Source organism: Variovorax stachyos, assembly GCF_051400855.1.
Taxonomy (GTDB): Bacteria; Pseudomonadota; Gammaproteobacteria; order Burkholderiales; family Burkholderiaceae_C; genus Variovorax.
Genome location: NZ_JBLFFN010000020.1, coordinates 1 through 96,974, shown reverse-complemented (window position 1 = coordinate 96,974; position 96,974 = coordinate 1). Strand labels below are relative to the sequence as shown.

At 67.5% G+C, this 96,974-nt stretch carries 94 protein-coding genes and 3 pseudogenes; 37 read left to right on the top strand and 60 right to left on the bottom strand.

Annotated features, from left to right (window positions below):
* From ACMGEZ_RS25475 to ACMGEZ_RS25460, 4 genes are all read left to right on the top strand, one after another.
* The coding region (locus ACMGEZ_RS25475; protein WP_436825072.1) for a transposase at positions 1–470 on the top strand (470 nt) is incomplete at its 5' end.
* Positions 471–1,068: 598 nt separating this feature from the next.
* The gene (locus ACMGEZ_RS25470; RefSeq protein WP_436825071.1) at positions 1,069–1,566 is read left to right on the top strand and encodes a hypothetical protein; all 498 of its coding nucleotides are present in this window, start codon (positions 1,069–1,071) and stop codon (positions 1,564–1,566) included.
* A 23-nt stretch (positions 1,567–1,589) separates the two neighbouring features.
* Positions 1,590–2,102 (top strand): hypothetical protein, encoded by a 513-nt coding sequence (locus ACMGEZ_RS25465; RefSeq protein WP_436825070.1) that lies wholly within the window; start codon positions 1,590–1,592, stop codon positions 2,100–2,102.
* A gap of 760 nt (positions 2,103–2,862) precedes the next feature.
* A complete protein-coding gene (locus ACMGEZ_RS25460; RefSeq protein WP_436825069.1) occupies positions 2,863–4,038 on the top strand; it encodes an MFS transporter in 1,176 nt (391 codons plus the stop codon).
* A 96-nt stretch (positions 4,039–4,134) separates the two neighbouring features.
* Here ACMGEZ_RS25460 and ACMGEZ_RS25455 read toward each other — a convergent pair whose 3' ends face one another.
* Both ACMGEZ_RS25455 and ACMGEZ_RS25450 read right to left on the bottom strand, forming a co-directional pair.
* Positions 4,135–5,154: a Bug family tripartite tricarboxylate transporter substrate binding protein gene (locus ACMGEZ_RS25455; protein WP_436825068.1), complete on the bottom strand. Its 1,020-nt coding sequence runs from the start codon at positions 5,152–5,154 to the stop codon at positions 4,135–4,137.
* Entirely contained in the window at positions 5,151–6,149 is a 999-nt protein-coding gene (locus ACMGEZ_RS25450; RefSeq protein ID WP_436825067.1) for a Bug family tripartite tricarboxylate transporter substrate binding protein, read from the bottom strand. The genes ACMGEZ_RS25455 and ACMGEZ_RS25450 overlap by 4 nt, the downstream gene beginning before the upstream one ends.
* Positions 6,150–6,315: 166 nt before the next feature.
* Between ACMGEZ_RS25450 and ACMGEZ_RS25445 the strand changes: the two genes are divergently transcribed.
* From ACMGEZ_RS25445 to ACMGEZ_RS25415, 7 genes are all read left to right on the top strand, one after another.
* Complete coding sequence (locus ACMGEZ_RS25445; RefSeq protein ID WP_436825066.1) at positions 6,316–7,770, top strand: FAD-dependent oxidoreductase; 1,455 nt, start codon at positions 6,316–6,318, stop codon at positions 7,768–7,770.
* 68 nt (positions 7,771–7,838) lie between these two features.
* Entirely contained in the window at positions 7,839–8,681 is an 843-nt protein-coding gene (locus ACMGEZ_RS25440) for an IclR family transcriptional regulator (protein WP_436825065.1), read from the top strand.
* A gap of 51 nt (positions 8,682–8,732) precedes the next feature.
* The gene (locus ACMGEZ_RS25435) at positions 8,733–10,028 is read left to right on the top strand and encodes an aconitase X (protein WP_436825064.1); all 1,296 of its coding nucleotides are present in this window, start codon (positions 8,733–8,735) and stop codon (positions 10,026–10,028) included.
* Complete coding sequence (locus tag ACMGEZ_RS25430) at positions 10,025–10,483, top strand: aconitase X swivel domain-containing protein (RefSeq protein WP_436825063.1); 459 nt, start codon at positions 10,025–10,027, stop codon at positions 10,481–10,483. The genes ACMGEZ_RS25435 and ACMGEZ_RS25430 overlap by 4 nt, the downstream gene beginning before the upstream one ends.
* A complete protein-coding gene (gene ilvD, locus ACMGEZ_RS25425; RefSeq protein ID WP_436825062.1) occupies positions 10,480–12,183 on the top strand; it encodes a dihydroxy-acid dehydratase in 1,704 nt (567 codons plus the stop codon). Before ACMGEZ_RS25430 ends, ilvD begins: the two co-directional genes overlap by 4 nt.
* 115 nt (positions 12,184–12,298) lie before the next feature.
* The gene (locus tag ACMGEZ_RS25420) at positions 12,299–13,426 is read left to right on the top strand and encodes a porin (RefSeq protein WP_436825061.1); all 1,128 of its coding nucleotides are present in this window, start codon (positions 12,299–12,301) and stop codon (positions 13,424–13,426) included.
* A 14-nt stretch (positions 13,427–13,440) separates the two neighbouring features.
* Positions 13,441–14,415 carry a Bug family tripartite tricarboxylate transporter substrate binding protein gene (locus ACMGEZ_RS25415; RefSeq protein ID WP_436825060.1) on the top strand — a complete coding sequence of 325 codons (975 nt, stop codon included), beginning with the start codon at positions 13,441–13,443 and terminating at the stop codon, positions 14,413–14,415.
* Positions 14,416–14,570: 155 nt separating this feature from the next.
* Here the strand turns inward: ACMGEZ_RS25415 and rbp are convergent, their stop codons facing one another.
* Positions 14,571–14,921, bottom strand: a complete 351-nt coding sequence (gene rbp / locus ACMGEZ_RS25410) for an RNA-binding regulator (RefSeq protein WP_436825059.1) — start codon at positions 14,919–14,921, stop codon at positions 14,571–14,573.
* A 78-nt stretch (positions 14,922–14,999) separates the two neighbouring features.
* On the bottom strand, positions 15,000–15,248 hold the full coding sequence (locus tag ACMGEZ_RS25405; RefSeq protein WP_436825075.1) for a hypothetical protein: 249 nt from the start codon (positions 15,246–15,248) through the stop codon (positions 15,000–15,002).
* Between the two features lie 385 nt (positions 15,249–15,633).
* Here ACMGEZ_RS25405 and ACMGEZ_RS25400 point away from each other — a divergent pair, with 385 nt between their 5' ends.
* On the top strand, positions 15,634–15,945 hold the full coding sequence (locus ACMGEZ_RS25400) for a polyhydroxyalkanoic acid system family protein (RefSeq protein WP_436825058.1): 312 nt from the start codon (positions 15,634–15,636) through the stop codon (positions 15,943–15,945).
* A gap of 119 nt (positions 15,946–16,064) precedes the next feature.
* Here the strand turns inward: ACMGEZ_RS25400 and ACMGEZ_RS25395 are convergent, their stop codons facing one another.
* Positions 16,065–17,741, bottom strand: a complete 1,677-nt coding sequence (locus tag ACMGEZ_RS25395; RefSeq protein WP_436825057.1) for an AMP-binding protein — start codon at positions 17,739–17,741, stop codon at positions 16,065–16,067.
* 26 nt (positions 17,742–17,767) lie between these two features.
* Positions 17,768–18,358: a 2-hydroxychromene-2-carboxylate isomerase gene (locus ACMGEZ_RS25390; RefSeq protein WP_436825056.1), complete on the bottom strand. Its 591-nt coding sequence runs from the start codon at positions 18,356–18,358 to the stop codon at positions 17,768–17,770.
* Positions 18,359–18,517: 159 nt separating this feature from the next.
* Here ACMGEZ_RS25390 and ACMGEZ_RS25385 point away from each other — a divergent pair, with 159 nt between their 5' ends.
* Together ACMGEZ_RS25385 and ACMGEZ_RS25380 are read left to right on the top strand one after the other, a co-directional pair.
* Positions 18,518–19,261, top strand: coding sequence for an SDR family oxidoreductase (locus ACMGEZ_RS25385; RefSeq protein WP_436825055.1), 744 nt, complete (start codon positions 18,518–18,520; stop codon positions 19,259–19,261).
* A gap of 7 nt (positions 19,262–19,268) precedes the next feature.
* Positions 19,269–20,255, top strand: coding sequence for an NAD(P)H-dependent flavin oxidoreductase (locus ACMGEZ_RS25380; RefSeq protein WP_436825054.1), 987 nt, complete (start codon positions 19,269–19,271; stop codon positions 20,253–20,255).
* A 63-nt stretch (positions 20,256–20,318) separates the two neighbouring features.
* Here the strand turns inward: ACMGEZ_RS25380 and ACMGEZ_RS25375 are convergent, their stop codons facing one another.
* The 9 genes from ACMGEZ_RS25375 to ACMGEZ_RS25335 form a co-directional block, all read right to left on the bottom strand.
* Complete coding sequence (locus ACMGEZ_RS25375; protein ID WP_436825053.1) at positions 20,319–21,500, bottom strand: thiolase family protein; 1,182 nt, start codon at positions 21,498–21,500, stop codon at positions 20,319–20,321.
* A 58-nt stretch (positions 21,501–21,558) separates the two neighbouring features.
* Positions 21,559–23,337 carry an acyl-CoA dehydrogenase C-terminal domain-containing protein gene (locus tag ACMGEZ_RS25370; RefSeq protein ID WP_436825052.1) on the bottom strand — a complete coding sequence of 593 codons (1,779 nt, stop codon included), beginning with the start codon at positions 23,335–23,337 and terminating at the stop codon, positions 21,559–21,561.
* A gap of 16 nt (positions 23,338–23,353) precedes the next feature.
* Positions 23,354–24,538, bottom strand: coding sequence for an acetyl-CoA C-acyltransferase (locus ACMGEZ_RS25365; protein ID WP_436825051.1), 1,185 nt, complete (start codon positions 24,536–24,538; stop codon positions 23,354–23,356).
* 3 nt (positions 24,539–24,541) lie between these two features.
* On the bottom strand, positions 24,542–26,314 hold the full coding sequence (locus tag ACMGEZ_RS25360; protein WP_436825050.1) for an AMP-dependent synthetase/ligase: 1,773 nt from the start codon (positions 26,312–26,314) through the stop codon (positions 24,542–24,544).
* 5 nt (positions 26,315–26,319) lie between these two features.
* Entirely contained in the window at positions 26,320–27,516 is a 1,197-nt protein-coding gene (locus tag ACMGEZ_RS25355; protein ID WP_436825049.1) for an ABC transporter substrate-binding protein, read from the bottom strand.
* 15 nt (positions 27,517–27,531) lie between these two features.
* Positions 27,532–28,314: an ABC transporter ATP-binding protein gene (locus tag ACMGEZ_RS25350; RefSeq protein ID WP_436825048.1), complete on the bottom strand. Its 783-nt coding sequence runs from the start codon at positions 28,312–28,314 to the stop codon at positions 27,532–27,534.
* 62 nt (positions 28,315–28,376) lie between these two features.
* Positions 28,377–29,141: an ABC transporter ATP-binding protein gene (locus ACMGEZ_RS25345; protein WP_436825047.1), complete on the bottom strand. Its 765-nt coding sequence runs from the start codon at positions 29,139–29,141 to the stop codon at positions 28,377–28,379.
* An 80-nt stretch (positions 29,142–29,221) separates the two neighbouring features.
* Entirely contained in the window at positions 29,222–30,295 is a 1,074-nt protein-coding gene (locus ACMGEZ_RS25340; protein ID WP_436825046.1) for a branched-chain amino acid ABC transporter permease, read from the bottom strand.
* A gap of 4 nt (positions 30,296–30,299) precedes the next feature.
* Positions 30,300–31,172, bottom strand: coding sequence for a branched-chain amino acid ABC transporter permease (locus tag ACMGEZ_RS25335; protein ID WP_436825045.1), 873 nt, complete (start codon positions 31,170–31,172; stop codon positions 30,300–30,302).
* Positions 31,173–31,380: 208 nt separating this feature from the next.
* Here ACMGEZ_RS25335 and ACMGEZ_RS25330 point away from each other — a divergent pair, with 208 nt between their 5' ends.
* The 3 genes from ACMGEZ_RS25330 (at position 31,381) to ACMGEZ_RS25320 (ending at position 33,368) form a co-directional block, all read left to right on the top strand.
* Positions 31,381–31,971, top strand: a complete 591-nt coding sequence (locus tag ACMGEZ_RS25330; protein ID WP_436825044.1) for a TetR/AcrR family transcriptional regulator — start codon at positions 31,381–31,383, stop codon at positions 31,969–31,971.
* Between the two features lie 141 nt (positions 31,972–32,112).
* Entirely contained in the window at positions 32,113–32,511 is a 399-nt protein-coding gene (locus ACMGEZ_RS25325) for a MarR family winged helix-turn-helix transcriptional regulator (protein ID WP_436825043.1), read from the top strand.
* Positions 32,512–32,594: 83 nt separating this feature from the next.
* The gene (locus ACMGEZ_RS25320) at positions 32,595–33,368 is read left to right on the top strand and encodes a ZIP family metal transporter (protein WP_436825042.1); all 774 of its coding nucleotides are present in this window, start codon (positions 32,595–32,597) and stop codon (positions 33,366–33,368) included.
* 17 nt (positions 33,369–33,385) lie between these two features.
* Here ACMGEZ_RS25320 and ACMGEZ_RS25315 read toward each other — a convergent pair whose 3' ends face one another.
* The 14 genes and pseudogenes from ACMGEZ_RS25315 to ACMGEZ_RS25250 all read right to left on the bottom strand — a co-directional run bounded on the left by ACMGEZ_RS25315 (position 33,386) and on the right by ACMGEZ_RS25250 (position 48,813).
* Positions 33,386–33,664 (bottom strand): DUF3606 domain-containing protein, encoded by a 279-nt coding sequence (locus ACMGEZ_RS25315; protein ID WP_436825041.1) that lies wholly within the window; start codon positions 33,662–33,664, stop codon positions 33,386–33,388.
* A 106-nt stretch (positions 33,665–33,770) separates the two neighbouring features.
* Complete coding sequence (locus tag ACMGEZ_RS25310; RefSeq protein WP_436825040.1) at positions 33,771–34,679, bottom strand: acyltransferase domain-containing protein; 909 nt, start codon at positions 34,677–34,679, stop codon at positions 33,771–33,773.
* The gene (locus ACMGEZ_RS25305) at positions 34,676–35,539 is read right to left on the bottom strand and encodes a triphosphoribosyl-dephospho-CoA synthase (RefSeq protein ID WP_436825039.1); all 864 of its coding nucleotides are present in this window, start codon (positions 35,537–35,539) and stop codon (positions 34,676–34,678) included. The genes ACMGEZ_RS25310 and ACMGEZ_RS25305 overlap by 4 nt, the downstream gene beginning before the upstream one ends.
* A complete protein-coding gene (gene mdcG / locus ACMGEZ_RS25300) occupies positions 35,536–36,243 on the bottom strand; it encodes a malonate decarboxylase holo-[acyl-carrier-protein] synthase (protein WP_436825038.1) in 708 nt (235 codons plus the stop codon). The genes ACMGEZ_RS25305 and mdcG overlap by 4 nt, the downstream gene beginning before the upstream one ends.
* 18 nt (positions 36,244–36,261) lie before the next feature.
* Complete coding sequence (gene mdcE / locus ACMGEZ_RS25295) at positions 36,262–36,963, bottom strand: biotin-independent malonate decarboxylase subunit gamma (protein WP_436825037.1); 702 nt, start codon at positions 36,961–36,963, stop codon at positions 36,262–36,264.
* A 15-nt stretch (positions 36,964–36,978) separates the two neighbouring features.
* A complete protein-coding gene (locus ACMGEZ_RS25290; RefSeq protein WP_436825036.1) occupies positions 36,979–37,857 on the bottom strand; it encodes a biotin-independent malonate decarboxylase subunit beta in 879 nt (292 codons plus the stop codon).
* Positions 37,854–38,186 (bottom strand): malonate decarboxylase acyl carrier protein, encoded by a 333-nt coding sequence (gene mdcC, locus ACMGEZ_RS25285; protein WP_436825035.1) that lies wholly within the window; start codon positions 38,184–38,186, stop codon positions 37,854–37,856. Before mdcC ends, ACMGEZ_RS25290 begins: the two co-directional genes overlap by 4 nt.
* A 14-nt stretch (positions 38,187–38,200) precedes the next feature.
* The gene (mdcA, locus tag ACMGEZ_RS25280) at positions 38,201–39,883 is read right to left on the bottom strand and encodes a malonate decarboxylase subunit alpha (protein ID WP_436825034.1); all 1,683 of its coding nucleotides are present in this window, start codon (positions 39,881–39,883) and stop codon (positions 38,201–38,203) included.
* A gap of 48 nt (positions 39,884–39,931) precedes the next feature.
* Positions 39,932–41,312 (bottom strand): annotated as a pseudogene (locus tag ACMGEZ_RS25275) (SLC13 family permease).
* Positions 41,313–41,474: 162 nt separating this feature from the next.
* Positions 41,475–42,389 (bottom strand): LysR family transcriptional regulator, encoded by a 915-nt coding sequence (locus ACMGEZ_RS25270; RefSeq protein WP_436825033.1) that lies wholly within the window; start codon positions 42,387–42,389, stop codon positions 41,475–41,477.
* Positions 42,390–42,444: 55 nt separating this feature from the next.
* The gene (locus tag ACMGEZ_RS25265; protein ID WP_436825074.1) at positions 42,445–44,580 is read right to left on the bottom strand and encodes a TonB-dependent receptor family protein; all 2,136 of its coding nucleotides are present in this window, start codon (positions 44,578–44,580) and stop codon (positions 42,445–42,447) included.
* A 172-nt stretch (positions 44,581–44,752) separates the two neighbouring features.
* Complete coding sequence (locus ACMGEZ_RS25260) at positions 44,753–45,886, bottom strand: PepSY-associated TM helix domain-containing protein (protein WP_436825032.1); 1,134 nt, start codon at positions 45,884–45,886, stop codon at positions 44,753–44,755.
* A 149-nt stretch (positions 45,887–46,035) separates the two neighbouring features.
* On the bottom strand, positions 46,036–47,475 hold the full coding sequence (locus ACMGEZ_RS25255; protein WP_436825031.1) for a glutamine synthetase family protein: 1,440 nt from the start codon (positions 47,473–47,475) through the stop codon (positions 46,036–46,038).
* A 15-nt stretch (positions 47,476–47,490) separates the two neighbouring features.
* Positions 47,491–48,813 (bottom strand): aromatic ring-hydroxylating dioxygenase subunit alpha, encoded by a 1,323-nt coding sequence (locus ACMGEZ_RS25250; RefSeq protein WP_436825030.1) that lies wholly within the window; start codon positions 48,811–48,813, stop codon positions 47,491–47,493.
* 149 nt (positions 48,814–48,962) lie between these two features.
* On the opposite strand from ACMGEZ_RS25250, the gene ACMGEZ_RS25245 reads away from it, so the two are divergent.
* Together ACMGEZ_RS25245 and ACMGEZ_RS25240 are read left to right on the top strand one after the other, a co-directional pair.
* Positions 48,963–49,334, top strand: coding sequence for a YbaN family protein (locus tag ACMGEZ_RS25245; RefSeq protein ID WP_436825029.1), 372 nt, complete (start codon positions 48,963–48,965; stop codon positions 49,332–49,334).
* Between the two features lie 169 nt (positions 49,335–49,503).
* The gene (locus ACMGEZ_RS25240) at positions 49,504–49,959 is read left to right on the top strand and encodes a DUF6766 family protein (protein ID WP_436825028.1); all 456 of its coding nucleotides are present in this window, start codon (positions 49,504–49,506) and stop codon (positions 49,957–49,959) included.
* 9 nt (positions 49,960–49,968) lie between these two features.
* On the opposite strand, the gene ACMGEZ_RS25235 is transcribed toward ACMGEZ_RS25240, so the two are convergent.
* Genes ACMGEZ_RS25235 through ACMGEZ_RS25225 form a run of 3 tightly spaced genes read right to left on the bottom strand, consistent with a single transcriptional unit; the run spans position 49,969 to position 52,362 of the window.
* Entirely contained in the window at positions 49,969–50,442 is a 474-nt protein-coding gene (locus tag ACMGEZ_RS25235) for a DUF2269 family protein (protein WP_436825027.1), read from the bottom strand.
* A gap of 16 nt (positions 50,443–50,458) precedes the next feature.
* The gene (locus ACMGEZ_RS25230) at positions 50,459–51,781 is read right to left on the bottom strand and encodes an SDR family oxidoreductase (RefSeq protein ID WP_436825026.1); all 1,323 of its coding nucleotides are present in this window, start codon (positions 51,779–51,781) and stop codon (positions 50,459–50,461) included.
* On the bottom strand, positions 51,778–52,362 hold the full coding sequence (locus ACMGEZ_RS25225; protein ID WP_436825025.1) for a hypothetical protein: 585 nt from the start codon (positions 52,360–52,362) through the stop codon (positions 51,778–51,780). Before ACMGEZ_RS25225 ends, ACMGEZ_RS25230 begins: the two co-directional genes overlap by 4 nt.
* A gap of 379 nt (positions 52,363–52,741) precedes the next feature.
* On the opposite strand from ACMGEZ_RS25225, the gene ACMGEZ_RS25220 reads away from it, so the two are divergent.
* The 4 genes from ACMGEZ_RS25220 to ACMGEZ_RS25205 all read left to right on the top strand — a co-directional run bounded on the left by ACMGEZ_RS25220 (position 52,742) and on the right by ACMGEZ_RS25205 (position 57,894).
* A complete protein-coding gene (locus ACMGEZ_RS25220) occupies positions 52,742–53,791 on the top strand; it encodes a uroporphyrinogen decarboxylase/cobalamine-independent methonine synthase family protein (protein WP_436825024.1) in 1,050 nt (349 codons plus the stop codon).
* Positions 53,791–55,488 carry an ATP-binding protein gene (locus ACMGEZ_RS25215; protein WP_436825023.1) on the top strand — a complete coding sequence of 566 codons (1,698 nt, stop codon included), beginning with the start codon at positions 53,791–53,793 and terminating at the stop codon, positions 55,486–55,488. The genes ACMGEZ_RS25220 and ACMGEZ_RS25215 overlap by 1 nt, the downstream gene beginning before the upstream one ends.
* Positions 55,489–55,584: 96 nt before the next feature.
* Positions 55,585–56,739 carry a hypothetical protein gene (locus ACMGEZ_RS25210; protein WP_436825022.1) on the top strand — a complete coding sequence of 385 codons (1,155 nt, stop codon included), beginning with the start codon at positions 55,585–55,587 and terminating at the stop codon, positions 56,737–56,739.
* Between the two features lie 180 nt (positions 56,740–56,919).
* On the top strand, positions 56,920–57,894 hold the full coding sequence (locus ACMGEZ_RS25205) for a DMT family transporter (RefSeq protein ID WP_436825021.1): 975 nt from the start codon (positions 56,920–56,922) through the stop codon (positions 57,892–57,894).
* A gap of 105 nt (positions 57,895–57,999) precedes the next feature.
* Here the strand turns inward: ACMGEZ_RS25205 and ACMGEZ_RS25200 are convergent, their stop codons facing one another.
* The 5 genes from ACMGEZ_RS25200 to ACMGEZ_RS25180 form a co-directional block, all read right to left on the bottom strand.
* Positions 58,000–58,884 carry a tryptophan 2,3-dioxygenase gene (locus ACMGEZ_RS25200; RefSeq protein ID WP_436825020.1) on the bottom strand — a complete coding sequence of 295 codons (885 nt, stop codon included), beginning with the start codon at positions 58,882–58,884 and terminating at the stop codon, positions 58,000–58,002.
* A gap of 28 nt (positions 58,885–58,912) precedes the next feature.
* On the bottom strand, positions 58,913–59,941 hold the full coding sequence (locus ACMGEZ_RS25195; RefSeq protein WP_436825019.1) for a glutathione S-transferase family protein: 1,029 nt from the start codon (positions 59,939–59,941) through the stop codon (positions 58,913–58,915).
* Between the two features lie 31 nt (positions 59,942–59,972).
* On the bottom strand, positions 59,973–61,391 hold the full coding sequence (locus ACMGEZ_RS25190; protein WP_436825018.1) for an amidase: 1,419 nt from the start codon (positions 61,389–61,391) through the stop codon (positions 59,973–59,975).
* Positions 61,388–62,500, bottom strand: coding sequence for an iron-containing alcohol dehydrogenase (locus ACMGEZ_RS25185; protein WP_436825017.1), 1,113 nt, complete (start codon positions 62,498–62,500; stop codon positions 61,388–61,390). The genes ACMGEZ_RS25190 and ACMGEZ_RS25185 overlap by 4 nt, the downstream gene beginning before the upstream one ends.
* A 120-nt stretch (positions 62,501–62,620) precedes the next feature.
* Entirely contained in the window at positions 62,621–63,532 is a 912-nt protein-coding gene (locus ACMGEZ_RS25180) for a LysR substrate-binding domain-containing protein (protein ID WP_436825016.1), read from the bottom strand.
* A gap of 191 nt (positions 63,533–63,723) precedes the next feature.
* Here ACMGEZ_RS25180 and ACMGEZ_RS25175 point away from each other — a divergent pair, with 191 nt between their 5' ends.
* From ACMGEZ_RS25175 to wrbA, 3 genes are read left to right on the top strand one after another with little or no spacing between them, the layout of a single operon-like run.
* Entirely contained in the window at positions 63,724–64,401 is a 678-nt protein-coding gene (locus ACMGEZ_RS25175; protein WP_436825015.1) for a nitroreductase, read from the top strand.
* A 49-nt stretch (positions 64,402–64,450) separates the two neighbouring features.
* Positions 64,451–65,401 carry a ring-cleaving dioxygenase gene (locus ACMGEZ_RS25170; RefSeq protein WP_436825014.1) on the top strand — a complete coding sequence of 317 codons (951 nt, stop codon included), beginning with the start codon at positions 64,451–64,453 and terminating at the stop codon, positions 65,399–65,401.
* Positions 65,402–65,406: 5 nt separating this feature from the next.
* Entirely contained in the window at positions 65,407–66,036 is a 630-nt protein-coding gene (gene wrbA / locus ACMGEZ_RS25165) for an NAD(P)H:quinone oxidoreductase (protein ID WP_436825073.1), read from the top strand.
* A gap of 8 nt (positions 66,037–66,044) precedes the next feature.
* On the opposite strand, the gene ACMGEZ_RS25160 is transcribed toward wrbA, so the two are convergent.
* Positions 66,045–66,650 carry a glutathione S-transferase family protein gene (locus ACMGEZ_RS25160; protein WP_436825013.1) on the bottom strand — a complete coding sequence of 202 codons (606 nt, stop codon included), beginning with the start codon at positions 66,648–66,650 and terminating at the stop codon, positions 66,045–66,047.
* A gap of 117 nt (positions 66,651–66,767) precedes the next feature.
* A complete protein-coding gene (locus ACMGEZ_RS25155; RefSeq protein WP_436825012.1) occupies positions 66,768–67,694 on the bottom strand; it encodes a LysR family transcriptional regulator in 927 nt (308 codons plus the stop codon).
* A gap of 126 nt (positions 67,695–67,820) precedes the next feature.
* Between ACMGEZ_RS25155 and ACMGEZ_RS25150 the strand changes: the two genes are divergently transcribed.
* A complete protein-coding gene (locus ACMGEZ_RS25150) occupies positions 67,821–68,816 on the top strand; it encodes a Bug family tripartite tricarboxylate transporter substrate binding protein (RefSeq protein WP_436825011.1) in 996 nt (331 codons plus the stop codon).
* 12 nt (positions 68,817–68,828) lie between these two features.
* Positions 68,829–70,289 (top strand): amidase, encoded by a 1,461-nt coding sequence (locus ACMGEZ_RS25145; protein ID WP_436825010.1) that lies wholly within the window; start codon positions 68,829–68,831, stop codon positions 70,287–70,289.
* 78 nt (positions 70,290–70,367) lie between these two features.
* On the opposite strand, the gene ACMGEZ_RS25140 is transcribed toward ACMGEZ_RS25145, so the two are convergent.
* The 5 genes from ACMGEZ_RS25140 to ACMGEZ_RS25120 all read right to left on the bottom strand — a co-directional run bounded on the left by ACMGEZ_RS25140 (position 70,368) and on the right by ACMGEZ_RS25120 (position 75,573).
* Positions 70,368–70,856, bottom strand: a complete 489-nt coding sequence (locus tag ACMGEZ_RS25140) for an H-NS family nucleoid-associated regulatory protein (protein ID WP_436825009.1) — start codon at positions 70,854–70,856, stop codon at positions 70,368–70,370.
* A 151-nt stretch (positions 70,857–71,007) separates the two neighbouring features.
* Positions 71,008–71,988, bottom strand: a complete 981-nt coding sequence (locus tag ACMGEZ_RS25135; RefSeq protein WP_436825008.1) for a quinone oxidoreductase family protein — start codon at positions 71,986–71,988, stop codon at positions 71,008–71,010.
* A gap of 93 nt (positions 71,989–72,081) precedes the next feature.
* Positions 72,082–73,161, bottom strand: a complete 1,080-nt coding sequence (locus ACMGEZ_RS25130) for an isocitrate/isopropylmalate dehydrogenase family protein (protein ID WP_436825007.1) — start codon at positions 73,159–73,161, stop codon at positions 72,082–72,084.
* Between the two features lie 26 nt (positions 73,162–73,187).
* Positions 73,188–74,558, bottom strand: coding sequence for an MmgE/PrpD family protein (locus ACMGEZ_RS25125; protein ID WP_436825006.1), 1,371 nt, complete (start codon positions 74,556–74,558; stop codon positions 73,188–73,190).
* A 46-nt stretch (positions 74,559–74,604) separates the two neighbouring features.
* Positions 74,605–75,573 carry a Bug family tripartite tricarboxylate transporter substrate binding protein gene (locus ACMGEZ_RS25120; RefSeq protein ID WP_436825005.1) on the bottom strand — a complete coding sequence of 323 codons (969 nt, stop codon included), beginning with the start codon at positions 75,571–75,573 and terminating at the stop codon, positions 74,605–74,607.
* Between the two features lie 105 nt (positions 75,574–75,678).
* Between ACMGEZ_RS25120 and ACMGEZ_RS25115 the strand changes: the two genes are divergently transcribed.
* On the top strand, positions 75,679–76,596 hold the full coding sequence (locus tag ACMGEZ_RS25115; protein WP_436825004.1) for a LysR family transcriptional regulator: 918 nt from the start codon (positions 75,679–75,681) through the stop codon (positions 76,594–76,596).
* A gap of 49 nt (positions 76,597–76,645) precedes the next feature.
* On the opposite strand, the gene ACMGEZ_RS25110 is transcribed toward ACMGEZ_RS25115, so the two are convergent.
* Genes ACMGEZ_RS25110 through ACMGEZ_RS25095 form a run of 4 tightly spaced genes read right to left on the bottom strand, consistent with a single transcriptional unit; the run spans position 76,646 to position 80,162 of the window.
* Entirely contained in the window at positions 76,646–77,242 is a 597-nt protein-coding gene (locus tag ACMGEZ_RS25110) for a dihydroxyacetone kinase subunit L (RefSeq protein ID WP_436825003.1), read from the bottom strand.
* Positions 77,242–78,240, bottom strand: a complete 999-nt coding sequence (locus ACMGEZ_RS25105; RefSeq protein ID WP_436825002.1) for a dihydroxyacetone kinase subunit DhaK — start codon at positions 78,238–78,240, stop codon at positions 77,242–77,244. The genes ACMGEZ_RS25110 and ACMGEZ_RS25105 overlap by 1 nt, the downstream gene beginning before the upstream one ends.
* Positions 78,241–78,244: 4 nt before the next feature.
* Positions 78,245–79,225 carry a Bug family tripartite tricarboxylate transporter substrate binding protein gene (locus ACMGEZ_RS25100; protein WP_436825001.1) on the bottom strand — a complete coding sequence of 327 codons (981 nt, stop codon included), beginning with the start codon at positions 79,223–79,225 and terminating at the stop codon, positions 78,245–78,247.
* A 46-nt stretch (positions 79,226–79,271) separates the two neighbouring features.
* Entirely contained in the window at positions 79,272–80,162 is an 891-nt protein-coding gene (locus tag ACMGEZ_RS25095) for a dihydrodipicolinate synthase family protein (RefSeq protein WP_436825000.1), read from the bottom strand.
* A gap of 181 nt (positions 80,163–80,343) precedes the next feature.
* Here ACMGEZ_RS25095 and ACMGEZ_RS25090 point away from each other — a divergent pair, with 181 nt between their 5' ends.
* Entirely contained in the window at positions 80,344–81,075 is a 732-nt protein-coding gene (locus tag ACMGEZ_RS25090) for a GntR family transcriptional regulator (protein WP_436824999.1), read from the top strand.
* Between the two features lie 106 nt (positions 81,076–81,181).
* Positions 81,182–82,150 carry an AraC family transcriptional regulator gene (locus tag ACMGEZ_RS25085; RefSeq protein ID WP_436824998.1) on the top strand — a complete coding sequence of 323 codons (969 nt, stop codon included), beginning with the start codon at positions 81,182–81,184 and terminating at the stop codon, positions 82,148–82,150.
* Positions 82,151–82,252: 102 nt separating this feature from the next.
* On the opposite strand, the gene ACMGEZ_RS25080 is transcribed toward ACMGEZ_RS25085, so the two are convergent.
* The 7 genes from ACMGEZ_RS25080 to ACMGEZ_RS25050 form a co-directional block, all read right to left on the bottom strand.
* Positions 82,253–83,467, bottom strand: coding sequence for a PP2C family protein-serine/threonine phosphatase (locus ACMGEZ_RS25080; RefSeq protein ID WP_436824997.1), 1,215 nt, complete (start codon positions 83,465–83,467; stop codon positions 82,253–82,255).
* Between the two features lie 14 nt (positions 83,468–83,481).
* A complete protein-coding gene (locus tag ACMGEZ_RS25075; RefSeq protein ID WP_436824996.1) occupies positions 83,482–83,976 on the bottom strand; it encodes a Rab family GTPase in 495 nt (164 codons plus the stop codon).
* Between the two features lie 11 nt (positions 83,977–83,987).
* Complete coding sequence (locus ACMGEZ_RS25070; RefSeq protein WP_436824995.1) at positions 83,988–85,850, bottom strand: OmpA family protein; 1,863 nt, start codon at positions 85,848–85,850, stop codon at positions 83,988–83,990.
* Positions 85,851–85,980: 130 nt separating this feature from the next.
* The gene (locus ACMGEZ_RS25065; RefSeq protein WP_436824994.1) at positions 85,981–86,601 is read right to left on the bottom strand and encodes a hypothetical protein; all 621 of its coding nucleotides are present in this window, start codon (positions 86,599–86,601) and stop codon (positions 85,981–85,983) included.
* A gap of 82 nt (positions 86,602–86,683) precedes the next feature.
* Positions 86,684–87,127 (bottom strand): ATP-binding protein, encoded by a 444-nt coding sequence (locus ACMGEZ_RS25060; RefSeq protein WP_436824993.1) that lies wholly within the window; start codon positions 87,125–87,127, stop codon positions 86,684–86,686.
* A gap of 7 nt (positions 87,128–87,134) precedes the next feature.
* The gene (locus ACMGEZ_RS25055) at positions 87,135–87,485 is read right to left on the bottom strand and encodes an STAS domain-containing protein (protein ID WP_436824992.1); all 351 of its coding nucleotides are present in this window, start codon (positions 87,483–87,485) and stop codon (positions 87,135–87,137) included.
* 215 nt (positions 87,486–87,700) lie between these two features.
* The gene (locus tag ACMGEZ_RS25050) at positions 87,701–88,720 is read right to left on the bottom strand and encodes a GlxA family transcriptional regulator (protein WP_436824991.1); all 1,020 of its coding nucleotides are present in this window, start codon (positions 88,718–88,720) and stop codon (positions 87,701–87,703) included.
* A 44-nt stretch (positions 88,721–88,764) separates the two neighbouring features.
* On the opposite strand from ACMGEZ_RS25050, the gene ACMGEZ_RS25045 reads away from it, so the two are divergent.
* Both ACMGEZ_RS25045 and ACMGEZ_RS25040 read left to right on the top strand, forming a co-directional pair.
* Positions 88,765–89,916 carry a DJ-1/PfpI family protein gene (locus ACMGEZ_RS25045; RefSeq protein WP_436824990.1) on the top strand — a complete coding sequence of 384 codons (1,152 nt, stop codon included), beginning with the start codon at positions 88,765–88,767 and terminating at the stop codon, positions 89,914–89,916.
* Positions 89,917–89,985: 69 nt separating this feature from the next.
* A complete protein-coding gene (locus tag ACMGEZ_RS25040; protein WP_436824989.1) occupies positions 89,986–90,156 on the top strand; it encodes a hypothetical protein in 171 nt (56 codons plus the stop codon).
* A gap of 4 nt (positions 90,157–90,160) precedes the next feature.
* Here the strand turns inward: ACMGEZ_RS25040 and ACMGEZ_RS25035 are convergent, their stop codons facing one another.
* The 5 genes from ACMGEZ_RS25035 to ACMGEZ_RS25015 form a co-directional block, all read right to left on the bottom strand.
* The gene (locus tag ACMGEZ_RS25035) at positions 90,161–90,745 is read right to left on the bottom strand and encodes an SRPBCC family protein (protein ID WP_436824988.1); all 585 of its coding nucleotides are present in this window, start codon (positions 90,743–90,745) and stop codon (positions 90,161–90,163) included.
* A complete protein-coding gene (locus ACMGEZ_RS25030) occupies positions 90,742–91,488 on the bottom strand; it encodes a YceI family protein (protein WP_436824987.1) in 747 nt (248 codons plus the stop codon). The genes ACMGEZ_RS25035 and ACMGEZ_RS25030 overlap by 4 nt, the downstream gene beginning before the upstream one ends.
* 7 nt (positions 91,489–91,495) lie before the next feature.
* On the bottom strand, positions 91,496–92,059 hold the full coding sequence (locus ACMGEZ_RS25025; protein ID WP_436824986.1) for a YceI family protein: 564 nt from the start codon (positions 92,057–92,059) through the stop codon (positions 91,496–91,498).
* Positions 92,060–92,121: 62 nt separating this feature from the next.
* A complete protein-coding gene (locus ACMGEZ_RS25020) occupies positions 92,122–92,724 on the bottom strand; it encodes a cytochrome b (protein ID WP_436824985.1) in 603 nt (200 codons plus the stop codon).
* Between the two features lie 55 nt (positions 92,725–92,779).
* Positions 92,780–94,036, bottom strand: a complete 1,257-nt coding sequence (locus ACMGEZ_RS25015; protein WP_436824984.1) for an MFS transporter — start codon at positions 94,034–94,036, stop codon at positions 92,780–92,782.
* Positions 94,037–94,133: 97 nt separating this feature from the next.
* Here ACMGEZ_RS25015 and ACMGEZ_RS25010 point away from each other — a divergent pair, with 97 nt between their 5' ends.
* The 4 genes and pseudogenes from ACMGEZ_RS25010 to ACMGEZ_RS24995 form a co-directional block, all read left to right on the top strand.
* Entirely contained in the window at positions 94,134–95,120 is a 987-nt protein-coding gene (locus tag ACMGEZ_RS25010) for a LysR family transcriptional regulator (RefSeq protein WP_436824983.1), read from the top strand.
* A gap of 90 nt (positions 95,121–95,210) precedes the next feature.
* Positions 95,211–95,408 (top strand): hypothetical protein, encoded by a 198-nt coding sequence (locus tag ACMGEZ_RS25005; RefSeq protein WP_436824982.1) that lies wholly within the window; start codon positions 95,211–95,213, stop codon positions 95,406–95,408.
* 317 nt (positions 95,409–95,725) lie between these two features.
* Positions 95,726–95,851: pseudogene (locus ACMGEZ_RS25000) on the top strand (ESPR domain-containing protein); the annotation flags it as partial.
* A gap of 579 nt (positions 95,852–96,430) precedes the next feature.
* A pseudogene (locus ACMGEZ_RS24995) lies at positions 96,431–96,974 on the top strand (autotransporter outer membrane beta-barrel domain-containing protein); the annotation flags it as partial.

Sequence of the window (96,974 nt, the reverse complement as noted above, 5' to 3'; positions counted from 1 at the left end):
CCAAGGCCGAGGGACGCTTCGACAAGAGCGACTTCATCTACATCGCGAAGGCTGACGAGTATCAGTGCCCTGCGGGCGAGCGGGCCATCTACAGGTTCACCACGTTCGAGAAGAACGGCAACAAGCTTCGCGTCTACTGGACCAGCGCCTGCCCCACGTGCCCACTCAAAGGGCAGTGCACGACCGCTGACTACCGTCGCATCCGCCGATGGGAGCACGAAGAGGTGCTTGAGCGCGTCCAGCAACGCCTGGACCGCAAGCCTGTCGCGATGACGCTGCGAAGGTGCACGGTGGAGCACGTGTTCGGGACATTGAAGTACTGGATGGGTTCAACCCACTTCCTGACGAAGAAGCTGGAGCATGTGAACACCGAAATTTGCCTGCACGTGCTGGCTTACAACATGAAGAGGGTCATCGCGGTCCTTGGCATAACCAGGACGATGAAGGCGATGAGATTGATGGGGGCGTGAGCCTCTCACGCCTCTTCAAAGGCTCGGTCCGAGCACGCGAAGCGCATCTGCAGTGATGCGCCTACTGGATAGCGCGCTCATCGCGTCGCGGTCGCATTCGAGCCATGTCCTGCATACTGGAGCGCAGACCGTTTGCACACGGCCTCGGCCGACTGCCGAAGTCTAGTCGGCAACCCGGAGGGTTGGTACTTCGGCTAGACGGGGCAAGGCCACAAGATTGCACCCCCCAGGCGGCGCATCCCGACCGCCCAGGCGCCGCCCAAGTCGCGGCTTGCCTGGTCGGAGGGCAACCCAGCGGCACGCCGCACGGCGTCGGGGTTCCGCGAGTCACCTCCCTTGTTTTCCACGGGCTGGTCCCCCGAGGGGGTGAACAAATCGTCAACTCCGGCCTGGGCAACCGAATTGGGAAAAACGGCCCCGGCTGTCAACCCCAGTTCTGAGCTTGAACTCCATCCAGCTACGCCTACACTTTCGCCACCACGGGCATGTCCATCTCGACGACCGCCGTCGTCGTACGGCCAGCAGCGTGCGCCCCGGCTCGACTTCCGCCGCACATTCGAGTCGTCCGCCCTGCGGCACCTCAGTTGGAGATCGAGCCATGAAAGAGCTTGTTCCCTCAGCCGCGCGCGGCACCGGCCGCCGGCTTGCGCATCGGGTGGCCGCCTGCGCCGCGGCTGCCCTCGGCTTGATGGCGGCATCGATTCCCGCATCGGCCGACCAGAACGAACGCGCAGATGACGACCGCAGATCGCGCAGGAAGCCCCCGACGCTCCTGGCGACGCCGCCGCTGTACTGGAACAACCTCCAGAGCTTCGTCTGTTCGGTCACGAACGTGGGCACGGCGCCTCAGCAAGTCACCGTGACCATGCACACGGAGTTCAGGCTCATCGGCGGCGGAGGGCCCTTTCCGGACATTGTCGAAACCATCACGCTGCCGCCGGGGCCCATCCGGTCCTTTACCTTCAGCGTCCCGAGGGTGGTGCCTTTTCCGACGGGGAACTGGTGCGTTTTTGAATCGGCAGACACCAGCGTGCTCCGGGCGAGCGCCGCGATCCGGGACGGCAATCGGGTTCTCAGCACCATCGTGGCCCAGTGAAGCCCGCAGATGGAGACATAGTCATGAACACCTTGATTTCCCCGGCAGCACGACGCACAACGCGCGGGTTCGCTCATCGGGCGGCGGCCGCATGCATCTTGGCAGCCATCGCATCGATGGCGACATCGATTCCTGCATCGGCCGACCAGAACGAGGGCCATCACGAACGCTCCGGCGGCGCGGGCCGACGGGCGCCGACGGTCCTGGCGACGCCACCCTTCTTCCTGGAGACCAATCAAACTGGCGCGTGTACGCTCTTGAACCTGGGCACTGTCGCGAGGGAAGTGACCGTCACCTATCACACCGAGGAAACTCAGCCGGACGGCACCCCCACTCCGGACGCCGTGACCATCGTCACGATCGAGCCGAATCAGGAGCGCGCCATGAAATTCGGCTTCGGCATAAGCAGGTCTCTCGCGCCGGTGCCGGCCTACTGCAAGTTCCAATCGAACGATACCAGCCTGCTCAGGGGTGCCGGCTATGCCGCCTCGGACTCCATCATTCAACATACATTCCGAGCCGTAGCGGCAGAGTGAAGCGGCTAGCCGGTCCGCGGCGCAGGGCGGGAGCCGGCCTGTTTGCCATGCGCCCGCGCATGCGGGGGCCGCGGCGCTGAGTGCACGCTCTTCAGGCCAAGCGCTCACAGAACCAGAAGAAGTTGTTGTGCGCGCGCGGCGAAGGTCGGAATCAGGCCGAATGAGCCTTGTGAACGAATGGCCGGTGCTGGCCGCTTGGAGTCAGTAGGGCGGTCGGCCCATGACCGCCGCATCTACCTCTTCCAAGAAGCCACTCAGCCTGCGCGGACGGGCGGAGTCAATGAAGGCTCGTGCGACCTCGAATGGGTCCAGCATCGTTCCGCTGTTCGGCCCCCGGGCAAGCTGATGCAGGACGAAGACGGGGTTTTGGAGAGACGACAGGCGGAGCTTGAGGACTTCTACAAATTCCAGCGGCGGCGTTGGCAACGATTGCCGCTACCGCGAGTGCAAGGAGGTACCAGGCAAAGGCTCGGTCGGCGGCCCGAGTGCCCCGGCGCTGAAGTGCGCGCCGAACAGCTACGCGGTCTTCGATGACCAGGCTCGCCGCGCCAGCTTGCGAGCAGCGCTTGAGAGAAGAAGGGCCCGCGTCGGGAGAAATCAAAAAAGTTTAGTCAAAAATGACCACAACTTTTGCAAACTTACGCATGAGCAATTGTCTTTCGGTGAAAAGGGCTACTTGCGCCTGCGACCGACCGGCGCCGGTCCTTGTGGAGATCACCATTGACCGAAGGCAAGCGCTAGAAGATCGGAAGCGCCCACCATGCGAATGCCCCAGCCTCACGCGTTGCGATCTTTCATCCTCCTCTATGCGTTGCTGTACGCGTCATTCGGCGTGGCCTCGCCATTCTGGCCACGTCTTTTCGAAACGCGCGGGATGTCACCCGAGCAGATCGGGCTTCTGCTGGGACTGGGGACCATCGTACGGCTGGTCGCCGGACCGGTTGCAGGGCGCCTCGCAGATCGTTTGCAGCGATTGCGTCACGTCCTGGCCGCGGCTGCCGCCCTTGCTGCCTGCCTCGCATTCGGCCTTACTTGGATAGCTGGGTTCTGGGTCTTCCTGATCGTGCGCCTTTGCCATGAAGCGGCACTTACACCAACCACGTCACTTGCCGACGCCTTGGCGTTGGATGCTTCGAAGTCCGCGACCTCGGCCGGGGCGAGGTTCGAATATGGCTGGGTACGAGGTTCGGCTTCGGCTGCCTTCGTGTTCGGAACGCTGGCAGCGGGCCAAGTGATCGGCTGGACGGCACTTACCTCGATCGCATGGATGCATGGCGCCCTGCTTCTGGTCGCAGCAGCAAGCACCATGCTGCTGCCACCGGCCGGTAGTCGGACCTGCGCCGCCCCTGAACCATCATCCGTCAAGGCTATCGGGGAACTGATGGGGATCGTCGTGTTCCGGCGCATGGTCCTCGTCGCCGCCCTGGTCTACGGCAGCCATGCCATGCATGACGCATTCGCAGTCATCCGATGGAACGCGGCCGGCATCAGCCAGACCACGATCAGCATCCTGTGGTCGGAGGCCGTCGTTGCGGAGGTCGTGGTCTTCGTCCTGATCGGACCTCGTTTGGTCGATGCCTTCGGTCCGAGCGGTGCAGCCGCAATTGCTTCGGTAGCGGCTATCGTGCGGTGGCTTGTGGTGGCTTCGTCGACCGATCCCATAGCGCTTGCACTCGTACAGCCCTTGCACGGAATGACGTTTGCACTTTTGCATCTCGCTTGCATGCGCCTCATGGGCGCTACCGTGCCTCGGCATCTTGCCGCTACCGGCCAAGCCATCTACGCACTCGGACCAGGACTGGTGACAGCGCTGCTGACATTGTCATCCGGAGTTCTGTACGCACGGCTCGGAGCCACCGGCTTCCTGGGGATGGCGCTGCTGTCCGCCCTTGCCTTGCCGCTTTGCTTGGGATTGAAGCTGCCAGCCCGGCGTTAGAGCCAGGGGGCTGGGCTGGCGTGGGCTGCCAAGACAATGCGGGTGCCCTGGCCAAGCAGGGCCACTTCGATTGGGATGATTTTCGCCAGCACCCTGCTATTGCTTCGCAAGCCCGAGCTTGCGGATGATGTCGCCCCACTGTTCGTAGGTCGCGCGCGTGAGTTCGGCCAGTTGCGCGGGGCTCGACGACTCGGCCTCGTAGGCGCCCTGGCGGAAGAAGTCGCGCGTGGCGGGCATCGCGAGCACCTGCGCGAGCGCGGCATTGAGTTTTGCGACCACCGGCGCGGGCATGCGCGCGGGGCCATAGAAACCCAGCCAGCTCGGCATGTCTACGCCGCTCACGCCCTGCTCGTTCATCGTGGGCACGTCGGGCAGCATCGCGCTGCGCGCGGGTGCCGCCACCGCGAGCATGCGGACCTTGCCGGTGGCGGTGTTCTGGATCGCGTTGGGCGCGGCGTCGAAGTAGTACTGCACGCGGCCCGCGAGGAAGTCTTTCGCGGCATCGGCGCCGCCTTTGTACGGCACGTGCACCACGTCCAGCCCCGCCTGCTTCGCAAAGGCCTCGCCGTAGATGTGCGAGGAGGTGCCGGTGCCGAAGGAGGCATAGCTCATCTTCCCCGGGTTGGCCTTGACGTAGGCCACCAGCTCCTGCACCGTGCGCGCGGGCACGCTCGCGTGCACCGTGAGAACCAGCGGGCCGCGCGCGCCGAGCGAAATCGGCGTCAGGTCCTTGAACGGGTCGTAGCGCACCTGCGCCAGCGTTTGCGGGTTCTGCGCCACCACGGAAGAGGGCGCGTACATCATCGTGTAGCCGTCGGGCGCGGCGCGAATGACTTCCTCGGTGGCAAGGATGAAGCTTGCGCCCGGCCGGTTCTCCACGATGACGGGCGTCTGCAGCACTTCGCCGAGCTTGTTCGCGACAAAGCGCACCTGCGCATCCGAGGCGCCGCCCGCCGCAAGGCCGAGCACGATGCGGATGCTGCGGCCCTTCTCGGGAAAGGGCGCGGGATCGGCCGCGAGCGCGGCACACGGCAGCGCGACTGTGCCCAGTGCGAGCCCGAGCCCGAGCCATGCGGCAATGCGCCGGCGGCCGATGAAGTGCGGCCGGGCGTTCATTGCTTCGCCAGCCCGACCTGCTGCACCATTGCGCCCCAGCGTTCGTAGGTCGAGCGCGTGACGCCGGCGAATTCCTCGGGCGTGCTTGCCCCGGCCTCGTAGCCGCCGCTGCGGTAGAACTCGCGTACCTGCGGCATCGCCAGCACCTGCGTGAGCGCCGCATTGAGCTTCGCGACCACCGGCGCAGGCATGTGGGCCGGCCCGTAGAAGCCGAGCCAGCTCGGCAGGTCGAGGCCGGTCACGCCTTGCTCGGCGAAGGTCGGCACGTCGGGCAGCGCGGCAATGCGCGCGTTCGCGGCAATCGCGAGGATCTTCACCTTGCCGGTGCCCGAGGTGATGACCGCCGAGGAGGCCGAATCGAACATGTACTGCACGCGGCCGCCGATCAGGTCCTTGGCCGCGTCCGAGCCGCCCTTGTAGGGAATGTGCACCGCGTCGAGACCGGCCTTCCTCACGAAGGCCTCGCCGTAGATGTGCGACGAGGTGCCTGCACCGAACGAGGCGTAGCTCACCGTGCCGGGATTCGCCTTCACGTAGGCGATGAGTTCCTTCACGTTGCTGGCCGGCACGGTGGTGCTCACCGACAGCACCAGCGGCCCGCGGCCGCCCATCGAGATGGCGGTGAAGTCCTTGAACGGGTCGTAGGGCACCTGCGAGAAGGTGTGGGGGTTCTGCGCCATGGTGGACGAGGGCGCGTAGAGCAGGGTGTAGCCGTCGGGCAGCGCGCGCGCCACCTCGCTCGCAGCCAGCATGGTGCTGGCGCCGGGCTTGTTGTCGACGATCACGCTGGTGCCCAGCACCTCGCCGAGCTTCTGCGCCACGATGCGCGCCTGGGCATCGGTACCGCCGCCGGCCGTGAAGCCCACCACGATGCGTATCGGCTTGCCGCCGCGCACGGGAAAGTCTTGCGCCAGCGCCAGGGGCGCCACGCCCAGGAGGGCCGCCGCGCCGAGCGCCGCGCTGAGTGCGCGGCGGGTGCCGCAGGGTTTCTTCATCGATGTCTCCGTTTGGAATGTTCTTCTTATAGTGATCTGGAAAGTCATAAAAATCCAGATCTGCTAGGGAATACCCCGAAGAAACTCGATTTTCAATCCATTGTGTTTGACAAAATGAACATTGAAATCAAAATGCGAAGCAATCGCCCATCCAAGACACGCATCCATGAAAACTGTCGTCCGCACCGACGAGCGCATCCTGTCCTCCGACATCTTCGACCGCGACAGCCGCGTCAAGCGGCCTGACCACGGCACCTGGGCCGAGCCCGGCAAGGACATTCCGGTCTATCACCGCTGCGGCGTGCTGGTCGTGGGCGGCGGGCCGTCGGGCACCGCGGCCGCCGCGGCCGCCGCGCGCGCCGGCGCCGACGTGGCGCTGCTCGAGCGCTACAACCACCTGGGCGGGCTTTCCACCGGCGGCCTCGTGATCTGGATCGACCGCATGACCGACTGGGAAGGCCAGCTGGTGATCCGCGGCTTTGCCGAAGAGCTGTTCGACCGCCTGCCGGCCGACGCCATTGCCGGCCCGGCGCGCGAGGACTGGGGCTCGCAGGACGTGGCCAAAGCCGCGCACTGGTCGCAACGCACAGCCGCCTACCATGGCGTGGTCACGTGGTCGCCCACCATCGACCCGGAGCGCCTCAAGCTGCTGTCGCAGGAGATCGTGCTGGAGCGCAAGGTCAAGCTCATCTACCACTCGTGGGCCGCGATTCCGATCGTGCAGGACGGCGCGGTGAAGGGCGTGGTGTTCGAGAGCAAGGAAGGCCGCATGGCGATCATGGCCGACGTGGTGGTCGACGCCACCGGCGACGGCGACCTGTTCGCGCGCGCCGGCGCGGCTTACGTGAACGACATCGAGGAGGCCGACGTGCACCACTGCATGAACACCTCGTGGCTGTTCGGCGGCGTGGACATGAACCGCTGGATCGAATTCAAGGCCGGCCAGCCCGAGGCGTTCAGCGCCTTCATGGCGCGCGGGCGCGAAGCGTGCGGCCTGTTCGAGCGGCCCTTCGTCTCTTGGCGCAACGACGTGGCGCTGTTCATGGGCCCGCGGCAGTCGGGCTATTCGGCGCTCGACGTGGACGACCTCACGGCCGTGGAAGTGCGCTCGCACCGCGCGATGGCCGCTCACCTGGACTACTTCAAGGGGCATGCGCCGGGCTTCGAGCAGGCCTTCCTGATGCTGAGCGCACCGCAGATCGGCGTGCGCCATGCGCGGCGCCTCTCCGGCGTCGGAGCGGTGCTGCGCAGCCAATGGCCCGAGGGCGTGGCGCTGGCTGACGAGATCGGCGTGACGCCCGCAGTGTCGCCCAAGTTCCCGAACATCTCCATTCCCTACGGCGCGCTGGTGCCGCAGCAGCTCGATGGCCTGCTGGCGTGCGGCCGGCACATCTCGTGCGACCGCAACTCGCACGGCTTCATGCGCGAGATTCCCCAGTGCTGGATCACCGGCCAGGCCGCTGGCGTGGCGGCGGCGCTGGCGTCGCGGGGCGGCATCGAACCGCGCTTTGTCGACGTGAACGCGCTGCAGTCGGCGCTGCTCGCGCAGGGCGTGTACCTGCGCGCCGGCGCCGCCGGCCAGGGCGTGCAGGCGCGGGCCGCGGCCGAAGCCGGGATCTGAATCGCATGAACCCGGCCGACGCGCATTCGCCAGCCTCTACATTGCAGAGTCTTGCAAAGGGTTCCTCCATGTCCACCGACAAGAACGACACCTCTTCCTCCGCGGCCGATGCCGCTGATGCGCGCGGCGACCGCGCCGACACCGTGAGCGCGCTGGAGCGCGGCATCTCGGTGCTGCGCTGCTTCAGCGAGGCGCGCCCCGTGCTGGGCCATGCCGACATCGCGCGCATGACCGGCATTCCGCGGCCGACCGTCAACCGGCTCGTCGCGACGCTGCTCTCGCTGGGCATGCTCAAGGCCGCGCAGGTGCCCGACCGCTTCATGCTCGGCCCGGGCGTGGTGTCGCTGTCGCGCGTGTTCCTCGGCAGCCTCGACGTGCGCGCCGCCGCGCGGCCCAGCATGCAGGCGATGGCGGAGGAGGTGGGCGCCTCGGTCTACCTGGCGATACGCGACGGCATGGAGATGGTGCTGATCGAGGCCTGCCGGCCGCGCTCGTCGATGCTGTCGGCGCGGCTCGACGTGGGCTCGCGCGCGCCGCTGGCCAACTCGGCGTTGGGCCGCGCCTATCTTTCAGCGCTGCCCGAGGCGCAGCGCAACCAGCTGATCGATTCGATGCGCCTCTTGCGCGGCCCCGAGTGGGACAGCATTGCGCCCGGCATGACGCGCGCCATCGGCGAGGCCCGGCGGCTGGGCTACTGCCTTTCGCTCGGCGAGTTCCACCGCGAGATCAATTCGGTGTCGGTGCCGCTCATCGGGCCCGACGGCGAAGTGATGGCGCTCAACGGCGGCGGCGCGGCCTTCGTCTTCACCGAGGAGCGCCTGCGCAACGAACTTGCACCGCGCCTGCACGACATCGCGCTCACCATCGCGCGCGACATCGGCGGGCACGTGCCCACGCCCTCGCCGGGCTAGCCGCCGCTACCGGCCGACCCCACGACAACACAAGAACGGAGACACAGGGCCATGCACCTGAGCGACGAAGAAAAAGCCATGATGGACGGCCGTGACGGACCGGCCGTGCAGAAGGCAATGGACCTCTTGATGCGCTACGGCGAAGCGCTGGGCGCCGAGCGGCTGGTGGAAACGCGCAACGTCTGCGCCACCATCACCTCGACCACGCCCTTCCAGCGCGACTTTGCGCTTGCCAAGGGCGGCGGCATGGACGCGGTGTTTTCCGAGTTCAGCCTCGACAGCCAGGAGACCGTCGAGATCCCGAAATTCAAGGTATTCACGAGCCACCTGCAGCTGGGCTTCGACCCGGGCCAGCCCGAGCGCATGGGTGTGAGCGAAGAGATCGTGCAGTTCTACAACAAGAGCGAGCGCCATGCCGCGGGCCTGGGCGCGCAGATCATGAACACCTGCACGCCTTATCAGGTGGGCAACATTCCCACGCGCGGCGAGCACTGCGCGTGGATGGAATCGTCGGCCGTGGTGTATTGCAACTCGGTGCTCGGCGCGCGCACCAACACCGAAGGGCGCGAGAGCACCGGCGCGGCCATGCTCACCGGGCGCATTCCGTACTGGGGCTATCACCTCGACGAGAACCGCCATGCGACGCACGTGGTCGAGCTCGACGTCGAGGTCGAATCGGTGCAGGACTGGGGCTTGCTCGGCTACTACATCGGCGAGCATGTGCAGGAGCGCGTGCCGGTGGTGCACAGCAAGAGTGGCATCGGCCGCGTGCCCAACCTGCCGCGGCTCAAGCACTTCGGCGCAGCGGCGTCCTCTTCAGGCGGCGTGGAGATGTATCACATCGCAGGTGTCACGCCCGAGGCGCTGACGCTCGAGCAGGCGCTCGGCGGCCGTGCGCCGGTGGAGGTGCTGCGCTACGGGGAGGCCGAGCGCCGTGCCACCTACGAGAAGATCAATGCGACGGGCAAGGACGCCGAGGTGCAGTACGTGATGCTGGGCTGCCCGCACTACACCATCGAGCAGATCTGGGAAGCCGCGCAGCTCATCGAAGGCCGCAAGGTGCACCCCGATTGCGAGCTGTGGATCTTCACGCCGCGCGCCATCAAGTCGCTGGCCGACCGCAACGGCTACACGAAGATCATCGAGGACGCGGGCGGCATCATCATGTCCGACAGCTGCTCCGCCATGAGCCGCGCAGTGCCCAAGGGCACGAAGACCGTGGCGCTCGACTCGGCCAAGCAGGCGCACTACCTGCCCGCCATCCTCGGCGTGCAGGCGTGGTTCGGCAGCACGGCGGAATGCATCGATGCGGCATGCACGGGACGGTGGAAGGGAGGCTACGCATGAACGATGCAGTCGTGACTGAAGAGAAAACCATCGTGATTCGCGGCCGCAAGGTGGTCGGCGGCACGGCTCAAGGCGAGGCGTTGGTCACCCGCGACCGTATCTCGGGCTGGGGCGGCATCGATCCACGCACCGGCACCGTCATCGAAACGAGGCACGAACTGCGCGGCCAGAGCTTCGCGGGCAAGGTGCTGGTGTTTCCGGGGGCCAAGGGCTCGTCCGGCTGGTCGGCCATGTTCCACATGACGCGGCTCATGAACTCCGCGCCCGCGGCGTTCCTGTTCAACGAGATGACCACCAAGATGGCGCTCGGCGCCGTGGTCACGCACTCGCCCTCGATGACCGACTTCGAGCGCGACCCTCTCGAGTGCATCGAAACCGGCGACTGGGTGCGCGTGGACGCCGACCGCGGCGTGATCGAGATCACCAAGAAGAACAAGCCTGGAGACCGCCCATGACCACCCGCCCACTGCGCAGCAACTTTCCGCGCGGCTCGTATCTTTGGTCGGTGCGCAATGCGCATTGGCGCGCACTTGGCATCGCTGAAGAAGACTGCGAAAAGCCGAAGATCGCCATCGTCAACAGCTCGTCGGAACTCGCGGCCTGCTTCAGCCACCTCGACCGCGTGGCGGTGGAAGTGAAGGCCGCGATCCGCGCCGCGGGCGGCGTGCCCTTCGAAATTCGCACTGCGGCGCCCAGCGACTTCATCACGGGCGCGGGCGCGCGCGGCGCTTACATGCTCGGTGCGCGCGACCTGGTCACCAACGACATCGAAGTGGCCGTCGAGGGCGCGCAGCTCGACGGCATGGTGTGCCTCACTTCCTGCGACAAGACCGTGCCGGGCCAGCTCATGGCGGCGGCGCGGCTCAACATTCCGACATTGCTTGTGCCCTGCGGCTACCAGCCCAGCGGTGAATACCGCGGCAAGCACATGGACATCGAGGAAGTGTTCATTGGCGCGATGCACGCCGTCACAGGCAATTTGCCGGTCGAAGAACTCGTGGGCATGAGCCGCGAGGCGATCCGCGGGCCGGGCGTGTGCTCGGGCCTGGGCACGGCCAACTCGATGCATATCGTCTGCGAAGCCCTCGGCATGGCGCTGCCCGGCAGCGCGCCCGTGGCGGCGCTGAGCCCGAAAATGATGGCCGACGTGCGCGCGGCCGGCACACGCATCGTGCAGATGGTGTGGGACGACCTGAAGCCGCGCGACATCCTCACACCCGGCGCCTTCGCCAATGCGGTGCGCGCGGTGCTGGCCATCGGCGGCTCGCTGAACACGGCCAAGCATCTGCAGGCGGTGTCGACCGAAGGGGAGTGCGGCGTCGATGTGTACGGCCTCTTCGAAAGTCTCGGCCCCACAACGCCGGTGCTGGCCGGCGTGCGGCCGATCGGCGATCACAGCATCGAAGCCTTCGAAGCGGCCGGCGGTTGCCGTGCGCTGATGAAGCAGCTTGCGCCCTTGCTCGACACGAGCGCGCCCACCGTCACGGGCGGTACCGTGGCGGACAACCTGCGCAACGCCGAAGTCGCCGACGCAGAGGTGATCCGCCCCGTCGATCGCCCGGTCGCGCCGCTGCCCGCCATCGTGCTGTTGCGCGGCAACCTCGCACCCGAGTCGGGTCTCATCAAGACCGGCATCGTGGAGCGCAAGGTGCGCAGCTTCACAGGTCCGGCGGTGTGCTTCTGGACCTCGGATGCTGCCATTGCCGCGCTGAAGAATGGCGAGATCGTGTCGGGCCAGGTGGTCGTGATGCGCGGCGCCGGTGCCTGCGGCGGCCCGGCGATGGGCGGCGGCGCCTCCCGCGTGGTGTTCGCCATCGACGGTGCGGGCCTGGGCGACCAGGTCGCGATCCTGACCGACGGACACCTTTCGGGCCTGGTCTGCAAGGGGCTCGTGGTGGCCGAGGTGTCGCCCGAAGCCGCGCTCGGCGGGCCGCTGGGGCTGGTGCGCGATGGCGACGTGATCACCATCGATCTGGACGCACGCCGCCTCGACATTGCATTGACCGACGCCGAACTCCAGGCGCGCCGCGCCGACTGGCAGGCACCGCCGCCGGCCTTCGATACCGGCTGGCTGCAGCAGTACCGGCGCAATGTGAGCCCGCTGTCCAAGGGCGCCGTGCTCGTGCGCACCGAACGGCCCCAGCCTTCGGGCTAGCAAGACCTTTTTACCCCGGCTTTCGCCGACCGGTGTGCACCGCGCACCCGGTGGCGCAGCCCTGCGTGCGTTCCCGAGTTTTTCAACCAAGAGAAGAAGCAGGAGACAAGAAACCATGAGAGAAATCTTGATGTGCTCGGCGCTGGCACTGGCCAGCAGCGGCGCGGCACATGCGCAGTCGAGCGTCACCGTGTTCGGTGTGATGGACCTCGGCATCCAGTACACCAAGGGTGAGGGCGGTGCCTCCGTCAAGGCGCTGTCCAACGGCGGGCTGTCGACCAGTCGGCTTGGATTTCGCGGCACCGAAGACCTGGGCGGCGGCCTGCGCGCGGGCTTCTGGCTCGAAGGCAGCCTGAACCCCGACACCGGGACCGGCCGTGCGAGCAACAGCAACAACCAGACCAGCGGCGCGGGAGTGGCGGGGCCGATCACCTTCGACCGCATGTCCTTCGTGAGCCTGTCGCACGAGAAGGTGGGTGAACTGCGCCTGGGCCGCGACTTCATTCCCACGCACTACAACAGCATCTTCTTCGATCCCTTCAACGCCAACGGCGTGGCGCGCGCGGGCAACCTCACGTTCGCGGGTGCAGGTACGGGGCCGCTGCCCACCGGCATCACGGGCAGCAACACGGTGAGCTACTGGCTGCCGGCCAAGCTCGGCGGCTTCTATGGCATGGCGATGATCGGCACGGGTGAGAACGACTCCACCGCGCCGAACCGCGATGATGGCAACTTTGCCGGCGCGCGCCTCGGCTTTGCCTCGGGCGCGTTCGACATCGCCGCCGCCCTGACCCGTACCCACTACGACGCCACCGCCACCATCGGCAACTACACGCACGCCAACATTGGCGGCACTTGGGACGCAGGTTTTGCGAAGTTCTTCGCGCTCTACAACAAGGTGACTGTGAAGCTCGCGGCCGGCACGGTGCGCAAGAACACCGCCGAGATCGGCGCGCACATTCCGGCCTTCGAGGTTGGCCGCATTCGCGTGAGCTACGCCTACCTGGACGACCGCAGCGACGAGAGCCTGCGCAACGCCAACGGCATGCCGCGCAACCGCGACGATGCGCGCCAGTTCGGCATCGGCTATGTGCACAACCTCTCCAAGCGCACCGCGCTCTACGGTACCTATGCGCGGCTCATGAACAGCGGCCAGGCGCGCTATGTCGTCAGCGGCGGCGTGGCACCGGCCGGTGGCCGCCGCTCGTCGGGCTGGGAGCTCGGCATGCGGCATCTCTTCTGAACAAGGAGCAAAAAATGCGACGCAGGAACCTGACCCTGGCGGCCCTTGCGGCTGGCGGTTCGCTGGCAATGCTGCCTGGCGCGGCAGCCTGGAGCGCCGAGACCTATCCGGACAAGCCGCTGCGCCTGATCGTGGGCTTTGCACCCGGCGGCGGCGCCGACGCGCTCACCCGCATCATCGCGGAAGGGCTGTCGAAGCAGCTCGGCCAGCAGGTGATCGTGGAAAACCGCCCGGGCGCGGACGGCGTGCTCGCGGCGCAGGCCACGTCATCGGCCAAGCCCGACGGCTACACGCTGCTGATGGGCACCAACACCGCGATGGTGGCGGCGCCCACCCTTCGGCCGACGCCGCCCTACGACCCGTTCAAGGCTTTCACGCCGATCAGCTCGGCCGGCCAGTTCTCGATGTTCCTGGTGGTGCCGTCAAGCCTGCCGGTGAAAAGCGTGAACGAGCTGCTGGCCTTGGTGGCGGCAAAGCCGGGCGCCTACAACTCGGCATCGAGCAACAGCGCCTCGGAGCTGGCCATGCTGCAACTGCTGGGCGAACGCAAGGTGGTCAACGCGCGCTACAAGGGCGACATGCAAGCCATGACAGACCTGCTTGGCGGCCAGATCCACATGATGTTCACCACCGGCACCTTGGCGCCGGGCTTCGTGAAGGAAGGGCGAATTCGCGCGCTTGTCACACTGCTGCCGCAGCGCAGCGCCTTGCTGCCCGATGTGCCCACGGGCAGCGAGCTGGGGCTGGGCAAGCTCACCATCACGCCCTGGGCCGGCTTCTTCGGACCGCCGGGGCTGCCGCAAGCGATTACGGCCAAGCTGTCGCAGGAACTGCAGAACACGCTGAAGCGGCCGGACGTGCATGCACAGCTGGTGCAACAGGGCTTCGAGGGCTACGGCATGAGTCCGGCAAAGTTCGCTGAGTTCTTCCGCGCGCAGTACGACGCCTTCGGTGCCACCGTGCGGCAGCACAACGTGAAGTTCGAGTAGCCCAGGTCGCGGTGGCCTCATCGAAAGATTGGTACGGGTCGAAGACTTCGCCGGACCAGCTTCGGCTTTGGCATCGGGCAAAGCGTGCTCGGTACTGACAACGGCCAAAAAAAAACCGGCTCAGGAGAGCCGGTTTTCAGACGAGGTTGCTGGCCTCAGTAACGACCACCGCCGTAGCCACCGGTGCCATAGCCAATGTCCGAGCGTTTTGCCGTACTGTAGCCAGCGGCGCTGTAGCCACCTGAGCCGCTACCCTCTTCGCGGGGGCGGGCCAGGTTCACGACGATCGAGCGTCCATCGACGGACATGCCGTTCAGACCGTTGATGGCGGCTTGGGCGATTTCGGCGGAAGCCATTTCCACAAAGCCAAAGCCCTTGGAGCGCCCGGTTTCACGGTCCATCACGACCTTGGCCGAAGAGACGTTGCCAAATTCGGCAAAGTTGCTTTCCAGGCTGGAATCGGTCACGGAGTAGGGCAGGTTGCCCACGTAGATTTTGATGCTCATGGAAAGAGCCTTTCTGAACGAAGTGCGCGACGAATGTCGCGCCATTGGGATCCGAATGTGCGGATCGGGAAGTCCGCATCAAGCGGCAAGGGTGGATGGGATCTGCGGCAGCAGGTCATCGGCACGTAGGGGGTGCGGCATGCACGTTTGCAGCCAGCCCTGGGTGACTGCAAAAAGCCGGGCGGCTTCGCGCGAGCTAAAGGTTTTGTCGAAACGGAATACTCGACAGTAGCTGCCGTTGCCCTGGGAACGATGGACCGAGAAGGAGGCGCGAAAGCGGCCACAGTCGGTCTGCTGTGTCGCGGGCGAAACGACGTACTTGCCCATGGAAATGGCGATTTTTGGAATCTGATTCATTCAGGATCGCAGGCTTGAATCAACCTGCGCGAGCCATCTAGGAACTCGGTTGGCTGCAGCTCTACAGACCAACAGGGCGACAAAGGTCGCAAAGGACGGCCTGCATGGGGGCGGATTGCCGCCTCTGAGCAGGCGTTGCGGCAACGGACGAATCGAGCGCCGTGGCTGCAACGACCACTATTATATCACCGTCGTGCATACAAACGCCATCAATATTATCTGGACTTATAAAGGTGTGGCTTTCGGGAACAGTTCCCGCCTGCGCCATGCTGGGAGTGGCACGCGAGGGGTGCGTCACGGCCGATCGCCTCTTGCAGTCTTGCCCAGCGTGACGATTCGCGGCACCCTAACTCCCATGGCGACCCCCATCATCATTAGCGTTCCACATCAGCTCGGCCGCGCAGAGGCGCGACGCCGCATTGAGGCCGGTTTCGCGAAGATCATCAACCTGTTGCCGGGCAGTGGCGGGGCCTACAGCGAGCGCTGGGAGGGTGACCGGCTCATCTTCAGCGTCGCGGCGATGGGTCAGACGGTCTCCGGTGTCATCCAGGTGCTCGACGCCGCAGTGGTGATGGAAATTGAGTTGCCCGGTGTCCTCCGCGTGATCGCAGGCGGCCTCAAGGAAAGACTGCAGAAAATGGGACAACTGCTGCTGACAAGGAAATAGTCCCATTCCAGGCATGGCTCGGGAGCAGCTCGGGCATCCGGCGTTGCGCGGCCACACCGTGATCGTCGTCGATCTCTCGGGGCGCCATGGTGCCGAACGTTGACTATCGCTCCGGCTGTTCATCCAGCGCCAACTTCCCCGCGCATTGCAACGGCGCCGCCGCGGGTGCTCGGCCTCAATTCCTTGCGCAGAATCTTTCCTACTGCGGATTTGGGCAGAGCCTCCAGGAACGTAATGTGGCGGGGCACCTTGTAGGCCGCGAGGAGCCTGCGGCAGTGCGCTTCCAACTCGTCGGCCTGCAACCCCGGCGCGCGGGCGACGACGAACAGGTGGGGGGTCTCTGCCGTGCGCTCGTCCGGCACCCCGACGCAAGCGCATTCGAGCACGTCCGGGTGCATGGCCACGACACCCTCGATTTCGTTGGGATAGACGTTGAAGCCGGACACCAGAATCATGTCCTTCTTGCGGTCAACGATGTACATCAAGCCTTGCGCATCCATGGTGACCACATCGCCGGTGCGAAACCAGCCGTCCTGGGTGAACGACTTGCGTGTCTCGTCCTCGCGGTTCCAGTAGCCCGCAAAGAGCTGCGGGCCCTTGATCAGCAACTCGCCGGGCGTGCCGAGCGGCACCGGCTCGCCGGCATCGTCGACGATCAGAACGTCGGTGGAGGGCACCGGCGCACCGATCGTGCCGTTGCGGCCAGGCGCATTGAAAGTGACACTGGGCGATGTTTCAGTGAGCCCGTAGGCCTCCGTGATGGGCGGGCCGCCCGCTTCCACCCACTTGGCGGCGACGGCTGCCTGGATCGAGGCGCCGGCGCCGATGACCACGTTGCAGCGCGAGAAGTCGATGCCGGACAGTTCGGGCAATGTCACCATGGCATTGAACATCGTGTTGACGCCGATCAGCATGTCGAAGGGCGCCCTCTTGAGTTCGGCGCAAAGCGCCTGGGCATCGCGCGGATTGACCACCAGGCGGTTGTGAGCGCCGCTGGCAAGCGCCGTCAATGTCGTTCCGAGCGGAAAGATGTGATAAAGCGGAAGCGGCGTGACGATCTCGAAATTGTCGATGTCGAGTGCCAGTCCCAGCCATGACCGCATCTGCAGCGTGCTGGCGAGCACGCTGCGGTGCGTCAGGCACGCGCCCTTGGAAACCCCCGTGGTGCCGCCGGTGTACTGCAGAAAGGCCAGATCGGAGGGGCGGACATCCTCGCTGGCAAATTCGGCGTCTGCCAGCGCGGACGTTGCGTCGCGCAAACTCGCGACCTTGGGAGTAGGGCTCGCGGCCTCTGCATTCGGTCGGCCCGCCGTCGCGAACAGCGCCTGCTTTACCTCTCGCATTGGCACGGTGACGACATACCTGAGCTGTGTCTGTTCGACAACCTCGTTGACGAGGCCCATGAACGGCTCGGCAGCCACCAGCGCGGATGACCCGGAATCGGCCAGCTGGTACGCCAGCTCGCGCGCCGTGTAGAGCGGATTCATCGTCACACCCACCATGCCTGCCCGCAGGATCGCCGCCAACGCGACCGGGTAGACGAGGTTGTTGTGCAGCAGGAGGGCCACTCTGTCGCCTCGCTTCAGACCCGCAGCTTGCAGCGACCGCGCGAGCAGCGCCGACCCATGCTCCACCTGGGCGAAAGTCAGCGATTCGCCGGCGCAAGTCACGGCCGTTCTTGCGGCGTGCTTTGCGAACGCACGTTCCAGCAAGGTGACGAGGGTTTCATGTTCGTCGAGGACGACGTCGTGGGGAAGCCCTGCCGGATAGGAGGCATGCCAGAGTCGGTGTTCCATGTGATTTCCTTCGCGCGGGCGGGGACTCAGGAAAGGGCTTCGCGAACGAAGTCCATGCGGTCCTGGCCGAAGAACATCTGGTCGCCGACGAAGAGCGTGGGTGCGCCGAACACGCCGCGTTCGACCGCCTCTTGCGTGGTTGCCTTCAGCGCGGCCTTGGTTTCTGGATCCTGGGTCAGGCGCTCGATCTCGGCGGGATCGAATCCGCCTTCGGTCAGGATGTGGGCCGTGAGCTGCGCATCGTTCAGGTTGAGCGCGTCGATCCACAGGGCCTTGAACACGCAGCCGAGCAGTTGCTGCAGCTGCTCGGGCCGGCGCAACTGGATTCCGGTGATCGCACGCATGAGGAACAGCGTGATGATGGGAAAGTGCGGATTTCCCTTGAACGGAACGCCATACCGGCGCGCGTGGCGCTCGTAGTCCATCTGCGTATAGCGCCCCTTGGCTGGAATCGTCGCTGGCGACGAGTTGCCGGTGGCCTGGTAGACGCCGCCGAGCAGCATCGGCCGGTAGACGAGCTCGGCCCCATGGCTGGCGCACAGGTCCGGCAATTGCGTCCACGCCAGGTATGACGACGGGCTGCCGACATCGAAGAAGAAATCAACTGACTTGCGCATCGAATGGTTCCTTTGAGTTAACGGACGTTTGTTTAACTGAAGCTATGTGATTGCGGGACTCCCGTCAACAGGGTTTCACTCACTCTGGCTTGATTGACAAACGATCGTTGGATGATTAACGTGCAATGACTTAACGATCGTTTTTGTAAAGGAGAACGCATGGACAAATCAGCCAGCCACCGAGGCGGTGTGGCCCTCGTCGTCGGCGCCGGCGATGCCACCGGCAGCGCCATCGGCGCGCGCTTCGCCCGCGAGGGCTATGTCGCGTGCCTGACACGACGCTCTGCGGACAAGCTGCAGCCGGCGGTCGAGCGCATTCGCGCAGCGGGGGGCCAGGCGTTCGGCTACGGCAGCGATGCGCGCAAGGAGGACGATGTCGTTGCACTCATCGACCAGATCGAGAAGGAGCGCGGCTCTATCGAGGTGATGGTGTTCAACATCGGCGCCAATGTGCCCAGCAGCATCCTGGAGGAGACGGGGCGCAAGTACATGAAGATCTGGGAGATGGCCGCCTTCAGCGCATTCCTGAATGCGCGCGAGGTCGCCCGCAGGATGGTCACGCGAGGGCGCGGGACGATTCTCTTCACCGGCGCGACAGCCGGCATCCGCGGCTCGGCAAACTTTGCGGCCTTTGCCGGTGCCAAGCATTCCCTGCGCGCACTCGCCCAGAGCATGGCGCGCGAGCTCGGTCCACGCGGCATTCACGTGGCGCACATCGTGGTCGATGGAGCGATCGACACGGAGTTCATCCGCAGCAACTTTCCTGAGCGATATGCGCTGAAGGAGCAGGACGGCATCCTGAACCCCGAGCACATCGCGGAGAACTACTGGTACCTGCATACCCAGCCTCGGGACGCATGGACGTTCGAGATGGACCTGCGCCCTTACATGGAAACCTGGTGAAAGACACATGAAAACACGCATCACTGAACTCTTCGGCATCCGCCATCCGATCATCCAGGGTGGCATGCACTACGTCGGCTTCGCGGAACTCGCCGCGGCAGTCTCCAATGCCGGGGGCCTCGGGCTCATCACGGGCCTGACGCAAAAAACCCCCGAGCTCCTGGCCAAGGAAATCAGCCGCTGCCGCGAGATGACGGACCAGCCCTTCGGCGTGAACCTCACGTTCCTGCCGACCCTGTCTTCGCCGCCGTACCCCGAGTACATCGCGGCAATCACGGAGGGCGGCGTCCGCATCGTCGAGACGGCCGGTCGCAGTCCCGAGGCCTACATGCCGGCGCTCAAGAGGGCCGGCATCAAGGTGATCCACAAGTGCACCTCGGTGCGGCACGCGCTGAAGGCCGAAGCAATCGGATGCGATGCCGTCAGCGTGGACGGCTTCGAATGCGGCGGCCATCCGGGCGAGGACGACATGCCCAACATGATCCTGCTGCCCCGGGCCGCCGAGGAGTTGAAGATTCCGTTCGTGGCGTCCGGCGGAATGGCCGACGCACGCAGCCTGGTGGCGGCGCTTGCGCTCGGTGCCGAGGGAATGAACATGGGCACGCGCTTCGTGGCCACGCAGGAAGCACCGGTTCACCAGAACGTCAAGGACGCCATCGTGGCGGCCACCGAGCTCGATACACGGCTCGTGATGCGCGGCCTGCGCAACACCGAGCGCGTGCTGACCAATTCATCCGTGGAGCAACTGATCAGGATCGAGAAGGAAAAGGGAGCCGATCTCAAGTTCGACGACATCATCGACCAGGTCGCGGGCGTCTACCCGCGCGTGATGATGCACGGCGACATGGATGCGGGCGCCTGGAGCTGCGGCATGGTGGTCGGCCTGATCAACGACATTCCGACGGTGCAGGAGCTGATGGACCGCATCATGGATGAGGCCGAGCAGCTGATCACACGGCGGCTCGCAGGGTTCCTGGAGCCTGCCCTGGCCTAGCCTTTGGGCGTCGGCCGGCTCATTCCGCGGAGTGAGCCGGCTTCTCGAAGGGGCGAACCGCTGCTAGATGCGTTCGAGACACAGGGCAATGCCCTGGCCCCCGCCGATGCACAGCGACACCACGGCCTTGCGGCCACCGGTCCGCTGGAGCGCATGGGCAACCTTCGTGATCAGAATCGCACCCGTCGCACCGATGGGATGGCCGTGTGCGATGGCGCCGCCGTCGATATTGAAGCGTGAGGGCTCGATGTTCAGTTCGTCTCGCACGACGATCGCGATGGCCGCAAAGGCTTCGTTCACCTCGTAGCGGTCGACGTCTTGCACGTTCCATTCGGCGCGGCCGAGCGCCTGGCGGATGGCCGGCAGCGGCCCCAATCCGAAGAAGCCCGGCTCGACCCCGGCGACGGCGACGCTGCGAATGGCGAGCATCGGCGTGAGACCGGCTTCGCGCGCGACCGAAGCCTCGCAAACGATCATTGCGGCTGCCCCGCCGTTGATACCCGGGGCGTTGCCGGCGGTGATGGTGCCGTCCGGACGGAACGCGGGCTTGAGGCGCGCCAGCGTCTCGGCCGTGGTGTCGGGACGGCTTCCTTCGTCCGCGGCGAAGACCGTGGACCCCTTGCCGCCCCTGATCGTCAGCGGCTCGATCTCTTGCTTGAACCACCCGGCCTCCTGCGCGGCAGCAAACCGCTGCTGGCTCTGGGCCGCGAAGGCATCCTGCGCTTCGCGCGTCACGCCATATTTCTGCACCAGGTCTTCTGTGTGCCAGCCGGAATGCTTGCCCGAAAAGGCGTCGTTCAATCCGTCGAGCAGCAGGGAGTCCATGGCTTCGGCATTGCCCATGCGGGCACCGAAGCGCATGCCGGGCAGGAGGTACGGTGCGCGGTCCATGTTCTCCACGCCGCCGGCGATCACGATGCGCGACACCCCGGCAAGCACTTCCGAGTACGCGGTTGCGACCCCCTGCGCGCCCGATCCGCAGACGCGGTTCACGGTCATGGCGGGTGCATCCACGGGCAGCCCGCCCTGGACCGCGGCTTGCCTGGCCACGTTCATGCCATTGCCCGCCTGTACGACATTGCCCATCACCACGGAGTCGACGCGCGCCGGGTCCAGCCCGGAACGGCGCAGCACGGCGGCAATGGCGTGCGCGCCCAGCGCAGCGGTCGGCGTTGTCTTCAGCGACCCGCCGAAACTGGCGATCGCGCTTCGCGTTGGCGAACAGATGACGATTTCTTTGCTCATGGTGAACTCTCCTGTGTCAAGTAACGGTGTCCCCGTGGGTCTTGGTACATGCCGCCCCTCAGAACAGGTCGATTGCCGGTTCCATCAATGCGGACGACCCGGCCCGGATCTCGCGGCAGAGTGCCGCCGTCTGCGGCAGGAGCCGCTGGAAGTAGAAGCGAGCCGTGGCAATCTTCGATGTGTAGATCGGGTCGGTCGACTCGGAGTGCTCGAGCGCGACTTCGGCCATTCGCGCCCAGCTCCACGCAAGCGCCAAGTGCCCGACCAGGCGCAGATAGGGGGCGGCGGCCGCACCTGCGGCGTGCGGATCCTCGGCCGACGTGGCCACCAGCTCGCCGGTGATCTGCCTGATGTCGGCGACCAGCTCGGCGAGCGGCTCAGCGAACTCGCGCATCGCCGCGCGCGGCCTGCAGGTCTCGGCGAATGCGCCGGCCATGTCCAGGAAGGAGTCCATCTGCCGGCCCTGGTCCGCCAGCACCTTGCGCCCGAGCAAGTCCATGGCCTGCACTCCGTTCGTTCCCTCGTAGAGGCCCACGATGCGCACGTCGCGCAGGTGTTGCTCCACGCCGTTCTCGCGGATGTAGCCGTGTCCGCCGAACACCTGCATGGCCAGCAGCGTGCACTCCACCGCAAGGTCGCTCGACAGCGCCTTCACGAGCGGGGTCAGGAGGCCGAGCAGTTCAGCCGTCTCTTTGCGCCTGGCTGGGTCGGGATGAAGACGCTGGAGATCGCTCAGTTGCGCAGTCCATAGCGCCAATGCGCGTGCGCCCTCGATGTTCGCCTTTTGCGTGAGCAGCATGCGGCGCACGTCGGCATGCCCGATGATCGGGTCCGCGGCTTGGCCGGACGATCTTGCGCCGCTGACGCGGCCCTGCAGGCGTTCCTTGGCATAGGCCAGCGCCTTCTGGTAGGCCGCTTCCATCAGGCCGATGGCGATCATGCCGACCAGCACGCGCATGTGGTTCATCTGCACGAACATGCCCGCCAGGCCCTTGTTGGGCGCACCCAGCAGCCAGCCGGTTGCACCGTCGAAATTGATGGTGCAGGTCGAGTTTCCGTGGATGCCCAGCTTGTGCTCGATGGAGCCGCAGACCACCGCGTTGCGTGCCCCGGCAGCGCCGCTCGCATCGGGGATGAATTTCGGAACGATGAAAAGAGAGATGCCCTTCACGCCGGGCGGTGCGTCCGGCATGCGCGCGAGCACCAGGTGCATGATGTTGCCGGTCAGGTCCTGCTCGCCGCCGGAGATGAAGATCTTGCTGCCGGTGATGCTGTAGCTGCCATCGGGCTGCGGCACGGCGCGGGTCCGCATCAGGCCCAGGTCGGTGCCCGCGTTCGGCTCGGTCAGGCACATGGTGCCGGCCCATTCGCCCGAGGCGATCTTCGGCAGGTACAGCGCCTTCTGCTCCTCCGATCCGTTGGCCGCCACGTTCACGTAGGTGGCATGCGACATGCCGGGATAAGACGACCACGCCATGTTCGCCCCACCGAAGACCTCATAGACCGCGTTGGCCACGACCGAAGGAAAGCCCTGGCCGCCGAACTCGGGACTGCACGCCAGTCCGGCCCACCCGTTCTTCGTGAACTCGTCATAGGCCTTCTTGAAGCCGGGCGGGGTCTGCACCACGCCGGCGGAAGGCATGCTGCACCCGTGTTCGTCGCCGGGCCCGTTGAGCGGCGCAATCACCTCGGACGCGAACTGGCCGGCCGCGGTGAGCACCTGGTCGATGGTCTCGGCGTCGAGCTCCGGCTGGCCGCAAGCCTGCAGCATCGCGGGTACCTGGAGCAGCTCGTGCAGCACGAACCGAATGTCCCGCATGGGGGCCTGATAGGTCATCGTGATGTTCCTTCCCTCAAGCCACTTCGAACAGGCCCGCCGCGCCCATGCCCCCGCCGATGCACATCGTCACGACGACAAAGCGCGCGCCGCGCCGCTTGCCCTCGATGAGCGCATGCCCCACCAGCCGCGAGCCGGTCATGCCGTAGGGGTGGCCGATCGTGATGCCGCCGCCGTTGACGTTCAGCTGCTCCGGATCGATGCCCAGGCGGTCGCGCGAGTACAGCACCTGGCAAGCAAAGGCCTCGTTCAATTCCCACAGGCCGATGTCGCTCACCTTGAGCCCATGGGTTTTCAGCAGCTTCGGCACCGCCAGGACCGGGCCGATGCCCATCTCTTCGGGCGCCAGGCCGGCCACCGCGATGCCGCGGTACGTGCCCAGAACCTTGAGCCCGCGGCGCTCGGCAACCGCGCGCTCCACCAGCACGCAGGCCGATGCACCATCCGAAAGCTGGCTCGAATTGCCGGCCGTGATGACACCGCCTTCGATGACCGGCTTGAGATTGGAAAGGCCCTCCAAGGTCGTGTCGGGGCGGTTGCCTTCATCGCGGTTCAGCGTGACGTCGCGGTAGCTGATCGCGCCCGTCTGCTTGTCGGCCACGGCCATGCGCGTCGCGATAGGCACGATCTCGTCGTCAAACAGGTGGCGCTCCTGCGCCAAGGCGGTGCGGCGTTGCGCTTCCGCGGAATACGCGTCCTGCGCCTCGCGCGAAATGCCGTACTTCTTCGCCACGATCTCGGCCGTGTTCAGCATCGGGATGTAGGCGTGCTGCACGCGCGCGACAAGCTGGGGGTCGGCCTCTTCGCCCACCCACTTGACGAACGGGTTCTGGACGGCGGAAATGTTCTCCTGGCCCCCACCGACGGTCACGTCCATGCCGTCGACGACGATCTGCTTGGCCGCCGTCGCAATGGCCATCAAGCCCGAGGCGCATTGCCGGTCCATGGTCTGACCTGGAACGGATTGCGGCAGTCCCGCCGCGAGCGCAGCAAGGCGTCCGATGTTCATGCCCGCGGTGCCGGCGGCCAGCGCGGTGCCGATGACCACGTCCTCCACTTCGCCGGGATCGATGCCCGCCCGCTGCACGGCGTGGTGGATCGCGTGGCCCATCAGGGTGGGCGACTTGATGTTGTTCAAAGCGCCGCGAAAGGCGCGGCCGATGCCCGTGCGTGCGGTGGAAACGATGACGGCTTCTCTCATGATTCAGACTCCGAGGGGTTCGGTCAAAAGGTTGGCGTAGCGGCGCGCGACAACCGGGCGGTTCAGGCGCAGCGCGGGGGTGAGTTCTTCGTCGCCCTGGTGCAGCGAACGTGGGATGACGCGAATGGTGCGCACGCGATGGTTCTCGGGCAGGCGCCCGTTCGCGATCTCCACTTGCGCCGCGATGAGTGCAGTGATCTCGGGCAGGCCGAGCAGGCTGGCGTAGTCGGTGAAGGGCAGCCGCTGCTGCTGCGCATGCTTCCTGATGCGCTCCTCGTCGAGCGCGAGCAGTGCCGCCGAATGCCCCCCTTCCGCCGGCACGACGATCGCATCGGCGATGTAGGGGCTGAGCCGGAACGCATCCTCCGCAATCTCCGGGCTGATGGGTTCTCCTCGTGTTCCGATGGCGCGCGCGCGCAAGCGGCCGAGCAGTTGCACGCGGCCGAGTTCATCGACACGGCCCAGGTCGCCGGTACGCAGCCACCCGTCCGCCAAGGTCTCGGCGGCGCTCGATGTTCCGCGGACCCAGTAGCCCGGCCGCTGGACCGCGCCGCGCACCAGCACTTCGCCATCGGGTGCCAGCTTGAGCTGGGTGCCGGTCTCGAACGGTGCGGATGCGGTCTCCATCGAGCGGCTGGCAGGAACGATCCTGCAGAAGCCGGCCTCGGCCATGCCGTAGCAGTCGAGCATGGAAACGCCGATGGCGTCGAACCAGTCGGCCACTTGCGCGGGGCTGGAGGCTCCGCCCGTCAGGGCGACCCGGACGTTTCGCAAACCCAGGGCGGAACGTATGCGCTCCCGCGTCCTGCGCTGCAGCCAGCCAGGTCTGCGCGTTGAAAGGCAGGAGGCGTATGCGGTGCGCGCGGCGGACACGGCTTCCTGCATGAACAGCTCGGTCATGCCTTGCAGCTTCTCGAAAAAGCGCGGGGCTGCGAACAGGAAGTGCGGCTCGACCTCGCCCATGTCGTTGAACACCGTGGCCCCGTTCTCCGGCAGGTGGAGCAGGGCTTCGTGCATGAGCATGGCCTTCTGGGCCAGCATGCGTTCGCCGTAGTGCGCGAGCGACATGATCGACAGGGCCCGGTCTCCCGGGCGCAGTTGCAGCCAATGGCTCACGGCGCGCACTTCCCGCAAGAACTCGTGCTGTCGCCAGGCCACCAGCCGCGCCGGGCCGGTGCTGCCTGCGGTGGCCGCCAGGAACGCGATCTGTTCCCCCGAGCCCGCGTCGATGCGGCTGTCGAACAGCGCCGGTTCCCGGGCAGCGGCTTGCGCACCACGGGCATGCCATTCGTCGTAGGCGCTGACCTGCGGGTCCGTGAAGCGCAGCAGCCCGCGCGTGTCGAGCACCACGATGTGGCGCAGGTCGGGACAGGTGTCGCGTACCGCAAGCACCTTCATGAGCTGGTCGGCGTCCTCCACGAAGATCACCCGCGTTCCCGCCTCCACGAGCGCATGCCCGACCTGCGCGGCCGTGCTGCACGGGTACATGCCGTGGGACACGTAACCCATGGCCTGCGCGGCCATGTCGACGACCAGCCACCGGGGCCGGTTGTCCGAAAGGATGGAGACCACCTCGCCGGCCTGCAGCCCGGCCTCGGCCATCGCGAGTCCCACGGCCCGTGCCTCCGTGAAATAGCCGCTCCAGGACAGCCCCTGCCAGATGCCGCGCTCCTTGTGGCGGAGTGCGGGCCGATCGCCCCATTGGGTGCATCGGCGCCGCCACAACTGCGGCAGCGTCGCGAGGCGCGCCTCGTCCGCGGCCAGGGATGCCGACACGTGGATCACAGGGCGCCCTTGGCCGGATCGACCACGTTCGACCGTGCAGTCCATCGGCCCTGCACGACCTGCTCGACCCGCGTCCATTCGGGGTCGATGTGGTTGTTGGCGAAGCGCTGCGTGTCGTAGGACGACACGCCCATGAAGGTGGATGCCTGCAGCGCCTTCACCAGCTTGTCGGTCGTCAGGTCGCGGCCCGCGTTGCGCACTTCCTGCAGGAACCAGCTGGTGTAGTCGTAGAAGGCAGCGGCCACGTCGTCCGGCTCGGCCTTGAAACGCTTGCGGTAGTTCTCGGCCCATTCCTTCTCGGCAGGGGTGGCCTGGTCGGGCGTGGCGATGCGCCAGGTGCCGACGCCGTACACGCCCTCCATCGCGTCCTTCCCGAGGGCCACGGTGAGGCCGGCACGGCCGGGACTGGCGGTCAGCACGTTGACGCCGGCCAGGCCGAGCTTCTTCACTTCGGCTGCCACCGCGATGGTTTCGCGTGTGGTGGTCGCGCAGACGATGAGGTCCACGCCCGCCGCCTGCATGCGCGCGACGTGCGAGGAGAAGTCGAGATCGCCGACCTTGTAGCTGGCTTCTGCCGCCAGCGGCGCGCCCTTGGCGGCGAGCGCCGCCTTCACACCCTTGCCGACCAGGTCGCCGAACGGACCTTCCTGGTAGATGAAGCCGACCTTCTTGCTGCCCAGGTTGCCCGTGGCCCACTTGACGGCGGCCGAGGTCGTGCTGTCGTAGTTCAGGTTGGTCGTGAAAAGCAGCGGCGTCTTGCCGGCCGCCTGGCGCACGAGCCCCGAGGCAGCATAAGGCGCGAAACAGACCACGCCGGCATCCACCGCCTTCTTGACCGTGGCCACGTTCGGTCCGGAGCCGAAGGGGCAGAGCAGGGCGAAGACCTCGTCCTTGCGGATCAGCTTGTCCACGGCGCGCACCGCCTGCGACGGCTGGCTCGCGTTGTCCTCGATGACCAGCCGGAGCTTGCGGCCGTTGATGCCGCCGGCCTCGTTGGCCTCGTCAATGCGCATCTGGATGCCGTTGCGGATCACGGGCATGGCAATGGCCACCGGTCCGGAAAGATCCAGGTGCGTGCCGAGGACGAGTTCCTTGTCGGCCACGCCCGCTGCGCGCGCGGATGGGGTCCACAGGGCGCCGGGTGCCACGGCGGCCAGGCTTGTCTTCAGAAGGGTTCGGCGATCGAGTGTCATGGCTATGTCCTTTTCTCAGTTCCAGGAAGGGCGTCGTCGTGCCGGCCGAATCCCGCCAGCGACACCTTGCGGCAGGTGGTGCGATGCGCCACCCAGGTAAAACTCCTTGATGTCTTCGCGCTGGGAGAGGGCCTCGCAGCTTCCGGCCGCAGCCACGCGTCCCAGTTCGATGACGTAGCCGTGGTCGGCGGTGGCCAGCGCGATCGCCGCGTTCTGCTCCACGACCAGAACGGCCGTCCTGGTCTGCTCGCGGATGCGCTTGATGATGGCGAAGATGTCCTTGGTGAACAGCGGCGAGAGGCCCAGCGAAGGCTCGTCGAGCAGCAGCAGGCGCGGCCGTCCCATCAGCGCGCGGCTGATCGCCAGCATCTGCTGCTCGCCGCCGGAAAGCAGGCCCGCCTGCTGGCGCTGTCGTTCCCGCAGGCGCGGGAACCAGTCGTACATCTGCTCCATGTCGCGCGTGATCTCCGAGTCTTTCCGGGCGAACGCACCCATGCGCAGGTTCTCCGCGACGGTGAGAAACGGGAATATCTGGCGTCCTTCGGGCACCAGCACGACGCCGCCGCGCGCGACGTCATCGGCGTCCTTGCCTGCGATGGGACGGCCCTCGAACTCGACCGTTCCGTTGGAAGGCGCGAGCACGCCGGCAATGGTGTTGAGGAGGGTCGTCTTGCCGGCGCCGTTGGCGCCCAGCACCGTGACGATCTGCGCGGCATGCACTTCGAGGCTCACGCCGTGCAGCGCTCGCACGGGGCCATACCATGTCTCGAGATTGCGGACGGACAGCAGAGCGGTCATAGGAGTGCCTCGGCGCTACGCGCTGCGGTGCGAGTTCCTTCGGGCGGCACGGCGGAACTCATTCAGGTCCCCAGGTAAGCCGCGATCACGCGCGGATCGGCTTGCACCTGCGCCGGCGTGCCGTCGGTCAGGACCTGGCCCTGGTCCATCACGACCACGCGATCGGCCACGGCGGCGACCAGCGACATGTCGTGTTCCACCATCACCACCGTGACGCCCAGTTCGGCCTGGATGTCTTCGAGCCAATACGCAAGCCTGCGTGTCTCCTCGGGATTGAGCCCGGAGGCGGGCTCGTCCAGCAGCAGCAACCGGGGCTCTGCAGCGAGGGCACGGCCGAGCTCGACGACCTTGCGCACGCCGTAAGGCAGTTCCGCCACGGGCCGATGCCGGAACGCGGCGAGGTCCAGCAGGCGCACGACGTCTTCGACGCGTTCGCGCGAGAGGGCTTCTGCCCGCTGCACGGACGGCAGGTTGAACATCTGCGAAAAGAAGTTGCCGTGGTCCGCACGATGGCGGCCGAGCAGCAGGTTCTCCAGCACCGTCGCGCCTTCGAACAGCTCGATGTTCTGGAACGTGCGGGCAATGCCCTGGCGCACCACGTCGTGCCGCGCCAGGCGCGAGATCTCGTGGCCATTGAAGCGGATGCTGCCGCTGCTCGCGTCGAACACGCGTGTGATGAGATTCAAGAGCGAAGTCTTGCCCGCGCCGTTCGGACCGATCACCGCGAGGATCTCTCCTTCGCCGACCGAGAAGTTCACGTCGCGCACGGCCTTGACGCCGCCGAAGGAGAGGCTCAGTTGCTCGACCTCGAAGAATGCGGCACTCAATGGGGCCCCCACGCTTGTCGCTTCGTGTACTGCGCGGCCTCCAGAGGAAGCCTTCGCGCCTTCGGGCGGTCGTACGGCGCTCATCGGTAGCGCTCCGATTTCATGTAGACCTTGGTCTGGTGAACGCTGCTCTTGCGCACCCATGGGAACTCGGCCATGACCTTGCGGATGCGAACCCAGCGTGCGTTGAGGCCGCCCGGCTCGAGCAGGACGAAGAAGGTCAGCACGGCGCCGTAGACGAAAAGCTCCAGACCGAACTGCGCGCCGAGCCTCGCAGGCAGCGCCTCCTTCAGCGAGGAGATGAACGAGGGCAAGAGGCCGATCAGGATCGCGCCCAGGATGGCCCCGCGCAGGCTTCCGAGTCCACCGATGAACACCATCAACACGAGCTGCAGCGACAGCGCCAGGCCAAAGGCTTCCGGCGTGATGTGCTGCATCTGGTGCGCGAGCAATGCACCGGCCAGGCCCGAGCACGCCGCCGAAAGGCTGAACGCAAGTACCTTGGTGCGCGCGACGTCGATGCCCAGGCCCTGCGCAGCGGCTTCGGAGTCGCGAATGCCGATGAAGGCGCGGCCGGTGGCGGAGCGCATCAGGTTGACCAGCAGGAGCAGAACCACCGCCAGCACCACCAGGCAGAGGAAGTAGAAGGCGCGCGGACCGCCGAGGCTCAGCCCGAAAAGGGTCGGGTCCGGCACGGCCATCCCGCCGTGGCCCCCGGTGACGCTCTTCCACCGGCCGATCACATGCTCGGAGACGATGGCAAAGGCCATGGTCACCATGGCCAGGTGCAGCCCCGACACGCGAATGGCCGGCATGCCGACGAGCAGCCCGCCGAGTGCCGCGCCCCCTGTGGTGAGGAGCAGCGACACGGGCAGCGGCACGCCCTGCGTCAAGAGAATGGTGTGGATGTACGCGCCGATGCCGACGAATGCCGATTGGCCGAGCGACACCTGCCCGGTGAAGCCGGTCAGCATCATGAGCCCGAGGCTCGCGACGCACATGATGAGGATGAATGTCGCCTCGCCGATGTGATAGGCCGGCAGCACCCAGGGTGCGGCCACCAGGGCCAATGCGAGCAAGCCGTACGCAAGCCGCTCGGGCCTGCCGCGCAGCAGCCGGCGCCCGTCCTCGAATACCGTTTCGTAGCGTGCCATTGCGTCAGACCCTCCGGCCGTGGCTTTCGCCAAGGATCCCGCGCGGATACAGGATGAGAACCGCGATGAGCACGAGGTAGGGCGCCACGTCCTTCACGCCATCGGGCAGGTAGACGCCGGCGAACTGCTCGATGAGGCCGATGAGGAGCCCGCCGACGATGGCGCCCGGCGCGCTGCCGAAGCCGCCGAGAACCAAGGCCGCCAGCGCCTTGAGCATGACGAACCACAAGCCCAGGTCGACCAGCGTGATGGGCGCGAGCAGCAGCCCGCACAGCGCGGCGATCGCGCCGGAGATGGCCCACACCAGCGAGTTGAGGCGCTTCACGCGCACCCCGCAGAGATAGGCCGCGAGCTGGTTCTGCGATGTCGCGTGGATCGCGATGCCCAGCGTGGTGCGGCGCAGGAAGTAATAGAGGAGCGCTGTCACGCCCATTGCGGCGCCGACGATCACCAGGTTGAGTTCGGCCACGACGCTGCCGCCGATCTGCATGGACTGCCCTGTCCACGGCGTGGGATAGCTGCGCGACTCCGGCCCGAAGAACATGCTGACGCCACCGCGGATCATGAAGCCGATCCCGATGGTGAGCATGACGCCCGAGAACTGGGGGCGGCCGACGATCCTGCGCATGATCTTCGCTTCCAGGAGAAAGCAAAACGCGGCCGAGATGCACAGCACGACGACCAAGCTGAGCCAGAACGGAAGGCCGGCAGCGACGATGAGGCCCCATCCGAGGAACGCGGAAAGCATCACCACGTCGCCTTGCGCGAAGTTGAGCACCTCGGTCGCCTTGTAGCTCAGAACGAGGCCGAGCGCGACGAGCCCGTAGATCGCACCGCTGGAGATGCCTTGCGCGATCAGCTGGGTCAGTTGCGTCATCACATCCTCCGCCTGAAGTTACATAACGGCCGTTTGTTGAACGGTCGTGAACTATAGGTTTGCAATGGAGGCATCGTCAACACGGCAGAGCGGGTTTGCCGCAGGGGAAAACCCTCGGCAGCCAGCAGCGTGCCCTGATGGAGGTGATACGTTTAGCAAACGATCGGCATGCTATGATGGCTGCTCCACGTTCTGCCGAGGCCGATGCATGCGCTATCCGAAGACCCACAAAGAGGAAACCCGCAAGAAGCTGCTGGCGAATGCCCGTGCCATCGCCAAGAAAGGCGGCTTCGGAACCACCGGCGTCGATGACTTGATGGCGAGCATCGGCCTGACCGGGGGAGCGTTCTATGGACATTTCCCGTCCAAGGAAGCGCTGTTCGCCGAGCTCGTCGAACACGAGATCTCGAACAGCACCGAGATGCTGGCCGGGGACCGGGACTCACCGCCCGACCATGTCGCGAAGCGGTTGCGCAGCTATCTGAGTTCCTATCACGCGCTGCACCCGGAAACCGGATGCGTCTTGCCGGCCTTGGGGCCGGAGATCGCGAGGGCGGGGCCTGAGGTTCGTGCATCGGTCGAAGAGGGCTTGAAGCGCTTGCAGAAGAGCTGGAGCTCGCGCATCGGCGATCCGGATGCAGCATGGGCGCTGATTGCCCAATGTGTTGGCGCACTGGTCTTGTCTCGCGCAGTCGAATCCGAGCGCACCCGCAAGGAAATCCTGGCCTCCAGCCGACGTTTCATCGACCAGACGCACGCACTGGACGATGCCCCGGCGAAGCCCGCCAAAGGATCCTGACAGCAAGGGCTGACCTTGCCCTGGCGCGCCACTCATGCAAATGCGCTTGTGCGTGCGCCATCTACGCCGCATGCGCGGGCGGCTGGGGCCGAAGGGTCAGCGAAAGTTGGTGCTGGGCCATTGCAGTGCACTAGCACCAAGTTGCGCGATCTTTCGCGACTCGTCACGCAGCACTACGACGCGGAACTCATCAAGGCCGGTCTCACAACCACCCAATACTGGCTGCTGACGGAAGTTCTGGCACATGGGCCAGTGCGTCCCTGTGACCTGGCCGAGACAACGTCGCTCGACCCGTCCACGCTGACGCGCAATCTGAGAACCTTGATCTCCGCCGGATGGCTGGAGCTTGGCCCCGGGCTCGACGGGCGCACACGCAGCGTGCGCCTCACCGTCTCGGGCCGCAGAAAGTGTGCTGAAGGCCAGCCTCACTGGACCACGGCGCAGGCCAGAGTGCATCGGTTGATCGGGAGTCGAAACGCAAGCGCGTTGCATTCACTCGCCGAGGACTGCCTGGCAAGCATGACAGCAGCGAATGGATGATGTGGCAGCCGGATCAAGCCACGAAGCCGAAAATATCCATGCTCCTACGGGGATAGGGGGCGGGGTGCGCGAAAGTGCGGCGCATGGATCTCGCCTCGCTGCTCATCCTTGCGGCGGCCGGCGCTTTGGCGTCGCCGATAGGTGGCGCGCTGGCGCTATGGAAGCGGCCGACGACGCTCGGGCTGTCGATCGCGGTCGGCTTCGCGGCCGGTGCACTGCTCGGCGCGTTTGCTTTCGAGATGCTGCCGCACGCCGTCGAGGTGGCGTCGCTCCCGACTGCAGTGGCGGGATTCGCGCTCGGCTTCGGCTTCGTGTATGCGCTCGATCTGTTCGTCCATCGCGGAGCGAGTGCGGGCGAGAAGGCTTCTCAGCGCGACCGGGTCCTGACGATGCGACGACTCCGCCGTATGCGGGGCGACAAGGTGACCGTATTGGCTGGTGGAACGAGCGCCGAGGAACTAATCGAAGGCCTGACGATTGGCGTCAGCGCCGCGACCGATCCGTCGCTGGGAATGATCGTGGGATTGGCGATCGTCGTCGACAACATTTCCGAGTCCATGAGCATCGGTGATCTCATCCGAGAAAAAGGCGGCGATCACCAGGCGCGCCGCATCTTGGGATGGACCAGCCTGATCGGAGTGGCGCTGTTCTCCTCGGCGATGGCGGGCTGGTTCCTGCTGCGAGACCTGGCGCCCGCGACGCTTGGTCTGCTGCTCGCGGCTGGTGCCGGTGCGATGTTCTATCTTTGCGCCACCGAGCTCGTGCCGGAGGCCGAAAGTCACCAGTACCAGCAATCGTCAGCCATCGCGATGGGCGCGGGTCTGCTGGTGATCTTCAGCCTGTCGAATGTGTCCTGAGCACCAGTTGGGATTTCTCAAACATCATTGAATTCACCGGCAAGGAAGAGCGGATCAGCGGCATCGACCGCCTCGCCTGGATAACCAGCTGCCTTTACGGCAGCCCGCAGCTCGGCTTCGGTGCAGCACAAGCTCATAGCCCAATCGCAGATTTCATCGCTGCGCTCGAGCGAGATGAGGTTCGCGACGGCCTTGACTGCCTCGCGCAGTTCGGCTTCGGTGCAGCCCAGGCTCCTCGCGCGTTGGCGGATCTCAGTGTCTTCGTAGAAAAATTCGGCCTTGTGGATGTCTGTCATTCAGTACTCCCTGTTGTTCCAGACACTTTTTGGGCGAACGGCAGGCAAACCGGGTAGCTTTCGACCGCGTTCTTCTGAGGTCGGCAACCTACAGCTGGAGCCTGATTCATCGGTCCGCATGGCTACGCAGCCATGCCGCCACCGCTGCCGCACTTCGAAAATCGTCGCAGGCGCGAGCCGGGACCGTGGGCCAGCGCTGATTCCACATGCGCGCCAGGGCTTGGCCAGGACCTATCTCCAGCACGCAGCGCACCTGCCGGGCCATGACGTTCTCCATGCATTCGTCCCAACGAACCGTCTGAGCGATCTGAGCAGCCAGCGCAGCCTTGGCGGAACTTGCGCTCCGGATTCGGTCCGCCGCGTTGCTGAACAGCACGACGCGCGGCGGCTGGAACGGAACTGTTGCAAGCGTTCGCGAAAAGCTCTCGGCGGCCCCGCGCATCCACGATGTGTGCGATGCCACATTGACGCGCAAGCGCGCGCATTGCGCGCCGGCAGCGACGGCCATGCGTTCGGCGTCTTCCAGCGCATCGAGCGGCCCGCCGACGATCACGTTCAGGCCGCTGTTGCGTATGGCGACTTCAACGCCGGCCTCGGCGCGCAGCCGGTCGAGCTCCCGCTCGGAGATGCCGGTGACGGCCAGCAGCCCGCCGGGGGCACGCGCCGCACATGCATCCATCGCGTGCGCCCGCTGCCGTGCAAGCTCGATGCTCGAGTCGGCAGCGAGCACGCCTGCCGCGCTGAAGGCCGCCAGTTCCCCGACGCTGTAGCCGGCGATCGCATCCGGCGGCGGAACCATGGGCGCCAGCTGGGCCCAGGCCGCCAGGGCGAGGCAGGTCAGCAGCGTCTGTGCGTGGTCGTTGCGCTCGGCCCATTGCGGGTCGGCGAGGGCGTGGCGCCAGTCGTCGACACCGAGCCGGGCGCGCATGTCGCGCACGATCCCGTCGTCGGCCAGCCACGGCAGCATCGCCGGATGCTGGTTGCCCTGGCCGGAAAAGAGCAGTGCGAAGCTCATGGCACCGGGCACACGCGGCCGATCCAGCAGGCGGCAGCGAGCGTGTCGGCCGCACCGCCGGGCGACAGGCGCCGCAGCACGAAATCGTCGGCAATGCCTTGCGCCTCCTGGAGCCCGCGAGGTCTTGCGATGCCGCCGCGGTCGAGGAAGTCCCGCGCGGCACGCTGCGCCCAGCGCAGGCCGTCGAGCCCGCCGCGATGCGCGAGGTTGCTGTCGTCCAGCACGGCGACGATGTGGAAGAGGGTGTCGATCCGGGTCTGCGAAGGCGTCAGGCCGCGGGCGATGCCTCGCCGCATCGCGGGGAGGGCGGTCTCGAACAGCACCGGAAACGCCAGCGCCGCCTCTTCGGATGCGCCGCGCAGATGGTGCCGCCGCGCGGCAATGCCGCCCGGCAGCACCGGCGCACGCCGTGCGCGGCTGGCGAGCGCATCGCCCCAATGCTGGCGCAAGGCATCTCGCAGCTGCTCCGGATGCGGCGCGGCGCCATGCTCTCGGCAGGCGGCGCCCGCCGCGGCGCACAAGAGGCCGAGCATGAAGATCGCACCGCGATGCGTGTTGACGCCGCCGGTGGCAGCGAGCATGCGCGCCTCTGCCGCGATGCCGTAGCGCTCGAGCACATCGAACTCTGCGCCGCGTGCGCCGGCTTCGGCGATCCCGACGAAGTACCTGCGCAGCGAGAACAGGCTGCGCATGAAGGTGTGCGCGTCCATGTCCTCGTGGCTGCCGGAGTCGATCAATGTCACGAGGCCGGGTTTTGGCGCCAGTGAAAGTTCGTCATGCAGCGCGAGCGTGGCCGCGCGCCCGATCGCCGCCGGCGTGAGTGGCGGGTCCGATCGCAGCGAGAGCGCGCCCTTCTTCATCCTGCCGCCAGCCCCAGGCCCAACCCCATGCCCTGAGCGCGCTCGCATGGCGCGGCATCCATCTGAAGGCTCGCGCCCTGCAGCCGCTTGACCAGAAGCGCCCGCGCGCGTCCGGCGCGCCAATCGATCCATTCCCGCCACGCAACAGCGGCGCCATCGAGGAATACGAGCTCGCCGTCCAGCCGCAGCCGTGCCGTGCCGAAGGACTGGAGGACACGTGCCGCAGCATCCGCATGCGTCGGCCCATCGACGCCGATCGCCAGATCGAGGTCGGAGTCCGGGCGCACGTGGTCGAGACCGCTGATCGCTTGCCACCCGTAGCTGCCGAATACCCGCGTTGTCGCCTGCTGCTCATCGAGTCTCGCAAGCAGCTCACGAACCGCGGCTCGCGCAGATTGCGGCAGCATCCATCGCACATCGGCAAGGCGCGGGAACTCGTCGAAGAAAAGCACTGCAGTGCGCGGCACCTGCAGCGCGAGCCGGCGCCGATCCCAGCGCTTTGGGCAGGACAGTCCGAGCGCGATCCAGGCCCCCGCAGCCGCATCGACCGGCTGACGCGTCACCACCAATGGCAGCCGATGCGTCGCCCAGTGATCCAGGCAGTCGCGCGCCACCGCATCCCACGGCCGGGCGAGTACGGTGCTCCAGCCGGCCTCCGACAGGCGGGCGAGCTGGTGGCGGCGCAAAGGAACCATGGGGGTCATGCGGCGGTCATGCGGTGTTCATGCGGCTTCCAGGACGCGCTGCACGACGCCTGCGGCAAGCCGTCGTCCACCCCGTTCGGCGCCGTCCTGGGCGCGCTGGTCCTGGGGCGGCGTCTCGGCCAGCGCGCTACGCAGGCAGGCCTGCAGGTCACCGCGCCACAGCGCGCGCACGCCTCCCATGGCCACGTAGTTCTGCACGCCCGGCGCGAAGACCGGGTTGGATTCGGAGAGCGCTCTGAGTTTGTCCTCCGGCAGCTTGGTCACGCGTGCCATGGCAGGAATGCCCATGACGCGGATCTCGGCATCGGGCAGGGCGTAGCAGGCGTCCGCGATCAAGCCCGAGGTGATGAAGCCGCCGGACAAGGCCTGGTCGTACACCAGCCCGATCACGCGATGACCGCGGCGCCGCGCCAGGTCGATGCACGTGCCGAGGTGCGCCATCGCGCGATTGATGCCGAGCAGTTCATCGCGGCGGCGAAGCTGCTGGCCCTGCGTGTCGATCAGCAGCAGGATCGGGCGGCCTGGATGGCGCGTGAGGGTGTCCAGCACCACGCGGGCCTGCGCCAGCGCGAGCCGGACTCCGATCGGCGCATGGTTGGTGGTGCCGATCACCGTGAGCGGTTCGCCTTCGAAGATCACTTCGCCCTGCAGAAAGTCGTCCGCGGCGCGCATGCCGTGATAGGGACCGAAGAGCTCGGTGACAAGGGAATTCCATTGCATTCGATGACTCCTCGACTAGTTGGTGCGCAGGGCGCGCACGGCTTCCACCGGAAGATCAGGGACACGCTCCGCGTCGGCGATGCCGAGCGCGCGCCAAAGCTGCGTGGCCTCGTCGCGGCCGGCGAGGTCGCCCGGCAGGGCATGCAGGCGGGCGGTGAGCAGCGTGTGCTCCTCCTCCAGAGCCTCCAGGGTGAGTGGCTTCGACGCACCGATCGCCGCGACGGCGGCCGCGCGAAACTCCTCGACGTCGTCTTCGACCAGCGCGTCGCAGTCGCGCATCAGCCAGCGGTGCTTGCCGCCGGTCGTGCGCCAGACCAGCGCACGGTCGCGCGAATCGAACTCCTCCACGCCGTGGGATGCTTCGATCACCTCGGGCCCCGACATCGCCAGCCGCCCTGCATCGCTCATCACGATGAAGTCGGCACAGCGTGCCACGATGCCCATGCCGCCGAAGCAGCCGTTGGCCCCACCGATCAAGACGATCACCGGGATGCCGGCCGCGCGCACATCGAGCAGTGCGCGCATGACCTCCGACACCGCGATCAGCCCCGCGTTGGCCTCGTGCAAGCGCACGCCGCCCGATTCGGCCAGCAACAGCACGGCCGCAGGCCGGTCGCGCAGCGCGCGCCGCAGCAGGCCAACCAGCTTGGCGCCATGCACCTCGCCGACGCCGCCGCCCATGAATGCGCCTTCCTGGGCGGCAACGAACACCTGGCGGCCATCCAGCGTCGCGCGTCCGATGGCCACGCCATCGTCGAAGGCCGAGGGCACGCCGAGCTGCGCCAGGTGCGGGCTGGTGACGCGCTCGGCGGGCGCCAGCCATTCGTGAAAGCTGCCGGTGTCGAGCAGCAGCGCCAGTCGCTCGCGCGCCGAGCATTCGGCATAGCTGATCATGGCTGTCCTCCGGTGATCTCCGCCACCGCCTGGTCGAGCCGCAGGCTCACCACCGCGGGCGTGGCGCCCATGTCGTTGATCGAGACGCGAACGCCGGCCAGCGGATGGCGCGCATGGAAGTCGTTCATCACGGCCTGCCAGATGGGACTGAAGCCGCGTGCCGAAGTCTCGACGCGCACCGCGCAGTCGTTGCCGTCGGCCGGCTCGAGCATGACTTCGAGATTGCCGGAGCCGACGACGCCGACCAGCACCGGCGCAAAGGCGCCGGCGGGCCGGCCGCCGGAGAAAGAGAAGTCCAGGGTTTCGAGGCCTGCGGGGACGTCACTCATGGTCGAATCTCCTGTCACCAGTTTCTGAAGCGCTTGGGCGGCTGGTACAACCCGCCCGAGGCACGCACCAGGTCGCGCATGCTGCGTGCGGCCAGCAGGTTGCGCGTGGCCTGTCGAGGGTCGATCCCGAGGTCCTGCGGCCGGCGGATGACGCCGCGGTCGCGCAGGTTCTCCACCGCGCGGCGGTCGCGCGCCAGGCCCACGGCGGTGTAGCCGGCAACGCCGCGGATGGCCTGCTCGCGCTCCGCGTCGCTGCGGCACAGCAGAAGGTTGGCAATGCCTTCCTCGGTGAGGATGTGCGAGACGTCGTCGCCGTAGATCATGATCGGCGGCAGGTCCATGCCCGCCTGCTCCTGCAGCGTCCAGGCGTCGAGCCGGTCGACGAAGGCCGGCTGCATGTGCTCGCGGAAGGTCTCGACCATCTGCACGACCAGCTTCTGCCCACGTGGCGTGCCGGCCGCGCCGCTGCGCCCGGCACGCGCCTCGCGCCCTGCCTTGAGCCAGGCCGGGCTGCCATGGCGCCGCCCGCGCGCATCGGCGCCCATGTTGGGGGCGCCGCCGAAGCCGGCGATACGGCCCAGCGTCGCGGTGGAGCTGTTGCCGTCGAGGTCGATCTGCAAGGTCGAGCCGATGAACATGTCGCAGGCGTAGTGGCCGGCTGCCTGGCAGAAGGCACGGTTGCTGCGCAGGCTGCCGTCGGGGCCGGTGAAGAACACGTCCGAGCGCGCGCGGATGTAGTCCTCCATGCCGAGCTCGGAGCCGAAGGAGTGCACCGATTCGACCCATCCCGCCTCGATGGCGGGGATGAGTGCCGGATGCGGATTCAACGCCCAGTGCTTGCCGATCCTGCCCTTGAGGCCGAGCGACTCGGCATAGGTCGGCAGCAGCAGCTCGATAGCGGCCGTGTCGAAGCCGATGCCGTGGTTCAGGCGCTGCACGCCGTACTCGGCATAAATGCCCTTGATCGCCATCATCGCCATCAGGATCTGCACCTCGCTGATCTGCGCCGGGTCGCGCGTGAACAGCGGCTCGATGAAATTGGGGCGCGGCGCCTTCACCACGAAGTTCACCCAGCCGGCCGGGATGTCGATGCGCGGCAGCGTGGTGGTCTTCCCGTCCACCATTTCGTTGACCTGCGCAATCACGATGCCACCCGAGAACGCCGTCGCCTCGACGATGGCCGGCGTGTCCTCGGTGTTGGGGCCGGTGTAGAGATTGCCTTCGGCGTCGGCCGCCTGCGCGGCGACCAGCGCGACCTTGGGCGTCAGGTCGATGAAGTAGCGCGCGAACAGCTCGAGGTAGGTGTGGATCGCCCCGATCTCGATACCGCCGGCCGACACCAGCTTGGCCAGGCGCGCGCCCTGCGGCCCCGAGAAGCTGAAGTCGAGCCTGGCGGCCACCCCGTTCTCGAAGATGTCCAGGTGTTCGGGCAGCGACAGCACCGACTGCACCATGTGCAGGCCATGCACGCGCTGCGGATCGACCTGCACCAGCGCCTGCGCCAGGAAGTCGGCCTGCTTCTGGTTGTTGCCTTCGAGGCAGACGCGATCGCCGGGCGAGAGCACCGCTTCGAGCAAGGTGGCGATCGCTTCGGTGTCGACGCGCTTGCCTGCGAGTCGCGTCCCGAGTGCTTCGGCGGCACGCGCCAGGCGGGCGGCGCGGTCGTCAGCCTTCGCGGTCCAGGATCTGGGGTTCATTGGAGTCCGTTGAAATGAATGGAGTGGAATCGAAACGCTGGCGCGGCCTCACAGCACCACGAAGAGCAGCCACACCACCACCGGTGCGACCACGGTCACGATGGCGCCATACACCATCAGCTGCCGGAAGAACACGTCGCGGTCCACGCCCTTGGCGTTGGCGAGCACCAGCGCGCCGTTGGTGGAGAACGGACTGACGTCGACAATGGTCGAGGACACGGCCATCGCCGCGATGAAGCCGACTGCGCTGACGCCGGCGTCGCCCTGCAGGAAGGGCACCGCCAGCGGGATGAGCGAGCCGAGCACCGCCGTCGACGATGCGAAGGCCGACACCACGGCGCCGACGAAGCACAGCAGCAGCGCGGCCATCATGGGGGAGGTGAGGCCGGCCACGCTGTGGCCGACGAAGTCGATCGTGCCCATCTTGTCCATCACGCCCACGTAGGTGCTCACGCCGACGATCAGCATGATCTCCGGCCAGGACACCTGGCCCAGGGCGCGCTTCTGCAGGTTGGGCGCCATCAACGTGAGCAGCAACCCGATGGTGATCGAGACGAAGCCGATGTCCAGCTTGAAGAACAGCGTGAGCACGGCCAGCGCCAGCAGGCCCAGCACGGTGACGACCTGGTAGGGGCGCGAACCCTGGTCGGCCGGGGCCGCCGGCGCCGCGTCCATGAGCGACTCGCCAGCCGCAGTCGCGACGCGCCGCTCTTCGGCGAACGATTCGGCCTCCGCGCCGCCGAACACTTGCGCTCCGCCCTGTGCATGCGCCGTGCGGCGCGTGGCCGGCGGCCGGCACTGCGCCGCTCACGTCGGCCTTCTGGCGCAGCAACTTCATGCCGCCCATGAGGAAGAACAGCAGCAGCGACACCGACAGGTTGACCGCCAGGCTGGAGAACATGGTCGCCAGCTCGTTGAGCGGCAAGCCGGCCTTGGCGACGATCTTGTTGGTGATGCCGCCATAGATGCTGATGGGCGAGAAGCCGCCGCCCTGCGCGCCGTGCACGACCATCAAGCCCATGAGCAGCGGATTGATGCCGTACTTGGCGGCAAAGCCCAGCGCAATCGGCGCGATGATGGCCACGGCGGCAGGGCTGACCGCCCCCACCGCCGTGAGCAGCGCTGCGATGAAGAACATGATCCACGGAATGGCCGCAATGCGCCCGCGCACCGCACGCACCGCCAGCTTGACGAGCCAGTCGATGGTGCCGTTGTTCTGCGCCAGCGCAAACAGGTAGGTGATGCCCACCAGCGTGAGGAACAGGTCGGCGGGAAAGCCGCCCATGATGGCCTTTGCGTTCATGCCGGCGACCAGCGTGCCGACCAGGAACGCGCCGACGAAGGCGATCACGCCCATGTTGATCGGCAGCACCGTGGCGAGCACGAACATGCCGACCAGTGCGTAGATCGAGATCCAATGTGAACTCATCGAGGCGTCTCCGGTGTTGTGGGCGCGACGCAGATGCTCCGTGCGTCTGGGTGCGTACGGTACGCACCCCCTCCGGGACGATCAATGAAGCGGGACCGTCGACCTTTACGCCTTCTGAAACGATCGAGGGTTAACCCGCGTACCCCAGCCGGCCGAGCGCGCTCAGGCGAGCGACGCTCTTGCCATGCGGCACACCGACAGCAGTGCGAGCAGGTTGGGGTCGCGCTCGCGCGTGCGCAGGAAGTTGAGCGCGATGGTCTGTCGCATCAGGTACCTGGGCTGCAACGGGATCAACTGCACCTTCTGAGGCATGGCGCCGCGCACGCGCCCCGGCAGCAGGGTGTAGCCGACGCCGCCGCCGACCAGGTTCATCAACGAGAAGATGTCGCCGGTCTTCATCACCACGTTCGGCGTGAAGCCGGCCACGCGGAACGACTCCATGAAACCGCTGTAGGTGACGAAGCCTTCGCTCAGGCTCACGAAGCGTTCGCCGGCGCAGGCGCTCAAGTCGATCTCCTTTTGCGCCGAGTAGGGAGAATCCACCGGTGCGGCGAAATAGATGTCGTCCTGGAAGAGCGGCTCCGATTCGACGTCCGAGGCATCCTCGGGGATCGCCATGACGGCAGCATCGATCGCCCCGTCCCTCAGCTTCTGCAGCAGGTGCGCATTGGACCCGAGCACGAGCTCCGTGTGCAGGTCCGGCATGCGCAGCTTCATTCCCATGATCAGTTGCGGCACCGTGCGACTGGTCAGGGAATAGAGCGAACCGATGCGGATCCGGTCGGCCGAGTAGCCGGCGACTTCCCGCGTGGCGCGGATACCCTCGGACATGCTGCGAAGCACCTCGCGCGCGACCTCCGCCAGCGCGTGCGCGGCTTCGGTCGGATGCAGGTTGCGGCCTTCATGCCGGAACAACGCGCAGCGCAGCCCGGTTTCAAGCGCATGCAAGGCACGGTGCACGCTGACGGCGCTGATCTCGAGCTTCTCTGCCGCGCGGGCAAGATTGCCGGTCTCCAGGAAGACCAGCAGGATCTCGAGTCTCCTGAAGGTGATCTCGTCGTCGACGTGAAGATGCATGGTGGGCCTGCGGATGGATGCGAATCGTAAGGCAGCCAGGCGCGGGCCGGCATCGTCAGAACCCGATGGCTGCCTGCAGGTACACCGTTCGTGGCTGGCCGACGTACTTGCCGCCGTTGTTGTCCACCGAGCGGTTGAAGTAGCGGCGGTCGAACAGGTTCTTCACGCCCAGGGCCAGCTTCAGGTTTCTCATCGACGGGCCGAAGGCATAGCCCACGCGCAGATTCATCACTGCATAGCCGGGGATGTCGCCGAGCCGGCCGGTGCTGTCCTCGAGCGTGACGTACTGGGCGCCGGGGTCGGGCGAGCCCGGCGAGCGCTGCTTCGACTGCGCATACACGTCGGCGTTGAAAGTCCATGGCCCGCGCTCGTAGCGCGCCCCCAGCGTGGCCACCTGGCGCGAGTAGAACGGCAGGTCGCGGCCGGCGAAGGCGCCGGCCTTCGCCGTGGCCTGCGTGTAGGTGTAGGTCGCCGAGAGCGACAGCCCCTTGAGCGACGGGCTCAGGTCACCCAGCTCGTAGCGCAGCGCAGACTCCAGCCCGCGGTGCCGGGTGGCACCCAGGTCGGTCCACTGGCCGACGTCGCCCGTGATGGAGCGCACCAGCTGCAGTTCCTTGTCGAAGTCGATGTTGAACAGCGTGAGCTCCGCGCCCCAGGCCTCGCCCTTGTAGTGGGTGCCGATCTCGTAGGTCTTGGCTTTCTCGGGGTGCAGTCCTTCGGTCGATTGCGCGAGCTGCGCGTACTGCTGCGGGCCGAAGGACACGCCCGCGTTCGCGAACAGCGACCAGCGCTCGTTCATGCGGTACATCACCGACACCGTCGGCAGAACTTCGTTGGAGTCGATCTTCGGAGCGATCACGCTCGCGATGCGCCCGCCGGTGAGGCCGACGACGTCGTTGTGCGAGCGGATCGATTCGTAGCGCACGCCAGGGGTGACGGTCCAGTTCCCGAAGTCGATGCGGTCATCGATGTAGAACGCGTGCGCGGTCGTGCCGCCGGCGCTGGTCTGGTAGGCCGGCTGGGCGAGCCTCGTCGCGTCGAAGCCCGGGCGTGGCCGGTAGTAGCTGCTGCGCGTGGCCACTTCCGAGCTCGCTTCCTTGAGATAGCGGTAGCCGATGCTGACTTCCTGCACCACGCTGCCCGAGTCGAACAGGCGCGAGAAGCGCGGTTCGATGGCCATGGTGTGGTACTCGCGCGGTGCCGCGGTCAGCCGGCGCTGGCCGGCGCTGGAGCCCGAGCCTTCCTGCTCGAGGTGGCTTCCGCGGAACGAGTCGGTGTAGTAGCTCAGCAGCTCGAACTTGTTGATGCCGTCGTTGTGCGTGTAGCGCACGGAGCCGTCCGTGCGCCGGCCGGTGAACTCGTCGAAGGGGCGGTCCGACTGGAACGGGTTGAGCGCGTACTGCGCGCTCGTCAGGCCACCGGGCATGCGCCCCTGACCCTCGAAGTGGTGCAGCGAGACGGCGACGTCGTCGGTTTTCGAGAAGCGATAGCTGCCCTTGAGCATCACGTCGTCCAGGCGAATGTGGTCGTTGCCCTGGCGCCATCCGTCGCCGTGCGTGCCCGAATACAGCAGCGCCATGCCCAGGCCCTTGTCGTTGGTGCCGCCGACGAACAGTGTCGGCGTCGACTTGGTGCCGCCGCCGTGGCTCGCGCTCTCCACGCCGACACCGGCCTCGGCCGCGAACGTCGCAGGGATCGCGCGCGTCACGAAGTTGATGATGCCGCCCACGTTCTGAGGGCCGTAGCGCACCGAGCCGGCACCGCGCACCACGTCCACCATCTCGATGTTGCCCAGCGCCAAGGGCGCCAGCGAAAGCTGCGGCTGGCCATAGGGCGCGTAGGCCAGCGGCACGCCGTCCATCAGGATGGTGGAACGCGGCGACAGGCGGGAGGTGAGGCCACGCACGCCGACGTTGAGCGAGATGTCGCTGCCGCCGGTGCCATTGCTCTCCTGCACTTGAACGCCCGGCACCTGGCGCAAGACTTCGCGCACGCTGCTGGCGCCGCTTTCGCGGATCTGGCGCTGCTCGATGATCGTCCGCGCGCCGGGGTGCTCGAGCACCTTGCTCTCGCTGGAGCTGCCGAGCCAGTCGCCAGTGACGGTGATGGCGCCGAGCGCCTTGTCCCCGGTGGGTTCGGACGCGTCGCCCTCGGCAGCGAAGCCCGGCAGGCCGATGGGAAGCAACGCCATCGCGATGGCTGTGCGCTGGAAAGGGGACACTGAAACTCCTTGAATGCTCTGAATGGTTGAAAAGAGGACGGAAGAAAAAGCAGGCCGAACCGGAAGCGTGCCGGGGCCGAGCGGCGCGGTGCGGCCTCGATGAGTCCGGCTGCGCCAGCCTCGCTGTTGCGAGACCTGGACGTCATGCGCCCGCAATGGCGTTGCCGCGCGCCGCACGCGCCGCCGAGCGGCGGCGCCACCACAGCCAGACGCCGCTCAGGCCCAGGCCAGCCAGCGCGAGGCCGAGCAGCGCCGTGATGGCCTCGTGGACCAGCCCGCCCAATTGACCTGTGTGCAGCGGAAAGATCACTGCCACCGCGCCGTTGCCGGGATCCAGGTCCTGCCACTTGCGCACGGCAAGCACTTCGCCGCTCACCGGGTTCAGCCACACCGAGCTGATGCCATTCGGGTGCGGGTCGTCCGCAAGCCGGAAACGCACGCGCACCGGCTGATCCGCCTTGCCCGGCACCAGCACGAAGCCGATCGGTTGGCCCGGGTAGACCTGTCGGGCGCGCGCCACGAGTGCGTCGAGCGTCAGGCGCGCGCCGATGGCGCTGCCCTTGGCGATCACCGGCGGCTTGAACGGCTGCTGCCCGAGGCTCCGGGAGATGGCATCTCCCAGTGGGCGCCACGCCATGTACGCGCCGGTGGCGACAGAAACCGCAATCAGCAGGCCCAGCACCGCGCCGCCCGTGCGATGCAGGTCGAACAGCCCGCGGACCAGGCCTCGATCCAGCACGATGCGCAGCGACGGTGGCCAGCGCACCGGCCACCACAGCACCAGACCCGTGACGAGCAGGAACAGGTAGGCCAGCGCCACGAAGGCGAGGATGCCCTTGCCGGTGCTGCCGAGCAGGAGGCTGCTGTGGATCTTGAAGATCAGGTTGTAGGCACCCTCCTGCGCGCCGCGGCGGCCTTGCTCTGCGCCGGTCACGGGGTCGAGATACACCGTGCCTTCCCACTTGCCGCGCACCAGGACCCAGATCGTCTCGCCGGGCTGGCGTGGCGGGCGCAGCGTGAAGTTGGTGTCAGGGCCGAACTCCGCGAGCAGGCGTCGGCGCAAGGGCTCCAGCGGCACAGCGGAGGCCGCGGACGCGGCGGGGAGCTCAGCGCCAGAGCGGGCGACGAAGAGGGTGGGGTGGGCCAGGCGATCCAGCGGCTGCGCCACGACCAGCACCGCGCCGAGCAGGGCGATGAAAGCGAGGACGGGTCCGAGCGTCAGCCCGATCCAGCGGTGAATCCGAAGCCAGAGTCTTCTCAACGGCGCACGCAGCATGACACTTCAGGGGCAAGCCTGCCCCGGGATTGTTGGCTGGTGCGCACGGGAGGCGCATTGGCTCGTTGGGGACACGCGCGCTCGGCGCATGTACATGGAAATTCTTTGGAGCCCTCGAGCCTAACATTGAAATCGTGGGCGTGACGGGCCTAGAACATGTCGAAGTACTCGCGGTGTTCCCACTCGCTGACCTCGAGGTTGAAGCGGGCGATCTCCGCCTGCTTGATGTGGCAGAAGTAGTCGACGAAGGACTTGCCCATCTGCTCGTTCAGCATCGCGTCGCCGCGCAGGCAGGCCAGCGCTTCGTCGAGCGAACGGGGCAATTGCTCGGCAGGTGTCTCGTAGGGCGCATCCGCGGACGAACCGGGATTCGTCTTCTTGCGCATTCCATCCAGGCCCGAGAACAGTTGCGACGCCAGATAGAGATAGGGATTGGCGGTCGGCTCCCCCACGCGGTTTTCGATGCGGGTCGCGCTCTGGCCCGGTCCGCCGAGCACGCGCAGCATCGCGCCGCGGTTGTCGCGCGCCCAGATCGCCCGGTCGGGTGCGAGGGAGAAGGGGCGGTAGCGGCGGTAGCCGTTGATGGTCGGGCTCGCCAGCGCCGCGGCACCGCGGGCGTGCTCCTTCAGTCCACCGAGGTAGTGCAGACCCAGGTCGCTCAGGTCCTGGCCGGGCGCTTCGGGCATGAAGGCGTTGACGCCGTCGGCCTTGCGCTGGAGCGACTGGTGCAGGTGCCAGCCGCTGGACATCACATTGGGGATGCGCGGGCGGCACATGAAGGTGGCGTGGTAGCCGTGGCGCTGGCAGATCTGCTTGATCGCGCTGCGCAGCAGCACCATCGTGTCGGCCGGCAGCACGCCGGCCGTGGGGCCGAAGGTGAGCTCGAACTGGCTCGGCCCGAATTCGATCTCGAGCGAGCGCAACGGCAGGCCCAGCGCGACCAGCTGCGAGCGCAGCAGTTCCATCACCGGATCGACGCGGTCGTAGCGCAGCTCGGTCAGGTACTGGTGCCCATGGGACAGCAAGGAAACGTGCGGCGGCTCGCCGGGCTGGCCCGAATCGGCCAGCCCCATTCGCTCGTCGTCCAGCTTGAAGACGTGGAACTCCACTTCGAGCCCGGCGATGAATTCCAGCCCTTGGGTGTCGAGCTGGCGCAAGGCGCGCTGAAGGATCTGCCGCGTCGCATAGGGGCAGGGGCTCCCGTCACCCATGTAGGCGTCGCACAGCACCCAGCCGGTGCGCGGCGTCCACGGCAGCACCTTGAAGGTCGACGGATCGGCCACGATGGTGAAGTCCGCGCCACCCTGGAAGCCCTCGATGGCGAAGCCGCCGCCTGTCGAGAAAACCGGGAACACCGTCTTGTGCGAGGTGTCCTTGGCGAGCAGGGTCGAGGTGAGGTTGACACCCTCCCACAGCGCCGCCCGGGCTTCGCTCGCGACCAGCGTCTTGCCGCGCAGCAGTCCGTGCTGGTCGGGCCACGCAAAGCGCACGACGTCGAACTCGCCGGCATCGATGCGGCGGACCAGTTCCTGCGCCTGCTTCAGTTGGTCATCGGTCCACAGGCCGTGACGATCGACGAATGAGCTCATCGCGCGCCGCCGTGCTCAAGCCGAAAGACGGGCGCAAGCCCAGTCCGATTTGAGCCGGCGCTCGCGGTCGGCGCTCTGCCAGTAGCCATCGGTGTCGCCCGCCTGGCCAATGCCGTCGATGGACGGCGGCCCCGTCATCGTGCGCGCCTGGGCCGCATCGATGAGCATGGGGGCGCCCTCGCCGGCCAGGGAGCTTTCGATGGCCCTCATCAGCATGCGCCGGTAGGCAATGATTCCCTTGTCGGTCGAACCCAGGTGCTCGCGCGTGCGGTCCTGGATCGGGCCCTGCGATTCCACCGCCCACTGGTCGTGCACGTTGATGTCGTCGCCCATGCCGGTGTAGGTCTGGGTGAGCTGCTCTTCGACGCTGAAGCCGTAGTTGTTGCGCTTGTTCTTGCGCGAGGTGTAGTCGGGCAGTTCATAGAGCTTGAGCCGCTGCTCCCGCATCTGCTGCTTGTCCACGGGTCCGGTGAAGCTGGTGAAGATGGCGTACCAGTAGCAATGGGTGTCGTCGACGGGCACATGCCATTGCGAGATGGTCATCTCTGCGCTCATCGGGATCACGAAGGCCTGTGGGAACACCACGTTGGTCACGCGCACATGCGTGCTCGACTCGTCGAGCTTGCGCAGCGCAGTGAGCCGCAGTCCGTAGTCCGTCGGCTCGACGCTGATCTCCGGGCGGTCGTACTCGCGCAGCACCTTGGTGATCGGCAGGTCGGAGTCTGCCGAGGCGCCCCGGAATTGCCTGCCGTAGCTCTCGGAGGTGTCGGCGTCCTCGAAGAAGCGGTGCAGGTAGGAAGCGTGGGCCGGATCGATGCCGACCTCCAGTGCCTGCAGCCAGTTGCATTCGAACAGGCCCTTGAAGGCGAAGGTGTGGCTCTCGGGCGCGACGAAGCAGTCGAAGTCCGCAAAGGCGGGCGGCTCGCCTTCTCCGAGGTAGGCGAAGACAGTGCCTGCGCGTTCGACCACCGGATAGGCCGACTGCTTGATGCGCGTGCACAGCTTGCTGGTCGCTGGCTCCGCCGGCGTTTCAAGGCAGTTGCCGTCGGCGTCGAACAGCCAGCCATGAAAGGCGCAGCGGATGCCGCCATCCTCGAGCCGCCCGAACGCCAGGTCGGCGCCGCGGTGCGGGCAGTCCCGGTCCAGCATGCCGAGTCGGCCCTTGTCATCCCGGAAGAGCACGAAGTGCTGGCCCATCAGCTGGACAGGCCGGATGGGACGCGGCCCCGCCAGGTCATCCGACAGCGCGACGGGCTGCCAGTAGCGGCGCAGCAGCCTTCCTGCGGGCGTGCCCGGGCTTACGCGGGTCATGAGATCGTTCTGTTCGGCGCTGATCATGGGTGCTCCATCGGGGTCGGGTTGTTGCATGCAGTGGCATACATTGTTACGGCACTGCAGCGCGTGAAGCCAGGGCCTGGGCAGGCGAACAATGCGCCTACCATCGGCGCATGTCGCCCCGAACAAGGATTCGACCCAAGCTTCGACCCGTGCTGCGCGCCCGAGTTGGACAACTGCTTTGGCGTTTGCTGGCGATCCTGTTCCTTGCCTTGGGGGTGCTGGGGGTCGTTCTTCCGATCGTCCCGACAGTGCCCTTTCTGCTGGCGGCCGCCTGGGCCGCCGGGCATGGCTGGCCTGCCCTGGAGCAGTGGCTCCTCGGTCATCCCCGCTACGGCGAACCCATCCGTCAATGGCGCAGTGCTGGCGTGGTCCCACGCCGCGCCAAGTGGGCTGCGACGCTGATGATGGCCTGCAGCGCCATCATGCTGCTCTTTACGCCGGTACCGTGGGCGCTCAAGGCCGGAGTGCCGATACTCATGGGAATGGTGGCCATCTGGCTGTGGAGCCGACCTGAAGGATAGGCATCGGGCGATGGGCCTCGCATGGCAGGCTGCGCCATCCGATCGCTTGCCGCTCACAGAACGTGGGAATTTTCCGCGCGCTTCTATCGGAATTGGACGACCGTCCCTGGTTTGGGAATGCGACAGGCTCCGCCCGAAAGCATCCCGCACTACAACCAGAAAGCACGAGATGAAAAAATCCATCTGGCACCGGTACGGCTATGGCTGGGTCACCCTCGGCTTCTTCATTCTGTCCCTGGTGGGGCATTGGGTGTTCGCGTGGTTCGCCTACGTGGATGAGCAAAATGCACTCGGTGCTTCGGTGGAGGTGTCGGGCTACTTGGTCCAGGTGTCGAGGGACACCTTGGAAAACTGGCAGTCGGAGTTCCTGCAGCTGCTATGGCAAATCGGGGGCTTGGCCTTCCTGCTTTATGTCGGCTCTCCGCAGTCCAAGGAGGGCGACGACCGGATGGAGGCCAAGATCGACGCGATCCTGGCAGCGGTGGATCCGAAGAATGCAGATGCCCTGATCCACCAGATCGACCAGGCGTACGAGGGAAGACATACTGACTTCCGATGGACGGAAACAGCCAGGAAGGACTCGGCGCAAAACCCGCAGAGCGCAACGGCCGGAGCTCCGAAGTAGCAGTCGACCTCACGCGGCCAGGGCCGGCTTCGCAATCATGAGCCAGAACAAGGCCAGGAAGAGGAAGAAGGCCGGCACGCCGAGCGCGACCCACCACTTGAAGAAGCTCCAGTAACGCGGCGGCAGGGCCTGGCCACTGTTCGCTGCTTCCGAGGCGAGATCGCGCAGCCGGATCTGCAGCCAGACCACTGGCAGCCAGCAGAGTATTGCGAGCACATAGCAGATGATCGACACCTTGATCCAGGGCGTCTGCCACGGCAGTCCGGCCAGATGCATCAGCCAGAAGCCCGTCAGCGGTTGCAGCACTGCGGTGGTTGCCGTGAAGAGCCAGTCGGCGCGCACCACCATCCGCGTCACCACGGCCAGGGCGCGCACATCGCGCGAGAGCGTCGTCGCGAGAAGATAAAAGGCGGAGCCGACCCCGGTGCCGAAGAGCACGGTCGACGAGATCACGTGCAGCCATTTGACCAAGAGATATTCCATGGCAGGCCTTCGCTGTTCAGCGGCGAGCGCCCCGGCGCCCACTGTCCAGCGCCCAGAGCAGGAGGATGGCCGCGCACATGGGCAGGTTCTTGGACAGCGGCCCGAAGGGATGCAGCCAGAACTCCGGCATCGCGATGGTGATGGCGGCGGTGTAGAAGGCGATCAGCGCCAACTGCAACGGCCACAGCCATTTCGCGCGGCCAGGTGCGCCCATCAGCAGCGTGGCGATGCCGAGCGCCAGGTCGAAAACGGCCGCGCCGACGAGCGCGAGCTGCGCCCAGCCACCCTCGATACCGACGCGTGCCAGCAGCTCGAGGCTCTGGTCGCGCGGGTAGAGGCCGATCGAGACGACGAAGGTCCAGATCCAGACGAAGGCGATCGTGAGCCGCAGCGCCGGCAGCATCCACGTCAGCCAGGATGCACGGCGCAGGGCCTCCGACTGCGAGGGCGCGACGAAGTGCTCGGGAGCGCGCGGCGGCCGGCCGAGCAGGGCGGCGAAATCGTCCACCGCTGCCACATTGCCGGCCAGCAGCATGCGCGCGGTGTCGTGGTCGAGAAAGCTCTGGCGCGAGTGCCCGGCGAGCTTTGCCATCGAGAGAAAAATGCTTTCGGGCAGCGGGACGACCCACTGCCGGCGCCCGTGCCCGAGCTGCGAACGCAGCTCGCCCAGGTACTCCCTGAAGCTCAGTGGCCGCGGGCCGACGAAGGCCAGCGTTCGGGTGCCCGGCGGGCGCTGCGCCACCAGGGCCGCCACGCCCGCGACCACATCGTCGACGTGCACGGGCTGCAGGGCCTGCCGCCCGCCGCCCGGAAGCGCCAGCATCGGCAGCACGGCGAGTGCCGCGAAAAGACGCGCGCTCGCGCCTTCGTCGCCCCATACGAGCGAAGGCTGGACGATGGCCGACGCCAGCGGAAGGCCGCGCAGATGAGCATCCGCGGCTGCCTTGCTGCGGTGGTAGCCAGTGGCAGCTTCCTCGTTCGCGCCGAGCGCCGAGATCTGCACGACGAAGGCCACGCCGGAGGATGCACAGGCGTCGAACATGCGCGCGGGACCCTCGTGATGCACGGCCGCGAAGGCGCCCGGGCGGCTTTCCCGCAGCACGCCGGCCGCGTTGATCACCACGTCGCCGGGCAGCAGATGGGCAAGCCAGAACGAGAGCGGCGGCGCGGCATCGAAATCGACTGCAAGCCATCGCGTGCGCGCTTGCGACCAGCCCGCTGCGCGCGCGGCTGCAATCGGATCGCGCGCAGTGCACAGCAGTTCGTGACCGCGGCGCGCGAACTCGGCGGCGAGCGTCCCGCCGAGAAAGCCGCCAGCGCCCGCGATCACGATTCTCACGGCGAGCTGCGTTTGTTGGCCATCAGGCATCCGGCCGCGAGGCCGACGGCGAAGGCACCGTACACCAGCGCCATGGCGCCGGTGGACAAGCGGTGCTCGAATCCCGGCGTGAGCCGCTTCGGTGTGGCTTTGTAGTCGACAAGGCAGGCCATCGCGGCAGCGACCGTGGCGCCCGCCAGGGCCTTCGGCACGGTCTGCGCTTCCTGGCGATTGCCGTGCAGCCATGCATAGAGCACGGCCCAGAAGGTGGAACTGAGGTGGTGGATCGCATACCCCACCACCGTATGGCGCAGCGTCGGCCGGTCGACCGCCAAGGCTTCGCCGCGCCAGAGCCAATGGCTGATCGCGTTGGTCGGAGCGACGGCGCTGCCGGCCTGTCGCCGTCCGGCGAGCGCCAGCGCGAGGGTGGAGACCACGCTGGCCACGGCGCCCGCGATCAGGCCGGTGCGCAGAGCGGCGCGCAGTGCCGCTTTCGCACTCTTCTCGACAGGCGCCGCACCGGCGGGCGCGCTCTCAGGCGGTCGGTCGTGGTGGTCGGCAGTCGGAAAGGGGAGGGGCGCGGAGTAAGGGGGCTGGACCATGGCGAGGCTCCTCTTCGTTCAGCATGGCAGTGGCGAAGCTTCAGGACCCACCAGGCGCCTTGCAGGTCCAACGACTGCAACCTACGGGTGAACGGGTCGCGCCCATGTAGGAAGCAACGCATTTCTTGGACAAGCGCCGGATCGGAGATTGCCGATGGCGCCATGCCGTGGCAGATGCGCGCGTGCAGCCAGCCGCTGTGCCCGCCTGGAGCGCGCGACGCTGGCGACGAGGCGTCGTCAGACTACAGCCAGTTCACATGTAGGCCGACGCACGCAGCTCATGCGTCGATGGTGCGTCGGCAGTTGAACCATGGCACATTTTCTGGTTCGCGCTCAACCCATTCCCGTATGCGCGGCTGCTCGTGCCAGAAGGACTTTGATGAACTATTCGAAATACGCGACAACGGTGGTGGGGGCGCACAGCGTGCCCGACTGGTATGAGGCGCTCGATCGGCTGGTGGCCGTGGGGCAGCTGGCGATGGGCACGATGGCCGACGCTCAATACCGCTGCACGCAGGCGGCGGTTCTCGACCAGGAACTCGCGGCCATCGATGTCATTACGGGCGGAGAGATGCACCGGCGGACTCACAACCGCCACTCGCCTCCGAATGCGATGCTCAATCACTTCTGGCAGAAGATCCCGGCGTTCCAGGGCGCGACACGGCCCAAGCCGATCACCCAGCACGATCCCGACGTGTTCCATCCGGCCGCAACCTGCAGGACCGTCATCGGCCACGGGATCGACCTGGGGCTTGTCGACGAGTTCCGGATGGTGTCTGCGCTCACCGCCAAGCCGGTCAAGATCACGATGACCGGACCGCTGATGCTCGCGAAGATTGCCTATGACGAGCACTACGGGGACCTTGGCGCGATGATGCTCGACCTCGGCAAGCTGCTCAACCACAACTTCAGGCTGCTGGCGGAAGCCGGATGCAAGAACATCCAGATCGACGAGCCGCTGTTCACCGTCGCCGACGAAGCCGAGGTGGATGCGGCGATCACCGCCATCAACCTCGCGATCGAAGGGCTCCCGGCGGACATCCATATCTCGGTCCATGTCTGCCAGGGCAACTACGCGGTCGGCAAGGAATACGACGGCCAGATCGGCCACAGGTACTTCGACCACGGCCGCTACAAGGCGGACAAGATCTGCGCCATCGAGTGCGCCTCCCTTCTGGTGGAGCACGACATGATGCCTCACTACGAAGGCCTGATCGCCAACAAGCAGATCGGTGTCGGCGCGGTCGACGTGCAGGATCCGAAGGTCGAAACCGGCGAGCTGGTGGCGCAACGCATCCTCGCCTACGGCTGGCTGGCGCCGGAACAGACGATCATCACCAGTTCCTGCGGAATGAACCACCTGCCTCGCAAGACCGCGTTCGGAAAGTTGAAGGCAATGACCGAGGCCAAGCGCGCGCTGGGGGGCTGATGGGCTACCTGGATGCAGCACGCTCCGCCGGCAACGATCTCGCGGCGAGACTCCAAGAGACGGAGGAGCTGCTCGCGTATGCCCAGGAGGCTGGCCGGCTGGGCATCTTCGAGTGGAACATCCCCAGCGGCACGGTGCATTTGTCTCCACGCTTTCTCTCGCTCTACGGATTGACCCAGTTCGACGGCAGGCTCGAGACCTGGCGCGAATGCATCTTCCGCGAAGACCGCATCCGGGTTGCGAACCTGATCGACGAGGCGTTCGCGGAAGGCGCTCGCGAGATCAATACCGAGTTCCGCATCACCTGCGGCACGGACGATGCCCTGCGCTGGATGCAGGCCCGGTACATGGTGTTCTACGACCGCGACGGGCGTGCGCAGCGCGCTGTCGGCATCAACGTCGATGTGACCGAGCAGAAGCGCGCCATCGTCCAGTTGCGGGCCTTCACCGAGAGCCTGGAAGACCGCGTGCGGGAGAGAACGCGGGAGCTCGAGGCAGAGTACCTCGCAAGACAGAAGGCCGAGGAGTCGCTGCGCCAGTCGCAGAAGATGGATGCAGTCGGCCGTCTCACGGGCGGCATCGCGCATGACTTCAACAACCTGTTGACGGTCATTCTCGGCGGGCTGGAGGTCATCGGGCGTCACGCGGCCACCCTGCAGCCCTCGCCGGCGAGCCTGCGCATCGGCAAGGCGCGGGAGATGGCGGTTCAAGGCGCTCGCCGGGCCGCATCGCTCGTCAGCCGGCTCATGGCGTTCTCGCGCCAGCAGCCGCTCGCTCCCACAGCCGTCGATGCCAACAGGCTCGTCGCGGGCATGTCCGACATGCTGCGCCGAACCCTTGGGGAGCCCGTCGCGCTCGAGGCCGTGCTCGCAGCCGATCTGTGGACGACCTTCGCCGACGAGAACCAGATCGAGAACGCCATCCTCAACCTCGCCATCAATGCGCGAGACTCGATGCCGGGCGGCGGCAAGCTGACCATCGAGACCGCGAACTGCCACCTGGACGATGCTTACGTCGGAACGCTCACCGAGCCCGTGGCTGCGGGCCAGTACGTCATGATCGCGGTGACCGACACAGGCATCGGCATGAACGCCGCCACGATCGAACGGGCCTTCGAGCCCTTCTTCACGACCAAGGAGGTCGGCAAGGGCACCGGTCTGGGCCTCAGCCAGGTCTACGGCTTCGTGCGGCAGTCTTCGGGCCATATCAGGATCTACAGCGAGCCCGGCCAAGGCACGACAGTCAAGATGTACCTTCCGCGGCTCTTCGGCGCCGCCGAGAAAAAGCCTGCCGCCGCCGCCGCGTCCCGGGTTGCGCCCACCGCGATCGGCGCCGAATGCCTCCTGGTCGTGGAAGACGACGAAGCGCTCAGGAGCCACGCGACCGAAATCCTCGTCGAGCTCGGCTACCGCGTGCTTGCCGCGACCAACGGCGAGTCCGCGCTCAAGGTGCTCGATGCGCATCCAGAAATCGCGCTCCTGTTCACCGACGTGGTGATGCCGGGCGAGCTCAACGGACGCCAGTTGGCGGAACTCGCCGTCAGGCGCAGACCGGACATCAAGGTGCTGTTCACAACGGGGTACACGCGCAATGCCATCATTCACCATGGACGCCTGGATCCGGGCATCCACCTGATCACGAAGCCGTATTCGTTCGAAGACCTCGCCTTGCAGGTCAGGCTCCTGCTGGACTCCTAGGCAGACCTCACGCGGCGAGCCCCGCGACATGGCGCCTCAGCCTCCTTCAGCCGCAGAACCACAGCGGTGTCTTCTCGCGATGCGGTACAAAGACCCATGACCGTCCCACTCGCGGCTTCCCTCCTCGATCTCGTGCTCGGCTTGGAACTCGGGTCTTCCGACAAGGCGGCTCCCAATCGCTGCTCGCTCGAGGGTGCCACGTGGGAATCCAGGCAGCAGGGCGTGATCGATTTCCGGATCCGCAAGCTCGAGGCGGCAGCGCTTCGGCTGGCGTCCGGCGCGCTCGTGCTGGAGGTCGGCCGCATTGCCGTGCATGAACTGGCGGGCGAGGTGCGGATCGAGTCCGGCGTACCGGGCCTGTCTGCTCTCCGGGCGGCCCAGGCCGAGTTCTCGGGGGTGAAGCTGCACGGCCCCTTGAGCCTGTCGCCGCAGCTCCAGGAGGCGTGGGGTGCCTTGCTCGGGTCGGGCAGGGCGGCAGTACCTGCCGACATCACGGCGCGCCAGGCCGCCACCGAAGCCTGGTGCCTCGGCCCGCTCGGGGAGGCCGACGGCACCATCCGCGGGGAGATCACCGACGCGCACCTGCTGTTCGACGCCGAGGTGACGGTGCCGGTACGGCACGGGCAGATCGATTTCAACGATGCGACCGTCGAGCACGTGGGGCCGGATTCGCGCATGGGCGTGAGTCGACTGGGCTTCTATGTCGATGCGCCGAACGGGCGCAGCTATCTGTACCAGTTCGCGTCGGCACCGCTCGCGGGTGTGGAATTCGAGCGCCGCGGCGCCTTGCTGAGCCCGTGGGTCTCCGAGCGCGGCAAGCTGCGGCTGCAGGCTTTCGCCGAGTCGATGCTGCGCCAGGGGCTCGGCGGCCATGACCACGGCCAGGGACTGACGGAGCAGGCCCGCCTGTTGCTGGGCCGCACCGCGTTGTCGGGCGAAGTGCAGCTCGGCGATGGGCGCTTTGCCGTGCCGGGCCTGCAAGTGCAGATGGAGGGACGCAGCGAAGGCCGCAACGCCGTCGAGCTGTGCTCCGAGGCGGTCGGACGCGGCCTCACCCTCGAGATGGCTTCGCTGTCGGCCCGCGACGCAGTGGCGAAGTGGAAGGGCGTGCAGCTGGCCTGCGACCAGATCACGGCGCGTTTCAAGCTCCAGCTTTTCGTCGAAGGCCGGCAGATGCGCTTCGTCCTCGAACTCGAGAACGGCAAGCTGGCCGGACCGCGGCTGGATCTTCGTCGCCCGGAAAGTGTGTAACACCCCGGAACGCGAACTTTCTCCGGACTTGCTTTGTAGGAAACATCCTACTAATCTTCGTTTCGGTTTCTCCCGGGTGGGCATCAAGGACCAACCCCTTCAGGCCCGCCTCGTGCGGGCCTTTTTTCGAGCTCGTCGGCCGTACCGGCTGCGGGGCAAGCGGGAACGCAGAAGCTTGGCATGATCGGAGGCGGCGTGGTCCTCACGCATGCCTCGATACGTTCCAGCTTTCTCATGCTCCCGCAGCTCTTGTCCTCCCCGTCCTCCGCCCGCGTCAACGGGCGCGCCATCGCCATGATGATCGGCGCCATGAGCTGCTTCGTGCTCAACGACGCGCTGGTCAAGCACGTCAGCGAATCCATGCCCTCGGCGCAGCTGATCTTCGTGCGCGGGTTGATGGCCTCGGCGCTGGTGCTGCTGGTCGCCCAGCGCCTGGGCGCGCTGCGTCACGCGAGTGCGGTGCTGAATCCCCGGGTGGCGCTTCGCGGCGCGGTCGATGCCTGCGCGACCATGATGTACCTGCTGTCGCTCTTCCGCTTGCCGATCGGCAACGCCACGGCCATCAACCTCGCTGCGCCGCTCTTCATGACCGTATTCGCGGTGTTCTTCCTCGGCGAGCGCGCCGGCCTGGCGCGGTGGTCCGCCGTGGTGCTGGGCTTCGTGGGCGTGCTCTGCGTGGTGCAGCCCAGCGGGGAAGGCTTCAACGCATGGGCGCTGCTGTGCCTGGCGGGCACGCTGTTCCACGCCATGCGCGACCTGATGACGCGGCGTATCGATCCGGCCATCCCGTCGGTCATCATCACCCTTGCCACTGCCTTGGCCGTCACCCTGCTGTCCGGTTGCCTGACCCTGCTGAGCGGCTGGCAGGCATTCGCACTGCGGGACCTGGCCTTGCTCGGCGTTGCGGCGGCCTTCCTGGCATCCGGCTATTTCCTGCTGGTGCAATGCATGCGCACCGGCGAGGTGTCGCTCACCGCGCCTTTCCGCTACACGGCGGTTCTCTTCGCCATGCTGCTGGGCTACGCGATATGGAACGAGGTCCCCAACGGATGGGCCTGGCTGGGGATCGCGCTGCTCGTCGGATCGGGCCTCTACATGCTGCACAGCGAGCGGGGCCGGACCCGTGCGGCGGCGCTGGACGCGCAGCCGGAATGAGAAATGGCCCCCCAGCTTCATCACTTCGTTTGGTCGCTGCCCCCCGTGGGGGCGTTTTTCATCTTGGGGCGGCCCCGCGATGAGAAAAGGTCGCGGCCCGTCGCGTCACCGCTTGGACATGTGCGGGCAGACGGCCGGTGAATCAGGCGGCGGATCACCCATGAAGGTGCGAGCCGACCATAGCTCCGGGAACGGGATCTCGTCCATCGTGGGCGCCAGCCATGCGATGCCTTCGATGCCGAAGTACGCAGGCCTGGCGCCAAAGGTCCGGCGCGTTGCCATCAGGTGGCGATACTTCCAGTGCGTAAAGCCCTCTGCGATGTCGGCCAGTGTTTCGCCAAGCTGCTGTAGTTCGATGTTGGTGTTCGGGTCTGCATAGATGTTGCGCCAGACTTGCTCGACCTCTTTGCTGGGGCTGTAGCGGGCGCTCAGGTCACGCTCCAGCCAGGCACGCGGCACATCCATGCCCCTGCGTGCGAAGCAGGCCAGCACGTCGTCGTAGAGACTCGGTTCGGCCAGCGCCTTGGTGAGCTGAGCCAGGCGCTGAGGCTGCGGAGCGAAGTGCTGCAAATGCTCCGCCTGCTTGATGCCCAGCAGATAGGCCATGTGCCGATAGGTCCATCCCTGCAGCGCCGTGTCCTTGCCGTGCGTCGCGGCCGCGCGCGAGAGGATGGCCAGCAGGTCATTGGGCGTCATCCACGCAATGGAACGCCAGATCGCGTCCAGGGGTTCCTGATGGGCGACGACCCGCAGCAAGGTTCGGTGGGCCTGGGCCAGGTTGTCGGCGCGGAGATAGGTCTGCGCCGTCTGGATCTCCTTGATGATGAGCATCCAGTAGAGTTCGGACACCTGCACGTGAACGATCCACGCATGCTCGCCCGGATGATCGCTGACCGTGCGCTGCAACGAATGGAGCGCGTCCGTCTGAATCCAGGCGCTGTAGGGTGTTTGACCGGCCGCCGTGCTCTCGTTCTGAAGGGTACTGCTCACTTTGTGCTCCTGTTCGTGTGGATGTTCTTCATGCGGCAGCCTCGGCCGCGCATTCCGCGATCGCGTGCATGTACATCGAGTGCGGCATCGAGACCACCGAGGCCTGGATCGCTTCCTTGCACAGGGAAGGCCGACGGGCGAGCGTCTCGAGGTAGCGCTCGACATGGGGAAGCTCGGCCCATAACGAGGACAGTCCGAGATAGTTCAGGCGAACAAGGTTGACGCCCCAGAGCACATCGGCGAGCGAGAAGGCGTTGCCGTTCAGGCAGGAGAACGACCCCGCAGCCAGATTGCGCTCGAGATCCTGCAAGAGATCGCTCACGTGAAGGCGGGCGGCGCGTTGGAATGCCGGGTCATGGCAGACCTTCTTGCCGCCGCTCTCCTTCACGATCTTCGCCCGGCAGGCGGCAACCAGCTCGGGGTCGTCGGCGTTGGCCGCCACCAAGCGCTCCAATGCCATGATCTTGTAGTCGTAGACCGTTTCCATCGATGCCTTGAGCGGGGCCGGGCGCGGGTCGGCGTCCGGATGGAAGCCATAGAGCAGCGCTCCATTCGGGATCCTGTCGACGATGCCGACCTGGCGCATTACCTCTGCGCGTGCCTCGGGATCTTCCGGCACGAGCTGGATGGGATCGCGTGATACTGCGTCCAGATGACGGCAGATCCGCTGCGAATCCGCGATCACCCGACCTGCCTCGAAGTCGACGAGCAGCGGCACCACGCAGGGGTCGAAGCCTTCCGTCTCGACCGAGGTCCTCCCGCTGTATCCGTTCACGTACGCCCGGCCCAGTTCGCGCGCAGCGACCAGCCGAAGACGGATATACGCGGCGCTGTAGTGTTCGGCGGGTATCAAGCCGTCATGCCCCATCGCGCTGAGGATGAGCATGTCGTTGGAGCGGTAGGGCAGCCCCTTCTCGAACAGCACCGTGCGCACCTTCTGGGAGCACAGCGAACTCGCCGCGTGGAACAGCTCGAAGCGCGGATGCGCTTCGTCGCCGACGATGGTGATGCGGCTTGGGTCAAGGATGGCCGCGCGAGCGGCGGCGGTCATTTTCATTAGCTGGTCACTAGGCGTCATCACACTTCCTTCAAGCTGCGGGACAGGTACGTCCACGATCGATGAAAAGGCGTTGGGGGCAAGCTGATGCGAGATGCGGATGCAGCAGCTGCTCCATCCGCCGCGCGATTCCCAGCAGCGCGGCGTCGTCGCCGGGGCGGCCCACGACCTGCAGGCCGACCGGCAGTGCGCCAACGCTCCGGCGCAACGGGATCGAAATCGCCGGGCAGCCCGCGAGGTTGAATGGAGCCGTATAGGTCATCAAGGCTTCCCGCACGCTACCGGTCCAGCGGCCGATAGTCAGTCTCGTGTCGCCGATGAGCGGTGCGGTGCATGGCGTGGCGGGCAGCACGATGAAGCGGTGCCTGGCCATGAGGCGCTCGAGTCCTGCGGCGAACTTTCGACGGGCTTGCTGTGCCAGCGCGTAATCTTCCACTCGCGTCGCCTTGGCATGAGAGAGCCGTTCGACCGTTTCCGCGCCGTAGTGCGCGGCTATCCAATCCGGGTCTCTTCTCGCGAAGTGGACGAGTCCGCCTTCGGCCAGCACGATGCGCGCAAAGGCGTGGAAGCTGTCGCTGAAGAGATCCTCCGTGTTCAACTCCTCGAGGTGGAGGGCGGACGCCAGCGCATCCGCCGCAACGGCGAATGCGCATGCGATGTCCGTGGCCGGAGGCAGCGAAGCGATGCCGCAAATTGCGCCGACACGTGCATCATCGACTTCATCCGCTGCGTCGCCGCTGCCGACAATGTCCAGCGCCTCGGCAAGAACGCTGACATCGCCGACGCTCGCTCCGAGCAGACCCGGATGATCGAGGCTGGCCGCCAAGGGAAAGATGCCCTGCGTCGGCAGCGCACCGTAGCTCGGCTTGAACCCGGTGACGCCGCAGAGCGCGGCGGGAATCCGCACCGATCCCCCGGTGTCCGTGCCCAGCCCCGCGGCCATGACGCCGTCGGCAATGGCCACGGCCGCGCCGCCGCTCGAGCCGCCCGGAATGCGGCGCGCGTCGAGCGGGTGGAGGGTATCGCCGAAAGCGGCGCTCGCCGTAGTCACGCCCCAGGCGAATTCGTGCGTGGTCGTCTTGCCGATCACGATCGCGCCCTGTTCCACGAGCGTGCGCACGACGGCGGCATCGGCGGAAGGGATGTTGCCGATGAAGGCAGGCGATCCGTAGCGCGTCTCGATCCCTTGGGTGTCGATCAGGTCCTTGACGCCGATGGGCAAGCCTTCGAGCGGACGCTGCGTCCCTTCGGCGTAGCGGCGATCGCTTGCGGCCGCGGCCGCCGTGGCCTGCTCGTGCGGGATGATGGCAAAGGCATTCAGCCTGCGCTGCGTGTCGTCGGCGCGCTGCAGCGTGTCCCGCACGAGTTCGCTCGCGCTCATCCGGCCAGCGGTGAGATCGTCCAGCGATTGCCGCAGCGATGGTGCGGCGCGTGGCGCGTGCAGGCTCACCACAGGCTTTCCAGCAGTGCATCGAGGCGCGCGGGCGCCTCGTCGCCGAGATCCGCAACCTCTTGGGGATAGTTGGCCTTGAGCAGTGCGGCCACTTCCGGCAGCTTTGCACGGTCGAGGTCGAAGTCGGACACGCGGCTCGGGAGGCCGAGCGCCGCGACGACGGCAGCGATGCGCCCGGCCAGCCGCGCTGCCGCTCCCGGCCCGCCTGGAGACAGCGCTTCGAGCTTGTCGCCGTAGAAGGCTGCGCATGCCTGGATGACGGGCGCGAGCGTGATGCACGAAGTCGCGCTGTGCGGCAGGCCGAAGCTGCCGCCCAGGATGTGGCCGATGCGGTGGCTCAATCCGTAGATCACCGACGCCGGAGAGAAGTAGCACTGCCAGGCGCCGAGCTGGAGTTGCAGCAGGTCATCGTCGGTCACGAGCCCTGCCTCGATAGCCTGGCGCGTCTCGAGCCTGGCGGGCCACTTCTCGAGCACCCGGAGAAAGCGGTCCACGCCGCTGGCGGCCATGATCGCGTGCGGATGGCTCGGCATGACCTTGCGCATGCCCTCGACCGCGTGGTCGATGCCCTTGATGGCGGACGACAGCAGCAGCGCCCGCGGTGTGCCGCGCACCAGCAGCGGATCGATGAGCACCACCTTCGGCGTGGTCTCGCGCACCGCGTAGCTGCGCTTGAACTTCTGCGGCCTGTCGGTTTCGGTGATGCCGAAATAGTGGGAGAACTCCGAGCCCGAGAGCGTCGTCGGCAGCGCGACGATCGGCAAGTGCCTGCCGGTCCGGCCGTGGTGCAGGTGAGAGACCGCCTTCGCGGCGTCGAGCACTGAGCCGCCGCCGAGTCCCACGATGGCGCGCGCATTCGAGCGCAGGCAAGCCTCCAGCGCTGCGTGCACCGCCACGTCGGGAACGTGTGCAGGGAGGTCGACGAAGCAGCCGGCAGTGCCCCTCAGGTGCGGTTCGACGTGCTGGCGAGCCAGTGCTTCGAGTGGTTCGACGGTGAAGAGGATCGGCCGCTCGATGCCGTAGTCACCGATGCGCGGGAGCGCGGCGGCCAGCGTGTTCTCGCCCCAGAACACCGCGTCTTGCGGCAGGCAGTTCAGATGGTTCATGTCGGCAGTCCTGATCCGGTGGAGTCGGTGACCGCGACGATAAGGCCGATGCGATCCCGCTGGAGCCACCCAGGCAAGGACTCTGCGTCCAAGCTTCTGGACGATCGCCGCGGACGGGCTTCAGTGGCCTGCGAAGCTGGTGACCTTCGGGATCTCGGCCGCCAGGAAGTCCACCAGCGATCGCACTGCGGGCAGCAGTCCGGTGCGATAGGGGATGAGTGCCGCAATGCGCGTATCGGCCGCGATCCAGCCGGGCAGGATCTGGCGAAGCGATCCCGCCTCAAGCTCACTGCGGCAGATATAGCCCGGCAATGCCGCGATGCCGACACCGGCGCAGGCGGCCTCCTTGAGGGACACCATGCTGTTGCTCTGGAAGCGCGGGGCCATGGCAACGACGAACTCCTTGCCGCCGGGGCCCTTCAGCTGCCACTGCACCGGGCCGTTTCGCACGATGGAGATGCTCGCGTGGTGCAGAAGGTCTTCCGGGCTCAGCGGTTCCTTCATCGTTGCAAGATAGGCCGGGCTGGCGAACAGGTACCACGGCACGCTCGCTATGGCGCGCTGCACGAGCGTCGAGTTCTGCAGCGGCGTCGTATGGCCGCGAATGGCGAGGTCGAAGCCCTCGCCCACGATGTCGACCAGCCTGTCGGTCGCGATCTCGACGATCTGGACCTTGGGGTGGCGGTTGAGGAAGACCGGCAGCAGGTCCCGCAATGCGAACTGCGCGATCTCGACTGCGGTCGTGATGCGGATGACTCCGCTGGGTTCGCCGAGACGCTGCCGAATGGCCTCCTCGGCGATCTCGGAACTGCGCAGCATCGCGACGGCGTACTGGTAGAACTCCTTGCCGATGTCGGTCGTGCCGAACTGGCGCGAAGTCCGGTTGAGCAGCCGCACGCCCAGCGATGCCTCGAGTTCCTGCACGCGATGGCTCAGTGTCGACTTGGGCAGGCGCAGCGCCTGGCCGGCCGAGGTAAAGCCGCCGCGGTCGACGACCTGCACGAAGTAGTAGACGTCCTTGAGGTCGAGCATCGGTGTGCCGTGTCGGGGGGATCGCGGCGAGCATAACGCCGCGGCGCCGCGAATCACCCATCGTCCAGGAATCCGCAACCTTGCGTTCAAGCCGCGCCGGCTTCTCAAGCGCGTTCGCGGTTCATACGATTTGCTCGCCCGGTCGACGCAGCCGCTCACGACCGCCACCACCCACGGATGGAGACACTTCAATGAACTCGCTCATCGACGAACTCATTTGCGAGCGCCGCACCAAGCGCGGCTTCCTCGACCGCCCCGTACCCCTCGAGACAGTGAGGGACATCCTGTCCGTCGCGAAGTACGCCCCCAGTTCGAGCAATACGCAGCCGTGGCGCTGCTACGTGGTCACGGGCGAGGCCCGCAATCGCGTGACCACGGCGGCCGTCGAGGCGTTCCGCGCCGGGCCCGAGAAGCTCGCCCCCGAGTACCCCTTCTTCCCGCAGCCGCTGCACGATCCCTACTCGTCGCGCTTCAACACCTTCCGCGGCCAACTCGGCGACGCGCAGGGCGTGCACCGCAGCGACAAGGTGGGCCGCATGCGGGACGTGGAGCGCCAGTTCCTCTTCTTCGACGCGCCGGTCGGGATCATCTTCACGATGGACCGGCGCCTGGAGTGGGCCAGCTTCATCTGCTACGGCTGCTTCCTGCAGAACATCATGCTCGCAGCCAAGGGGCGGGATTTGGACACCTGTCCGCAGCAGATCTGGTCGCTGCAGTACCCCGTGCTTCGCGCCGAGCTCGGAATTCCCGAGGACGAGATGGTCATCGCGGGAATGTCGCTCGGCTATGCAGACAACAGCATGCCGGAGAACCGCATGGCCCTGCACAAGTTGGAGGTCGAGGAGTTCGCGACCTTCATCGCCGCCTGAATGGCGCTCAGCACTTCACCCCATCCCAATCACTCAACAAGGAACCCGGATGTCGATCATCAAAGGCTTTCATCACCTGACCGCCTGCGTCAGCGGTGCTCAGGAGGACGTGGACTTCTACGTCAAGCTGCTCGGCCAGAGCCTGGTCAAGAAGACCGTGCTGCTGGACGGGGAAGACCCGATCTACCACCTCTACTACGGCAATCCGAAGGGCGATGCCGGTACGCTCGTCACTTCTTTTCCCTTCAGGCAGAAAGGCGTGAAGGGGCGGCGCGGCTCCGGCCAGATCCGGGTCATCAATTACTCCGTGCCCAAGGGTTCGCTGGACTTCTGGCGGGAGCGCTTTGCGGCCCGTGGGGTCGCCTTCGACAAGGACGTGGTCGAGCGGTTCGGCGAGCAGCGCCAGCGCTTCCATCATCCCTGCGGCATCGAGTTCGACCTGGTCGCTTCCGACCGCGACCGACGCGTGCCGTGCCGGGCCGATGACATTCCCGAAGCCTTCGCCATCCGTGGCGTGCACAGCATCACGCTGTCGCTGCGCGAGGTCGCCGAGTCGATCACCTTCATGCAGGAGGCCATCGACTTCCGCTATGCGGGCGAGGCAGGCCCGTACCACCGCTTCGAGACCCATGATGGCGCGCCCGGCGCCATCGTCGAATTCCTTCACGAGCCGGATCGGCTGCAGGGGTCGTCGATCTACGGCGAAGGCACCATCCACCATGTCGCCTTTGCGGTCGACAGCGAGGAGCAGCAGATGCGAATCAAGGACAAGCTGATGGGCATGGGCTACATCGATACCTCCGAGTCGGTCAACCGCAACTACTTTCGTTCCATGTATTTCAAGATGCCGGGGGGCGTGATCTTCGAGGCGGCCACCACCGACATCGGGTTTGCCATCGACGAGGAGCCGGGTCATCTCGGCGAGGAGTTCCAGTTGCCCCCATGGCTGCGGGATCGCAAGCAGGAACTGCTCGGCCGGCTGGAGCCCATCTCGGTATGAACGCGATCTTCAAACCCAAGGTCCTGGTCGCCTTCTACTCGCGCAACAGTTCGACGGAGCTGCTGGCCAAGGCCATCGCCGAAGGCGCAGCGGGAGAGGGTGCCGAGGTGAGGATGCGCCGGGCGCGAGAAGTGGTCAGTCCGGCAGTCATGCAGCAGTTGCCTGGCTGGACCGAGCGCGCGGAGCAGATGAACGCGCGGTACGAAGCTCCGACCGAAGCAGACGCCGAATGGGCCGATGCGATCGTGCTGGGCACGCCGACCCGATTCGGCTCCATCTCGTCGGAGCTCAAGGCCTACATCGACGGGCTCGGGCGTCTGTGGTTCCAGGGCAAGCTCAACGGCAAGGTGGGCTCGGTGTTCGGCGCGACCTCTTCGCTGCATGGCGGCAACGAGTCGACCCTGTTGTCGATGTACACGCCGATGGCGCACCTGGGCCTGATCATTGTTCCGCTCGGCTATGCCGATGCCGCGATGTTCAAGGCCGGTACGCCCTATGGTGCAACGCATGTCTCGAAGCTCGACACCGTCGAGCCCGATGCCGAGCACCTCGATGTGGCGCGCTTCCAGGGGCGGCGCGTCGCCACGGTCGCCAGGGCGTTGCGGGGCGGGTCGAACGTCGGCTCTGCCACCTGAGAAGCGGCTCATTCGCCGCTCAGCAGCGGAACCCAGCCGCGCTGCTCGCTCACGCGGCCCGTCCACGCCTGGATGGCCGGGTACCGGGCCATGTCGTAGCCGCCTTGCCCAGCCAGCGACACATAGCAGGAGACCGCCAGGTCGGCGAGCGTGTACCGCTCGCCGACCAGCCAGGCGTGCTCGTCCACCCATTGCTCGAGTTTCCCGAGGGCGGCGTTGCCGTCCCTCTGGAAGCGGGCGATGTCTTCCGCCTTGTCGGCAGCCAGCCCCCTCAGGTGAAAGACGCGCGGTATCGCGATCGGCTTCTGAAGATCCGCCTGCTCGAAGAACAGCCAGCTCAGCACTTCCGCGCGCAGGAAGGAATCCTCGGGGATGAATCGGGTGCCCTCCGCCAGGTAGAGCAGGATGGCTCCCGATTCGACCAGGGTCCGGCCGTCCTCGAGCTCGAGCGCCGGAACGCGCGCGAAGCGGCTCTTCTGCTGGAATGCCGCGTCCGCGGCTTCCCCTTTGGCGAGATCGAGGGTCACCCGCTCGAAAGGAATTTCGAGCTGGTTCAGCAGGATGCGGACTTTCCAGCAGTTGCCGGAAAAACGGCTGTCATAGAGGCGCAGCATGTGTGGACTCGCAGGAGGCAGGGTACGGGGGGAAGAGGCCGGATACGGATGATCCCGTTCCGGCCCGATGCTGGCAAGCCTCTGCGTTCTGCCGTGCGGCCGTCAGCAGAACGCGCCTCATCGCCGCCTCGCAGGCGGGCTCATGACTGCCGCAGGCATCAAGCCCGCGACGACCTGCCGGAGCCACGCGTTGCCGGCGTCCCGGTGAAAGCGCGCGTGCCAGTGCTGCTTGACCGTGTAGCGCGGCAGCTCGCAGGGAACGGACAGCTGGCGGATGGGCTCCCTCGCCAGCATCACGCGCGCATAGTGGCGCGGAACGGTGGCGAGCATTTCCGTCTCTCCCACGATTTGCGCCACGGCAAGAAAGCTCGGCACCCGCAAGGCGATGCTGCGCCGGATGCCGGCCGAGACGAGTGCTTTTTCCACCATCGCGGTATGGCCGGTGCCCGAGGTGCTCACTTCGACGTGGCGCTCGGTGCCATAGGCCTGCCTGCCCAGCCGCTTGCCGATGCGCGGATGGGAGACGCTCGCGATGCACAGGAAGTCCTGTTCGAAGAGCGACTGCTGGTAGAAGCCGGCGTCGAGTTGCGGCATGTAGCCCACGGCGAGGTCGACCGCGCCATCTTCAAGGCGCCTGGGTGTGTCGGCAGAGATCTTCTCGGCCTCGATGTCGATGCCGGGCGCGTGGGATTGCAGGTGGTTCAGCAGCCGGGGCAGCAGGGAAATCTCGCCCAGGTCCGTCATGCACACCCGGAACGAGCGCCGGGCAGTGGCCGGGTCGAAGGCAGGTGCGCCGGTCCTTGCGTTCTCGAGGCTCTCGCGCACCAGGCGCAGCACAGGGTGCAGCGCGTCGGCCCGGGGTGTCGGCCGCATGCCGCGCGATGTGCGGGTGAAGAGCGGATCGCCGTAATAGCTGCGCAGGCGGCCGAGCGCCGTGCTGGCCGCGCCCTGGCTGATGCCCAGGTTCTCAGCGGCGCGCGAAACGTTCAGGGCCTTGTAGATCTCGTCGAAGACCGAGATCCATTCCAGATCGAGCGACGCCATCGGGTGACTCCTCTGATATCGAAAATTTCGATGGACAGTATCCACGCACACGGTTGATCGGGATAGCACGCCGCTCAAGAATGCACGCATCCCACCCACCGAGGAGTCGATGTGATTTCAGGAGTCATGCGCACAGTCCTTGGCGCCCGCGGTATGGCCGCATTGCTTCTTGCGGCCGGGGCGTGCCTGCACGCGCCGGCCCAGGCGCAGGCGCAGCCGGCCTTCCCGTCCAAGCCGGTGACCATCATCACGACGTTTTCCGCCGGCAGCGGGCCGGACGCGATGATGCGTGCCGTCGGCGAGAAGCTCGCCGCCCAGTGGAAGACGCCCGTGGTCATCGACAACCGGCCGGGCGGCGCAGGCTTCATCGCCATCAATGCCGCGCGTGCCGCAGCGTCGGACGGCCATACGCTGCTGATGCACGAAGGCGATGCGATCAGTGCCTTGCCGCATCTCTTCAAGAGCCGCAGGTTCCGCGTGTTCGATGCGTTCGAGCCGGTCGGCGTGCTCTACGACACGCCCTTCTTCGTGGTGGTCTCGTCGAGCTCGCCGTGGAAGAACGTCGGGGACCTGCTGGCCGCGGCCAAGGCGAAGCCGGGCGCACTGACCTACGGCACCTGGGGCGTCGGGAGCACGGCGCACCTGCAATCCGCATTGTTCGAGAGCAAGGCGGGCGTGCGGATGCTGCACGTGCCCTACAAGGAGATGGGCCAGCTCTACACCGGGGTGAGCACGGGCGAGACCGACTGGGCGCTGGGCGCCATGGCGTCGACCCAGTTCGCCTACCAGGCCGGGCGGGTGAAGTACCTGGCGGTCACGCGCGCACGACGCCTGCCGGACATGCCGGACGTTCCCACGCTGGCCGAGGCCGGAGGGCCTGCGAACTACGAGGCCAGCGGCTTCGTCGCCCTGCTGGCGCCCAAGGGCACCCCGGAGTCGATCTGCGACAGGATCAACAAGGATCTGCTCGCCGCCGTCGGCAGCCCCGAGCTGCAGGCCCGCTTCAAGACCTTCAACTTCGAAGCCGCGCTCTGGTCACCGGCGCAGACACGTCGCGCGATCGAGGCGCGCACTGCAACCTATGAACAGGTCATCACGAGCAACGACATCAGGCTGGACTGAGGCGGGCTGCGCATGACCGGAACCACCAATCCCAGCGCACGAGTGGCCGCGGCCGGCTCGCTGCCCGGCGACGTGTGGCGGTGGGGAGCAGCGGACATCGCTGCCCGGATCCGCAAGGGCGACATCTCCAGCGTGGAAGTGACGCAGGCCTTTCACGACCGCATCGATGCCGTGAATCCCGGGCTCAACGCCATCGTCCACGCGGACCGCGAACGCGCCTTCCAGATGGCGCGCGATGCCGATGCGCTGCGGGCCCGCGCACCGCAAGAGATGGGTTGCCTTCATGGCGTGCCCGTCACGATCAAGCTCAACGTCGACGTGGCGGGCGAGGCGACGACCAACGGCGTGCCCGCTTTCGCCGACCGCATCGCGCCCGCGGACAGCGCCGTGGTGGCCAACCTGCGGCGCGCCGGCGCGGTGATCCTCGGCCGCACGAACGTGCCGCCTTTCTCCTTCCGGTGGTTCACCGAGAACCCGCTGCATGGGAGGACCTTGAATCCCTGGCGCGCGGACATCACTTCCGGCGGCTCGAGCGGTGGTGCAGCGGTCGCCGCGGCCTCGGGCATGTGCGCCTTGTCGCATGGCACCGACATTGCGGGCTCCATCCGCTACCCCGCCTACGTCAACGGCGTGGTGGGCCTGCGCCCGACACCCGGCCGGATCCCGGCCTTCCACCCCACGGTGGCGACGCGCTTTCTCGGGCTGCAGCTGTTCTCGGCGCAGGGGGTGCTCGCGCGCCGCGTGCAGGATGTCGAGCTGGGCCTGCGCGCCATGGCGTCCGAGGGCGCGGACGATCCGACCTGGATCGCCGCGCCGCTGGACTTCCCCGACGACACCGCGCCCGTGCGCGTGGCCTGTGTCGATGAAATTCCCGGCACTCGGCTGGCGCCCGAAGTCAAGGCGGCGATGTCGCAGGCTGCGCGCTCCCTCGAGGCGGCAGGCTATCGCGTCGAGCGCGTGACGCCGCCCGGCATCGACGAAGCCCTGGAGATCTGGCTGGCCGTGGTGATGAACGAGGTGCGCATGGGCATGCTGTCCGCCGTCAAGGCGATGCAGGACGCGAGCATCCTGAGCCCGGTTCGCTCGATGGTGGCCTGCGCCCCGGCCCCGGAACTCCACATCTACGCCACGGCTCTGGCGCGGCGCGACGTGCTGCGCCGCAAATGGAACGAGTTCCTCGAGCGCTGTCCGCTGCTTCTCATGCCGACTTCCTGCCGGGCGCCCATGCCATGGGGTGAGGACTTGCAGGGGCCCGAGAAGATGCGTGAGCTCCTTGCGGACCAGTCTCCGCTGATCGCGGTCGCGGCGCTCAGCCTGCCGGGACTGCATGTTCCGACCGGCTTGCAGGCGGGCCTGCCGACCGGCGTGCAACTGGTGGCTGGAAGCTTTCGCGAACGGCGGCTGCTCGAAGCGGCCCGGATCATCGAATGCGACAGCGGGCCCTTGCCCGAATGTGCGTCGACTCGGGCCTGAACGTCGCAACCGCCCTGATCGATACGCGGCAGGGGTTCGAGCCGAGGCCCCCCGCGCGGCACCGAGGACGATCCCTCGTCAGGCTGCCATTTCCTCGAGCGTCTTCCCCGCGTCCAGCGCCTCTTTCAACCAGCGAGGCTTCGGGCCCATGCCGGACCACGTATGCCCGGCATCGTCCTTGTAGGCAGTCTTCGCCTTGCGCTTCTTTGCCGCCTTGCGCTTGCCGCCGCCCATTTCAGGGGATGGGGTCTGCGTCGCGAATTCCTCGAGTGTCCTGCCGGCCTCGAGCGCATTGCGCAGCCAGCCGGGCCGCTTGCCCATGCCCGACCAGGTATTGCCCTGGCCATCGCTGTATTTCGCCGCGCGGACAGAGGCTGCCTTTTTCGCCTTTCTCTTCACGCCGTCTGCAGCAGCGCCAAAGCCCAGTTGCGCGGCGCTGAGCCCATAGTGCTTGATGGCAACCTTGATACGGGCGATGACTTCATCAATTTCTCGCGCGCGAAGCTTTTCAGCCTGGCGCTGGAGAGCCTCGATCTGCTTCTGAATCTGCTCGTAACTCTGAGTCATTCGATTTGAATTCCAGGATGTGAAGAAGACTCGACTTTAATCTTATTGGCGAGCCCCGCAAAACGGGATGTCCCGGAACGGCAATTCTTCGAGCGAATGCACTCGCAATGCACTCGATTCATGTTGAAGCAATGGAGCAGGCTGCAGCCATTCAGCTCGGCATTCGCAGAACGATCTTTCCCACATGCGCGCCGGATTCCATGCGCGCCTTGGCCTGCGGCAGTCGTGCGAAGTCCATCACCTGGTCGATCTGCGGCTGAATACGTCCGGCCGCGAAGTGCGGCAGGGCCTCGGCAATGAAACGCGGAATGGCGGCCGCTCGCTGTTCCCTCGTGCGCAACTTGTTGGAGACGCCGAAGAAAGTGAGGCGCCTGGCATGCAAGGCCTCGAGGTCGATCTCGGCGCGAAGCACGCCGTCGACATAGCCGACCGTGGCCAGCCGGCCCTCGAAGGCCATCGCGCGCACGTTCTCGGCAAACACCGAGCCGCCGACGGTGTTGACGATCAGGTCGGCGCCGTGCCGGCCGGTCGCTTCCATGACGGCGGGCGCGAAGTCCGGCTGACGCGTGCACAGGGCGAGGTCGAGGCCGAGCCGCGCGAGCGCGGCCAGCTTCTCGCGCGAGCCCGAGGTGCCGATGACACGCGCCCCGAGCGCCTTGCCCAGCTGGAGCGATGCCACGCCGACACCGGAGGACACGCCATTGACGAGCAGCCATTCGCCCGGCTCCAGGCGGCCTTGCAGCACCAGCATGTCGAAGGCCACCAGGAAGGCCAGCGGAATGCTGGCGGCCTGCTCCCACGTGAGCACATGCGGCATTGCCATTGCCTCCGCCGCCTCCATCAGCGCGTATTCCGAAAACGCGCCCGCGCAGCGGCCCATCACGCGGTCGCCCGGGCGGAAGCCGCTCGCCTCGGCGCCGACGGAGGCGACCTCGCCGGCCCCTTCGCTGCCGATCGCCTTCCAGCTCCCGGGCTGGCCGTGAAGGCCATGCCCCAGCAGGAATTCCCCGCGGTTCAGCGCCGCTGCATGCATGCGCACCAGCAGCTGCCGCGGGCCGGGCACGGGCACGGGGCTGTCGCGCAGCGCGAGCGTCGTGCCAGTCTCGGTCATCTGCATCCAGTAGGACTGCACGGTCGCTCCTTGTCAGGGGATTCGATCAGCGACTGCTGAATGCCATTCGGTCAGTCGGTCATTCGGTCATTTGGTGTCAGCGCTTGCCGCCCTTCATTGCCGCAGGCTGCGCAGCACGGCCTGAGTAAAGGCCGCCGTGTTGCCGGTCCCACGGATGTCGCCCGTGCGAGCCTGCGGGTCGGCCAGTGCCGCCGCAGTCGCCCGCGACATGGAGGCGCCCATGCGCACTGCCCCTTCGTTGCCGCGGCTGTGGCCCAGCCATTCGAAGAGCATGCGCGTGGACTCGATCATGGCGTAGGGGTTGGCGATGCCCCGGCCGGCGATGTCGGGGGCCGAGCCGTGCGTGGCCTGCGCCATCGCCACGTCGCCGTCGCCGATGCACAGGCCCGGCGCCATGCCGAGACCGCCCACCAGCCCCGCGGCCTCGTCGGAGAGGATGTCGCCGAACATGTTCGTGGTCACCACCACGTCGAAGTTCTGCGGATCTCGAACAAGCCGCATCGCGAAGGTGTCGACGATCACGTCGTCGACGCGCACGTCGGGATAGTCGGCGGCGAGCTTGCGGCACTCTTCCACGAACATGCCGCAACCCAGCTTGAACACCGTGTCCTTGTGGACGTAGGTGAGGTGCTTGCGCCGCTGGCGTGCCAGCTCGAAGGCGGCGCGCGCGACTCGCCGGCTGCCCGTGCGCGTGATCACCCGCACCGAGAGCGTCACCTCGTCGGTCGGCCGGAACTCGCCCGAGCCGGCGACCATGTTCCGGTCCGGCTGGAAGCCTTCGTTGTTCTCGCGCACGATCACCAGGTCCACCCCGTCGTGCAGGCAACCGATGTCGGGATAGGAGCGCGTCGGCCGGACATTGGCGAAGAGGTTGAACTGCTTGCGCAGGATCGGGTGCGGATTGATCGCATGGGGCCCCTTGGGATAGGCGCGGTGCCCGATGGGGCCGAGGATCCAGCCGTCGAGCGCCTGGAGGCCTTCCATGGTTTCGGGCGGCAGCGTATGGCCGTGGGTCTGGAGGGCGCGCGCGCCGATGGGCAGGGGGCGCCAGTCGATCTGCACGCCATGCAGCTCGGCCGCGGCGCGGGCGATGTCCACCGAGGCGGGCACGATCTCGTGGCCGATGTCGTCGCCGTTCAGGATTCCGATGCGAAGGGGTGCGATGGCCGTCACGTGGGGTCCGGGGGAAGTGGGATTCATCACGCGCGGCACAAGGCGGTCAGGGCGCGCACGTCGGGCAGCGAGGCCAGCGTGCGGCAGGCCTTCGTGATCTCGTCCGCTCGGGCCCGGCCCAGTACCGGCACCACGAGCGAGCCGAACTTGGCCTCCAGCTGCGCGTCGGACAAGGGGTTCTGCATCGAGCCGATGGCATGGTCCACCCGGACCTCCACGCGGCGGCCGTCGAGCAGCACGGCGGTGACGTGCGCTGCCGCCTCGTCGATGCCGTCGTCGACCGTGGCCTGCACCTTGTTGCGCAGGGCCACGACCTGCGGGTCGTTGACGACCGCGTCCGAGAACTCCTCTTCGCCCGCGCGGCCGTGGCTCAGGCCCACCGCGCAGCCGTGGTAGACGCTGAACTTGCCCTGCAGGCCGTCCTTCGGCTCCTTCTTGCCCGTGAGCTCCAGCACCAGCGAGTGCACGCGCAGCTCGATGCGGTCCACCTGGTCCGGCGTGACGCCCTGCGCCCGCAGGCGCACGCAGGCGTCGATGCTCGGATGGATCACGATGCCGCAGGCAAAGGGCTTGTAGGTGTTGAAGGAGATCTCGAAGCGCTCGCCGAGCTCGTCCGTCGCCTCGTGCCAGGCGCGCTTGTCTGACGCCACCTGGACGAAGCCGCGGGGCGCTTCCAGCGCGCGGCTGCTGGCGGTGAAGCCCCGGCTCGCCAGCAGCGCGGACATGAGGCCCGAGCGCGCCGCGGCGCCGGGATGGAAGGGCTTGGTCATCGTTCCGAACTGCTCGCGCAGGCCGACGGGCTGCGAGGCGGCGATGCCGAGCGCCATGGCGGTCTGCGCCTCGTCCAGCCGCAGCACGCGCGCGCAGCCGGCCGCCGCGCCGAGCATGCCGGTGGAGCCCGTGATATGCCAGCCGCGGTCGTAGTGGTCCGGGTACATGACGTTGCCGATGCGGCAGGCCACGTCGATGCCCAGCACCAGCGCGTCGATCACGTGGCGCCCCGAAGCGCCGTTGTGCTCGGCCAGCGCGAGCACGGCCGAAGCCACAGGGCCGGCGGGATGGATGATCGTCTTCAGGTGGGTGTCGTCGAAGTCGAAGGTGTGGGAGGTGATGCCGTTGACCAGCGCGGCGCTCGCCATGTCGAGCTTCTCCGCGCGTCCCGGCACCGTGGCCTGGGGCGCCGGCTGCAGCAGCGCAACGGCGGCCATCGCCGCGTCGGCGGCCTCGTGCCGGGCCGCGCCGATCGCGCAGCCGAGCCAGTTGTAGAAGGTGCGGTGGGCCTCGTGCTCCACCGCATCGCTCCATCCGCGCGACGGATGGCCGGCAACGAAGCCGGCAAGGATGGCGGTGACCGGGGGCGCCGACAGGTCGGCGGGGACGTTCGTATTGCGAGCCACTGGGTGCTTCTCTGGTGGTTGAGGATGGATGAGGCCGCGCCGAGGGTCACTCGTCGAGGCGGATGTTGCGTGCCTTGGCCAGCGCGGTCCAGCGCGCGATCTCGGCGCCGATGTACTGGCCGAACTGCTCGGGCGTCATCGGCCACGGCTCGACGGCTTCGGCCGAGAGCTTCTCGGCGAGGTCGGGCGCCTTCAGCACCGCGACCTGCGTCTCGTTGAGGCGCCGCACGACGTCCGCAGGCAGGCCGGCGGGCCCGACCGAGCCGTACCACTGCATCGCGTCGAAGCCCTTGAAGCCGACCTCTTCCATGGTGGGCACGTCTTTCAGCTGCGGGCTGCGCCGCTTGCCGGTGACGGCCAGCGCGCGCATGCGGCCCGAGCGCAGGTGCGGCAAGGCCGCCGCCAGGCCGGGGAACATGGCCTGGGTCTGGCCGCCGAGCAGGTCGTTGATGGCCGGCGCGATCCCGCGGTACGGGATGTGCAGCATGAAGGCGCCCGTCTCCTGCTTGAGGAGTTCCATCGTCAGGTGCGTGAGCGAGCCCGCGCCGGCCGAGCCGTAGCTCACCTTGCCGGGGCTGCGCTTGACGTAGTCGACGAACTCCTGGACGTTCTTCGCAGGCACTTCGGCGTTGACCGCCAGCACGTTGGGCGTGGCGCCGATCATGCCGATCGGCGTGAAGTCCTTGATCGCGTCGTAGCTGACGCGCCGTGTCGCGGGCGTGGTGCCGTGCGTCGCGACATAGCCCTGCATCAGCGTGTACCCGTCCGGCGCGGCGCGTGCCGTGGTCTGGCAGGCGACCACGCCACCGCCGCCGCTCTGGTTGTCCACCACGAAGCTCTGTCCCAGCAGGCGGCCCCAGCGCTCGGCGACGACGCGGGCGATCATGTCGTTGCCGCCGCCGGCGGCGACCGGGACGATGTAGCGGATGGGCTTGGCGGGATAGCCCTGCGCGAACGCCAGGTACGGCGCCGCGAGGGCTGCCGACCCGGCCTGCAGGAGGTGGCGGCGTTGCATGGTGATGTCTCGTTCGTTGTGTGCCGCATCTTCCGCGTTGGCCACTCTGCAGTAAATTGCATTCTTCTGGGGTTTTATTGCATCAGTTGCATGAATGGGGTTGCCATGATCAAGCCGTCGCTCGCGGACCTGCGTGCCTTCGTCACCGTGGGAGAACTGCAAAGCTTCGCGGCGGCGGCGCGCGCGCTGCACCTGTCGCAGCCGGCGCTGTCGCGCCGCATCTCCCACCTGGAAGACATGCTCGGCGTGCGCCTGTTCGACCGGACGACGCGCAGCGTCGAGCTGACGCTGCTGGGTCGACGCTTCCTGGCCCAGGTCGGCGGCCTGGTGGACGGCCTCGATCGCTCCGTGCTCAGCCTGCGCGATGCCGCGGAGCTGGCGGCGGGCGACGTGACGGTCGGCTGCGTGCTCTCCACGGTGCACCACTTCCTGCCGCCGGTGATCCATGCCTTTCGCGAGCGGCACCCGCGGGTGCTGGTGCGCATCATCGAGGAGGGCGCCGACGAGGTGCTCGAGAGCGTGAAGCAGGGCGAAGCCGACTTCGCGCTGAACTACATCGGCATGCAGGACCCGGACGTCGAGTTCACCCCGTTGCTGAAGGAGCCCTACGTGCTGGCCTGCCCGGCCGGGCACCCGCTCGCGAAGCGCCGCTCGGTGGGCTGGGAAGAGCTCGCCGCCTATCCGCTGGCGCGCGTTTCGCACGCGAGCCGCAACCGCCTCTTCATCGACCAGGGGCTTGCCGAGCTGCCGCCGCTGCCACGTCCGATCTGCGAGGTGCGCCATGTCTCGACGCTGATCGGATTCGTGGAGAGCGGCCTCGGCATCGCGGTGGTGCCGCAGCTGACGCTGCCCCGCAGCCGGGCCTGCGTGGTCGGCGTGCGGCTGGAGAAACCGGCGATCAGCCGCACCCTGGGCATCGTTCGCCGCAGCGGCCGCAGCCTGTCTCCCGCGGCGGCGGCCTTTGCGCAGGTGCTGGCGCACGCGAGCCGTGCCAAGGTGAAGCCGGTCCGCGGCAAGTCATGAATCGCCCGCGGGCGGCGTGGACCGATGGGCCTGGCGAGTCAGCCCGCCGTCACAGGCTGTCGATCATGCGCTGCAAGGCCACCATGCCGGGATCGTCGAGTCCGACGGTCTTGTCCGCGAACATGCGCGCGCGCCCGATGCGGTTCGGCCTCTCTCGAAAGGCGTCCAGTGCGGCGCGCGATGCGGCGCCGGCCACGCGGCGTGCATCGGCATCGTCCGGAGACGACGCGAGCGCCGTGGCGACTGCATGCAGGCTGTCGAGCACGGTCTTGTCGCCCAGGCTTGCGCCGCCGCGGGCGGAGAGCCCGGAAACGACTTCCACCAACATGGCGGCGAGATCCGCGCGGCTGAGCGAATCGACGCCCGCGCAGTGCTTGGCGCAGGTCATGAGGGCCACGGTCAGCAGTGTGCCGAAGCTCGAGCCGGAGGCCTTCGCGCTCGCCTGCGCGCAGCGCCTGAAGATGCCCTCGAGGCTGTCGGGCAGTTCCGGCAGCGCCGCTTCCACCTGGGAGGCGCACTTGTCGAGCGTGGCTCCGAGGTCCGCGTCGCCGAGGCGGCCGTCGAGCGCATTGAGTTCGGGCGCGGCCGCATGCACGCCGGCGCACCAGCGGGGCAGGGCGGACGCGAGTCGCGCCGCGTCGAGCATCAACTCACCCTCCAGAAAGGACATTCGGCCGGGGCGGTCCAAAGCGCCTCCAGTTCGGCGTCGAGTTTCATCACGCTGAGCGAAGCGCCCGCCATTTCCATCGAGGTGGCATAGCGGCCCACCAGCGGCCGGACGATCGTGACGCCGCGTTCGGCGAGCACGGCCGCGACGCGGCGGTACACGATGTAGAGCTCTTCGGCTGGCGTCGCGCCCAGGCTGTTCACCAGCACCGCGACGCGATCGCCGGTCGCGAGATCGAGCTCGGGCAGCAGGTGCGAGAGCATCTCGTCCGCGAGCGCATCCGCCCGCTTGAGCGGGCCGCGCCAGATCCCGGGCTCGCCATGGATGCCCATGCCGAATTCGATCTCCTGTTCGCCGATGGCGAAGGAAGCGCGGCCCGATTCGGGCACGACGCAGGGCGTGAGCGCCAAGCCGATGGAGCGGCATGCCTCGTTGGCCTTGCGCGCCAGCGCGGCGACCTGCTCGAGCGTTGCGCGCGTGGCGGCCTTGGCGCCGGTCACCTTGTAGACGAGCACCAGCCCGGCCACGCCGCGGCGCTTGTCGCGCTGCGCGCCGGGCGCGCTCGCCACGTCGTCCGTGACGCGCACCGAAGCCACCTCGATCCCCTCGAGCGCCAGCATCTCGGCCGCCATGTCGAAGTTCATGCGGTCGCCGCCGTAGTTCCCGTAGAGCTGCAGCACGCCGGCGCCGCCGTCCGCCGCGCGCATCGCCTCGATGCAGTCGTCCATGCGCGGCCCGGCGAACACATTGCCGACGGCGCAGCTGTCCAGCAGGCCCTCGCCGACATAGCCAAGGAAGACCGGCAGGTGGCCTGAGCCGCCTCCCGTCACGACCCCGACCTTGCCGCCGGTAGCGCCCCCGCTGCGCACGACCACGCGTCCGCCCTCGCCGCGGCGCTGCAGCTCGGGGTGGGCGAGGCACAGGCCGTCGAGCATCTCGTCGACATAGGCGTCGGGGTCGTTGAGGATCTTCTTCATGGGTTCAGTCCGCCTTGAGCCGGCCGTCCTTGGTGGCCTGGGTGGCCAGCGCGTATTCGGCATCGAGGATGCGAGCAAATTCCTGCGGGGTGCTCGAGAAGGCGACGCTGCCGAGTTCGCGGGCGCTGTTGACTGTCTGCGGGTCCTTGACGGCCTGGGCGAGTGCGGCGGCGAGCTTGTCCTGCAAATCCTTCGGCGTTCCACTGGGCGCCAGCACGCCGACGTAAGTGGTGCCATCCAGTTCGCCGAAACCCTGCTCGGCCACTGTCTGGACGCCGGGCAGCGAGGGGTCTTGCGCCGGCCCGAGGACGGTCAATGCCTGCAGCGTGCCAGCCTTCACATGCTGGAGCGAGCTCGTCACCTGATCGAAGTGCACGTCGACCTGTCCGCCGATCAGGTCGACCAGCGCCGGGGCGGAACCCTTGTAGCTGACGACGGTGAACTTGGTCTTGAGCAGGCTCTCCAGCTGCAGCAGCGCAAGATGGTTCGGCGTTCCCGGCCCGGAGTGGGCCGCGATCAGCTTGCCCTCGCCCGAGCGCGCATAGGCGGCGAGCTCCTTGAAGTTCTTGAAGCGGCTCTCGTTCTTGCGCGCCAGCAGCACCATCGAGCTCTTGTTCACCAGTCCGATCGGCGCGAAGCTCGATCGGCTGTAGCTGGTCTTGACCATCTCCGGGACGGTGACGATCACGCCGGCCCCGCACAGCAGCAGCGTGTACCCGTCGGCCGCGGCGCGAGCCACCTGCATCGCACCGATGGAGCCGCCCGCGCCGGCGCGGTTGTCCACGATCACCGACTGGCCCAGCACCTTGCCCAGCGCGACGGCCACCGTGCGCGCGACGATGTCGGTGTTGCCGCCCGGTGCGAACGGCACGACGAGCGTGACCGGCTTGCTGGGGTAGGCCTGCGCCCAGGCGCTCGTGCCCAGGAGGCTGCCCGCGGCAGCGGCCGCGCCGAGGTTCAGCAGTTTGCGACGTTGGATGTTCATGATTGCCTGTCTCCGATACCTGTGTCGAGGGAACTGGGGTTGCGCATCAGTTTTCGAAGCGCAGGACGTCGTCGAGCGCGCTCTTGATCCTGGCGAGCTGCGCCTCGCTCGTCGGCGGCATCGGTGCGCGCGGCAGGCCCGCGTTGCAGCCTTGCAGCGTGATCGAGGTCTTCAGGTTCGCGGGCAGGTTGTCCGCGACGATCGCGTTCCAGAACGCCAGCATCGACTTGTGCATCTCCAGGGCCTTGGCATGGTCGCCCGCCTGCACGGCATTCCAGAGCGCGACGCACACGCCCGGCAGCGCGGCCGGGGTCGCGGCGATCGTGCCGTGGGCGCCCAGCGCGAACGACGAATACAGCAGCGCATCCACGGCGGAGAAGACCTTGCAGCCCTGGGGCACGCCCAGGAGCAGGTCGGCCATGAGCTTCAGGTCGCCCTGGCTCTGCTTGATGCCCTGCACGCCGGGCAGCTCCTTCATGAGGCGGATCATCTGCGCCGGGCTCAGGTAGTTCCAGGGCACGACGTTGTAGATGATGACCGGGATGTCCACGGCTTCCGTCAGCGCCTTGAAGTGCCGGAAGGTCGCGTCCTCGTCGGGCTTGAACAGATAGTGCACGGGCGTGACCTGCAGTGCCGCGATGGGCAGGTGCGAAATCGCCTTGGCGCGGTTGATTGCGTCGCGCGTGCTGTTGGAAATGATGCCGGCGACGATCGGCACGGCACCCGCGACTTCCACCGCGGTGATTTCCAGGAGACGCTTGAACTCGTCGATCGTGAGCGTATGGCCTTCGCCGCTGCTGCCGCCGGGGCACAGTCCGTGCACCTTCTTGTCCAGGTTGAAGCGGATGACCTTGCGGAAGGCGGCTTCGTCGATATCGCCATCGGCGGTGAAAGGCGTGACGAGGGGCGGAATGACACCCGAGAGATCAAGACCCATGAAGAGGCTCCGGTTGCGGTGGTGAAAAGGTTTGGTGGTGGCGGGGCACGCGATGCGCCGCGCTGGGATCCTGTGCTTGCACCGGACTATAACCCAACTGACATGTCAGTCAGTGCTTAGTAATAGCCCTAGCTTGTGCATCAGTCCATCGCGGACAGGTGTTTGCCCGTACCATCCGGGCATGAACACCTCCGCCATCGCGCCGCCCGAGTTGCAGAAGGCGTCTTCGCGCCCGGCCGCCGAGCCCGAGCCGGTCACGCAACGAAACCGCGCCTACCAGGGATTTCGCCAGCAGATCATCGATGCGCGGATCCGGCCGGGGCAATTCGTCTCCCAGCGCGAGTTGATGCAGCTGCTCGAGATGCCGCTGGCCGCCGTGCGCGAGCTGGTGCCCAGGCTCGAGGCCGCCGGGCTCATCAAGGCGGTCCCCAAGCGGGGCCTGCAGATCGCCACCGTGGACATGAAGCTGATCCGCAATGCCTGGCAGGTCCGTGCAATGGTGGAGCGCGAAGCCGTCCTGCACTTCGCGCGCGTTGCCAGTGCCGAGACCATCGCCCGCCTCATTGCGGACCACGAGGCGATCCTCGAGCGCGCACTGCAGCCCCGGCCCGACGATGCACTCGAGAAGGACTCCCAGGCGGTCGACTGGGGCCTGCACGACGCCATGGTCGACTCCATCGGCAACGAGATCCTGTCGGAGATCTACCGCGTCAACAGCCTGCACGTCCGCTTGATCCGCTACGACGCGGATTCGATGCGCCCCGTGCAGGTCGTGCCCGCCATGCGCGAACACCTCGAGTTCCTCCGCGCCCTGGCCGACCATGATGCCGAAGGCGCGCTGGAACGCATGATGGCGCACATCGAGCAATCCAAGCACCGGGTGCTCGGCGGCATGCTGCGCGTGGGGCAGTAGCGCGCGGGCCCCATGGGCTTGCAGGATCGTGGCGCGTGTTTGCACGATCCTGCAACGCGTGGCCCTCGGTGGAGACAAACGGCGGCGAGCTGCTTAAGCTCGGCGCATGCTGACATCCATCCAGAAGGCGCCGCACGAGGACCGATCCTCCGAGCAGTTGCAAGTCACCGTGATGCGGGCCGAGCTCGCTGCGCAGATCGACCGGCTCACCGGCGGCGTCGACGGCCTCTATGACACTGCGGTCCCCCGGTTTCGGCTCGCGCGGGTTTCGCAGATGCAGCATCCGGCGCATGTGGTGCACGAGCCGGCCTTCTGCGTGCTCGCGCAGGGCAGCAAGCGCGTGCTGCTGGCCGACGAGGTCTACATCTACGACACCGCCCGGTACCTGGTGGTCGCGCAGAACCTGCCCGTGTCCGGCCAGGTGATCGACGTCTCGCCCGATGCGCCGTACCTCGGCCTGAAGCTCAGCTTCGACGTCAAGGACATCGCCGCCGCGGCGCTGGAGTTCAGGTTCGGCGAGGCCGCTCCGGCGCGCGCCTCGCCGCGCGGGATCTACACCGGCGAGCTGTCCACGGCCGTGCTCGACCCGGTGCTGCGCCTGGTCAAGCTGCTGGATTCCCCCGAGGACGTCCCCGCGCTGGCGCCGCTGATCATTCGCGAGATCCTGTACCGGCTGCTGAAGTCGCCCGATGGCTGGCGGCTGGCCCAGATGGCGATGGTGGACAGCCACAGCCAGCGCATCACCCAGGCGATCAGCGTGCTTACACGGCGCTTCCAGGAGCCGCTGCGTGTCGAGGCCCTCGCCGAAGAGGTCCACATGAGCGTGTCATCGCTGCACCACCATTTCAAGGCTGTCACTGCGATGAGCCCGCTGCAGTTCCAGAAGCAGCTGCGCCTGCAGGAGGCGCGGCGCATCATGATCGGCGAGCACGTGGACGCCGCCACCGCCGGCCACCGCGTGGGCTATGAAAGCCAGTCGCAGTTCAACCGCGAGTACAGCCGCTTCTTCGGCTCGCCGCCGGCACGCGACGTGAAGCGGCTGCGGGAGCTGCAGCTGGGGCGCGTGACCAATTGACGGGCTGCGCTGCCCTAAGATGGTTTCGGCGAGCGCAGCTTTCCTCGAGGCGTTGGCAGCACATCTACAGCTGGTCGTGCATACGGTGCATCGAACCCGCGCTCACAACGCCATCTCGATGACGGTGAAGTCGTCCTCGAGCACGCCGGGCCCGTGCATCTCCCGTGCGAAGTCGAGCAGCCTGTCGAGCTCCGACTGTCCGTCGCGCGCCGGCTGCGCCAGCACGTCGGCGAAGTCGGAGAACGCCAGCATGGACCCATCGGGCCGGGTGATCTCGTACGTCCCGTCGCTGAAGACGAAGAGCCGCGCCGGCGACCGCAGGATGCACTGTTCGTCGGCATAGCGTGCGGCCGGCGAGAGGCCGACGCAGGGGCCGCTTGCCTTCAGCGGCCGGCATTCCCCGGGAGCCTCGCGTGTGCCGCTCACCAGCATCGCCGGTGGGTGGCCGGCCGAGGCGTAGCGCAGCCGGCCGCTGCCGCGGTGATAGACGCCGTACCAGACGGTGCAGAACAGCTCGTTGTGGCGTTCCATCTGGTAGGCCAGGTTGAGCGCGGCGAGCACCTCCGCCGGCCGGCGGAAGTTGGTCCGTGGCAGAGCCTCCGAGCGCAGCGTGTCGGCCACCGCCACCGAGAGCAGGGCGGCGCCCACGCCGTGGCCGCAGACGTCGATCAGGTAGAGCGCGAAGTGATTGGCGTCGATCCAGTGGTAGCCGAAGGAATCGCCGCCCAGCTCGGTGGAGGGCACGAAGCGCCAGTCGACCTTCATCGGCTCCGACAGCGGTGCCGGGAGGATGGCGAGTACGTAGCGCTCGGCGTCGCGCAGTTCCTGCTGCAGCCGGTCGTGGGCACGCTGCAGGGCTTCGCGCGACGCGGCGAGCTCGCGATGGGCACGCGTGAGTTCGCGGTTGGTTGACTCGAGCTGCTCGATCAGCCTGGCTTCGCGCTGGCTGAGCAGGGTCATGTCGTAGGCCTTCTGCTGGACGCGCTGCGCCTCCTCGTGTTCGTTCGTCACATCGAGCAGAACGATCCAGACCGTGGCCTCGTCGGCGAAGAAGTGGACGTCGGCCACGCGTCCGCTGGGCATTTCCATGGAGCGAAGAAGGAAGGGGCTCTCCGCCAGCGGCAGCAGGCCTTCGAGGAAGGGGATCTGGTCGCAGGCGGAGTCGCCGGGCTCGATGCCGGCCAGCCCGTAGTGCGCCAGCTCGCCGCCGGCATGCACCAGCTTCTGTGCGCCATCGACGGCCAGGTGCGCAAGCGCGCGCTGCCCATGGACCAGCACCATGAGCGAGTCGGAAATCCGGTCCGGCAGGTCCAGCATGGCGTTGACAGGCCCTAGCGTGCGAGAAGCTCCGCCAGGTCCTGGAAGCTCGCCTCGACGCCCTCGCCGGTCTTGGCGCTGGTTCGGCGGAAGGTCCATCCCGCAGCCTGCAGTGTCTCGATGCGTTGGGGCGGAAGGGCCCAGTCATCCACCAGGTCGGCCTTGTTGAGCAGGGCGAGAAAGGGAATGCGGCCGACCTCCGCGTCGACGCGGGACTGGATCGAGGCCGCAGTCTCCAGCGTTTCGGGCCGCGTGCCGTCCACCACCAGCAGATAGCCTGCCGCGCCGCGCAGGTAGCTCAGCCGCACTGCCGCCATGTCGTCCTCGCCGGCGATGTCCCACAGGATCAGCGCGAGCGGCTCGGTGCCGAGGGTCATCACCTTCTTGTCGATCTTCACGCCGACGGTGGTGAGGTAGGCGTCCGAGAAGATGGTGTCGACATAGCGGCGAACCAGGCTGGTTTTTCCGACGCCGAATGCACCGAGCAGGCAGATCTTCTTTTGCAGCATGGGGAGAGGTCCTAATCGCTGGTGCCGACAACGAAGGACACGCGCCGGTTCATCGACAACTCGTCGGCGCTGGCGCCGGGCCGAAGCGGCTCCAGCGGGCCGGCGCCACGCACGGAGAGCAGGTTGGGGTCGATGCCGCGCGCCCGCAGCATGGAGCGCACGACCTCGGCGCGCCCGAGGCTGAGGGCCAGGTTGGCCGTGTCCTTGCCGGTGGCATCGGCGTGGCCGACGATCGTCACGCGCACCGAGAAGCCGAGGCCACGGGCCACGCGCACCAGTTCGCGCAGTTCGGCCGCCACGGTGTCGAGCTCGACCCCCTGCTCGGCGGTGGGCCGTGGTGCATTGGCCTCGAAGGGGATGACGTGGGCCTGGATGGCGTCGCGCAGGCGGATGTAGTTCGGGTCCTGCACGTCCTTGAGGGCGCTCAGGTCCACCGGCGGAGCGCCCGCGGGCAGGCTGTGCACGAAGGCCCGCGCCTTGTCCATCCAGTGCTGCGGGGCGCTGCCGTCGGCGCGGATGCCGTCCGCATCCTGCGACAGGCTGACGGTCGGCGGCGGATTCAGGGTCGCCTGCAGGCGCTTCAGCATGATGGCCGGATGCAGCGCCTGGTAGGGCTCCCAGCGTCCGACGATGAGCGCCGGGTCCAGCTTCGCCGGCTCCAGCAGGGCTTCCGGGCGCGTGGCCAGCGGGTCGCGCAGCCCGGACACCCACCACTTGCCGTCGTGGCGATCGGCGCCCATCACGACGATGCCGGGTTCGTCGCGCAGCGCCGCGACGTAGTCGTCGACGCGCTGGCTCTCGATCATCCGCTGCCCGATCCACCAGCCCATTGCCAGCAGCAGCGCCAGGGGGATGGCCCAGAGCAGCGGCGACAGCTTTCTCTTCGACTCGGCCGACTGGGACCACAGGGTGGGCCGCAGCCGCTGCTGCGCGCTCGCTTCGAAGGGGCTGGTGTCGCCTTCGAATTCATCGAGCTGCGTGCGCCATTCGTCGTGGATGGCGGCCAGCGTCTCCACCAGGCATTCGCGCAGCGCCGGCGGCGGGTTGCCCTGGATCACCGCGGCGAGGAAGGCCGACGGACCTTCCTCGCACCACAGCAGCAGGTCGCCCAGGCGCAGGCTGTCGATGCTGCGGCCCTTGGCGCCGCCCTCGGCGGATTCGTCGAAGGAGTCGCGCACGAAGTCCTGGATGGCGGAGAGCATGGCCGACACGAGCTGGGGGTCGCGCGTCGTCGCGTCTTCCGCGGCCTCGTGCGCCAGCAGCAGGCCGGTCTTGCGATGGACCAGGAACAGGTGCTCGACGCGGAACACGGCGGTGTGCCTGAGCACCACGTCGGCAAAGGCGCTGCCGCTGCGCCACGCCTCGAGGCGCCACTTGAGGCCGCGCCACGAGAGGCTGTGCTTGAGTGCCTGGTTGAGCGACTGCAGCTTGCCTTCCAGGGTCTCGGCGATGGCCTTGCGGATCGCCGGCCCCATGACGGGGTACAGGATGTCGACCATCGTGTCCGGATTTTTCCGGATCGACGCCTGGGTGGCGCGTTCGACCGTGGGCGCGAGCACCTGGCCGAGGCGCGCGTCCTGCGCCGCCAGCTCGAAGGCCGAGGGCAGCACGGCGCCCACCGCTTCGGCGAACTCCTGCGGGTCGTCGAACTTGCGCTGCAGCCGCGCCAGCGCCACCTGCTCGCGTTCGAGCAGCACGTCGCGCAGCGCCTCCAGCCGCGGGTCGACCGCGGGGCGCGGCGGCAGCGTCGCGACCACCGTGGGGTCGACGCAGCGCGCCAGCTCGAGCAGCAGTCCGGCCAGCCGCTGGTTCGGACTTTCTTCGGAAGCACCGCCGGGCGCATGGGTCGCGGCCAACGGCAGGCGCGCGGTCACACGGCCTCCGTGCGGCTCACCGGAGCACCGTCGCCTTCGGCTGCGGTATTCGCCTTCGGAGCGGCCGTGCGGCTCAACGGAGCGCCTCCGCCTTCGGCTGCGGTATTCGCCTTCGGAGCGGCCGTGCGGCTCAAACGCGCTCGCTGTTGCCGCCCTTCGGCGACGTGTCCTGGTTCAGGCATTTGGCGATCTCGACGAACAGTCCCGCGAGCAGGTTGCGGTCGGTCTTGACGTTGCTGAGCTCGGAGAACATCCGCTCGATGGTGGCGCGGGTGTCTTCCTGGCGCTTGCGCATGTCGTCGCGCAGGGCCTGGACCTCGTGGCCGAGGCTGTCGGTGAACTCGCGCCCCTGGCGTGCGAGCTGGTCGGACAGCTGGGCAAGGCGCTTTTCAAGTGTCTGCGTCTGCTCCCGCAGGTTGCGCTCCAGTTCCTTGTCGGCATCGGCGCGCAGGTCCTTCTCCTCGCGGAACTGCCCGGCGACGGATTCGAGCTGCTTCTTGATCGTCCCCTCGAGGTTGGTCAGGCTTCGCGACGACTCCGCCTCCAGGTCGCGCAGCCTGTGCTGGAAACGGTCTTCGAGGACCGAGAAGCGCTTGTCGTAGTCCTGCATCTGGTTGCCGAACAGCAACTCGCGCATCTTGTCGACCCCCGAGGCCTCGCCCTGGCCGTTCGGCGGGGTGGCAAGGGCCGCCTGTGCGGCCAGCGCGGTCTGCGCGTCGATGGTGGGGAGGGGTTTTGCTGCAGTTCCCATGGTGTGTTCCTCGTGTGATTGCTTGTGAAGAGTGGCGCCGTGGGGGCGGCGCCCGCGGGAGGGTGGATGCCGGGGGGATCGTTCAGGGCGGCGCGGTCGGCCGGAAGAGGAGCGTCAGGCAATTGCGGCCGTCTTCGCGGCGGTAGTGCATGCCGTTGGAAAAGCGGCGGACGATGGGGATGCCCCAGCCGCCGATGTGCGCGTCCTCGAGGCTGCCGGCGCGCGCGGGTTCCGGGAGCTGGAGCGGGTCGAAGGGGCGCCCCTCGTCCTCGACTTCCAGCGCCACGTCCTCGCCTCGCCACCCCAGCCGCAGGAAGATGCTGCAATGCGCCGCCTCGTCGCCGCTGCCGTGGGCCATGATGTTGGTGACCGCCTCGGTCGAGCACAGGTCGAGTTGCTCCGCGACCCGGCTTGGAAGCCGCTGGCGCTGCGCCCAGTCGTGCACCCACGCGCTCACGCGCGAGAGTTCGCGCAGCTCGGAACCGACGATCAGGGAGGCCTGGGACTCCCTGTCGCTGGAGGACATCAGGGCCTCACTCGGCGCCCGCCTTCAGCGCGCTGAAGGCGGAGTCGACGTCGGGGTACAGCGGAATGATCGTGTCGACCCCCGCCACCTTGAGCACATCCGCCACCAGCGGCGGAGGGCCTGCCAAGGCCATTTCGCCGCCGCGCTGCTTCTGGGCTCTGGCGTTGGTGATCAGGGCTCGAATGCCGATGGACGCGAGAAACGACACCTCGGACATGTCGACCACGGCGAAAAGTTTCCGGGTCGCGACGAGCGCGGAGAAGCGCATGTCGATCTCTTGCGTGCCGGCGCTGTCCAGGCGGCCGATGAGGCTGATCTTCTCGATGCCCCCGGCCAGTTGCTCCGTTCTTAGCTCCATGCCACCTCCGTTTGGATGTATCGATGAGCGCTGAACCGGCAGTCGTCCTCCCCGCTAGGATCGCTCCACCCGCACGGTTCTCTGGACCGGGGCACGGGGTGGTAGGCGTCCCGCGATCAACAAAGCAGGAACTTTTGTAGGATACGCGCAAAGGCTGGCAGCGTCGACCGCGCCGTTGGTAGTAAGCAAAAGCCCTAGGGTCCTGCCGTTTTGGCTCAGGGCCGCTGCGCGACAGCCGGGCGCCCCTCGCTGTCGCGCCAGGCCTGCGGCGTCAAGCCATGCTGCCGCGCGAAGGCACGCTGCAGCGCATCCACCGAGCGGAAGCCGCTGCGGCTCGCGATCCGGTCCTGCGTCCAGCGCGTGCGCCGCAGCAGCTGCGCGGCAGCGGCCACACGGGTCTGCTCGACGAAGCGTGCGGGCGTGCAGCCGGTCTCGGCCACGAAGGCGCGCGCGAAATGCCGCGGGCTCATCTGCACGCGAGCGGCCAATGCCTCGACCGACAGCGCCTCCTGCGGGTGCGTGCCGATCCACGCCACCAGCTCGCGCAGGCGATGGCTGGCCGCGGCCTGGGCCTGCAGCGTCGGGCTCAGCTGCGGCTCGCCGGCGCCGCGCAGCATGGGCAGCGCCAGCGTGCGAGCGATCTCCATCGCCACCGCGTGGCCCAGGTCGTCCTCGACAAGCGCGAGCGCGAGCTCGATGCCGGTGGTGACGCCGGCCGAGGTCCACACCGGGCCGTCGTGCACGTAGATGCGCTCGCGTTGCACGCGCACCTGCGGCCGCAGCGCCTGCAACTGGTCGCAGGCGCGCCAGTGCGTGGTGGCCTCGCGGCCGTCGAGCAGGCCGGCCGCGGCGAGCGCGAAGGCGCCGCTGCACACGCTGGCGATGCGGCGCACCCGCGGCGCGATCTCCGCGAGCCAGTCCGCGATGCGCTGCTCGACGATCGCCGCGCGCACGCCCGGCTCGTCGCCGCCGGCCACGATCAACGTGTCGATCGCGGCGGGCAGTTGCCGCAGCGGGCACGTGGCCGCGAAGCTCAGCCCTCCGTTCGTCGACACGGTGCCGCCGGCCGGCGAGGCGATGTGCAGGCGGTAGTTGCCGGGGCGCATCTGCTCGGCCTTGGTGAAGACGCTGGCCGGCCCGGCGACGTCGATCGCCTCGACGCCGTCGAACGCGACCAGCACGATGTCGCTGGCAGAAAGCGCGGCTTCTTCGTCCTTGTGGGGCAGGGCGGGCATGCGTAGGCTCATCTCAGGGACATCGCGGTTACGGAAGGACGGCCATGTGGAACTGGGTACGGGCGTGGATCGGGGCAAGTATTGCAGCCTTGGTATTGGCGGGCTGCGGGGCGGGCGCACCGCAGGCGCCCTTGCAGGATGACGCGGCCACGATCGCGCGCGACAAGCAAGCCTTCGTCGAGGCCCTGAAGCCGCGCGCGCCGGGCCGCCCGGTCATCGCTGTGCTGGCCCTGAACGAAGGCACCGAGATGACCGACCTCCTGCTGCCGCACGCGGTCCTCCAGCGCGCCGGCGTGGCCGAGGTGCGGATCGTCGCGCCGCGTGCCGGCCGGGTGAGCCTGTACCCCGCGCTGGAAGTCGACGGCGCACAGGACCTGGCCGGCTTCGACCGCATGCATCCCTCGGGCGCGGACTATGTGATCGTCCCCGCGATGCGCACCGACGACGATCCCGCCGTGACGGCCTGGTTGCAGCAGCAGGCGCGGCAGGGCGCGCGCGTGATCGGCGTCTGCTCCGGCGCGCGCGTGGTGGGCCGGGCCGGCCTGCTCGATGGCCGGCGCTTCACGGGCCATTGGTACGACCGCAGCACGCTGCTGCGGCGCCACCCGGGCGCCACCTACGTGCCGAACCGGCGCTACCTGATCGACCGCGGCGTCGCCACCACCACCGGCATCACCGCCTCGGTGCCGACCATGCTCGCGCTGGTGGAGGCGATCGGCGGGCGGGACCGGGCGCAGGCCCTCGCGGCCGAACTCGGTGTCGCCGCCTGGGACCCGTCGCACGACAGCGCGCCCTTCAAGCTCGATGCAGGCCGGGCCTGGACCTATGTGGTCGACAAGGCCGCCTTCTGGCGCGACGAGCGCTGGCACGTCGAGGTACAGGGCGGCAGCGACGACATCGCGCTGGCACTGGCCGTGGATGCCTGGACGCGCACCGGCCGCGTGAACGTGGAGGCCGCGTCGGCATCGGGTCCGGTGCGGCTGAAGAGCGGGCTGGTGCTCGTCGCGCAACCCGCGGCTGCCGGTTCGCCGCGGCTGCCGCTCTCGCCGGCGCTCAGGCCCGTGCAGCAGCTGGACCATACCTTGTGCGAGATCGCCGAGCGCTATGGCGCCGTGCGGCGCGACCGCGTCATGCAGGAGATGGAGTACCCGCGGCCGGAGAGCGCCTGCGCGGGCGCAGCGTCGAGGCTTTCCTGAATCGCGCTCCCCTTTCCCGGCTTCTTCGGGCACGATCGGGTGTCGATGCCGCGTTCGACAGGAGCTGCCATGACACACCCAGACGATTCCCGGAAGCCCGGCGACGAAGTGCCGGCGGACAGTCCCCAGACCGCCGAAGGCATCTGCCCGCACTGCGGCGGTGCGGGCCAGGTCGACGGCGCAAGGTGCCCCGAGTGCGATGGCACCGGCACGGTGAGAGTCACCGTCGGCGACTCCTGAGCTCTCAGCGAGCGTCGCCACGCACCGCCAGCTCGCGGCGCAGGATCTCCTGCACCAGCGCTCGGAACTGCCGGTCCATGGTGCTGCGCACCGCGATCCGGCTGACGAAGGGCGGCACCTGGAAGCCGGGCACCAGCCGGCCGGAATAGCTCAGGCGCACCTGGTTGCCGGCGAGGCTTTCCACGACGTAGCGTCCCTCCATCGACTGGAGATTGCCGCCGACGGCCTGCGCCACGATGCGCCGCGGCGGCGATTCGCTCACCGCCAGCCGGACCTCGACGGGCTGCCGGAAGAACAGGAAGCTGAACTCGCCGGTCTGCTCGACCAGCACCTGGTCGCCATCGCGGCGGATCACGCGCGAGCTGCGCATGTCGGGAATGAATTCGGCCAGGCGGTCGTAGTCGGAGATCACGGCCCATACCGTGCGAGGGTCGACCTGCATGTCGGCCGAGGCGGTCACGGTGATGAGCTCGCCCTGTCCGTCGGTCTCGACGTTGATCCGGTCCACGCTCGCAGCCAGCGCGCCGCGGAGCGGGGCGGCCAGCAGCAGGAGCAGCAGGAGGAAAGGGGCGCAGGCGCGTCGTCTCACTGCGTCGACCATGGGCCGGCCCCGCCCTGGGCGCCGGCCCGGCGGGCCTGGAGGCTGAAGCGCAGGCTCAGGCGATCCTGCACCTGGATCGCGCCGCCCAGGACCGAGAAGGGCACGATGCCGAACTCGGACTGGTCGAACTCGAGCGTGCCGGCGACCTTCAACTCGCCGTTCGCCATCGCGACGCGCACCGGCAGGTCGAAGCGGCGCGTCGTTCCGTGCAGGGTGATCGCGATGCCGAGCCGCGCGTCGGCCGTCATCGCCGCCGGCCCGCTCACCCGGATCAGCGCGAAAGGGAAGCGCTGCACCTCGAGCACCTTGTCGAGCATGTTGGCGCGCGTCGCGGCGATGTCGGCGTCGCTCGGCTGCGTGTCCAGCCCCGCCTCCGCACGCAGCGCCGGCTCGTCGACCGAGAGCTCGGCCAGGGGCAGGTACAGGTCCGCGCGCCCCTCGCCCGGTGCGATCAGGCCCTGCACGTGGCGGCTGGCGACGACATGGTCGTGTCCCAGGCGCGCCAGCGATCCGCCGCGGCGCACGGTGATGACGGCCAGCGAACGTGCCGGCTCGATGCGATACACCGGCTGGCCCCGGGACAGCGCCTGCTCGTAGAAGGCGCGCGGAAACTCGGCCGGCGCCGCGCGGACCGACGGCCCTACGCCTGGCGGGACCTCGCGCGGCAGCGGTGCGCAGGCTGCCACCCACGCGGCCACAAGAGCCAGGACAAGGAGAGGTCGCCGCAGCATGGGCCCTTCAGGAAGCCTTGCGCAGGCGCACGCGGAACTTGATCGTCACGTCCGGGCCGATGACATCCGTCGCCGCCCACTCGCCGGTGCCGATGCCGAAGGGCAGCCGCTTGACGGTGAAGCCGCCCTGCATGCTCGCGCCGTCGGCCGCGTCGTTCCAGGTGAAGGGCACCTCGACGGCCTGCTGCACCCCCTTCAGCCTCAGCGTGCCGCGCGCGAGGTAGCTGTTGCCCTGCACGCGGCGGATCTCGGTGGCGCGGAACTCGGCCTGCGGATGGCGGGCGAAGTCGAACCACTCGGGGCCGGCGATGGCCTTGTTGATGTCCGCGTTCGCCATGTCGGCGCTCGCGACGCCGATACGGACCTCGAGGCGGCCGTCGGCGGGGCGCTCGGGGTCGAAGTCCAGCCGCACCTCGAAGTCCTTGAACACACCCGGTGCCGGCGTCTTCTCGAAGGTGGCGGCGAAGTCGAGCTGGCTCGCAGCCGGGTCCATCTTCCATTCGGCGCCATAGGCAGCAAGCGGCAGCGCGGCGCAGGCGAGCAGCACGGCGAGGCGGGCCAGGCGGTTCATTGGCGTCCCTTCGCCTGCGGCTGAGGTGCCATTCGCCTTTGCCTTTAGAGCGGCCGTGGGGCTCATGAACGGCGTCTCCAGGCCGGCAGCATTCGCATCAGCACCTCGTCGCGCTGGATGAAGTGGTGTCGCAGTGCCGCGCCGATGTGCACGACGAGCAGGGCGGCCAGGGCGATGCCCAGCGAGAGATGCACGATCGCCGCGAGCTCCGACGCAGCCTTGTCGGCCGCCGCGATCGCCGGCAAGGGCCATTGCCGGAAGATGCGGAAGGGCATGCCCGAGGTGGACTGGATGACCCAGCCGCTGAGCGGCAGCGCGAGCATCAGTCCATAGAGCAGCACATGGCTGGCGCGCGCCGCGATGCGTTCCCACGCAGGCATGTGCGCGGGCAGGGCCGGCGCCGCGGGTGCGGCAAGCCGCCACGCCAGGCGCAGCAGCACCAGCGCGAGCACCAGCACCCCGATCGACTTGTGCCAGACGAAGAGGTCCAGCTTGACCGGCGAGAGCCGCCACGAGACCGCCAGCCAGCCGAGCGCGAACTGGACGAGGATCAGCAGCGCGATCAGCCAGTGGAAGAACTTGACGCCGCCGTTCCATGCGGCGGGCGCCGGCGCTGCTTGCCGGCCGGCGTCGATGGATCTGGCGGATCTGGGTTTCGGCCGCATCCTGCGCTTGTACCGGCTGTGCCGGTTGCGTACAAGGGGCCTGTGGTCCGCGCCCTCAGGCCGGTTGCGCGCCCGGCTGCCGCGCGGGCCACAGCCGCACGGCCAGGGCCGCGGCGGCGGAGGCGGTCGCCAGCGCCGTGACGCCCATCCAGCCCCACGCGGCCAGCAGCAGGCTGCCCAGCGCCGCGCCCGCGGCCATGCCGATGAACATGCCGACGAAGAGCACGGCATTGAGGCGGCTGCGCGCGGCGGGCTCGATGCCGTAGATCAAGGTCTGGTGCGCGATCAGCGTGGCCTGCATGCCGAGGTCGAAGCCGATCGCGCAAAGCACCAGCAAGCCGAGGCGGGCCTGCGGCTGCAGCAGCGGCGACAGCGCCATCGCCGCGAAGGAGATGACGACCAGCCCCGCTCCGAGACGGGTGACCCATTCCGGCCCGCGCCGATCGGCCATGCGCCCGGCCAGCGGCGCGGCCAGCGCGCCCGCGGCGCCCGCCAGGCCGAAGGCGCCGGCCGCCGCAGCGCCCAGGTGGAAGGGCGCGGCGTGCAGCATCACGGCCAGGGTCGACCAGAAGGCGCTGAAGCCGACCGCCAGCAACCCCTGCGCCAGCGCCGCGCGCCGCAGCGCCGGATGACGCCGCCACAGCGTGGCCAGCGAGCCCAGGAGGGCGCGGTAGGCCAGTTGCGTCGTGGGCTGGAAGCGCGGCAGCCGCTGCCAGGCGGCCAGGCCGATCAGCGCGATGCTCGCCGCCGCGGCCACGAACACCGCCCGCCAGCCGAAGTGCTCCGCCACGAAGCCGCTCGCCACCCGCGACAGCAGCACGCCCAGCAGCAGCCCCGTCATCACCGTGCCCACGGCCCGGCCGCGGTGCGCTTCGGGCGCGAGCGTGGCGGCGGCGGGCACGACGTCCTGCGCGAGCGTCGCCGACAGCCCGACGGCCAGGCTGAGGACCAGCAGCACGCCGATGGAGGGCGCGACGCCCGTCAGCAGCAGCGCCGCGCCGAGCACGCCGGCCTTGATCAGGATGATGCGGCGCCGGTCGTAGCGGTCGCCCAGCGGGGCCAGCAGCCCGATGCCGAGGGCGTAGCCGAGCTGCGTGAGCGTGGGGACGAGGCCGATGGCCCGATCGGAGGCGCCGATCTCCGCGCCGAGCACGCCCAGCATGGGCTGGCTGTAGTAGAGCGACGCAACTGCCAGGCCCGCCATCGTGGCCAGCAACAGGAGCAGCGATGCCGGCAGCCCTTGCGGCTCGACCGGCCGCGGTCGAGCTGGACCGGCACCTGCTATTGCATGCGAACAATGAATACCAGACATGGAGTAAACCCTAGGAACTGCGTTAGGAGAGGAGTTTGAGGGCTAAGCTTCACACGCGGTAGCCGGAACAGTCGAACAACAGATATACGCCGATCGCATGAATGAACGCCTCGCGCCCACGGGCAATACCGATCGCATAGCGCTGATGCAGACCTTCGTCCGCATCGTGGAGGCCGGCAGCCTCTCGGCCGCCGCGGCGCAGTTGGGCGCGACCCAACCCACGGTGAGCCGGCGCCTCCAGGCGCTGGAGCGCTCGCTGGGCGTGCGCTTGCTGCGGCGCTCGACCCATGCAATGAAGCTCACGGAGGATGGCGAGCGCTGCTTCGAGCGCGCCAAGGAACTGCTGGCCAGCTGGGAAGCCTTCGAAGCCGAGTTGCGCGGCAACGGCGACGAGCCCGAGGGCAGCCTGCGCGTGATCGCGCCGCATGCCTTCGGCCAGCAGCAACTGGTCGAGCCGCTCGCGCGCTTCCTGCGGCGCCACCCGCGCGTCACCGTCGAATGGCTGCTGCACGACGACATGCAGGACTTCGTGGCCCATGGCATCGATTGCGCCATCCAGGTCGGCGAGGTCCGAGACCCGTCGGTGGTGGCGCTCAAGCTGGCGGAGGTGCCGCGCATCGCGATCGCTGCGCCTTCGGTGCTCGAGGGCCGGCCCGTACCCGCCCATCCCGCTGAACTGGCAAGCCTGCCTTGGCTGGCGCTGCGCACCTACTACCGCAACGAGCTGACGCTCACGCATGTGGCGAGCGGCGAAACCCTGCGCTTCGCCATCCGCCCGCGCCTGAGTACCGACAGCCTGCTGGCCATGCGCAGCGCCGCGCTTGCGGGGCTCGGGGCGTGCGTGGTTTCGGCCTGGCTGCCGATCGAGGACCTGGCCCAGGGGCGGCTGGTCCACCTGGCACCCGAATGGCGCGCGGCGCCCTTGCCGGTCTACCTGGTCTACCCCCACGCACGCTTCCAGCCGGCCCGGCTGCGCCGCTTCATCGAGGCGATGCGGGAGGCCATGCCCGCCATATTCGGGATGGACGTACCGGCGCCGCCCGGCGAGGCGCATGCGGGGACACGTCTGCGCCAGCCGCTATAGCCGAATCTGGCCTTCCTGACAAGAGCACTTGTGAAGGAGGCGCCGCGCCCGGCTGCGCGCCAAACTCCCGCCCCGAGGACCCCAGCAGCCATGACGAAGAAGATCCAGCTCAACGATGAACAGTGGCGAACGCTCGAAGCGTTGCGCGACGCCCTTGCCAAGCGGCGCCCCACCCACACCATCAAGGTCTCGAGCCGCCTGCGCTCCAACGGGCTGGTCACCACCGACCGCCAGGGCGCCTGCGTGCTGACCGACCAGGGGCTCAGCCGGTTGAACCAGGGGCGCTGAGCGCGCGACCGGTACGTCCGTTCGAAGGGCCACCGCGCCAGGGCGCTCGCGGTGGAAGGAGAAGCCAGCGCGGCCAGCTCGGCCGCCTGCAGCTTTCCCGTCAATCCCGACTGAATAGAGCTCCAAATCTGTCTTTTTGTCGCGCAAGCCTAAGTGCGCGGCCAGACCTTCCTAGCATTTGACGGTCGCCGACCTTCGGGTTTCACGAACTGCGGCCTGAGCTTCCGGCTTGTGTGCGGGAGAGGGTGCCACGTCGGGCGGCATCGCTCGCCACGTGCGCGCCGCGCGTGGGTCCCTGCACGACCCGAGACCTCCCCATGAACAGAACGCATCGCAGTCTTTGGAACCCCGCGCTGGGCGCGTGGGTGGCCGCCCCCGAGAACGCCCGGGCACGAGGCAAGCGCAGCCGCGGCGCTTCGTGCGTCGCGAGATCTTGTGCGCTGGCGGCTGCACTGGGAGGCCAAATACTGGCGGTGTCCGCGAGCGGTGCATTCGCCGGCGTGATCGGCGGCATTGGCGTGCTCGCCCTGGGGGCTGCGACAACCGCCCAGGCACAGGCTCAGTCCTTGGGTCTCCATGGAGGTGACGGAGGCTGCAGCGGGGGCTGTACGGCGCAAGGCGGCGTCGGCGGTAGCTCTACGTTTCCAGATGGATCAGAGGGATCAGAGGGATCGGATATCGAGCTTGGTGGTAGCGGCGGTGGCGGTGGCGGCGTCAGCTTGTCGACAGGGGCCGGAGGCAATGGTGGCGCAGGGGGGGATGGCGAATGGCCGGGCGGGCGCGGCGGCAGCGGCGGAAGCGTCGTCGACACGACTCAAGGGAACAACGCCGTCCTGCTGATCGGCACGGCCGGCGAAAACGGCGCGCAGGGAGCGGCCTCAGATGTCTACGCTGGTAGTGGTGGTGGCGGCGGCGGCGGGGGCGGGTTTGGCTGGGTCCTCTCAGGCGCCGGTCTTGCAAGCAATTCGTCGCAAATCGTAGGGGGTAAGGGGGGAAGCGGCGGCATCGGGGGCAGCACGATCATGGGCGGCTGGCACGACGGCGGCGCCGGCGGCGGCGGGGCCGGCGGCGGCGGCGTGTTGCTCACCGACGCAATCAGGTTCACGAACAGTGGTTCCATGTCCGGGGGAGATGGCGGGGCGTCGGGAGGCTTGGATAACTATCACACAGGAGGCAAAGATGTCGGCGGCGACGGCGGCATGGGCATTGCGCTCACAGGCGGCGGCACCATCAACAACAGCGGCGTGATTGCCGGGGGCGCGGGCGGCGCCGGCAGCTGGGTCGGCCGCGCCAGCAGCACTGATCCCATCAGCCGCACAGGCGGCAACGGCGGTGCTGGTGTCCTGCTCACTTCGGGCGGCACTGTGCTGAACACCGGAACCATTCAAGGCGGCGCGGGTGGTGGCCTGCCTTCTCCACACGCCCACCCTGGCGCCGGAGGCGCCGGCGTTGTCGCCACCGGCAATACGAGCATCACCAACGGCGGCGGCATCAGCGGCGGCCCGAGTGGCAATAGCACGACGCGCGCGAACGCCATCGACTTCTCCGGCGGCAACAACACGCTCA

What these genes read in the sequence shown, in the direction of transcription:
- ACMGEZ_RS25470 (WP_436825071.1), top strand. Translation starts at nt 1,069, where the DNA reads ATGAAAGAGCTTGTTCCCTCAGCCGCGCGCGGCACCGGCCGCCGGCTT.
- ACMGEZ_RS25465 (WP_436825070.1), top strand. Translation starts at nt 1,590, where the DNA reads ATGAACACCTTGATTTCCCCGGCAGCACGACGCACAACGCGCGGGTTC.
- ACMGEZ_RS25460 (WP_436825069.1), top strand. Translation starts at nt 2,863, where the DNA reads ATGCGAATGCCCCAGCCTCACGCGTTGCGATCTTTCATCCTCCTCTAT.
- ACMGEZ_RS25455 (WP_436825068.1), bottom strand. Translation starts at nt 5,154, where the DNA reads ATGAACGCCCGGCCGCACTTCATCGGCCGCCGGCGCATTGCCGCATGG.
- ACMGEZ_RS25450 (WP_436825067.1), bottom strand. Translation starts at nt 6,149, where the DNA reads ATGAAGAAACCCTGCGGCACCCGCCGCGCACTCAGCGCGGCGCTCGGC.
- ACMGEZ_RS25445 (WP_436825066.1), top strand. Translation starts at nt 6,316, where the DNA reads ATGAAAACTGTCGTCCGCACCGACGAGCGCATCCTGTCCTCCGACATC.
- ACMGEZ_RS25440 (WP_436825065.1), top strand. Translation starts at nt 7,839, where the DNA reads ATGTCCACCGACAAGAACGACACCTCTTCCTCCGCGGCCGATGCCGCT.
- ACMGEZ_RS25435 (WP_436825064.1), top strand. Translation starts at nt 8,733, where the DNA reads ATGCACCTGAGCGACGAAGAAAAAGCCATGATGGACGGCCGTGACGGA.
- ACMGEZ_RS25430 (WP_436825063.1), top strand. Translation starts at nt 10,025, where the DNA reads ATGAACGATGCAGTCGTGACTGAAGAGAAAACCATCGTGATTCGCGGC.
- ilvD (WP_436825062.1), top strand. Translation starts at nt 10,480, where the DNA reads ATGACCACCCGCCCACTGCGCAGCAACTTTCCGCGCGGCTCGTATCTT.
- ACMGEZ_RS25420 (WP_436825061.1), top strand. Translation starts at nt 12,299, where the DNA reads ATGAGAGAAATCTTGATGTGCTCGGCGCTGGCACTGGCCAGCAGCGGC.
- ACMGEZ_RS25415 (WP_436825060.1), top strand. Translation starts at nt 13,441, where the DNA reads ATGCGACGCAGGAACCTGACCCTGGCGGCCCTTGCGGCTGGCGGTTCG.
- rbp (WP_436825059.1), bottom strand. Translation starts at nt 14,921, where the DNA reads ATGAGCATCAAAATCTACGTGGGCAACCTGCCCTACTCCGTGACCGAT.
- ACMGEZ_RS25405 (WP_436825075.1), bottom strand. Translation starts at nt 15,248, where the DNA reads ATGGGCAAGTACGTCGTTTCGCCCGCGACACAGCAGACCGACTGTGGC.
- ACMGEZ_RS25400 (WP_436825058.1), top strand. Translation starts at nt 15,634, where the DNA reads ATGGCGACCCCCATCATCATTAGCGTTCCACATCAGCTCGGCCGCGCA.
- ACMGEZ_RS25395 (WP_436825057.1), bottom strand. Translation starts at nt 17,741, where the DNA reads ATGGAACACCGACTCTGGCATGCCTCCTATCCGGCAGGGCTTCCCCAC.
- ACMGEZ_RS25390 (WP_436825056.1), bottom strand. Translation starts at nt 18,358, where the DNA reads ATGCGCAAGTCAGTTGATTTCTTCTTCGATGTCGGCAGCCCGTCGTCA.
- ACMGEZ_RS25385 (WP_436825055.1), top strand. Translation starts at nt 18,518, where the DNA reads ATGGACAAATCAGCCAGCCACCGAGGCGGTGTGGCCCTCGTCGTCGGC.
- ACMGEZ_RS25380 (WP_436825054.1), top strand. Translation starts at nt 19,269, where the DNA reads ATGAAAACACGCATCACTGAACTCTTCGGCATCCGCCATCCGATCATC.
- ACMGEZ_RS25375 (WP_436825053.1), bottom strand. Translation starts at nt 21,500, where the DNA reads ATGAGCAAAGAAATCGTCATCTGTTCGCCAACGCGAAGCGCGATCGCC.
- ACMGEZ_RS25370 (WP_436825052.1), bottom strand. Translation starts at nt 23,337, where the DNA reads ATGACCTATCAGGCCCCCATGCGGGACATTCGGTTCGTGCTGCACGAG.
- ACMGEZ_RS25365 (WP_436825051.1), bottom strand. Translation starts at nt 24,538, where the DNA reads ATGAGAGAAGCCGTCATCGTTTCCACCGCACGCACGGGCATCGGCCGC.
- ACMGEZ_RS25355 (WP_436825049.1), bottom strand. Translation starts at nt 27,516, where the DNA reads ATGACACTCGATCGCCGAACCCTTCTGAAGACAAGCCTGGCCGCCGTG.
- ACMGEZ_RS25350 (WP_436825048.1), bottom strand. Translation starts at nt 28,314, where the DNA reads ATGACCGCTCTGCTGTCCGTCCGCAATCTCGAGACATGGTATGGCCCC.
- ACMGEZ_RS25340 (WP_436825046.1), bottom strand. Translation starts at nt 30,295, where the DNA reads ATGGCACGCTACGAAACGGTATTCGAGGACGGGCGCCGGCTGCTGCGC.
- ACMGEZ_RS25335 (WP_436825045.1), bottom strand. Translation starts at nt 31,172, where the DNA reads ATGACGCAACTGACCCAGCTGATCGCGCAAGGCATCTCCAGCGGTGCG.
- ACMGEZ_RS25330 (WP_436825044.1), top strand. Translation starts at nt 31,381, where the DNA reads ATGCGCTATCCGAAGACCCACAAAGAGGAAACCCGCAAGAAGCTGCTG.
- ACMGEZ_RS25320 (WP_436825042.1), top strand. Translation starts at nt 32,595, where the DNA reads ATGGATCTCGCCTCGCTGCTCATCCTTGCGGCGGCCGGCGCTTTGGCG.
- ACMGEZ_RS25315 (WP_436825041.1), bottom strand. Translation starts at nt 33,664, where the DNA reads ATGACAGACATCCACAAGGCCGAATTTTTCTACGAAGACACTGAGATC.
- ACMGEZ_RS25310 (WP_436825040.1), bottom strand. Translation starts at nt 34,679, where the DNA reads ATGAGCTTCGCACTGCTCTTTTCCGGCCAGGGCAACCAGCATCCGGCG.
- ACMGEZ_RS25305 (WP_436825039.1), bottom strand. Translation starts at nt 35,539, where the DNA reads ATGAAGAAGGGCGCGCTCTCGCTGCGATCGGACCCGCCACTCACGCCG.
- mdcG (WP_436825038.1), bottom strand. Translation starts at nt 36,243, where the DNA reads ATGACCCCCATGGTTCCTTTGCGCCGCCACCAGCTCGCCCGCCTGTCG.
- mdcE (WP_436825037.1), bottom strand. Translation starts at nt 36,963, where the DNA reads ATGCAATGGAATTCCCTTGTCACCGAGCTCTTCGGTCCCTATCACGGC.
- ACMGEZ_RS25290 (WP_436825036.1), bottom strand. Translation starts at nt 37,857, where the DNA reads ATGATCAGCTATGCCGAATGCTCGGCGCGCGAGCGACTGGCGCTGCTG.
- mdcC (WP_436825035.1), bottom strand. Translation starts at nt 38,186, where the DNA reads ATGAGTGACGTCCCCGCAGGCCTCGAAACCCTGGACTTCTCTTTCTCC.
- mdcA (WP_436825034.1), bottom strand. Translation starts at nt 39,883, where the DNA reads ATGAACCCCAGATCCTGGACCGCGAAGGCTGACGACCGCGCCGCCCGC.
- ACMGEZ_RS25270 (WP_436825033.1), bottom strand. Translation starts at nt 42,389, where the DNA reads ATGCATCTTCACGTCGACGACGAGATCACCTTCAGGAGACTCGAGATC.
- ACMGEZ_RS25265 (WP_436825074.1), bottom strand. Translation starts at nt 44,580, where the DNA reads ATGGCGTTGCTTCCCATCGGCCTGCCGGGCTTCGCTGCCGAGGGCGAC.
- ACMGEZ_RS25260 (WP_436825032.1), bottom strand. Translation starts at nt 45,886, where the DNA reads ATGCTGCGTGCGCCGTTGAGAAGACTCTGGCTTCGGATTCACCGCTGG.
- ACMGEZ_RS25255 (WP_436825031.1), bottom strand. Translation starts at nt 47,475, where the DNA reads ATGAGCTCATTCGTCGATCGTCACGGCCTGTGGACCGATGACCAACTG.
- ACMGEZ_RS25250 (WP_436825030.1), bottom strand. Translation starts at nt 48,813, where the DNA reads ATGATCAGCGCCGAACAGAACGATCTCATGACCCGCGTAAGCCCGGGC.
- ACMGEZ_RS25240 (WP_436825028.1), top strand. Translation starts at nt 49,504, where the DNA reads ATGAAAAAATCCATCTGGCACCGGTACGGCTATGGCTGGGTCACCCTC.
- ACMGEZ_RS25235 (WP_436825027.1), bottom strand. Translation starts at nt 50,442, where the DNA reads ATGGAATATCTCTTGGTCAAATGGCTGCACGTGATCTCGTCGACCGTG.
- ACMGEZ_RS25225 (WP_436825025.1), bottom strand. Translation starts at nt 52,362, where the DNA reads ATGGTCCAGCCCCCTTACTCCGCGCCCCTCCCCTTTCCGACTGCCGAC.
- ACMGEZ_RS25220 (WP_436825024.1), top strand. Translation starts at nt 52,742, where the DNA reads ATGAACTATTCGAAATACGCGACAACGGTGGTGGGGGCGCACAGCGTG.
- ACMGEZ_RS25215 (WP_436825023.1), top strand. Translation starts at nt 53,791, where the DNA reads ATGGGCTACCTGGATGCAGCACGCTCCGCCGGCAACGATCTCGCGGCG.
- ACMGEZ_RS25210 (WP_436825022.1), top strand. Translation starts at nt 55,585, where the DNA reads ATGACCGTCCCACTCGCGGCTTCCCTCCTCGATCTCGTGCTCGGCTTG.
- ACMGEZ_RS25205 (WP_436825021.1), top strand. Translation starts at nt 56,920, where the DNA reads ATGATCGGAGGCGGCGTGGTCCTCACGCATGCCTCGATACGTTCCAGC.
- ACMGEZ_RS25195 (WP_436825019.1), bottom strand. Translation starts at nt 59,941, where the DNA reads ATGAAAATGACCGCCGCCGCTCGCGCGGCCATCCTTGACCCAAGCCGC.
- ACMGEZ_RS25185 (WP_436825017.1), bottom strand. Translation starts at nt 62,500, where the DNA reads ATGAACCATCTGAACTGCCTGCCGCAAGACGCGGTGTTCTGGGGCGAG.
- ACMGEZ_RS25180 (WP_436825016.1), bottom strand. Translation starts at nt 63,532, where the DNA reads ATGCTCGACCTCAAGGACGTCTACTACTTCGTGCAGGTCGTCGACCGC.
- ACMGEZ_RS25175 (WP_436825015.1), top strand. Translation starts at nt 63,724, where the DNA reads ATGAACTCGCTCATCGACGAACTCATTTGCGAGCGCCGCACCAAGCGC.
- ACMGEZ_RS25170 (WP_436825014.1), top strand. Translation starts at nt 64,451, where the DNA reads ATGTCGATCATCAAAGGCTTTCATCACCTGACCGCCTGCGTCAGCGGT.
- ACMGEZ_RS25160 (WP_436825013.1), bottom strand. Translation starts at nt 66,650, where the DNA reads ATGCTGCGCCTCTATGACAGCCGTTTTTCCGGCAACTGCTGGAAAGTC.
- ACMGEZ_RS25155 (WP_436825012.1), bottom strand. Translation starts at nt 67,694, where the DNA reads ATGGCGTCGCTCGATCTGGAATGGATCTCGGTCTTCGACGAGATCTAC.
- ACMGEZ_RS25150 (WP_436825011.1), top strand. Translation starts at nt 67,821, where the DNA reads ATGCGCACAGTCCTTGGCGCCCGCGGTATGGCCGCATTGCTTCTTGCG.
- ACMGEZ_RS25145 (WP_436825010.1), top strand. Translation starts at nt 68,829, where the DNA reads ATGACCGGAACCACCAATCCCAGCGCACGAGTGGCCGCGGCCGGCTCG.
- ACMGEZ_RS25140 (WP_436825009.1), bottom strand. Translation starts at nt 70,856, where the DNA reads ATGACTCAGAGTTACGAGCAGATTCAGAAGCAGATCGAGGCTCTCCAG.
- ACMGEZ_RS25120 (WP_436825005.1), bottom strand. Translation starts at nt 75,573, where the DNA reads ATGCAACGCCGCCACCTCCTGCAGGCCGGGTCGGCAGCCCTCGCGGCG.
- ACMGEZ_RS25115 (WP_436825004.1), top strand. Translation starts at nt 75,679, where the DNA reads ATGATCAAGCCGTCGCTCGCGGACCTGCGTGCCTTCGTCACCGTGGGA.
- ACMGEZ_RS25110 (WP_436825003.1), bottom strand. Translation starts at nt 77,242, where the DNA reads ATGCTCGACGCGGCGCGACTCGCGTCCGCCCTGCCCCGCTGGTGCGCC.
- ACMGEZ_RS25105 (WP_436825002.1), bottom strand. Translation starts at nt 78,240, where the DNA reads ATGAAGAAGATCCTCAACGACCCCGACGCCTATGTCGACGAGATGCTC.
- ACMGEZ_RS25100 (WP_436825001.1), bottom strand. Translation starts at nt 79,225, where the DNA reads ATGAACATCCAACGTCGCAAACTGCTGAACCTCGGCGCGGCCGCTGCC.
- ACMGEZ_RS25095 (WP_436825000.1), bottom strand. Translation starts at nt 80,162, where the DNA reads ATGGGTCTTGATCTCTCGGGTGTCATTCCGCCCCTCGTCACGCCTTTC.
- ACMGEZ_RS25090 (WP_436824999.1), top strand. Translation starts at nt 80,344, where the DNA reads ATGAACACCTCCGCCATCGCGCCGCCCGAGTTGCAGAAGGCGTCTTCG.
- ACMGEZ_RS25085 (WP_436824998.1), top strand. Translation starts at nt 81,182, where the DNA reads ATGCTGACATCCATCCAGAAGGCGCCGCACGAGGACCGATCCTCCGAG.
- ACMGEZ_RS25080 (WP_436824997.1), bottom strand. Translation starts at nt 83,467, where the DNA reads ATGCTGGACCTGCCGGACCGGATTTCCGACTCGCTCATGGTGCTGGTC.
- ACMGEZ_RS25075 (WP_436824996.1), bottom strand. Translation starts at nt 83,976, where the DNA reads ATGCTGCAAAAGAAGATCTGCCTGCTCGGTGCATTCGGCGTCGGAAAA.
- ACMGEZ_RS25065 (WP_436824994.1), bottom strand. Translation starts at nt 86,601, where the DNA reads ATGGGAACTGCAGCAAAACCCCTCCCCACCATCGACGCGCAGACCGCG.
- ACMGEZ_RS25060 (WP_436824993.1), bottom strand. Translation starts at nt 87,127, where the DNA reads ATGTCCTCCAGCGACAGGGAGTCCCAGGCCTCCCTGATCGTCGGTTCC.
- ACMGEZ_RS25055 (WP_436824992.1), bottom strand. Translation starts at nt 87,485, where the DNA reads ATGGAGCTAAGAACGGAGCAACTGGCCGGGGGCATCGAGAAGATCAGC.
- ACMGEZ_RS25050 (WP_436824991.1), bottom strand. Translation starts at nt 88,720, where the DNA reads ATGCCCGCCCTGCCCCACAAGGACGAAGAAGCCGCGCTTTCTGCCAGC.
- ACMGEZ_RS25045 (WP_436824990.1), top strand. Translation starts at nt 88,765, where the DNA reads ATGTGGAACTGGGTACGGGCGTGGATCGGGGCAAGTATTGCAGCCTTG.
- ACMGEZ_RS25040 (WP_436824989.1), top strand. Translation starts at nt 89,986, where the DNA reads ATGACACACCCAGACGATTCCCGGAAGCCCGGCGACGAAGTGCCGGCG.
- ACMGEZ_RS25030 (WP_436824987.1), bottom strand. Translation starts at nt 91,488, where the DNA reads ATGCTGCGGCGACCTCTCCTTGTCCTGGCTCTTGTGGCCGCGTGGGTG.
- ACMGEZ_RS25025 (WP_436824986.1), bottom strand. Translation starts at nt 92,059, where the DNA reads ATGAACCGCCTGGCCCGCCTCGCCGTGCTGCTCGCCTGCGCCGCGCTG.
- ACMGEZ_RS25020 (WP_436824985.1), bottom strand. Translation starts at nt 92,724, where the DNA reads ATGCGGCCGAAACCCAGATCCGCCAGATCCATCGACGCCGGCCGGCAA.
- ACMGEZ_RS25015 (WP_436824984.1), bottom strand. Translation starts at nt 94,036, where the DNA reads ATGTCTGGTATTCATTGTTCGCATGCAATAGCAGGTGCCGGTCCAGCT.
- ACMGEZ_RS25010 (WP_436824983.1), top strand. Translation starts at nt 94,134, where the DNA reads ATGAATGAACGCCTCGCGCCCACGGGCAATACCGATCGCATAGCGCTG.
- ACMGEZ_RS25005 (WP_436824982.1), top strand. Translation starts at nt 95,211, where the DNA reads ATGACGAAGAAGATCCAGCTCAACGATGAACAGTGGCGAACGCTCGAA.